The organism is Pseudomonas sp. GW821-FHT09E12 (assembly GCF_059416085.1).
Genome location: NZ_JBWKOM010000006.1, coordinates 57,672 through 171,949, shown reverse-complemented (window position 1 = coordinate 171,949; position 114,278 = coordinate 57,672). Strand labels below are relative to the sequence as shown.

103 protein-coding genes and 1 pseudogene (2 of these 104 cut by a window edge) are annotated in these 114,278 nt (G+C 63.0%); 65 read left to right on the top strand and 39 right to left on the bottom strand.

The features are described from left to right. Positions 1–871, bottom strand: the 5' portion of a protein-coding gene (locus AC07PQ_RS19025) for a helix-turn-helix domain-containing protein (protein ID WP_053262424.1). It extends 20 nt beyond the left edge of the window; 871 of the gene's 891 nt are visible here — the first part of the coding sequence; it begins with the start codon at positions 869–871; the stop codon falls past the left edge of the window. Positions 872–1,057: 186 nt separating this feature from the next. Between AC07PQ_RS19025 and pobA the strand changes: the two genes are divergently transcribed. Both pobA and AC07PQ_RS19015 read left to right on the top strand, forming a co-directional pair. Continuing rightward, the gene (gene pobA, locus AC07PQ_RS19020; protein WP_493186171.1) at positions 1,058–2,242 is read left to right on the top strand and encodes a 4-hydroxybenzoate 3-monooxygenase; all 1,185 of its coding nucleotides are present in this window, start codon (positions 1,058–1,060) and stop codon (positions 2,240–2,242) included. Positions 2,243–2,319: 77 nt separating this feature from the next. Continuing rightward, positions 2,320–3,837 (top strand): MDR family MFS transporter, encoded by a 1,518-nt coding sequence (locus AC07PQ_RS19015; protein WP_101338925.1) that lies wholly within the window; start codon positions 2,320–2,322, stop codon positions 3,835–3,837. Between the two features lie 50 nt (positions 3,838–3,887). Here the strand turns inward: AC07PQ_RS19015 and AC07PQ_RS19010 are convergent, their stop codons facing one another. The 4 genes from AC07PQ_RS19010 to AC07PQ_RS18995 form a co-directional block, all read right to left on the bottom strand. After that, positions 3,888–4,724 (bottom strand): cache domain-containing protein, encoded by an 837-nt coding sequence (locus AC07PQ_RS19010; protein ID WP_037035532.1) that lies wholly within the window; start codon positions 4,722–4,724, stop codon positions 3,888–3,890. A 133-nt stretch (positions 4,725–4,857) separates the two neighbouring features. Continuing rightward, positions 4,858–5,694, bottom strand: coding sequence for an ATPase (locus tag AC07PQ_RS19005; RefSeq protein ID WP_493186116.1), 837 nt, complete (start codon positions 5,692–5,694; stop codon positions 4,858–4,860). 106 nt (positions 5,695–5,800) lie between these two features. Beyond that, positions 5,801–6,793, bottom strand: coding sequence for an NAD-dependent epimerase/dehydratase family protein (locus tag AC07PQ_RS19000; RefSeq protein ID WP_009045338.1), 993 nt, complete (start codon positions 6,791–6,793; stop codon positions 5,801–5,803). A 96-nt stretch (positions 6,794–6,889) separates the two neighbouring features. Continuing rightward, positions 6,890–7,783, bottom strand: a complete 894-nt coding sequence (locus tag AC07PQ_RS18995; protein ID WP_493186117.1) for a LysR family transcriptional regulator ArgP — start codon at positions 7,781–7,783, stop codon at positions 6,890–6,892. Between the two features lie 96 nt (positions 7,784–7,879). Here AC07PQ_RS18995 and AC07PQ_RS18990 point away from each other — a divergent pair, with 96 nt between their 5' ends. From AC07PQ_RS18990 to AC07PQ_RS18945, 10 genes are all read left to right on the top strand, one after another. After that, positions 7,880–8,281 carry an ACT domain-containing protein gene (locus tag AC07PQ_RS18990; RefSeq protein ID WP_007929768.1) on the top strand — a complete coding sequence of 134 codons (402 nt, stop codon included), beginning with the start codon at positions 7,880–7,882 and terminating at the stop codon, positions 8,279–8,281. A 5-nt stretch (positions 8,282–8,286) separates the two neighbouring features. Beyond that, entirely contained in the window at positions 8,287–8,889 is a 603-nt protein-coding gene (locus AC07PQ_RS18985; RefSeq protein ID WP_493186118.1) for a LysE/ArgO family amino acid transporter, read from the top strand. Positions 8,890–9,329: 440 nt separating this feature from the next. Then, entirely contained in the window at positions 9,330–9,926 is a 597-nt protein-coding gene (locus tag AC07PQ_RS18980) for a superoxide dismutase (protein ID WP_007929765.1), read from the top strand. 305 nt (positions 9,927–10,231) lie between these two features. Further along, positions 10,232–12,283, top strand: coding sequence for a putative bifunctional diguanylate cyclase/phosphodiesterase (locus AC07PQ_RS18975; RefSeq protein WP_007929764.1), 2,052 nt, complete (start codon positions 10,232–10,234; stop codon positions 12,281–12,283). A 163-nt stretch (positions 12,284–12,446) separates the two neighbouring features. After that, a complete protein-coding gene (locus AC07PQ_RS18970; RefSeq protein WP_007929763.1) occupies positions 12,447–13,790 on the top strand; it encodes an imelysin family protein in 1,344 nt (447 codons plus the stop codon). Positions 13,791–14,103: 313 nt separating this feature from the next. After that, entirely contained in the window at positions 14,104–15,531 is a 1,428-nt protein-coding gene (locus AC07PQ_RS18965) for a di-heme oxidoreductase family protein (protein ID WP_493186119.1), read from the top strand. A gap of 30 nt (positions 15,532–15,561) precedes the next feature. Beyond that, complete coding sequence (locus tag AC07PQ_RS18960; protein WP_053262432.1) at positions 15,562–16,626, top strand: imelysin family protein; 1,065 nt, start codon at positions 15,562–15,564, stop codon at positions 16,624–16,626. Between the two features lie 2 nt (positions 16,627–16,628). Continuing rightward, entirely contained in the window at positions 16,629–17,726 is a 1,098-nt protein-coding gene (locus AC07PQ_RS18955) for a DUF1513 domain-containing protein (RefSeq protein WP_493186120.1), read from the top strand. 136 nt (positions 17,727–17,862) lie between these two features. Further along, on the top strand, positions 17,863–19,014 hold the full coding sequence (locus tag AC07PQ_RS18950; protein WP_493186121.1) for an efflux RND transporter periplasmic adaptor subunit: 1,152 nt from the start codon (positions 17,863–17,865) through the stop codon (positions 19,012–19,014). 13 nt (positions 19,015–19,027) lie between these two features. Continuing rightward, the gene (locus AC07PQ_RS18945) at positions 19,028–22,051 is read left to right on the top strand and encodes a multidrug efflux RND transporter permease subunit (protein WP_007932718.1); all 3,024 of its coding nucleotides are present in this window, start codon (positions 19,028–19,030) and stop codon (positions 22,049–22,051) included. A 59-nt stretch (positions 22,052–22,110) separates the two neighbouring features. Here the strand turns inward: AC07PQ_RS18945 and AC07PQ_RS18940 are convergent, their stop codons facing one another. The 5 genes from AC07PQ_RS18940 to colR form a co-directional block, all read right to left on the bottom strand. After that, on the bottom strand, positions 22,111–22,338 hold the full coding sequence (locus tag AC07PQ_RS18940) for a hypothetical protein (RefSeq protein ID WP_037004964.1): 228 nt from the start codon (positions 22,336–22,338) through the stop codon (positions 22,111–22,113). Positions 22,339–22,340: 2 nt separating this feature from the next. Next, entirely contained in the window at positions 22,341–23,054 is a 714-nt protein-coding gene (locus AC07PQ_RS18935) for a lipopolysaccharide kinase InaA family protein (protein ID WP_493186122.1), read from the bottom strand. A 4-nt stretch (positions 23,055–23,058) separates the two neighbouring features. Continuing rightward, positions 23,059–23,739 (bottom strand): class I SAM-dependent methyltransferase, encoded by a 681-nt coding sequence (locus AC07PQ_RS18930; protein WP_007932714.1) that lies wholly within the window; start codon positions 23,737–23,739, stop codon positions 23,059–23,061. A gap of 189 nt (positions 23,740–23,928) precedes the next feature. Next, complete coding sequence (locus tag AC07PQ_RS18925; protein WP_007932713.1) at positions 23,929–25,209, bottom strand: sensor histidine kinase; 1,281 nt, start codon at positions 25,207–25,209, stop codon at positions 23,929–23,931. Beyond that, positions 25,199–25,882: a two-component system response regulator ColR gene (colR, locus tag AC07PQ_RS18920; RefSeq protein WP_007932712.1), complete on the bottom strand. Its 684-nt coding sequence runs from the start codon at positions 25,880–25,882 to the stop codon at positions 25,199–25,201. Before colR ends, AC07PQ_RS18925 begins: the two co-directional genes overlap by 11 nt. Before the next feature lie 219 nt (positions 25,883–26,101). Between colR and AC07PQ_RS18915 the strand changes: the two genes are divergently transcribed. Further along, a complete protein-coding gene (locus AC07PQ_RS18915) occupies positions 26,102–26,845 on the top strand; it encodes a phosphatase PAP2 family protein (RefSeq protein WP_007932711.1) in 744 nt (247 codons plus the stop codon). 152 nt (positions 26,846–26,997) lie between these two features. On the opposite strand, the gene groL is transcribed toward AC07PQ_RS18915, so the two are convergent. From groL to AC07PQ_RS18895, 4 genes are all read right to left on the bottom strand, one after another. After that, positions 26,998–28,641: a chaperonin GroEL gene (gene groL, locus AC07PQ_RS18910; protein WP_007932705.1), complete on the bottom strand. Its 1,644-nt coding sequence runs from the start codon at positions 28,639–28,641 to the stop codon at positions 26,998–27,000. Positions 28,642–28,690: 49 nt separating this feature from the next. Next, positions 28,691–28,984, bottom strand: a complete 294-nt coding sequence (locus AC07PQ_RS18905; RefSeq protein ID WP_007932704.1) for a co-chaperone GroES — start codon at positions 28,982–28,984, stop codon at positions 28,691–28,693. A gap of 253 nt (positions 28,985–29,237) precedes the next feature. Beyond that, positions 29,238–29,714 (bottom strand): FxsA family protein, encoded by a 477-nt coding sequence (locus AC07PQ_RS18900; protein ID WP_007932702.1) that lies wholly within the window; start codon positions 29,712–29,714, stop codon positions 29,238–29,240. Positions 29,715–29,780: 66 nt separating this feature from the next. After that, positions 29,781–30,512: a HugZ family pyridoxamine 5'-phosphate oxidase gene (locus AC07PQ_RS18895; RefSeq protein WP_053262439.1), complete on the bottom strand. Its 732-nt coding sequence runs from the start codon at positions 30,510–30,512 to the stop codon at positions 29,781–29,783. A 163-nt stretch (positions 30,513–30,675) separates the two neighbouring features. Here AC07PQ_RS18895 and AC07PQ_RS18890 point away from each other — a divergent pair, with 163 nt between their 5' ends. Beyond that, entirely contained in the window at positions 30,676–31,434 is a 759-nt protein-coding gene (locus AC07PQ_RS18890) for an SDR family oxidoreductase (protein ID WP_493186123.1), read from the top strand. A gap of 69 nt (positions 31,435–31,503) precedes the next feature. Here AC07PQ_RS18890 and apbC read toward each other — a convergent pair whose 3' ends face one another. Next, positions 31,504–32,598: an iron-sulfur cluster carrier protein ApbC gene (apbC, locus tag AC07PQ_RS18885; RefSeq protein WP_493186124.1), complete on the bottom strand. Its 1,095-nt coding sequence runs from the start codon at positions 32,596–32,598 to the stop codon at positions 31,504–31,506. 195 nt (positions 32,599–32,793) lie between these two features. Between apbC and metG the strand changes: the two genes are divergently transcribed. From metG to AC07PQ_RS18845, 8 genes are all read left to right on the top strand, one after another. Beyond that, entirely contained in the window at positions 32,794–34,845 is a 2,052-nt protein-coding gene (gene metG / locus AC07PQ_RS18880) for a methionine--tRNA ligase (RefSeq protein WP_007932694.1), read from the top strand. A 132-nt stretch (positions 34,846–34,977) separates the two neighbouring features. After that, a complete protein-coding gene (locus AC07PQ_RS18875; RefSeq protein ID WP_493186125.1) occupies positions 34,978–35,565 on the top strand; it encodes an Rnf-Nqr domain containing protein in 588 nt (195 codons plus the stop codon). Beyond that, positions 35,562–36,782: an electron transport complex subunit RsxB gene (gene rsxB, locus AC07PQ_RS18870; RefSeq protein ID WP_493186126.1), complete on the top strand. Its 1,221-nt coding sequence runs from the start codon at positions 35,562–35,564 to the stop codon at positions 36,780–36,782. Before AC07PQ_RS18875 ends, rsxB begins: the two co-directional genes overlap by 4 nt. Next, positions 36,769–37,764, top strand: a complete 996-nt coding sequence (locus AC07PQ_RS18865) for an RnfABCDGE type electron transport complex subunit D (RefSeq protein WP_493186127.1) — start codon at positions 36,769–36,771, stop codon at positions 37,762–37,764. The genes rsxB and AC07PQ_RS18865 overlap by 14 nt, the downstream gene beginning before the upstream one ends. Next, a complete protein-coding gene (locus AC07PQ_RS18860; RefSeq protein WP_101338941.1) occupies positions 37,761–38,372 on the top strand; it encodes an RnfABCDGE type electron transport complex subunit G in 612 nt (203 codons plus the stop codon). The genes AC07PQ_RS18865 and AC07PQ_RS18860 overlap by 4 nt, the downstream gene beginning before the upstream one ends. Beyond that, positions 38,365–38,964, top strand: a complete 600-nt coding sequence (locus tag AC07PQ_RS18855; protein ID WP_007922446.1) for an Rnf-Nqr domain containing protein — start codon at positions 38,365–38,367, stop codon at positions 38,962–38,964. The genes AC07PQ_RS18860 and AC07PQ_RS18855 overlap by 8 nt, the downstream gene beginning before the upstream one ends. 7 nt (positions 38,965–38,971) lie before the next feature. After that, positions 38,972–39,610 (top strand): endonuclease III, encoded by a 639-nt coding sequence (gene nth / locus AC07PQ_RS18850; RefSeq protein ID WP_007922445.1) that lies wholly within the window; start codon positions 38,972–38,974, stop codon positions 39,608–39,610. Positions 39,611–39,717: 107 nt separating this feature from the next. Then, positions 39,718–39,897: a PA3496 family putative envelope integrity protein gene (locus tag AC07PQ_RS18845; RefSeq protein WP_007922443.1), complete on the top strand. Its 180-nt coding sequence runs from the start codon at positions 39,718–39,720 to the stop codon at positions 39,895–39,897. 191 nt (positions 39,898–40,088) lie between these two features. On the opposite strand, the gene AC07PQ_RS18840 is transcribed toward AC07PQ_RS18845, so the two are convergent. From AC07PQ_RS18840 to AC07PQ_RS18830, 3 genes are all read right to left on the bottom strand, one after another. After that, the gene (locus AC07PQ_RS18840) at positions 40,089–40,715 is read right to left on the bottom strand and encodes a response regulator transcription factor (protein ID WP_007922442.1); all 627 of its coding nucleotides are present in this window, start codon (positions 40,713–40,715) and stop codon (positions 40,089–40,091) included. Positions 40,716–41,064: 349 nt separating this feature from the next. Beyond that, positions 41,065–42,282, bottom strand: coding sequence for an argininosuccinate synthase (locus AC07PQ_RS18835; protein ID WP_009045364.1), 1,218 nt, complete (start codon positions 42,280–42,282; stop codon positions 41,065–41,067). Between the two features lie 126 nt (positions 42,283–42,408). Beyond that, a complete protein-coding gene (locus AC07PQ_RS18830) occupies positions 42,409–43,317 on the bottom strand; it encodes a flagellar protein MotY (RefSeq protein ID WP_493186128.1) in 909 nt (302 codons plus the stop codon). A gap of 156 nt (positions 43,318–43,473) precedes the next feature. Here AC07PQ_RS18830 and pyrC point away from each other — a divergent pair, with 156 nt between their 5' ends. Next, a complete protein-coding gene (pyrC, locus tag AC07PQ_RS18825) occupies positions 43,474–44,520 on the top strand; it encodes a dihydroorotase (protein ID WP_493186129.1) in 1,047 nt (348 codons plus the stop codon). Then, positions 44,517–45,191 carry a ribonuclease T gene (rnt, locus tag AC07PQ_RS18820; RefSeq protein WP_007922434.1) on the top strand — a complete coding sequence of 225 codons (675 nt, stop codon included), beginning with the start codon at positions 44,517–44,519 and terminating at the stop codon, positions 45,189–45,191. Before pyrC ends, rnt begins: the two co-directional genes overlap by 4 nt. A gap of 70 nt (positions 45,192–45,261) precedes the next feature. On the opposite strand, the gene AC07PQ_RS18815 is transcribed toward rnt, so the two are convergent. Next, positions 45,262–45,864, bottom strand: a complete 603-nt coding sequence (locus tag AC07PQ_RS18815) for a peroxiredoxin (RefSeq protein WP_007922432.1) — start codon at positions 45,862–45,864, stop codon at positions 45,262–45,264. 326 nt (positions 45,865–46,190) lie between these two features. On the opposite strand from AC07PQ_RS18815, the gene AC07PQ_RS18810 reads away from it, so the two are divergent. Continuing rightward, a complete protein-coding gene (locus AC07PQ_RS18810) occupies positions 46,191–46,409 on the top strand; it encodes a bacterioferritin-associated ferredoxin (protein ID WP_007922430.1) in 219 nt (72 codons plus the stop codon). A 201-nt stretch (positions 46,410–46,610) separates the two neighbouring features. Beyond that, complete coding sequence (gene bfr / locus AC07PQ_RS18805; protein ID WP_007922427.1) at positions 46,611–47,084, top strand: bacterioferritin; 474 nt, start codon at positions 46,611–46,613, stop codon at positions 47,082–47,084. A 130-nt stretch (positions 47,085–47,214) separates the two neighbouring features. Here the strand turns inward: bfr and grxD are convergent, their stop codons facing one another. The 3 genes from grxD to plzR all read right to left on the bottom strand — a co-directional run bounded on the left by grxD (position 47,215) and on the right by plzR (position 50,178). Then, positions 47,215–47,553, bottom strand: a complete 339-nt coding sequence (gene grxD, locus AC07PQ_RS18800; RefSeq protein ID WP_007922425.1) for a Grx4 family monothiol glutaredoxin — start codon at positions 47,551–47,553, stop codon at positions 47,215–47,217. Between the two features lie 96 nt (positions 47,554–47,649). Next, positions 47,650–49,758, bottom strand: a complete 2,109-nt coding sequence (locus AC07PQ_RS18795; RefSeq protein WP_007922424.1) for a molybdopterin oxidoreductase family protein — start codon at positions 49,756–49,758, stop codon at positions 47,650–47,652. Positions 49,759–49,884: 126 nt separating this feature from the next. Next, a complete protein-coding gene (gene plzR, locus AC07PQ_RS18790; RefSeq protein ID WP_277589502.1) occupies positions 49,885–50,178 on the bottom strand; it encodes a PlzR type 4 pili assembly inhibitor in 294 nt (97 codons plus the stop codon). 507 nt (positions 50,179–50,685) lie between these two features. Between plzR and argF the strand changes: the two genes are divergently transcribed. After that, positions 50,686–51,606, top strand: coding sequence for an ornithine carbamoyltransferase (gene argF, locus AC07PQ_RS18785; protein WP_009045370.1), 921 nt, complete (start codon positions 50,686–50,688; stop codon positions 51,604–51,606). After that, a complete protein-coding gene (locus tag AC07PQ_RS18780; RefSeq protein ID WP_007922418.1) occupies positions 51,603–52,712 on the top strand; it encodes an ABC transporter ATP-binding protein in 1,110 nt (369 codons plus the stop codon). Before argF ends, AC07PQ_RS18780 begins: the two co-directional genes overlap by 4 nt. Before the next feature lie 43 nt (positions 52,713–52,755). Here AC07PQ_RS18780 and AC07PQ_RS18775 read toward each other — a convergent pair whose 3' ends face one another. Next, positions 52,756–53,538: a PhzF family phenazine biosynthesis protein gene (locus tag AC07PQ_RS18775; protein WP_493186130.1), complete on the bottom strand. Its 783-nt coding sequence runs from the start codon at positions 53,536–53,538 to the stop codon at positions 52,756–52,758. 116 nt (positions 53,539–53,654) lie between these two features. Further along, positions 53,655–54,125 carry a Cys-tRNA(Pro) deacylase gene (gene ybaK / locus AC07PQ_RS18770; protein WP_007922416.1) on the bottom strand — a complete coding sequence of 157 codons (471 nt, stop codon included), beginning with the start codon at positions 54,123–54,125 and terminating at the stop codon, positions 53,655–53,657. Between the two features lie 374 nt (positions 54,126–54,499). On the opposite strand from ybaK, the gene AC07PQ_RS18765 reads away from it, so the two are divergent. The 14 genes from AC07PQ_RS18765 (at position 54,500) to AC07PQ_RS18700 (ending at position 68,991) form a co-directional block, all read left to right on the top strand. Continuing rightward, positions 54,500–55,351: an MIP/aquaporin family protein gene (locus AC07PQ_RS18765; RefSeq protein WP_007922415.1), complete on the top strand. Its 852-nt coding sequence runs from the start codon at positions 54,500–54,502 to the stop codon at positions 55,349–55,351. Positions 55,352–55,429: 78 nt separating this feature from the next. Beyond that, positions 55,430–56,935, top strand: coding sequence for a glycerol kinase GlpK (glpK, locus tag AC07PQ_RS18760; RefSeq protein WP_009045375.1), 1,506 nt, complete (start codon positions 55,430–55,432; stop codon positions 56,933–56,935). 95 nt (positions 56,936–57,030) lie between these two features. Beyond that, positions 57,031–57,786 carry a DeoR/GlpR family transcriptional regulator gene (locus AC07PQ_RS18755; protein ID WP_007922413.1) on the top strand — a complete coding sequence of 252 codons (756 nt, stop codon included), beginning with the start codon at positions 57,031–57,033 and terminating at the stop codon, positions 57,784–57,786. Positions 57,787–58,080: 294 nt separating this feature from the next. After that, a complete protein-coding gene (glpD, locus tag AC07PQ_RS18750; RefSeq protein WP_493186131.1) occupies positions 58,081–59,619 on the top strand; it encodes a glycerol-3-phosphate dehydrogenase in 1,539 nt (512 codons plus the stop codon). A gap of 435 nt (positions 59,620–60,054) precedes the next feature. Then, a complete protein-coding gene (locus AC07PQ_RS18745) occupies positions 60,055–60,969 on the top strand; it encodes a glutamate/aspartate ABC transporter substrate-binding protein (RefSeq protein ID WP_007927135.1) in 915 nt (304 codons plus the stop codon). A gap of 189 nt (positions 60,970–61,158) precedes the next feature. Then, positions 61,159–61,905, top strand: coding sequence for an amino acid ABC transporter permease (locus tag AC07PQ_RS18740; RefSeq protein WP_007927137.1), 747 nt, complete (start codon positions 61,159–61,161; stop codon positions 61,903–61,905). Next, positions 61,905–62,576, top strand: a complete 672-nt coding sequence (locus AC07PQ_RS18735) for an amino acid ABC transporter permease (protein ID WP_007927139.1) — start codon at positions 61,905–61,907, stop codon at positions 62,574–62,576. Before AC07PQ_RS18740 ends, AC07PQ_RS18735 begins: the two co-directional genes overlap by 1 nt. Continuing rightward, on the top strand, positions 62,573–63,307 hold the full coding sequence (locus AC07PQ_RS18730) for an amino acid ABC transporter ATP-binding protein (RefSeq protein WP_007927141.1): 735 nt from the start codon (positions 62,573–62,575) through the stop codon (positions 63,305–63,307). The genes AC07PQ_RS18735 and AC07PQ_RS18730 overlap by 4 nt, the downstream gene beginning before the upstream one ends. A 145-nt stretch (positions 63,308–63,452) precedes the next feature. Further along, entirely contained in the window at positions 63,453–65,354 is a 1,902-nt protein-coding gene (gene aauS / locus AC07PQ_RS18725; protein WP_007927142.1) for a two-component sensor histidine kinase AauS, read from the top strand. Then, positions 65,351–66,676 (top strand): two-component response regulator AauR, encoded by a 1,326-nt coding sequence (gene aauR, locus AC07PQ_RS18720; RefSeq protein WP_053262457.1) that lies wholly within the window; start codon positions 65,351–65,353, stop codon positions 66,674–66,676. Before aauS ends, aauR begins: the two co-directional genes overlap by 4 nt. Positions 66,677–66,704: 28 nt before the next feature. Then, positions 66,705–67,034, top strand: a complete 330-nt coding sequence (locus AC07PQ_RS18715) for a GlpM family protein (RefSeq protein WP_162136174.1) — start codon at positions 66,705–66,707, stop codon at positions 67,032–67,034. A 235-nt stretch (positions 67,035–67,269) separates the two neighbouring features. Then, entirely contained in the window at positions 67,270–68,190 is a 921-nt protein-coding gene (locus AC07PQ_RS18710; RefSeq protein ID WP_493186132.1) for an arginase family protein, read from the top strand. After that, positions 68,187–68,561 (top strand): DMT family transporter, encoded by a 375-nt coding sequence (locus tag AC07PQ_RS18705; RefSeq protein WP_007927146.1) that lies wholly within the window; start codon positions 68,187–68,189, stop codon positions 68,559–68,561. The genes AC07PQ_RS18710 and AC07PQ_RS18705 overlap by 4 nt, the downstream gene beginning before the upstream one ends. Before the next feature lie 31 nt (positions 68,562–68,592). Next, a complete protein-coding gene (locus AC07PQ_RS18700) occupies positions 68,593–68,991 on the top strand; it encodes a DMT family transporter (protein ID WP_007927148.1) in 399 nt (132 codons plus the stop codon). Between the two features lie 169 nt (positions 68,992–69,160). Here the strand turns inward: AC07PQ_RS18700 and AC07PQ_RS18695 are convergent, their stop codons facing one another. Further along, positions 69,161–70,027 carry a fatty acid desaturase family protein gene (locus AC07PQ_RS18695; protein WP_493186133.1) on the bottom strand — a complete coding sequence of 289 codons (867 nt, stop codon included), beginning with the start codon at positions 70,025–70,027 and terminating at the stop codon, positions 69,161–69,163. 120 nt (positions 70,028–70,147) lie between these two features. On the opposite strand from AC07PQ_RS18695, the gene AC07PQ_RS18690 reads away from it, so the two are divergent. Then, positions 70,148–70,348: a hypothetical protein gene (locus AC07PQ_RS18690; protein ID WP_492570779.1), complete on the top strand. Its 201-nt coding sequence runs from the start codon at positions 70,148–70,150 to the stop codon at positions 70,346–70,348. Positions 70,349–70,364: 16 nt separating this feature from the next. On the opposite strand, the gene AC07PQ_RS18685 is transcribed toward AC07PQ_RS18690, so the two are convergent. Beyond that, positions 70,365–71,147, bottom strand: coding sequence for a MipA/OmpV family protein (locus tag AC07PQ_RS18685; protein WP_007927151.1), 783 nt, complete (start codon positions 71,145–71,147; stop codon positions 70,365–70,367). Positions 71,148–71,377: 230 nt separating this feature from the next. Between AC07PQ_RS18685 and AC07PQ_RS18680 the strand changes: the two genes are divergently transcribed. From AC07PQ_RS18680 to AC07PQ_RS18655, 6 genes are read left to right on the top strand one after another with little or no spacing between them, the layout of a single operon-like run. Further along, complete coding sequence (locus tag AC07PQ_RS18680; protein WP_493186134.1) at positions 71,378–72,097, top strand: MtnX-like HAD-IB family phosphatase; 720 nt, start codon at positions 71,378–71,380, stop codon at positions 72,095–72,097. Beyond that, the gene (locus AC07PQ_RS18675) at positions 72,090–73,484 is read left to right on the top strand and encodes an aspartate aminotransferase family protein (RefSeq protein ID WP_493186135.1); all 1,395 of its coding nucleotides are present in this window, start codon (positions 72,090–72,092) and stop codon (positions 73,482–73,484) included. The genes AC07PQ_RS18680 and AC07PQ_RS18675 overlap by 8 nt, the downstream gene beginning before the upstream one ends. Next, entirely contained in the window at positions 73,481–74,362 is an 882-nt protein-coding gene (locus AC07PQ_RS18670; protein ID WP_493186136.1) for an alpha/beta hydrolase, read from the top strand. The genes AC07PQ_RS18675 and AC07PQ_RS18670 overlap by 4 nt, the downstream gene beginning before the upstream one ends. A 14-nt stretch (positions 74,363–74,376) precedes the next feature. Then, on the top strand, positions 74,377–75,504 hold the full coding sequence (locus AC07PQ_RS18665; RefSeq protein WP_493186137.1) for a GNAT family N-acetyltransferase: 1,128 nt from the start codon (positions 74,377–74,379) through the stop codon (positions 75,502–75,504). Next, complete coding sequence (locus AC07PQ_RS18660) at positions 75,501–77,285, top strand: sensor histidine kinase (RefSeq protein ID WP_493186138.1); 1,785 nt, start codon at positions 75,501–75,503, stop codon at positions 77,283–77,285. The genes AC07PQ_RS18665 and AC07PQ_RS18660 overlap by 4 nt, the downstream gene beginning before the upstream one ends. Then, complete coding sequence (locus AC07PQ_RS18655) at positions 77,282–78,679, top strand: sigma-54-dependent transcriptional regulator (RefSeq protein ID WP_007927158.1); 1,398 nt, start codon at positions 77,282–77,284, stop codon at positions 78,677–78,679. Before AC07PQ_RS18660 ends, AC07PQ_RS18655 begins: the two co-directional genes overlap by 4 nt. Positions 78,680–78,882: 203 nt before the next feature. Here the strand turns inward: AC07PQ_RS18655 and AC07PQ_RS18650 are convergent, their stop codons facing one another. Both AC07PQ_RS18650 and metE read right to left on the bottom strand, forming a co-directional pair. After that, complete coding sequence (locus AC07PQ_RS18650; RefSeq protein ID WP_493186139.1) at positions 78,883–79,917, bottom strand: alpha/beta fold hydrolase; 1,035 nt, start codon at positions 79,915–79,917, stop codon at positions 78,883–78,885. 234 nt (positions 79,918–80,151) lie between these two features. Then, positions 80,152–82,470 carry a 5-methyltetrahydropteroyltriglutamate--homocysteine S-methyltransferase gene (metE, locus tag AC07PQ_RS18645; RefSeq protein WP_493186140.1) on the bottom strand — a complete coding sequence of 773 codons (2,319 nt, stop codon included), beginning with the start codon at positions 82,468–82,470 and terminating at the stop codon, positions 80,152–80,154. Between the two features lie 108 nt (positions 82,471–82,578). Here metE and metR point away from each other — a divergent pair, with 108 nt between their 5' ends. Next, the gene (gene metR / locus AC07PQ_RS18640; protein WP_007930536.1) at positions 82,579–83,496 is read left to right on the top strand and encodes a transcriptional regulator MetR; all 918 of its coding nucleotides are present in this window, start codon (positions 82,579–82,581) and stop codon (positions 83,494–83,496) included. Positions 83,497–83,528: 32 nt separating this feature from the next. On the opposite strand, the gene AC07PQ_RS18635 is transcribed toward metR, so the two are convergent. The 4 genes from AC07PQ_RS18635 to AC07PQ_RS18620 all read right to left on the bottom strand — a co-directional run bounded on the left by AC07PQ_RS18635 (position 83,529) and on the right by AC07PQ_RS18620 (position 85,685). After that, positions 83,529–84,038: a GNAT family N-acetyltransferase gene (locus AC07PQ_RS18635; protein ID WP_007930535.1), complete on the bottom strand. Its 510-nt coding sequence runs from the start codon at positions 84,036–84,038 to the stop codon at positions 83,529–83,531. Between the two features lie 39 nt (positions 84,039–84,077). Next, entirely contained in the window at positions 84,078–84,716 is a 639-nt protein-coding gene (locus AC07PQ_RS18630; protein WP_007930534.1) for a LysE family translocator, read from the bottom strand. A 27-nt stretch (positions 84,717–84,743) separates the two neighbouring features. Further along, a complete protein-coding gene (locus AC07PQ_RS18625) occupies positions 84,744–85,178 on the bottom strand; it encodes an NUDIX hydrolase (protein ID WP_493186141.1) in 435 nt (144 codons plus the stop codon). Between the two features lie 234 nt (positions 85,179–85,412). Beyond that, positions 85,413–85,685 (bottom strand): type B 50S ribosomal protein L31, encoded by a 273-nt coding sequence (locus tag AC07PQ_RS18620; protein WP_009045397.1) that lies wholly within the window; start codon positions 85,683–85,685, stop codon positions 85,413–85,415. A 133-nt stretch (positions 85,686–85,818) separates the two neighbouring features. Here AC07PQ_RS18620 and AC07PQ_RS18615 point away from each other — a divergent pair. The 3 genes and pseudogenes from AC07PQ_RS18615 to AC07PQ_RS18605 all read left to right on the top strand — a co-directional run. Continuing rightward, positions 85,819–85,980: pseudogene (locus AC07PQ_RS18615) on the top strand (LuxR C-terminal-related transcriptional regulator); the annotation flags it as partial. A gap of 129 nt (positions 85,981–86,109) precedes the next feature. Next, positions 86,110–87,729, top strand: a complete 1,620-nt coding sequence (locus tag AC07PQ_RS18610) for an FMN-binding glutamate synthase family protein (protein WP_007930530.1) — start codon at positions 86,110–86,112, stop codon at positions 87,727–87,729. Positions 87,730–87,795: 66 nt separating this feature from the next. Then, positions 87,796–88,080, top strand: a complete 285-nt coding sequence (locus AC07PQ_RS18605) for a putative quinol monooxygenase (protein ID WP_007923147.1) — start codon at positions 87,796–87,798, stop codon at positions 88,078–88,080. A 22-nt stretch (positions 88,081–88,102) separates the two neighbouring features. Here AC07PQ_RS18605 and AC07PQ_RS18600 read toward each other — a convergent pair whose 3' ends face one another. From AC07PQ_RS18600 to AC07PQ_RS18590, 3 genes are read right to left on the bottom strand one after another with little or no spacing between them, the layout of a single operon-like run. Continuing rightward, entirely contained in the window at positions 88,103–89,611 is a 1,509-nt protein-coding gene (locus AC07PQ_RS18600; RefSeq protein ID WP_493186142.1) for a glucosyltransferase domain-containing protein, read from the bottom strand. Position 89,612: 1 nt separating this feature from the next. Next, a complete protein-coding gene (locus AC07PQ_RS18595) occupies positions 89,613–90,554 on the bottom strand; it encodes a glycosyltransferase family 2 protein (protein ID WP_007923144.1) in 942 nt (313 codons plus the stop codon). Then, on the bottom strand, positions 90,551–90,925 hold the full coding sequence (locus AC07PQ_RS18590; RefSeq protein WP_007923142.1) for a GtrA family protein: 375 nt from the start codon (positions 90,923–90,925) through the stop codon (positions 90,551–90,553). The genes AC07PQ_RS18595 and AC07PQ_RS18590 overlap by 4 nt, the downstream gene beginning before the upstream one ends. A 371-nt stretch (positions 90,926–91,296) precedes the next feature. Here AC07PQ_RS18590 and AC07PQ_RS18585 point away from each other — a divergent pair, with 371 nt between their 5' ends. Beyond that, positions 91,297–91,893, top strand: coding sequence for a papain-like cysteine protease family protein (locus tag AC07PQ_RS18585; protein WP_087090097.1), 597 nt, complete (start codon positions 91,297–91,299; stop codon positions 91,891–91,893). Between the two features lie 10 nt (positions 91,894–91,903). After that, complete coding sequence (locus AC07PQ_RS18580) at positions 91,904–92,503, top strand: hypothetical protein (protein WP_007923139.1); 600 nt, start codon at positions 91,904–91,906, stop codon at positions 92,501–92,503. Positions 92,504–92,624: 121 nt separating this feature from the next. On the opposite strand, the gene AC07PQ_RS18575 is transcribed toward AC07PQ_RS18580, so the two are convergent. Further along, a complete protein-coding gene (locus AC07PQ_RS18575; protein ID WP_493186143.1) occupies positions 92,625–94,046 on the bottom strand; it encodes an amino acid permease in 1,422 nt (473 codons plus the stop codon). Positions 94,047–94,627: 581 nt separating this feature from the next. Between AC07PQ_RS18575 and AC07PQ_RS18570 the strand changes: the two genes are divergently transcribed. From AC07PQ_RS18570 to AC07PQ_RS18560, 3 genes are all read left to right on the top strand, one after another. After that, the gene (locus tag AC07PQ_RS18570; RefSeq protein ID WP_007923134.1) at positions 94,628–97,735 is read left to right on the top strand and encodes a transglycosylase domain-containing protein; all 3,108 of its coding nucleotides are present in this window, start codon (positions 94,628–94,630) and stop codon (positions 97,733–97,735) included. Between the two features lie 281 nt (positions 97,736–98,016). Then, the gene (locus AC07PQ_RS18565; RefSeq protein WP_007923131.1) at positions 98,017–98,592 is read left to right on the top strand and encodes a PadR family transcriptional regulator; all 576 of its coding nucleotides are present in this window, start codon (positions 98,017–98,019) and stop codon (positions 98,590–98,592) included. Continuing rightward, positions 98,589–99,374, top strand: coding sequence for a siderophore-interacting protein (locus AC07PQ_RS18560; RefSeq protein ID WP_493186144.1), 786 nt, complete (start codon positions 98,589–98,591; stop codon positions 99,372–99,374). Before AC07PQ_RS18565 ends, AC07PQ_RS18560 begins: the two co-directional genes overlap by 4 nt. Before the next feature lie 65 nt (positions 99,375–99,439). Here the strand turns inward: AC07PQ_RS18560 and AC07PQ_RS18555 are convergent, their stop codons facing one another. Then, positions 99,440–100,108: a Pr6Pr family membrane protein gene (locus tag AC07PQ_RS18555; protein ID WP_493186145.1), complete on the bottom strand. Its 669-nt coding sequence runs from the start codon at positions 100,106–100,108 to the stop codon at positions 99,440–99,442. 9 nt (positions 100,109–100,117) lie between these two features. Beyond that, a complete protein-coding gene (locus AC07PQ_RS18550) occupies positions 100,118–100,348 on the bottom strand; it encodes a VF530 family protein (protein ID WP_007923118.1) in 231 nt (76 codons plus the stop codon). 349 nt (positions 100,349–100,697) lie between these two features. On the opposite strand from AC07PQ_RS18550, the gene AC07PQ_RS18545 reads away from it, so the two are divergent. From AC07PQ_RS18545 to AC07PQ_RS18520, 6 genes are all read left to right on the top strand, one after another. After that, complete coding sequence (locus AC07PQ_RS18545) at positions 100,698–102,737, top strand: TonB-dependent receptor (RefSeq protein WP_493186146.1); 2,040 nt, start codon at positions 100,698–100,700, stop codon at positions 102,735–102,737. 254 nt (positions 102,738–102,991) lie between these two features. Next, positions 102,992–104,014 carry a hypothetical protein gene (locus tag AC07PQ_RS18540; protein ID WP_493186147.1) on the top strand — a complete coding sequence of 341 codons (1,023 nt, stop codon included), beginning with the start codon at positions 102,992–102,994 and terminating at the stop codon, positions 104,012–104,014. 323 nt (positions 104,015–104,337) lie between these two features. Then, the gene (locus AC07PQ_RS18535; protein ID WP_493186148.1) at positions 104,338–105,711 is read left to right on the top strand and encodes a carbohydrate porin; all 1,374 of its coding nucleotides are present in this window, start codon (positions 104,338–104,340) and stop codon (positions 105,709–105,711) included. Between the two features lie 129 nt (positions 105,712–105,840). Continuing rightward, positions 105,841–108,261 carry a glucose/quinate/shikimate family membrane-bound PQQ-dependent dehydrogenase gene (locus AC07PQ_RS18530; protein WP_493186149.1) on the top strand — a complete coding sequence of 807 codons (2,421 nt, stop codon included), beginning with the start codon at positions 105,841–105,843 and terminating at the stop codon, positions 108,259–108,261. A 722-nt stretch (positions 108,262–108,983) separates the two neighbouring features. Next, positions 108,984–109,304, top strand: coding sequence for a hypothetical protein (locus AC07PQ_RS18525; protein ID WP_274304515.1), 321 nt, complete (start codon positions 108,984–108,986; stop codon positions 109,302–109,304). Positions 109,305–109,519: 215 nt separating this feature from the next. After that, positions 109,520–109,813, top strand: a complete 294-nt coding sequence (locus AC07PQ_RS18520; RefSeq protein ID WP_007930783.1) for a hypothetical protein — start codon at positions 109,520–109,522, stop codon at positions 109,811–109,813. Positions 109,814–109,909: 96 nt separating this feature from the next. On the opposite strand, the gene AC07PQ_RS18515 is transcribed toward AC07PQ_RS18520, so the two are convergent. Continuing rightward, positions 109,910–112,252 (bottom strand): putative bifunctional diguanylate cyclase/phosphodiesterase, encoded by a 2,343-nt coding sequence (locus AC07PQ_RS18515; protein ID WP_493186150.1) that lies wholly within the window; start codon positions 112,250–112,252, stop codon positions 109,910–109,912. Positions 112,253–112,656: 404 nt separating this feature from the next. On the opposite strand from AC07PQ_RS18515, the gene lon reads away from it, so the two are divergent. Continuing rightward, positions 112,657–114,278: the 5' portion of an endopeptidase La gene (lon, locus tag AC07PQ_RS18510; protein WP_087090077.1), read on the top strand. Its footprint extends 799 nt past the window's final position; 1,622 of the gene's 2,421 nt are visible here — the first part of the coding sequence; its start codon is at positions 112,657–112,659; its stop codon lies beyond the right edge, outside the window.

Here is a 114,278-nt window from a genome sequence, read left to right as displayed (position 1 = left end):
TCAGCCGGTCGCGGAAAGCCTTGGGCGAGATCCCGACCCGGCGGCGGAACAGCCGGGTGAAGTTGGTGGGATCGGAAAACCCCAGGGTGTCGGAAATCTCGTAGATGGTCATGCTGGTGTAGGTCAGCAGGCGCTTGGCCTCCAGCAGCTGACGCTCATGCATGATCTGCAGGGCCGGCTGGCCCGCCAGTTCACGGCAGGTGCCATTGAGGTGGGAAACGGAAATCCCCAGTTTGTGCGCCAGGTCCTCGACCTTCACATGCTCGCGATAGTGGGCCTCCACCAGTTGGATATAGCCATTGAAATACTCCCGCGCCCGCTGCGGTCGCTGGCTGGCGCTGCGGCGCCGGATCGCCTGGCGGCTGACCCACACCATGATCACGCTGACCAGCGAGTGCATGAGCATTTCCCGCGCCGGCTCACGCCCCTGGTACTCGTTCTGCAACGCGGCAAACAGGCTGTTCAGGTAGTCGCCGTCGGCGCCCGCCGGGTAGCTCTCGGCCACGGCCAGGGCATTCACCGAGTGCCCCAGCTGGGCTTGCAGATGGGCCATCAAGGGCGCCGCCAGGGTCACCACATAACCGTCGATGTCTTCGGAAAAACGAAAGCCGTGCACCGACAAGGCCGGCAGGATCTGCAGCGCCGACTCCCCCAGCAGCGTGCGCTGGCCTTCGATCTCAAGCTCGGCCTGGCCGCGATGCACGAACAGTAATTGACAGAGATCGGCATGCCGATGCGGCTTGATTTCCCAATGGTGCTCGCGGCTGCGCTTGGAAATGGTTTCGCAGTGCAGCAGGTCCGGTGTCGGCCAATCCAGGCTTTCCCCATAGAGTTTGAACACCGGAATTGAAGGCAAGGCAGGCTTATTCATAACTGCAATCCAGGCCTCTGGGTGACGGGCGATAATCGCACCGATTGGTGAAATGAACAGGTATCGGCTCAGTTTTCACCTTCAACTGACAGCATCACAAGTGAAAAATGCAGGCACTCGAAACATAAAAATCAGTCAGCGAACCTGTTCGCGTGAAGCTTGCGAGTCATAAAAACAATGAAAACCCTGAAAACTCAAGTCGCCATCATTGGCGCCGGCCCCTCTGGACTGCTGCTCGGCCAACTGCTGCACAAGGCCGGCATCGATACCCTGATCCTCGAACGACAAACCCCGGATTACGTACTCGGGCGCATCCGCGCCGGGGTGCTGGAACAAGGCATGGTCGACCTGCTGCGCCAGGCCGGGGTCAGCCAGCGCATGGACGCCGAAGGCCTGGTGCACGGTGGTTTCGAACTGGCCCTCGACGGCCGCCGGGTGGCCATCGACCTGCACGCCCTCACCAATGGCAAGAGCGTGACGATCTACGGCCAGACCGAAGTCACCCGCGACCTGATGCAAGCCCGCCAGGCCGTCGGCGCCCGGACCCTGTACCAGGCCGACAACGTGCGCCCCCACGACATGCACAGCGACCAGCCTTACCTGACCTTCGATTACCAGGGCGAGCCCCATCGCCTGGACTGCGACTACATCGCCGGCTGCGACGGGTTCCACGGGGTCGCCCGGCAGTCGATCCCGGCCGACAAGCTCAAGGTGTTCGAACGCGTCTATCCGTTCGGCTGGCTCGGCATTCTCGCCGACACCCCGCCGGTCCACGACGAACTGGTCTACGCCCGCCACGAACGCGGCTTTGCCCTGTGCAGCATGCGGTCGACCACCCGCACCCGCTACTACCTGCAAGTACCGGCAGAAGAAAATGTCGCCGACTGGTCCGATCAACGTTTCTGGGACGAGCTCAAGAGGCGCCTGCCCGAGGAGCTGGCCGAACGCCTGGTGACCGGGCCGTCGATCGAGAAAAGCATCGCGCCGCTGCGCAGCTTCGTGGTCGAGCCGATGCAATACGGGCGGCTGTTCCTGGTCGGCGACGCCGCGCACATCGTGCCCCCCACCGGAGCCAAGGGCCTGAACCTGGCCGCCAGCGATGTCAGCACGCTGTTCAACATCCTGCTCAAGGTCTACCGCGAGCAGCGCACCGACTTGCTGCAGAAGTATTCGCAAATCTGCCTGCGGCGGATCTGGAAGGCCGAGCGTTTCTCCTGGTGGATGACCGCGATGCTGCACCGTTTCCCCGACTCCGACGACTTCAGCCAGCGCATCGCCGAGTCGGAGCTGGCGTACTTCGTCGACTCCGAGGCCGGGCGCAAAACCATCGCGGAAAATTACGTCGGCCTTCCTTACGAGGCTATCGAGTAGGAGCCTATCGAGTACACTGGCGAGCATTCCCGCTCGCCTTGCACCCTGCGGGTCAATCACTGCCCGCAGGTTATTTCGTGTCCAATCCCAACCAGCCTGGCCAGCCCAAACCGGCTCTTCGCAGCGTACTGATCGCCCTGATGCTGGCGATCTTCCTCGGCGCCCTGGACCAGACCATAGTCGCGGTCTCCATGCCCGCCATCTCCGCGCAATTCAAGGACGTCAGCCTGCTGGCCTGGGTGATTTCCGGCTACATGGTGGCCATGACTGTGTCGGTGCCGATCTACGGCAAGCTCGGCGACCTCTACGGGCGGCGCAAGCTGATGCTGTTCGGCATGGGCCTGTTCACCCTGGCGTCGCTGTTCTGCGGCATGGCGCAGAACATGGAACAGCTGGTCCTGGCGCGGATCTTCCAGGGCATCGGCGCCGGCGGGATGATTTCGGTCAGCCAGGCGATCATCGGCGACATCGTGCCGCCCCGCGAGCGCGGGCGTTACCAGGGCTATTTCAGCAGCATGTACGCGGCGGCCAGCGTCGCCGGCCCGGTGCTCGGCGGCTACATGACCGAATACCTGTCCTGGCGCTGGGTGTTCCTGATCAACCTGCCCCTGGGCCTGGGCGCCTGGCTGGTGGCCAGGCGCAATCTGCGCGGGCTGCCGATTCCGCAGCGCAAACCGATCATCGACTACCTCGGCACGCTGCTGATGATCATCGGCCTGACGGCCCTGCTGCTGGCGATCACCCATTTCGGCCAGGGCCACGCCTGGCGCAGCAGCGAAGTGCTAGGCCTGCTGGCGTGTGCCGTCGTCGCCCTGGCCCTGTTCGCCTGGCATGAACGGCGCACGCAAGAGCCGCTGCTGCCCATGCACCTGTTCGCCAACCGCAACGCCATGTTGTGCTGGTGCACGGTGTTCTTCACCAGCTTCCAGGCCATCTCGCTGACGGTGCTGATGCCGTTGCGCTTTCAGAGCGTCACCGGCGCCGGTGCCGACAGCGCGGCATTGCACCTGCTGCCGCTGGCCATCGGCCTGCCGATGGGCGCCTACTTCGCCGGGCGCATGACCTCGGTGACCGGCCGCTACAAGCCGATGATCCTCGGTGGCGCCCTGCTGATGCCACTGACCGTTCTCGGCATGGCCTTCAGCCCGCCCCAGGCGGTGCTGCTGAGCAGTGTGTTCATGTTGTTCAGCGGGATTGCCTCGGGCATGCAGTTCCCGACGTCGCTGGTGGGCAGCCAGAACTCGGTGGAACAACGGGACATCGGCGTCGCCACCAGCACCACCAACCTGTTCCGCTCCCTGGGCGGTGCGGTGGGCGTGGCCTTGATGTCGGCGCTGTTGCTGGCGCTGTTGCAGGATTCCAGCTTCGCCCAGTTGAGCGGCTCGGCGCTGATCGGCGAAGGCCACTCGGGCAATGTGCTGCTCGACGGTCTGAACGCCGCGCCGGGTCCGGAACAGGGCGCCTTGCGGGCTGAGTTGCTGCTGACCTTCAAACACTTGCTGATGGTCAGCGCGGCGGTGTCGTTGCTGGGGTTGGCGGCGGCGCTGGCCATGCCCAACGCGCTGCTGCGCGGGCGTGAAGACAAGGTCAAATAACGGCATCGCCAACCAGCTCTTCCACAGGCGAGCTGGCTGGCGAGCGACCTTTACGGGCTGTAGTACCCCACCGCCACCAGGAAGTGCCCGACCTTGCGCAGGTAGGCGTGCTTGTCTTCCACCTTGGCCGTCACCGGGTTCTTCCAGCGGTACTCATACTCGCCCTGCTCCTGGGTGGCCATCAGCGCCAGGATCGGCTCGCCCACCGGTTTGCCGTCCGGGTCCTTGACCTTGCCGAAGTCGGTATTGATCAACCGCAGATTGGTGCCGTGGGCCACGTAGCGCTGGTTGTCCAGGTCGACCACGAACACATACAGGTCGTCCTGCAGGAAGCCGCCCTTGAGCGAGTTGATCGCTGTCAGCGTGCCCTTCTCGTCCTTGACCAGTTCGGTCGCCGCCTTATCCAGCAAGGCTTTGGCCTGCTCGGCGGAAGCCCGTGGCAGGTAATAGCCGACCGCCAGGATCCGCTCGCCGACCCGCTGGTAATACACATGCTTGCGCTCGACCTTGCCGTCGGCCCAGTTCTGCCAGCGGTATTCGGCTTGCTGGATGCCATTGCCCTCGGGAATCTTCAGCGCGTCCTTGAAGGCCTTTTGCAGATCCGGCCCAAGCACCTCGGAAACATCGCGGCCGATCAGCGCCGACGACGGCCCGCCACTGGCCAGCATCACCCCCTTGGTGTCGACCACAAACACGTAACGGTCCTTGTCGACGAACTCGCCCTGGCGGCTGAACGCGGCGAAGGCCTTGTCACCGTGGTCGTGGTAATAGGCCAGGGCCTTCTCCAGCAGGGCCTTGGCCGCCGTGGCATCGTCCGCCGCCTGGACCTGGCTGGCGCAGAACATCAGCAACCCTCCCAGCACCGTGGCTCTAAGCAATCCCCTCATTGCGCGTCCCTCGTTCTTGTTGGTGTTTCAAGAGCGTAGACGGCTGTGGGATATGGTCGAGTATTCAGCGAAGCAGGGAGGCGAGAAGCAAAACCGCGACCTTCCCACGCCACGCGCGGGAAGGTCGCCAGGGTCAGGGGCGGGTATTGAGCTGCTGCTGCAGGTTCTGGATCTGGCTCTGCAGGGTATTGATGTTGCGAGTGACCTGGCCGCGGAAAGCGTCGAACTCGGCGGTGTTGGTGCCGCCCTGGGCCGCGGCGGGACGATTGTCCTGCTGGCTCTTGAGCACGATGATGTCCTGTTCCAGACGCTCGATGGCGGCGCTCGGGTTGCCCTGTTTCTTCAAGGCCGCGATCTCGGCGTTCAGGCCCTTGAACTGGGCATCGACCTTGCTGGTGTCGGCAGGCGCGCTTTTCAGGGCGGCCAGTTCGCTGCTCAAGGTTTTCACCTGTGCCTGCAACTGGGTATTGGCCGCCTGCTGCTCGGTGGCCTGCGCGGTCATCTGGGCCAGGCGCTTGTCCAGGTCCGTGGCCTGCCCGGCCACGCCTTGCTGCTGCTTGCCCTGGTCCTGCAGGCGGCTTTCCAGCTGCTTGATCTGCAACTTCAAGGCTTCGCTGTCGCTGTTGACGCTGGACTGGCTGGCCACCACCTTGCCGGAAATATCCTGCAGGCGCCCCGCCGCTTCTTCGCTGATGCGGGCGAAACTTTCCTGGGTGGCGACCAGTTGCTGCTCCATCAGCGAGATCTGCTGGAAGCTCCACCAGGCCAGGCCGATAAAGGCGAAGAACAAGGCGCCGACCAGCGCCCAGAGCGGCCCGGCATTCGGGGTCTTGACCTTGGCGGCCGGCACGCTGCGCGAATGCACCGAAGTACGCGCGCGGCCCGCGGCGGTGGTCGGAAAATCATCGTCGAGGGTATCGGCACGCAGGCTTGGAACATCGTCGAAGTCGTCGTTGGCATCGTTACGCATGGGGAAACCTTTCTAAACCGCGGTGATCGCTGAATGCGGCGAGTATAAACCGCTAACCCGCCGCCCTGATCGACCCTGAACCCCGAACTCGGTTCAGTGTTTATTTTCAGCGTATGTCCTGGGCCTTCCACCAGCCGCAGAATTCATCCAGGGCCGTCCACAGGCTGACCTTAGGTTCGTAATCCAGATAATGGCGGGCGCGGCTGATATCCAGGGTGAAGTTCTTGTTCATCACCTGCATGCCCAGGCGCGACAGGGTCGGCTCCGGACGGCCCGGCCAGAGCTTGCAGAAGCCTTCATTGAGGGCCGCCACGCTGTAGGCCAGGCCAAAGGAGCGGTAGCGCGTGACCTGCGGCACGCCCATCTGGCGCATCACATAGTTCACCACGTCCCACAACGGCACGGGCGCGCCGTTACTGATGTTGTAGGCCTTGCCCAGGGCCGAGCCGCTGGCCAGCAGACTGCTGAGCAGCGCTTCGTTGAGGTTCTGCACACTGGTGAAATCGACCTTGTTCAGGCCGTTGCCGATGATCGCCAGACGGCCCTTGCGCTGCATCTTCAACAGGCGCGGGAAAATGCTCATGTCGCCGGCACCGGTGACAAAACGCGGGCGCAGCGCCAGCACCTCCAGGCCGAACTCCTGGGCGCCGAACACCTTCTGCTCCGCCAGGTATTTGGTGGCGGCATAAGGGTGCTTGAAGCGCTTGGGCACCTGCTCCTCGGTCAGGCCCAGATGGTCGCGACCGTCGAAATAGATCGACGGCGACGACAGGTGCACCAGGCGCCGGACATGGCGCTTGAGGCAGGCTTCTACCACGTTTTCGGTGACCAGCACGTTGCCCTGATGAAAATCCTGATAACGCCCCCAGAGCCCCACCGCCCCCGCGCAATGCACCACCGCATCGACGTCGCGACACAGGTCGCGCACCAGATCCGCGTCGCTCAAGTCGCCCTGGACGAACTCGGCCCCGCGCCGCACCAGATGCTCCACACCTTCGGCCCGACGCCCGTTGACCCGTACATCCAGGCCCTGCTCAAGGGCAAAACGCGCGAAGCGTCCACCAATGAAGCCGCTTGCGCCGGTGACCAGAATTTTCATGACTTGCTCCGATTGCTTTCGTGTTTCATGCCTGTCGCACACTTGTGTTGCATGGGGTGTTGCAGGGTGTCTTGCCTGATGCCTTGACGCCCGACGTCACACCAACGGCACCAGCCATTGCGCCGAAGAACGCACCAGGTGCTCGGTGAGCAGGCCCAGCAGTTGGCCACCATTGCGCCAATGATGCCAGTACAGCGGCACATCGATCGGCTTATCTGGCAAAAGCTCCACCAACACACCCCGCGCCAACTGGTCGCGCACCTGCAATTCGGGCACCAACCCCCAGCCCAGGCCGGCCTCGGTCAGGCGGATGAAACCCTCGGACGAGGGACACAGGTGATGCTCGAACCCGCCATCGACCCCCAGTGCCGCCAGATAGCGGTGCTGCAGGAAATCGTCCGGGCCGAACACCAGGGCTGGCGTGCGGGCCAGGCGCTCGGCTTGCACGCCTTGCGGAAAATGCCGCGCAAGGAACGCCGGGCTGGCCAGGGCACGGTAGCGCATGGCACCCAGCAGCACACTGCGGGCGCCCGCCACCGGCCGCTCGCTGGCGCAGACACAGGCCGCCACTTCGCCGGCGCGCATGCGCTTGAGGCCCACGGTCTGGTCTTCGACGATCAGGTCGAGGAGCAAGTGCTGCTCGGCACAGAAGTCGCCCACCGCCTCGGCCCACCAGGTGGCCAGGCTGTCGGCGTTGAGGGCGATGCGCAGACGCTCCGGCAAGCCTTCCTCGTCCAGGGCCGGCACCTGGCTCTGCAGGTCGCGTTCGAGCAGGCGTACCTGCTGCACATGGTTGAGCAGGCGCCGGCCGATTTCCGTCGGCGCCGGCGGCGTGACCCGCACCAGCACCGGCTGGCCGATCCGCGCCTCGAGCAGCTTGATCCGCTGGGAAATGGCCGATTGCGACAACCCCAGCACCTGCGCAGCACGCTCGAATCCGGCCTGTTCGATCACCGCGGCCAGGGCGGACAGCAATTTATAGTCGAACATCAGTTTTCCTAATGAGCGATCAGTAATATTGGTTTTTCTTATACAGCCTGCAACCGGAGAATAGCCAGCATGCTTTCTCGTTCAAGGACCTTTTTCATGGCTGGCGAAACCTCCCTCGATACCCTGCTGCGCAGCATGAGCCCGCAGCTCAACCACGGCGACTACGTATTCTGCTCCATCGCCGATCGCGCGCTGCTCGAAGGTAGCGACGTCCTGGGCAGCTTTCGCGAGCAGGAAGGACTCACGGTGATCCTCGAGCGCCAGCAGGCCGAACGCCTGGGGCTGGGTTTCGATTACGTCGCGGCCTGGATCACCCTGAATGTGCATTCGGCCCTGGAAGCCGTCGGCCTGACCGCCGCGTTCGCCAGCGCCCTGGGCAAGGCCGGGATCAGTTGCAACGTGATCGCCGGCTACTACCACGATCATCTGTTTGTCGCTAAGGCCGATGCCGAACGCGCCATGGGCGTGCTGCGGCAACTGGCCTCGGGCGAGGAGTAAACACCATGTGGCAGAGCTACGTTAACGGGCTGCTGGTGGCGGCCGGGCTGATCATGGCAATCGGCAGCCAGAATGCGTTTGTCCTGGCCCAGAGCCTGCGCCGTGAACACCACCTACCGGTGGCCGTGCTGTGCGTGACCTGCGATGCGTTGCTGGTGGCGGCCGGGGTATTCGGCCTGGCCACGGTGCTGGCGCAGAGCCCGACACTGCTGGCAGTTGCCCGCTGGGGCGGCGCCGCGTTCCTGATCTGGTACGGCAGCCAGGCCCTGCGTCGCGCCTGTTCCAGGCAGAGCCTGCAACAGGGCGAGAACCAGACCGTGCGCTCGCTGCGCGCGGTGCTGCTCAGTGCGCTGGCGGTGACCCTGCTCAACCCCCATGTGTACCTGGACACGGTGCTGCTGATCGGCTCGCTGGGCGCGCAACAGACCGAGCCTGGCGCCTATGTGGTCGGCGCGGCCAGTGCTTCGCTGCTGTGGTTTTTCACCCTCGCCCTCGGCGCCGCATGGCTGGCTCCGTGGCTGGCACGGCCGAGCACCTGGCGCATTCTCGACCTGCTGGTGGCGGTGATGATGTTCAGTGTCGCGGTTCAGTTGATGACCACCGGGTGATTTATTCCAAAAGGCTAAGGGGATGCCCTCGCTAAATGACGAGCGCGCCGCCGCCCCGCAAAGCGCAAGACTAGGCGTGAGGAGCGTGGTTTGGTGGTCCAAATGAGCGACGAACAACGACGGATTGCGCTTTGCGGGGCGACGGCCCTTCGGGTTGGCGCTGTGATCGTGCCATGCTGCGTTGCGGGACTTGAAGAGGCAAAAAGCATCCTCTGCGTCCCGCGCCTTGCCTGGCACGATCACAGCGCCAACGCGTTTCGTCATTTAGCGAGGGCATCCCCTTGAACCTCTATCCCACACAGTTGTTGCGTGGTTATGCCGCACCCCCGGTGCTATGATCCGAACCCTGCGCCGCAAAGAGTACAAACTCCCCGGCGCTTGTCTGGCCGCCCGTGATCGGCCTTGCGCTCACCGCAACTGACCTGATTAGGAGAATCATCATGGCTTTCGAATTGCCGCCGCTGCCTTACGCACACGATGCCCTGCAGCCGCACATTTCCAAGGAAACCCTGGAATACCACCACGACAAGCACCACAACACCTATGTCGTGAACCTGAACAACCTGGTGCCAGGCACCGAGTTCGAAGGCAAGACCCTGGAAGAGATCGTCAAGTCTTCCTCGGGCGGTATCTTCAACAACGCCGCTCAGGTCTGGAACCACACTTTCTACTGGAACTGCCTGGCACCAAATGCCGGCGGTCAACCAACCGGCGCACTGGCTGAAGCCATCAACGCCGCTTTCGGTTCGTTCGACAAGTTCAAAGAAGAATTCACCAAGACTTCCGTCGGCACCTTCGGTTCCGGTTGGGGCTGGCTGGTGAAAAAGGCTGACGGTTCCCTGGCCCTGGCCAGCACCATCGGCGCCGGCAACCCGCTGACCAGCGGCGACACCCCGCTGCTGACTTGCGACGTCTGGGAACACGCTTACTACATCGACTACCGCAACCTGCGTCCAAAGTACGTCGAAGCGTTCTGGAACCTGGTCAACTGGAAATTCGTGGCCGAGCAGTTCGAAGGCAAGACCTTCGTCGCCTAAGCCCGTTTGCAGTCAAAAAAACCCGGCATTGCCGGGTTTTTTCGTTTTACCGGCAAGGGCCAGGTTTGCCGCGCCAGCCCGGCGGACCAACCTCTCTATTCAGCTAAAAAATCTCCGCCGTCCCTCAAGTTGCAAGGCTTGGCTACCGACATATAACCGATAAGCGCGGATATGCTGGCTCCCGGCATTCCAACCAAGCCTACAGGTGAAATATCCTGGGCCTGATTGTCCCTTTGACTGCCATCACGGGATTGCCAATACTCATGGCAACTTGACGCTACCCGCACGGAACAAGGAATAACCCTTTGAAGCTGGAACTCAAAAACAGCTTGTCGGTGAAGTTGCTCCGGGTTGTGCTGCTGTCGGCACTGATAGTGGGCGTAGTGCTGAGCTGCGCACAAATCGTCTTCGATGCTTATAAGACTCGGCAGGCGGTCGCGAATGATGCCCAGCGCATTCTCGACATGTTTCGCGACCCCTCGACCCAGGCCGTCTACAGCCTGGACCGCGAAATGGGCATGCAAGTCATCGAAGGCCTGTTCCAGGACGATGCTGTGCGCATGGCCTCCATTGGCCACCCCAACGAAACCATGCTCGCGGAAAAAACCCGTGAGTTGCAGAATTCCCCCAGCCGCTGGCTGACCGATCTGATCCTCGGCAAGGAGCGCACCTTCACCACCCAACTGGTGGGTCGCGGGCCCTACAGCGAATACTACGGCGACCTGAGCATCACCCTCGACACGGCCACCTACGGCCAGGGATTTATCGTCAGCTCGGTGATCATTTTCATTTCCGGCGTACTGCGCGCCCTGGCCATGGGCCTGGTGCTGTACCTGGTTTACCACTGGCTGCTGACCAAGCCGCTGTCGCGGATCATCGAGCACCTGACCACCATCAATCCGGACCGCCCCAGCGAACATCAGATCCCGTTGCTCAAGGGCCACGAGCGAAACGAGCTGGGGATCTGGATCAATACCGCCAACCAGTTGCTGGCATCGATCGAACGCAACACGCACCTGCGCCATGAAGCGGAAAACAGCCTGCTGCGCATGGCCCAGTACGACTTCCTCACCGGCCTGCCCAACCGCCAGCAGTTGCAGCAGCAACTGGACAAGATCCTGATCGACGCCGGCCGCCTGCAACGCCGGGTCGCGGTGCTCTGTGTCGGCCTCGACGACTTCAAGGGCATCAACGAACAGTTCAGCTACCAGACCGGCGACCAGTTGCTGCTGGCCCTGGCCGATCGCCTGCGGGCCCACAGTGGTCGCCTGGGCGCCCTCGCCCGCCTTGGCGGCGACCAGTTCGCCCTGGTCCAGGCCGATATCGAACAACCCTACGAAGCCGCCGAACTGGCGCAGAGCATTCTCGACGACCTGGAAGCACCGTTCGCCCTCGACCACCAGGAAATCCGCCTGCGCGCCACCATCGGCATCACCCTGTTCCCGGAAGACGGCGACAGCACCGAGAAGCTGCTGCAGAAAGCCGAGCAGACCATGACCCTGGCCAAAAGCCGGTCGCGCAACCGTTATCAGTTCTATATCGCCAGCGTCGACAGCGAGATGCGCCGGCGCCGCGAACTGGAAAAAGACCTGCGCGAAGCCCTGAGCCGCGAGCAGTTCCACCTGGTCTACCAGCCGCAGATCAGCTACCGCGATCATCGTGTGGTCGGGGTCGAGGCGCTGCTGCGCTGGCAGCATCCGGAACACGGCTTCGTCCCGCCGGACCTGTTCATTCCCCTGGCCGAGCAGAACGGCACCATCATCGCCATCGGCGAATGGGTGCTGGACCAGGCCTGCCGCCAACTGCGCGAATGGCATGACCTGGGCTTCAGCGACCTGCGCATGGCGGTCAACCTGTCCACCGTGCAACTGCACCACGCCGAGCTGCCGCGGGTGGTCAACAACCTGCTGCAGATCTACCGCCTGCCGCCGCGCAGCCTGGAGCTGGAAGTCACCGAAACCGGCCTGATGGAAGACATCAGCACCGCCGCCCAGCACCTGTTGAGCCTGCGCCGCTCGGGGGCGCTGATCGCCATCGACGACTTCGGCACCGGCTACTCGTCCCTGAGCTACCTCAAGAGCCTGCCGCTGGACAAGATCAAGATCGACAAGAGCTTCGTCCAGGACCTGCTGGATGACGACGACGATGCGACCATCGTGCGGGCGATCATCCAGCTGGGCAAAAGCCTGGGCATGCAGGTGATCGCCGAGGGCGTGGAAACCGCCGAACAAGAGGCCTACATCATCTCCGAAGGCTGCCACGAAGGTCAGGGTTATCACTACAGCAAACCCCTGCCGGCACGGGAGCTGAGCGCCTACCTGAAACAGGCCCAGCGCAGTAACGCGGCCATCCTCTGAAGACCCGATTGCGCGCATAAGCCTGATCCAGCGCAATCGCTTCCTGAATAGGAAATATTTACAACCGCAACCCTTTACACATAATGCAAATCTTTCGCATTATGTCGCAGTTTTGCGCGTCCCCCGCGCCACTCCACCCCTCTCTCGAAGCAGGATGTTCGCCATGATTCGTATGCCTCTGGCTACCGCCAGTCTGTTGGCCATCGCTATTTCCCTCGCCGGTTGCGGCGAAGGCAAAGACCAGGCTGCCGCGCCGCAAGCCGCTACCCCAGCCGCCAGCACCGCAGCCCCGGCCACCGCTCCTGCGGCCGGCAAGGTCGATGAAGCGGCGGCCAAGGCGGTCGTCGCGCATTACGCCGACATGGTCTTCGCCGTGTACAGCGATGCCGAATCCACCGCGAAGACCCTGCAGACCGCGATCGACGCCTTCCTCGCCAAGCCCAACGCCGACACCCTGAAAGCCGCCAAGGCTGCCTGGGTCGCGGCTCGCGTGCCTTACCTGCAGAGCGAAGTGTTCCGCTTCGGCAACACCATCGTCGACGACTGGGAAGGCCAGGTGAACTCCTGGCCGCTGGACGAAGGCCTGATCGATTACGTCGACAAGTCCTACGAGCACGCGCTGGGTAACCCGGGCGCCACCGCCAACATCATCGCCAACACTGAAGTCCAGGTCGGCGAAGACAAGGTCGACGTGAAAGACATCACCCCGGAAAAACTCGCCAGCCTCAACGAGCTGGGCGGTTCCGAGGCCAACGTCGCCACCGGCTACCACGCCATCGAATTCCTGCTCTGGGGCCAGGACCTGAACGGCACCGGCCCTGGCGCCGGCAACCGTCCGGCTTCCGACTACCTGGAAGGTGCCGGCGCCACCGGCGGCCACAACGACCGTCGCCGTGCCTACCTGAAAGCCGTGACCCAACTGCTGGTCAACGACCTGGAAGAAATGGTCGGCAACTGGAAGCCGAACGTGGCCGACAACTACCGCGCCACCCTGGAAGCCGAGCCGGCTGAAAGCGGCCTGCGCAAAATGCTGTTCGGCATGGGCAGTCTGTCCCTGGGCGAACTGGCGGGCGAGCGCATGAAGGTGTCCCTGGAAGCCAACTCCCCTGAAGACGAACAGGACTGCTTCAGCGACAACACCCACAACTCGCACTTCTACGATGCCAAGGGCATCCGCAACGTGTACCTGGGCGAATACACCCGCGTCGACGGCACCAAGCTGACCGGCGCCAGCCTGTCGTCGCTGGTGGCGAAAATCGACCCGGCCGCCGACACCGCATTGAAGGCCGACCTGGCCGCCACCGAAGCCAAGATCCAGGTCATGGTCGATCACGCCAACAAGGGTGAGCACTACGACCAGTTGATCGCCGCCGGCAACGACGCGGGCAACCAGATCGTGCGTGACGCCATCGCCGCGCTGGTCAAGCAGACCGGTTCGATCGAACAGGCCGCGGGCAAGCTGGGTATCAGCGACCTGAACCCGGACAGCGCCGATCACGAGTTCTGATCAGCGTTGCGGGAATGAAAAGGCGACCTTCGGGTCGCCTTTTTTGTGCCTGTCTATGACGCGGCCCCTGTAGCCGCTGCCGCAGGCCGCGATAAGGCCGCAGGCCTTCAGCGATCTTGAAACCCTGCGCCCCCTTCGGTGGCGATCGCAGCCTGCGGCAGCGGCTACAGGACCAGACCAGAGCCGGGGGACAGGGACAGGCAGGCTTCGCTTGCGTTGTCCCACGTCAAGCGGAACGATAATTCCTCTTATTCAAACTCCCCTGCCCTGTTAGACTTTGCGCCCTTGTTTTGCTCGTCCTGCAGGATATCCGATGCCCCCGTCGCTGCTTCGCTGGTCTGCGCTGTTCATGGCCTTGAGCCTGAGTGCCTGCGATGACGCCCCGCGTTTTACCCAGGCCGAGCCGGGCGAAGCGCGTTCCGGCGGTGAAGCGACCGTGCGCAAGAGCGACCAGAACGCCTTTTCCATGCCGTCGGCCAACCTGTCGCCGACCCGGCGCCTGGACTTCAGCGTCGGCAACAGTTTCTTCCGCAGCCCCTGGGTAATCGCTCCCTCGACCACCACCGCCCGCGATGGCCTGGGCCCGCTGTTCAACACCAACGGCTGCCAGAACTGCCATATCAAGGACGGCCGCGGCCACCCGCCGACGCCCGACTCGGACAACGCCGTGTCGATGCTGGTGCGCCTGTCGATCCCCAATGAGCCGACCTACGCCAAGGTCATCGAGCAGTTGGGCATAGTGCCCGAACCGGTGTATGGCGGGCAGTTCCAGGACATGGCGGTGCCTGGCGTCGCCCCGGAAGGCAAGGTGCGGGTCGAGTACGAGCCGCTGACCGTGCGCTTCAAGGACGGCAGCGAAGTCGAACTGCGCAAGCCGAAGCTGCAGATCACCCAGCTCGGTTATGGCCCGATGCATCCCGACACCCGCTTCTCGGCCCGCGTGGCGCCGCCGATGATCGGCCTGGGCCTGCTCGAAGCCATCCCCGAGGCGGCGATCCTGGCCAATGCCCAAGCGCAAGCCAAGGCTGGCAATGGCATTGCCGGACGGCCGAACCGGGTCTGGGACGATGCCCAGCAAAAGACCGTACTCGGGCGTTTTGGCTGGAAAGCCGGACAACCCAACCTCAATCAACAAAATGTTCACGCGTTCTCTGGTGATATGGGCCTGACCACCAGCCTGAGACCCTTCGATGACTGCACCGACGCCCAGACCGCCTGCAAGCAAGCCCCCAACGGCAACGGGCCGGATGGCGAACCGGAAGTCAGCGACAACATCCTGCGCCTGGTGCTGTTCTACAGCCGCAACCTCGGGGTGCCGGCGCGGCGCGAGGTTGGCTCGCCACAGGTGCTGGCCGGCAAGAACCTGTTCTACCAGGCCGGCTGCCAGTCCTGTCATACCCCCCGGTTCACCACCGCCGCCGACGCCGCGGAACCCGAGCTGGCCAATCAAGTGATCCGCCCCTACAGCGATCTGCTGCTGCATGACATGGGCGAAGGCCTGGCCGACCACCGCAGCGAATTCCAGGCCGGCGGCCGCGACTGGCGCACGCCGCCGTTGTGGGGGATCGGCCTGACGCAAACGGTCAGCGGCCACACCCAGTTCCTGCATGACGGTCGCGCCCGCAACCTGCTCGAAGCCGTGCTCTGGCACGGCGGCGAGGCCCAGGCGGCGCAGCGACAGGTTTTATCCTTCAATGCCGAACAGCGCGCTGCGTTGCTGGCATTCCTGAATTCTCTTTAACGCCTTCTTACAAGAAACGGGAGCCCGAACATGTTCCGTCCCAAGCTGTTGTTCACCAGCCTTGCCGCGCTCGCCCTGGGCGCCTGCTCGCCGCAGGACCCACAAGCCGTGACCTCGGCGGCCATCGCCAAACAGGTGATCCTGCCGACCTACAGCCGCTGGGTCGAAGCCGACCGCCAGCTGGCGATCAGCGCCCTGGCCTTCTGTGAAGGCAAGCAAAGCCTGGACACCGCCCGTGCCGACTTCCTGCACGCGCAGAAAGCCTGGGCCGAACTGCAACCCTTGCTGATCGGGCCGCTGGCCGAGGGCAACCGCTCCTGGCAAGTGCAGTTCTGGCCGGACAAGAAGAACCTGGTCGGCCGTCAGGTCGAACAGCTGGTCAGCGCCACGCCGCAGATCGACGCCGCCGCCCTGGCCAAGTCCAGCGTCGTGGTACAAGGCCTCTCGGCCTACGAATACATCCTGTTCGACAGCAAGATCGACATGGCAAACAGCGAGCAGAAAGCCCGCTACTGCCCGCTGCTGAGCGCCATTGGCGAACGCCAGAAGCAGCTCGCCGAAGAGATCCTGTCGCGCTGGAACACCAGCGACGGCATGCTCGCGCAGATGAGCAAGTTCCCCAACCAGCGCTACGCCGACTCCCATGAGGCCATCGCCGATCTGCTGCGGGTCCAGGTCACCGCGCTGGATACCCTGAAGAAGAAGCTCGGCACGCCGATGGGCCGTCAGAGCAAGGGCATTCCACAGCCGTTCCAAGCCGACGCCTGGCGCAGCCAATCGTCCATGCAGAGCCTGGAAGCCAGCCTCGCCGCAGCCCAGACCGTCTGGGCCGGGGTCGACAACAAGGGCCTGCGCGGCCTGTTGCCGGCCGAGCAGAAGCCGCTGGCCGACAAGATCGACGCCGCCTACACCGCCTCGCTGAAGCTGTTCGCCAGCACCCAGCGTTCGCTGACCGAGCTGCTGGCCGACGACGCCGGCCGCCAGCAACTGAACGATATCTACGACAGCCTCAACGTCGTCCACCGCCTGCACGAAGGCGAGCTGGCCAAGGCGCTGGGCATCCAACTGGGCTTCAACGCCAACGACGGTGACTGATCATGCTGCGACGTCAGGCTCTGGCACTCGGCAGCCTGCTGCTGAGCGCCGTCACGCTGGGTGGCTGGACGCTGTTCAAGCACAAGGACCAAGGCCCGCTGCTGCTCTCGGCGCGCGATGACGGCGACGGCAAGCACTACGCCGTCGGCTATCGCCTGGACGGCACGCAAGTGTTCGCCACCCGGGTCGGTCAACGCTGCCATGACATCGTCAACCACCCGACGCTGCCAATCGCCCTGTTCGTCGCCCGTCGCCCGGGCACCGAAAGCTACCTGATCGACCTGCGCGACGGCACCCTCCTGCAAACCCTGGCCTCGCAGCCGAACCGGCACTTCTATGGCCACGCGGTGATCCACAAGAGCGGCGACTGGCTGTACGCCACCGAGAACGACACAAGCGATCCGGGTCGTGGCCTGCTCGGGGTGTACCGCTTCGAGGGCGAACGCCTGGTGCACAGCGGCGAGATCCCGACCCACGGCATCGGCCCGCACCAGGTGTCGTGGATGCCGGACGGCGAAACCCTGGTGGTGACCAACGGCGGGATTCGCACCGAAGCGGAAAGCCGCGTCGAGATGAACCTCGACGCCATGGAGCCGAGCCTGGTGCTGATGCAGCGCGACGGCAACCTGCTGAGCAAGGAAACCCTGGCCCAGCAGATGAACAGCGTGCGTCACATGGGCATCGCCGGCGACGGCACCATCGTCACCGGCCAGCAGTTCATGGGCGACGTCCATGAGTCGTCGCAACTGCTGGCGATCAAGCGCCCGGGGCAGCCGTTCCAGGCCTTCCCGGTGGCCGAGCACCAGTTGCAGGCGATGGCGCATTACACCGCCAGCGTCGCGGTGCACAGCGAACTGCGCCTGGTGGCCCTCACCGCCCCGCGCGGCAACCGCTTTTTCATCTGGGACCTGGACAGCGCCGAAGTGCGCCTGGACGCGCCCTTGCCGGACTGTGCCGGGGTCGGTGCGGTGGCGGATGGTTTTGTCGTGACCTCGGGCCAGGGGCGCTGCCGCTTCTACGACTGTCGCCAGAAACAACTGGTGGCAACCCCCCTGGATTTGCCGGCAGGGCTCTGGGACAACCATTTGCACCTGGTCTAGTTTTTCGCCACCGCGCAGGATTGGAAAACAGGACTCTGGATGACCGGATTGTCATCTGGAAGCCCCCGAAAAGTCGGAGTAATGTCTTCGGCAATCAGCTTGGTTTTCCCAGCTTCGTTTTCCAAGGAACCGGAATATGCTGCGTCGCCGCATGTTTATCATGTTGGGTGTCGTCCTGCTGATCGTGCTGTTGCTGGCAGGCTACAAGGCCTTCTCCATCTATCAGCAGGTCAAGCTCTTCTCGGTGCCCAAGCCGCCGATCAGCGTGGCCGTGGCCACGGCTCGCGAACAACCGTGGCAAACCCGCCTGCCCACGGTCGGCACCCTCAAGGCCCTGCAGGGGGTCAACCTCAGCCTGGAAGTGGCCGGGACCGTCAAGGAGCTGCAGTTCGAGTCCGGGCAGAAGGTCAGCGCCGGGCAGCCCTTGCTGCAACTCGACAGCGACGTGGAAAGCGCCCTGCTGGAAACCGCCCAGGCCGACCTGGGCCTGTCCCGGCTGGACTTCGGCCGCGGCAGCCAACTGGTGGGCAGCCAGGCAATTTCCCGCGGCGAATACGATCGCTTGTCGGCCCTGCTGCAAAAGAACAAGGCCACGGTCAATCAGCTCAAGGCTTCGCTGGCGAAAAAACGCCTGCTCGCGCCCTTCAGCGGCACCATCGGCATTCGCCATGTGGATGTCGGCGACTACCTCGCCAGCGGCACGGTGATCGCCACCCTGCAAGACCTCAGCAGCCTGTACGTGGACTTCTTCGTCCCGGAACAGGCCGTGCCGAAAATCGCTCTGGGCCAATCGGTCAGCGTGATGGTCTCCGCGTATCCGGCGGAACAGTTCAGCGCCACCATCAGCGCCATCAACCCCAAGGTCGAAGACACCACGCGCAACGTGCAGGTGCGCGCCACCCTGGCCAACCCCGACGGCAAGCTGCTGCCGGGCATGTTCACCAACCTGCAGGTGCTGCTGCCCGATCCTCAGCCCCGGGTGGTGGTACCGGAGAGCGCCATCACCTACACCCTGTACGGTAACTCGCTGTACGTGGTGGCCGAGAAAAAGGCCGCCGATGGCAGCCCGGAAAAAGACGACAAGGGCCAGCCGGTGCTGGTCGCCGAGCGGCGCTTCATCGAAACCGGCGAACGGCGCAACGGCCTGGTGCTGATCAACAAGGGCGTGAGCAGCGGCGAACAGGTGGTGAGCGCCGGGCAGATCAAGCTGGACCATGGCGCCCACATCGCCATCACCCCGGACAAGATGCTGCCCCCCGAACAGAGCGGCCAGCCACGCGCGAACTGATCAAGGAATCCTCATGGCTTTTACAGATCCGTTCATCCGTCGTCCGGTCCTGGCCACCGTGGTCAGCCTGCTGATCGTGCTGCTGGGCTTCCAGGCCTGGAGCAAACTGCCGCTGCGCCAGTATCCGCAAATGGAAAACGCCCTGATCACGGTGACCACCGCCTACCCCGGGGCCAACGCCGAGACCATCCAGGGCTATATCACCCAACCGATGCAGCAGAGCCTGGCCAGTGCCGAGGGCATCGACTACATGACCTCGGTCAGTCGCCAGAACTTCTCGGTAATCTCGGTCTACGCCCGCATCGGCGCCAACAGCGACCGCCTATTCACCGAACTGCTGGCCAAGGCCAACGAGGTGAAGAACAAGCTGCCCCAGGACGCCGAGGACCCGGTGCTGAGCAAGGAAGCCGCCGACGCCTCGGCGCTGATGTACATCAGCTTCTTCAGCCAGGAGTTGAACAACCCGCAGATCACCGACTACCTGTCGCGGGTGATCCAGCCGAAGCTGGCGACCCTGCCGGGCATGGCCGAGGCCGAGATTCTCGGCAACCAGGTGTTCGCCATGCGCCTGTGGCTGGACCCGGTCAAGCTCGCCGGCTACGGCCTGAGCGCCAGCGACGTGACCAGCGCGGTGCGCCGCTACAACTTCCTGTCCGCGGCCGGTGAGATCAAGGGCGAGTACGTGGTCACCAGCATCAACGCCAGCACCGAACTGAAATCCGCCGAAGCCTTCGCCGCCATTCCCCTGCGGACCGAGGGCGACAGCCGGGTGCTGCTCAGCGACGTGGCACGGGTCGAGATGGGCGCGGAGAACTACAACGCCATCAGCTCCTTTGGCGGCATTCCTTCGGTCTATATCGGCATCAAGGCAACTCCCAACGCCAACCCGCTGGACGTGATCAAGGAAGTGCGCAAGATCATGCCGGAGCTGGAGGCCCAGTTGCCGCCCAACCTCAAGTCGGAGATCGCCTACGACGCCACGCTGTTCATCCAGGCCTCGATCAACGAGGTGGTGAAGACCCTGTTCGAAGCCGTGCTGATCGTGATCGTGGTGGTATTCCTGTTCCTCGGCGCGCTGCGTTCGGTGGTGATCCCGGTGGTGACCATTCCGCTGTCGATGATCGGTGTGATGTTCTTCATGCAGTTGATGGGCTACTCGATCAACCTGCTGACCCTGCTGGCGATGGTGCTGGCCATCGGCCTGGTGGTGGACGACGCGATCGTGGTGGTGGAAAACATCCACCGCCATATCGAGGAAGGCAAGACGCCACTGGACGCGGCCCTCGAAGGCGCCCGGGAAATCGCCATGCCGGTGGTGTCGATGACCATCACCCTGGCGGCGGTCTACGCCCCCATCGGCTTCCTGCAGGGGCTCACCGGGGCGCTGTTCAAAGAGTTCGCCCTGACCCTGGCCGGCGCGGTGGTGATTTCCGGCATCGTCGCCCTGACCCTGTCGCCGATGATGTGCGCCCTGCTGCTGCGCCACGATGAAAACCCCAGCGGCCTGGCCCACCGCCTCGACCTGATTTTCGAAAGCCTCAAGCGGCGCTACCAGAGCCTGCTGCATGGCACCCTCAACACTCGGCCGGTGGTCCTGGTGTTCGCCCTGATCGTGTTGTGCCTGATCCCGGCCCTGCTCACCTTCACCAAGTCGGAACTGGCCCCGGACGAGGACCAGGGCATCATTTTCATGATGGCCACCGCACCCCAGCCGGCCAACCTGGATTACCTCAACGCCTACACCGACGAGTTCCTGGAGATCTTCAAGACGTTCCCCGAGTACTACTCCTCGTTCCAGATCAACGGCTTCAACGGCGTGCAATCGGGTATCGGCGGCTTCCTGCTCAAGCCCTGGAACGAGCGCAAGCGCACGCAGATGCAGATCCTGCCCGAAGTCCAGGCCCGGCTCGCGGGCATCGCCGGGCTGCAGGTCTTTGGTTTCAACCTGCCGTCCCTGCCGGGCACCGGCGAAGGGCTACCGTTCGCCTTCATCATCAATAGCCCCAACGATTACGAGTCGCTGCTGGAACTGTCCGACCGGGTGAAGAAGCGCGCCATGGAGTCGGGCAAGTTCGCCTTTGTCGATATCGACCTGGCCTTCGACAAGCCGGAAGTGGTGGTCGACATCGACCGCGCCAAGGCCGCGCAAATGGGGGTGTCGATGCTGGACCTGGGCGGAACCCTGGCCACCTTGCTCGGCGAGGCGGAAATCAACCGCTTCACTATCGAGGGACGCAGCTACAAGGTCATCGCCCAGGTCGAACGGCCTTATCGCGACAACCCTGAATGGCTGAACAACTACTACGTGAAAAACGCCAAGGGCGAGGCGCTGCCGCTGTCGACCCTGATCAGCGTCCACGATCGGGCCCGGCCTCGGCAGCTCAACCAGTTCCAGCAACTCAACGCCGCGACCATTTCCGGATTCCCGGTCGTGAGCATGGGTGAAGCGATCGATACCGTGCGCCAGATCGCCGAGGAAGAGACCCCACCAGGCTACGCCTTCGACTATGCCGGGGCGTCACGACAGTTCGTCCAGGAAGGCAGCGCACTGTGGGTGACCTTTGGCCTGGCGCTGGCGATCATTTTCCTGGTGCTGGCGGCGCAGTTCGAGAGTTTCCGCGATCCGGTGGTGATCCTGGTGACGGTGCCGCTGTCGATCTGCGGGGCCTTGATCCCACTGTTTCTCGGTTGGTCGAGCATGAACATCTATACCCAGGTCGGGCTGGTGACCCTGATCGGCCTGATCAGCAAGCACGGGATCCTGATCGTCGAGTTCGCCAACCAGCTGCGCAAGGACCAGGGACTGACGCCGCGCGAGGCCGTGGAAGCCGCCGCGGCCATTCGCCTGCGGCCGGTACTGATGACCACCGCGGCGATGGTCTTCGGCATGGTGCCGCTGATCCTGGCCACGGGCGCCGGCGCGGTCAGCCGGTTCGACATCGGCACGGTGATCGCCACGGGGATGTCGATCGGCACCCTGTTCACCCTGTTCGTGCTGCCCTGCATCTACACCCTGCTGGCCAGGCCGGACAAGTGAAGGACGCGCAATAAAAAAGGCCTCGCGATGCGAGGCCTTTTTATCGGGCTTGATGGTCTTCAACTCTGTGGCCTCATTCCCTGAGTCAGGCCGAACATGAACAACAACAGGTCACGATCGGGCTGGGCTCCCTGGGTCGTCTTGACGACCCGTGGCAACGGGCAATGCGCATCACCCTGCGCCGTACTGAGGACTTCCATGCGTGGCTGCTCCCATGCAGCCACCGCCAAGGATGCAACTGCCAAGGCTCCTACTAAAAACAAACCTCGTGCAATTTCGAGCTTCATCACTATAAGCCTTTGATAGCGCTGCCAAACGCCGTTCTATAAAAATAGTAGAGTTTGTCCCAGTCCGTGGTGCTCCACGACGAGTGGCGCCGCAATTGTTTGATGTCATGGGCCGCAGCCTGTTTAGCGGTCAGGCGTTGGCGGCATTTCTCGAAATCCAGCAGCGCGATATCCACTTTCGCCGCTTCGCCCTCACCCATGACCCGCACGAACACATGCTTGCTATACAGGCAGCCATGCTGCCAGCGGCCCCGGTGCATGCGCGCCAGCGTGGCCGCCAGTTCCTTGAGCACACGCTCGTGCAGGGCCTCGCCGTGGCGCTCGCGCTCGCCAGCGGCATACCAGTGGTCGATTTCCACGAAGCCGTCCAGCGCCTCAGTCACCAGCAACGCACGCCACTGGCCCTGGGAGTCACGCTGCGCACCGCAGAACACCAGGTGCGGCACCGCCACGTTGAGCTGGCTCAGGCCCTTGAGCGCATCCTGCTCGCGCAGCACCGTGGGGCGGCCGAAGGGGTGCAACCAGCTGCGATAGATATGGCCGATCTGGCGCTTGGCATACAGCACACGCCCATCAGCGCCCGGAAGACGTTGAACGCCACTTTCCCCGCCGCGACGCTGATTGGGCTCTTCGACCCACTCCCCCTGTTGACTCCAGAAGTAGTCGAAACGATCTGCAGCAGCGACTTCCATTCCCGGTGCACATTCAACGGCCATCCTGTTACCTCTTGCGTAATACGTAGACTCGCCACATGGCGTAGAGCGGAAAAAAGTCCAGATGATCCTGAACGCGAAACCCGGCCTGCTTGAATTCTTCTTCAACCGTGGCAGCCGGTAACACAAAACGGTTCTGGTAACCTTCCTGCCCGGATTCCTCCTTGCGCCGGACTTCCATGCGCTTGCGTTTCCAGGCCTTGAAATTGCCATCGACCCACAGTGAAACGATCACGCTGTCCCGGGTAACCCGCTGGAACTCCCGGAGCAGAGCCAGGCGATGGGACGACTCGCCAATGTGGTGCAGCAGCCGCATGCAGAAAATGCTGTCGACGGCGTTATCCGGCAAGTCGATGTCGAAGGCAGACGTCTGCAAGGGCTGTACCCGTTTCACCACGTCGGCCGGTTGCGCCACCGTGGCGATCTTCAACATCGCCGCGGAATTGTCCGCACCGATGATCACGCGGTTGGGTTTCTCCGCCAGCAACGGCCAGAAACGCCCGGCACCACAGGGCAGGTCAAGCACCAGCCCCGGCTCTCCGGCCATGGCCAGCGCCGCACGCGCCAACTGCTCGTCACGCTTGTGGGACAGACGGCGAGCGACGCCATCCTGATGCTTGAGCAGATACTCCTGAGCGTGCTGTTCGTCGTACTTCTCGGAAAACTCCAGCTTGATCGGGGGCGCCATCACACAGTCTCCTGAATCTGATGGCCCCACCTTAGGCAGCGGCTTGTCAGCGTCAGGTCATGTCTTTGTGAAAACTTCGTCCGGTCCAGAGTGGAAATATTTCAGAGTTTTACAGGCTCCCATAAGTGGCCTGGGGCCATCAATCGGGGAAATTCCCGTGACGACCCACGCAGCAGTCATGGAGACCCATCATGCCGTGCGGCGGTTCAACTCGACATGAAACCGGCAGCCGTTGGGCTCCATGGTGCTGAGGCTGACGCTCCAGCCCTGGTCCTCGCAGATCCGCTGCACCAGCGACAGGCCCAGGCCCAGGCCCTCGCCGCGCTTCTCGTTGCCGCGCACGAAAGGCTCGAACATCGCCTCGCGTTTCTCCTCGGGAATGCCCACACCGCTGTCCTCGACCACAAAGCCGCTCGGCTCAAGGCTCAAGCGAATGAAGCCGTGCTCGGTGTAATGCAAGGCATTGCGCAGCAGGTTGCCCATCACAGCGTGCAAAAAGGTGGCGTTATAGCGGGTATCCAGCGGCTGGCCGGCGTCGAAGATCAGCTCCAGGCCCTTTTGCCGGATCGGTCCGCCCCACAGGCCCATCAGGTCCTCGGCCACCTGGCTCAAGGTTGCCTGGGGCGACATGCCGCCGTCTTCGCGCTGGGCGCGGGCCAGCATCAGGAAGGTCTGGACCAGCTCGCGCATTTCGCCGCATGCCCGGGCGATACGCTCGACCTGCGCCCGACCGCGCTGATCGATCGCCGGGTTTTCCAGCAACAGCTCGCAGGAACTGGCCAGCACCATCAGCGGCGTACGCAGTTCGTGGCTGACATCGCTGGTGAACAGGCGCTCGCGGTTCAGGGCCTGGCGCAGGCGCCCCAGGGTGGCGTCGAAGGCCACCGCCAGCTCCCCCACTTCGTCGGCCGCGTAGTCCGGTGCCAATGGCGGCGCCAGCCCCAGCAACTGGTCGCGATGGCGCACCTGCCGCGCCAGCCTTACCACCGGCGCCATGACCCGACGCGCCAGCACCCAGCCGAGGAATACCGCCAAGGCCAGGCTCAGCACAAAGCCCACCAGCACCACCGCGAAGAGCACCCGTTCGCGCTCTTCGAAATCGCTCTGGTCCTGCAGCAGCACATAGCGTCGACCGTCGACCACTTCGACCATGGCGTGATACGACAGCTGTTCGCGGAAGACCTCATGAAAGCCCGGATTCAGATGCCGCAGATCCTTGGGCAGGTCGAAGTCGCCGCGCCCGCCGCTGAAGTAAAACAGCTGGTCCGGCTCGGGACGGTGGCTCCAGTCGGAAACGTTGTCCATCAACAGCAGACGCTGAAGGTCGCCCCCCAGGCCAGCGGAAATCAGCTTTTCTTCCACCAGGTGCACCGTCGCCACGATACCCAGGGCGAAGGCTCCAGCGACCAGCGCGCTCATCAGCGCAAAGGCGATGATGATCCGCTGGGAAAGGCTTTGCTTAAACTCCATCACGACCCTCGGCCAGGCGGTAACCGACACCGTGCACGGTATGCAGCAACGGTTTGCCGAACGGCTTGTCGATCACCTGGCGCAATTGGTGGACATGGCTGCGCAGGCTGTCGCTGTCCGGGCAGTCGTCGCCCCACAGCGCCTCTTCGAGAATTTCCCGGCGCAGCACATGGGGGCTCTTCTGCATCAGCACCGCCAGCAACTTGAGCCCCACGGGGTTGAGCTTGAGCAGGCGCCCTGCACGGGTGACCTCCAGGGTGTCGAGGTCATAACTCAGGTCGCCGACCTGCAGGGCCCGGCGCCCGCCGCCCTGGGTACGGCGCATGACCGCCTCGACGCGCGCGGCCAGCTCGGACAAGGCAAAGGGCTTGACCAGGTAATCGTCGGCCCCGGACTTGAAGCCTTGCAGGCGATCGTCCAGTTGATCGCGGGCGGTGAGCATGATCACCGGCGTATCGCGGCGGGCATCTTCGCGCAGGCGCTTGCACAGGGTGTAACCGTCAATACCCGGCAGCATGATGTCGAGCACGATCAGGTCGTAATGTTCGGTGGCGGCCAGGTGCAGGCCCGACAGACCGTCCTGGGCGCAGTCCACGGTGTAGCCTTTAAGCCCCAGGTAGTCGGCCAGGTTGGCCAGAATATCGCGGTTGTCTTCAACCAGTAGAATTCGCATGGGCACTCTCTCCGCACACAGTTACGGCCGTCTTGGCTCGCGCAGCTTAAGGCCAAGCGTGGCTGACGGCTAGGGTTGTTCAAGCCCCCGCGGCGAATGCCGCCGCAGGGTTCCAGGGCCTTGACGAGTTTTTCACCCAGGGTTCACACGCTGACGACAAGGGCCGCTCCAGACTCCGCGGGAACCCGCGACCGCAACGCTTCCCTCGAAGGACTTTCCATGGCTTTGACCCTCGCCCGCCCCGCCTCCAGAGCGCTGAACTGGTGGATCTGCCTGGGCATACCCGCCCTGGCTGCCGTCATCCTGCTGCTGCTTGAACTGACCACCCTGGACATGGACCTGGCCCGGTACTTTTATGACCCCGCTGCTGGCGGTTTCATCGGCGGCCACAGTTATTTCCTGGAAAATATCCTGCATGACCGGGCCAAGCAGCTGGTCATCGTCTTTTCAGTGCTGGCCATTGTCGGCTTCATCGGCGCCTTCTTCGTCCAGCGTCTCAAGCCGTTCAAGCGCGAGCTGGGTTGCCTGGTGCTGTCCCTGGGCCTGGCCACCGCCTTTGTCACCCCGGTCAAGGCGGTCACCGCCGTGCAGTGCCCGTGGAGCCTGAAAGAGTTCGGCGGCAAGGAAACCTACAGCGAACTGCTCAGCCCCCGGCCAGCGACCGACAAGCCTGGTCGCTGCTGGCCAGGCGGCCATGCCGCCACCGGTTTCACCCTGTTCGCGCTGTTTTTTGTCCTGCGTGATCGCCGCCCGCGCCTGGCGCGCAAGGCGCTGGTGTTCGCCTTTGCCCTCGGCACGGTGTTCTCGGTCGGGCGCATGCTGCAGGGCGCGCACTTCTTCTCCCACAACGTCTGGACCGCGATCTTCTGCTGGCTGATCTGCCTGGGGGCGTACTACTTCATTCTCTATCGACCGGCAGCCAAGGCCGATCCGGCGATGGAGGTGGAGCCGGTGAAGGCCTGAGGTCTTTTCACGAGCGAGCCCTCCCTACAAAACCACGCACACCTGTAGGAGCACGCTTGCTCGCGGCGATGGCCCAGGCAAAAACGCCCACCCATAAAAAAGCCCCGCCGGCTTTCGCCGGCGGGGCTTTTTCGTACAGGGGTAAGGCTGGCTTACATCATGCCGCCCATGCCACCCATGCCGCCCATGTCTGGCATGCCGCCAGCTGCAGGCTTGTCTTCAACGATTTCAGCAACAGCCGCTTCGGTGGTCAGGATCAGACCGCCGATGGAGGATGCCGCTTGCAGCGCCGAACGGGTCACCTTGGTTGGGTCCAGGATGCCCATTTCGATCATGTCGCCGTATTCGCTGGTAGCAGCGTTGTAACCGTAGTTACCTTCACCCTGCTTGACCTTGTCGACCACTACGCTTGGCTCGTCGCCGGAGTTGGCAACGATCTGGCGCAGAGGTGCTTCGACAGCGCGACGCAGAACAGCGATACCCACGTCCTGGTCGGCGTTGTCGCCTTTCAGGCCGCTGATCGATTGCAGAGCACGGATCAGGGCTACGCCACCGCCAGGTACCACGCCTTCTTCAACGGCTGCACGGGTAGCGTGCAGGGCGTCTTCAACGCGGGCTTTCTTCTCTTTCATTTCAACTTCGGAACCGGCGCCAACCTTGATCACCGCAACGCCGCCGGACAGCTTGGCCAGACGCTCTTGCAGTTTTTCACGGTCGTAGTCGGACGAAGTGTCGGCCACTTGTTGACGGATCTGGGTCACACGAGCCTGGATGTCCGCTTCAACGCCAGCACCGTCGATGATGGTGGTGTTTTCTTTGGACAGGATCACGCGCTTGGCGTTACCCAGGTGCTCCAGGGTGGTGCTTTCCAGGCTCAGGCCGATCTCTTCGGAGATGACGGTACCGCCGGTCAGGACGGCGATGTCCTGCAGCATGGCCTTGCGACGGTCGCCGAAGCCTGGTGCCTTGACGGCAGCGACTTTGACGATGCCACGCATGTTGTTCACAACCAGAGTCGCCAGGGCTTCGCCTTCAACGTCTTCAGCCACGATCAGCAGTGGGCGGCCGGCTTTGGCAACGGCTTCCAGCACTGGCAGCATTTCGCGGATGTTGGAGATCTTCTTGTCCACCAGCAGGATCAGCGGGCCGTCCAGCTCGGCGACCATGGTGTCCGGCTTGTTGATGAAGTAAGGGGACAGGTAGCCACGGTCGAACTGCATGCCTTCAACGACAGACAGTTCGTTTTCCAGGCCCGAACCTTCTTCAACGGTGATCACGCCTTCTTTACCGACTTTTTCCATGGCTTCGGCAATGATGTCGCCGATGGAGTTGTCGGAGTTGGCGGAGATGGTGCCGACCTGAGCGATGGCCTTGGAATCGGCGCATGGCTTGGACAGACCTTTCAGCTCTTTGACGATGGCGATGGTCGCCTTGTCGATGCCGCGTTTCAGGTCCATCGGGTTCATGCCGGCAGCGACGGCTTTCAGGCCTTCGTTGACGATCGACTGAGCCAGTACGGTGGCGGTGGTGGTACCGTCGCCGGCGTCATCGTTGGCACGGGAAGCAACGTCTTTTACCAGCTGCGCGCCCATGTTTTCGAAGCGATCTTTCAGCTCGATTTCTTTGGCGACGGAAACGCCGTCCTTGGTGATGGTCGGAGCGCCGAAGCTCTTCTCGATGATCACGTTACGGCCTTTCGGGCCCAGGGTCGCTTTTACCGCGTCAGCCAGTACGTTAACGCCGGTGAGCATTTTCTTGCGGGCGGAGTCGCCGAATTTAACTTCTTTAGCAGCCATGATCGATATTCCTTAAATACTTTGTAGTAACGGGAAAATGAGCGGGTAATCAGCCTTCGATAACGGCGAGAATTTCGTTCTCAGCCATTACCAGCAGGTCTTCGCCGTCTACCTTCACAGTGTTGCTGCCGGAGTAAGGGCCAAACACAACCTTGTCACCCACTTTCACGGCCAGCGCACGTACTTCACCGTTTTCCAGAGCGCGGCCTGGACCTACAGCAAGAACTTCACCGGTGTTGGCTTTTTCAGCAGCCGAACCTGGCAGAACGATACCGCCAGCGGTTTTCTTCTCTTCTTCGCTGCGACGGATAACGACGCGGTCATGCAGAGGACGAAGCTTCATTGTCGATCTCTCCTAATTATGGTTTTCAGCGGCCGGTGTCGTTACCGGCGGGTTAACAAATCCGGCGTGGCCGGTTGCGGCTCGACGAGCGAGACGCGGAAGTCTGTCTGGTGTCGCCACCAGAAACCTTGCGGTGACCGATACATGTGGGCGCATATGCTTATTACAAGGGCTGCCCAGTGAATTTTTTTAGATTTTCAGTCGGGCAAAACGAACACGGCACCCGAAGGTGCCGTGTCGATCATTGAGAGACTCAGGAATCGCGGTGCTCGAACTCGCCTTCGATCACATTCGGCTCACGCCCCAGAGGGCGCTGCGGCGCAGGTCCGCCACGGGCGGCCTGCATGTCGTCGGCAAAGGCACGCTGACGAATGGCCTGTTCTTCGGCACGCTGGCGCATCTTGTTGGCCAGCAGGCGACGGGTGATCGGCAACAGCATGAACAGGCCGAATACGTCACTGATGAAGCCAGGCAGGATCAACAGGCCGCCCGCCAGGGCCAGCATCAGGCCTTCAAGCATGGTCTGGGCCGGCAGCTCGCCGCGGTTCAGGCTTTCACGGGCACGCAATGCCGTGGCCAGCCCCGCGACACGCAGGACCAGCACACCCAGCATCGAGCCCAGGATGATCAGCAGCAGTGCCGGGAAAAACCCGATCGCACCGCTGACTTTGACGAAGACGAACAGCTCTAGCACCGGGAACAGCAGAAAGAGCAACAGAAAAGGGCGCATCAAATGGTTTCCTCTACGGAAGAATGCCTTCCAGTAGACCCTAGATGACGTCGGCAATTCGTGAATTCAAGCCTCGGCCCCGGCATTTTTCGGCCATTGCTCGGCGTGAGCCAGAAAAACCAAGGCCTCGCGTACTTGTGTCGGCGTATTACAAGGGCTTGGGAACGGCAGCCAGTACACCCCCTGGCCGATCCGCAGGTGCATGCCCTCGGTATCGATGCCGGCCAGTTGCGCCGCAGCAGTTTTCGGCAGGCCGGCCAGGTCCACGTAATGGGCGATCGCCTTGGCGTGATCGCTGTTCATGTGCTCGACCATGCTCAGCTCGGCCTTGCCGGCGAACGGGTTGGCCAGCGTCACCTGGTCGATCCAGTGGATCGCGCCAAAGCCGCCGATGTAGCGATGACGTACCGGCTTGAGCCGCCAGAAATCGAAATCGTGGGCCTTGTGGTAGTTCTGCGACTCCGGGAAATAGCGGTAGTAACGTTCGGCGGCCGCCTCGATCGCCGCGGCGTCTTCGAGCTTTTCGGCTTCGGCCAGATAGGTCAGGCGCCCCACTGCCTGGACGTCCTCAGCTTCGCGCTCGCCCACCAGCAGCGAACACTTGGGATCCTTCTGCAGGTTATGGGTGTGCTGGGCAATGCGGCTGATCAGGATCAGCGGCTGCCCCTGCTCGTCCAGGCAATAAGGAACCACCGAACCAAAGGGAAAACCCGGCATGGCCTTGGAGTGCGTCGACAGCACGCCACGGTATTCCTTGAGCAGTAATTCTCGTGCATGCTTCGCAGCTTCAACGCTCAATTTATGACTCCTTATATAGAATCCGTCTAAAACGGACGGGCGTCTGGAGCAAAGTTCCAGCGACGCCATCGGGGCAATTCTCAATCTGCAGCCAGGCCATGCCCGACGCACAAGAGAGGCGCCTTGAAAGACACCACTCCAGTTCTGCTTTCGGAGCATGCGAATGCAACTCAATGACAAAGTAATCATTATCACCGGCGGTTGCCAGGGGCTGGGCCGCTCCATGGCGGAGTATTTCGCCAGCAAAGGCGCCAGGCTGGCACTGGTCGACCTGAACCAGGAAAAGCTCGACCAGGCCGTTGCCGCCTGCCAGGCGGCGGGAGTCGAAGCCCGCGCCTACCTGTGCAACGTTGCCAATGAAGAGCAGGTGGAACACATGGTCGCCCAGGTCGCCGAAGACTTCGGCGCCATTCACGGCCTGATCAACAACGCCGGCATCCTGCGCGACGGCCTGCTGCTCAAGGTCAAGGACGGTGAGATGGCCAAGATGAGCCTGGCCCAGTGGCAGTCGGTGATCGACGTCAACCTGACCGGCGTGTTTCTCTGCACCCGCGAAGTCGCGGCAAAGATGGTCGAGCTGAAAACCAGTGGCGCGATCATCAACATCTCGTCGATTTCCCGCGCCGGCAATATCGGCCAGACCAACTACTCCGCCGCCAAGGCCGGGGTCGCCGCGGCGACCGTGACCTGGGCCAAGGAACTGGCGCGCTACGGCATTCGCGTGGCCGGCATCGCACCAGGCTTCATCGAAACCGAAATGACCCTGGGCATGAAACCCGAAGCCCTGGAGAAAATGACCTCTGGCATTCCGCTCAAGCGCATGGGCAAGCCGGAAGAGATCGCTCATTCGGCGGCCTACATCTTCGAGAACGACTATTACACCGGCCGGATTCTCGAGCTGGACGGCGGCCTGCGGATCTGAGCCCGCTCATAAAACATCCATAAAAAAGCCCGGTGCACTGCATCGGGCTTTTTTGTTGGCCCAACCGGCTCAGTCGTCGCTGACAGTAATGTTCGGCATCGCCGGCGCCGCGGCTTCCTGCAGCACGATGCGCGCGCCGACATGGCGGGCCAGTTCCTGGTAGACCATGGCGATCTGGCTTTCCGGCTCGGCGATCACGGTCGGCTTGCCACCGTCGGCCTGCTCGCGAATCAGCATCGACAGCGGCAGCGAGGCCAGCAGTTCGACACCGTACTGGGTCGCCAGCTTCTCGCCACCGCCCTCGCCAAACAGATGCTCGGCATGGCCGCAGTTGGAGCAGATATGCACGGCCATGTTTTCCACCACACCCAGCACCGGGATGTTGACCTTGCGGAACATCTCCACGCCCTTGCGCGCGTCCAGCAACGCCAGGTCCTGCGGGGTGGTGACGATGACCGCGCCGGCCACCGGGACCTTCTGCGCCAGGGTCAGCTGGATATCGCCGGTGCCCGGCGGCATGTCGATCACCAGGTAGTCCAGGTCGCCCCAGGCGGTCTGGGTCACCAGTTGCAGCAGGGCGCCGGAGACCATCGGCCCGCGCCAGACCATCGGCGTGTTGTCGTCGGTCAGGAAGGCCATGGACATGACCTCGACGCCGTGGGACTTGATCGGCACGAACCACTTCTGGTCCTTGACCTGCGGCCGGGTACCCTCGGCGATGCCGAACATGATGCCCTGGCTCGGGCCATAGATGTCGGCATCGAGAATCCCCACCTTGGCGCCTTCGCGGGCCAACGCCAGGGCCAGGTTGGCCGCGGTGGTGGACTTGCCCACACCGCCCTTGCCGGATGCCACCGCCACCACGTTCTTGACGTTGGCCAGGCCCGGAATCTGCGCCTGAGCCTTGTGCGCGGTAATCGCGCTGGTGACATTGACGCGAGCGATGACCACGCCGTCCATGTTTTCGATGGCCAGCTTCAGCAACTGGGCCCAGCCGGTCTTGAACAGACCGGCGGCATAACCGATCTCCAGTTCGACACGCACCTCGTCGCCCTGGATGTCGATGGAACGGACACAACCGGCGCTGACCGGGTCCTGGTTCAGGTAGGGGTCGGTGTATTGGCGAAGAACGGCTTCCACCGCTGCGCGATTGACGGCGCTCATGGGCAACTCCGATAACAAGACGGGAAAATCAGGCGGCTATCCTACCTGTTCCGTGGCGTGGGCGGGATGCCAAAGCATCATATAGCACGCCCGCCGATGGCTACGACGGCCGTGGAAAACCGGGCTCACGGGGTGAAATATATTTCTCGGCGCTTTATAGTGGCCGACCTCCGTTTCATCAAGTAGCCGAGCCCCATGTCCGAGCCACGCAAGATCCTCGTCACCAGCGCCCTGCCCTATGCCAATGGTTCCATCCATCTTGGCCATATGCTTGAGTACATCCAGACCGATATGTGGGTGCGCTTCCAGAAGCATCGCGGCAACCAATGCATCTATGTCTGCGCGGACGACGCTCACGGCTCGGCCATCATGCTGCGCGCGGAAAAGGAAGGCATCACCCCGGAACAACTGATCGCCAACGTCCAGGCCGAACACAGCGCCGACTTTGCCGACTTCCTGGTGGACTTCGACAATTTCCACTCGACCCACGCCGAAGAAAACCGTGAGCTGTCGAGCCAGATCTACCTGAAGCTGCGCGACGCCGGGCACATCGCCACGCGCTCGATCACCCAGTATTTCGACCCGGAAAAACAAATGTTCCTGGCCGACCGCTTCATCAAGGGCACCTGCCCGAAATGCGGCACCGAGGACCAGTACGGCGACAACTGCGAAAAATGCGGCGCCACCTACGCGCCGACCGACCTGAAGGATCCGAAGTCGGCTATTTCCGGCGCCACCCCGGTGCTCAAGGATTCCCAGCATTTCTTCTTCAAGCTGCCGGACTTCCAGCAGATGCTGCAGCAATGGACCCGCAGCGGCACCCTGCAAGACGCCGTGGCGAACAAGATCGCCGAATGGCTGGATGTCGGCCTGCAGCAGTGGGATATCTCCCGCGACGCGCCGTATTTCGGCTTCGAGATCCCCGACGAGCCGGGCAAGTACTTCTACGTCTGGCTGGACGCGCCGATCGGCTACATGGCCAGCTTCAAGAACCTGTGCAACCGCACGCCGGAGCTGGACTTCGATGCGTTCTGGGGCAAGGACTCGACCGCCGAGCTGTACCACTTCATCGGCAAGGACATCGTCAACTTCCACGCGCTGTTCTGGCCCGCCATGCTCGAAGGCGCCGGCTACCGCAAGCCGACCGGCATCAACGTGCACGGCTACCTGACCGTCAACGGCCAGAAGATGTCCAAGTCCCGCGGCACCTTCATCAAGGCCCGGACCTACCTCGACCACCTGTCGCCGGAATACCTGCGTTACTACTACGCGGCCAAGCTGGGCCGCGGCGTCGACGACCTGGACCTGAACCTCGAAGACTTCGTGCAGAAGGTCAACTCCGACCTGGTGGGCAAGGTGGTGAACATTGCCAGCCGTTGCGCCGGCTTCATCCACAAAGGCAACGCCGGCGTGCTGGTGGACCAGAACGCCGCGCCGGAGCTGACCGAGGCCTTCCTGGCGGCCGCGCCGAGCATCGCCGACGCTTATGAGGCCCGTGACTTCGCCCGCGCCATGCGTGAAATCATGGCCCTGGCCGACCGCGCCAACGCCTGGATCGCCGACAAAGCGCCGTGGTCGTTGAACAAGCAGGAAGGCAAGCAGGATGAGGTCCAGGCCATCTGCGCCACCGGCGTCAACCTGTTCCGCCAGCTGGTGATTTTCCTCAAGCCGGTGCTGCCGCTGCTGGCCGCCGACGCCGAGGCGTTCCTCAATGTCGCCCCGCTGACCTGGAACGACCACCAGCACCTGCTGAGCAACCACCAGCTGAACGCATTCAAGCCGCTGATGACGCGGATCGACCCCGTGAAAGTACAAGCCATGACCGACGCCTCGAAAGAAGACCTGACCGCCAGCCAGACCGACACCGGTGAAGCCAAGCCTGCGGGCAACGGCGAGCTGGCCAAGGATCCGCTGTCGCCGGAAATCGACTTCGACACTTTTGCCGCCGTCGACCTGCGCGTGGCGTTGATCGTCAAGGCCGAGCATGTGGAGGGCGCCGACAAGCTGCTGCGCCTGACCCTGGATATCGGCGACGAGCAACGCAACGTGTTCTCCGGGATCAAGAGCGCTTACCCGGATCCGTCCAAGCTCGACGGTCGCCTGACCATGATGATCGCCAACCTCAAGCCACGAAAAATGAAATTCGGCATCTCCGAAGGCATGGTGATGGCGGCCGGCCCTGGTGGCGAAGAGATCTACCTGCTGAGCCCGGACAGCGGCGCCAAGCCGGGCCAGCGGATCAAGTAACTCCGCTTGCGGGATCGATCCCCCCGTCGCGCCGCTGCGTGGCGGGGGGATTTTCATATCTGGATGGGCCTGCGCCCTTGCCGGATAATTGCCTAGTCTTCAGGTATCCGCCCGCCCTCACCGGCCACGAACATGACCGAGATTGTCCTCACGCTCATCAGCGCTGCCCTGATCAACAACTTCGTGTTGCAGTGGCCGCTGGGCGTCGATCCGCTGTTGCAGGCCAGTGCCGAGCCGCAGGTTGCGCGGCGGCGGATCCATGCCCTGGGGATCGCCACCAGTTGCCTGATGCTGCTCTGCAGCCTGCTGGGCTACGGGCTTTATCAGGCGCTGCTGGTGCCGCTGGGCCTGGCCTCGCTGCAACTGTTCGTGTTCCTGCCGCTGGGCGTGCTGCTGATCGCACCGCTGCTCAAGCTGCTGACCCGGATGTTGCCCGGGCTGCCATTCGACGGCCTCTGGCCGCTGCTGCTGGGCAATGCCGGTGTACTCGGCGCGTTGCTACTGGCGGTCCAGTCCAATCGCGGGCTCGGTCATGGCCTCGCCCTGGGCCTGGGTGCGGGCCTCGGTTTCTGGCTGGTGTTGAGCCTGTTCAGCGACCTGCGCCAGCGCATTCTCAACAACGATGTGCCCCTGCCCTTTCGCGGCCTGCCGATCGACCTGATCAGCGCCGGCCTGATGGCGGTGGCATTTCTCGGTTTCAACGGACTGCTCAACCCATGAGTCTGATTCAACGCATCGACGCCCTGCTGCCGCAGACCCAATGCGGCAAGTGCGGCCACCCCGGATGCAAGCCCTACGCCGAAGGCATCGCCAACGGCGAGGCGATCAACAAGTGCCCGCCCGGCGGCGACGAAACCATTGCCGGCCTGGCCAGACTGCTGAATATCCCGGTCATGGAACTGGACATCAGTCGCGGCCCGGCGCCGGCCCAGGTGGCCTTTATCCGCGAAGCCGAATGCATCGGCTGCACCAAGTGCATCCAGGCCTGCCCGGTGGATGCCATAGTCGGCGCGGCCAAGCAGATGCACACGGTGCTGATCGACGAATGCACCGGCTGCGATCTCTGCGTGGCGCCGTGCCCGGTGGACTGTATCGAGATGCATCCGCTGCCGCTGAATGACGTATTGCCGATCGTCGGCGGCCTGGCCACCGGTCTCGAAGAACTGCGCGCCCGGACCGCCAAACGCGATCACGCGCGCCAGCGCTTCGAGCGCCGCAATGCCCGGCTGCAACGCGAAGAACAGCACAAGCAGGCTGAACGTGCCGCCCGCGCGCAACGTGCGGCGCAGCCCAGTGAAACCAGCCTGGACCCGGTGCAGACGGCCATCGAGCGGGTGCGCGCGCAAAAGGCGGCCGCCGCCGATGCGGCGGTGAAAAAAGCCAAGATCGATCTGGCGATGAGCCGGGCCCAGTTGAACAAATCGCTGAAAGCCTTCGGCCATCCGCCGACCTTCGAGCAACAGTCGCAATTGATCGTCCTGCAGCGCCAGTTTGAGGCCGCCGAACAGGCTCTTGCCCAGCTCGAAAGCGCGGCCGAAACCACCGTCAAAACCGTGACCTCAGCGCCCCCGGCCAAAGACGCCGAGCTCAAGCGCGCGAAAATCCAGCTGGCAATGCGCCGCGCGGAATTGAAAAAGGCCCAGGCCAACCAGGCGCCTGCCGAGCAACTGGCCAGACTGCAGCAGGCACTGAAAGACGCAGAACAGGCCTTGCACGCGACCGAAGAAGCCAGCGGGCAACCGGCGCCCAATCTGGTGCGAGTCGAAAAGCGCCCTATCGACGCCCGCCTGCGGCAACTGAAAACCGAACTGGCTTACGCGCGAGCAGAAGTCAGCAAGCTGGAGCGTCACAGCGATACCCCGCCGCCACTGTTGGCCAAGGCCCGCGAGCGACTGGCCGAAGCCGAGCGCCAGGTACAAGCCCATGACGCCCCTTGAGCAACCGGACGAACGCCTGCGACAAGCCATGCAGCGTGTGCTTCTGGCGACCCTGCCGGGGCTGCTGGCGCTCTTCTGGCTATTTGGCTGGGGGATTCTGATCAACCTGCTGCTGGCCTGTGCCAGCGCTCTTGCCGTCGAAGCCGCGGTGCTGCGATTGCGCCAGTGGCCATTGTGTCCTTTCCTTGGCGATGGCAGTGCCCTGGTCAGCGCCACCTTGCTGGCCCTGGCCTTGCCGCCGTATTGCCCGTGGTGGCTGACAGTCAGCGCGGCCGCTTGTGCCTTGCTGTTCGGCAAGCACCTGTATGGTGGCGTCGGCAAGAATCCGTTCAACCCGGCGATGCTCGGTTATGCCCTGGTGCTGGTCTCTTTCCCCCAGCAGATGACTCATTGGCCGGCCTCCCATGGCCTTGACCTGCTGGGCGGCCTGCAGCAGATCTTCGGCATAGCCCTCGACAGCACGGCGCCCGATGCCTGGGCCCAGGCCACGGCACTCGACAGCCTGCGTATCAACAAGAGCCTGACCATCGATGAACTGTTCGCCGGCAATGCCGCCTTCGGCCATTTCGGCGGCAAGGGCGTGGAATGGGTCAACCTGGCCTTTCTCGCCGGCGGCGCCTTTTTGCTGCAGCAACGGGTGTTCAGCTGGCACGCCCCGGCCGGCATGCTCGGCAGCCTGTTCGTCATCAGCCTGCTGTGCTGGAACGGTTCCGGGTCGGACTCCCACGGCTCGCCGTTTTTCCACCTGCTGAGCGGCGCGACCATGCTTGGCGCCTTTTTTATCGTCACCGAGCCGGTCTCCGGCCCGAGGAACGCAAAGGCACGCCTGCTGTTCGGGGTCGGGGTCGGCCTGCTGACTTACCTGATCCGCACCTGGGGCGGTTACCCGGACGGTGTCGCCTTCGCCGTACTGCTGATGAACCTCGCCGTCCCCGCCCTGGAGCGCCTGGCTACTCCGCCTCCCGAGCCTTCCCTGCCATGAACCGCGCAACGAGTCTGGGAGTGTTGGCACTGCTGGCGGCTGTCGGCGCCACTGGCACTTTCTTCGTCCAGCAGACGACGGCTCCCCGCATCGAGCGCGAACAGCGCGCCATCCAGGCACGCAATCTGCTGGATCTCCTGCCCGTCGACAGCTACGACAATCAGCCGCTGGATCAGCCGCTGGCCATCGATAACATCCAGCTCAGCCACAGCACCCTGCTCGCCGGTTATCGCGCCACGCGCAACGGCCAACCCAGCGCTGTGCTGCTGCGCAGCCAGGTCAGCGGTTATGGCGGCCCGATCGAGCTGCTGATCGGCGTCGCCGCCAACGGCAAACTGCTGGGCAGCAAAGCTCTGCGGCATTCGGAAACGCCCGGGCTGGGCGCGCGCATCGCCGAGCGCCCGAATACCTGGCTGCAGGGTTTCATCGGCAAGTCACTGGGTGATCCGGGCGACGCCGGCTGGGCGCTGAAAAAAGACCATGGCCAATTCGACCAGATGGCCGGGGCCACCATCACCTCACGGGCGGTGGTCGAGGGGATTCACGACAGCCTGCGTTACTTCGACGAGCACCGCGAACAACTGCTGGGAAGTCCCGCCCATGAATAAATCCTCGACCCTGCAGAACGCCCTGATGCTCGCGCCGCTGATCGGCGCCAGCGACTCACTGGTCAAGGCCCTGGGGCTGGCCCTGGTATTTCTCTGTGTGAGCGCGGTATTCGGCCTGTGCATGAATGCCCTGCGCCCACGCCTGGCTGGCCAGGGCCGCCTGGGCGCCAGTATCCTGCTCAGCGCCACGCTCACCAGTTGTGCCATGCTGGCCGCGCAGGCCTGGGCGTTCGAGCTGCAACAACAGTTGGCCCTCTACCTGGGCTTGATTGCCGTGCAATGCGTAGTGCTGGAATACCAGGATTTTTTCCTGCGCCCCGTGCGCTTGCGTTTCGCCGGCCAGTTCTGCCTGCTGCTGATTATCCTGGGTGCATTGCGCGAAGCCTTCGGCAGTGGCTCGATCGGCAATCATCTGCAATGGCTGCTGGGAATGAACGACGTCGACTGGCCAGGCTGGGTTCTGACCGCCCGGGGCGGCTTGCACCTGCTTACACTCGCACCTGGCGGTTTTATCCTGCTGGGGCTGTTGCTGGCCGCCAGGCAAGCCTGGGCCGCTTCTTCGACTTCACATCGACCGCCTTCAAGGAAATGACTCACCCATGAATGCCGCAAAACGCCTGGAAATTTTCCGCAGGCTGCACGAAGACAATCCGGAACCGAAAACCGAGCTGGCCTATTCGTCGCCCTTCGAGCTGCTGATTGCCGTGATTCTCTCGGCCCAGTCCACCGATGTCGGGGTCAACAAGGCGACGGCCAAGCTCTTCCCCGTGGCCAATACGCCGGCCGCCATCTATGCCCTGGGCGTCGAAGGCCTGTCCGAGTACATCAAGACCATCGGCCTGTACAACAGCAAGGCTAAAAACGTGATCGAGACCTGCCGTCTGCTGGTGGAACGGCACAACAGCGAAGTCCCGCAGACCCGGGAAGAGCTCGAAGCCCTGCCAGGCGTCGGCAGGAAGACCGCCAACGTGGTACTCAATACGGCTTTCCGCCAACTGACCATGGCCGTCGATACGCACATCTTCCGGGTCAGCAACCGCACAGGGCTGGCCCCTGGGAAGAATGTCGTGGAGGTCGAAAAGAAACTGATGAAATTCGTGCCCAAGGAGTATCTCCTCGACTCCCATCACTGGCTGATCCTCCATGGCCGCTATGTGTGCCTGGCCCGCAAGCCGCGCTGTGGAAGCTGCCGGATCGAGGACCTGTGCGAATACAAGCACAAGACCTCTGACGATTGAGCAACTATTGATTTTGATGATAGGTCGATTGAAAAAATCTTTTTTACCAGTCCCGAGAATATCGATATAAGGAGCGCCAATGGCAGTCTTAGCCTGGAGTTAACCTTATGAGTACTGGCAAAGAACAACTGGACGTAGAAGACGACTTCACCCCTGTTGAAACAGAAGATGCGGAGCCTGTGGTAGAGGTGGCCAAGACCAACTTGAGCAAACGTCGGACCATCGACAACCTTCTGGAAGAGCGGCGCTTGCAAAAGCAACTGGCCGATTACGACTTTGATCTTTAGTAACAAAAAGCCTCCTTTGACGGAGGCTTTTTTGTTACACCAGCCAACATTCCAAGTCGCTTCTTTTCAAACCAGGCCATGCGCGGCTGAGGGATCCAACATCGCCGACAGACCGGCAAGCCCGCAACGCAATGAACGCTCGCAAAAGCCGCTGTTTTTCCCTCCCGTGCCTTGTTGTAGCGCCTCAACCTTCATACCAGCTGATGGCGCTTGGCAAACTCGATCAGGTCCACCAGCGAGCGGGCGTTGAGTTTCCCCAACAGCCGCCTTTTGTAGGTGCTCACCGTTTTACTGCTCAAGCACAGGCCCTCGGCAATCTCCTTGTTGGTCTGCCCACCGGCGAGTTGCTTCAGGACCATCAACTCTCGACCTGACAGGCTGGACAACATCCCCTCCTCGCTGGCGATGCCCAGGCTCGAGCGCAGGGTATGCAAGGCTTCGTTGGGAAAATAACTGTAGCCGGCCAGGACTGCCCTGACGGCACTGATCAATTCAGTGATGTCCTGCTGCTTGCACACATAACCCGCCGCACCAGCCTGCATGCAGCGCATGGAGAAAGGCCCAGGTACTTGCAGGCTCAATACCAGCACTTTGGTCGACATGGCTTTTGACGAAAGTCTGGCGATAACTTCCAGGCCATCGAGTTTGGGAATACCAATATCAAGAATAAGGATGTCTGGAACATGTTCATAAGACAGTTTCAGGGCATCCATGCCATTGTCCGCCTCGGCAACTACTTCAAAGCCGTGCCGCTCCATCAGCATGCGCACAGCCAGACGAGTGACGGGATGATCATCTACGATCAAAACTTTCTTCATGGGTAAGTCCAGAGTCCGCTATTGTTTTTTCAAGCAAACACCATAACCCAGTCATTTGGCCCGTGGCATGGCCATGCCCTGGGCCAGCATCGCCCCGAGAAGTTCCTTACAAACAATACGGATTTGCCCTACAAGGAAAAATTGAACGTCGCCCCCTATATATAACCACTCCTGACTTTCCTACACTTCGTATTGAAAAGAACAGACTGAAAGATAGTCGAGATCCCGTTGAAACAATGGCCAGTGGAAACTTTTAGTTATGGTCTCCAGACACCCGCTTGATCGATTAAAACATCAGGCATAAAAAAGCCCCGCTCATGGCGGGGCTCTTTTAAAACGACTCAAGGCATCAGAACAGAGTCCGACCCTTGTTGGCCGCAATACGCATGCGCAGGGCATTGAGCTTGATGAAGCCAGCCGCATCCGCCTGGTTGTAGGCGCCGCCGTCTTCTTCGAAGGTCGCAATGTTGGCATCGAACAGCGACTCATCGGACTTGCGACCGGTGACGATCACATTGCCCTTGTACAACTTCAGGCGAACCACGCCGTTCACGTGGGCCTGGGAGGCGTCGATCATCTGTTGCAGCATCAGACGCTCAGGGCTCCACCAGTAACCGGTGTAGATCAGGCTGGCGTACTTGGGCATCAGCTCGTCTTTCAGGTGAGCGACTTCACGATCCAGGGTGATCGATTCGATCGCCCGGTGAGCGCGCAGCATGATGGTGCCGCCAGGGGTTTCGTAGCAGCCGCGGGACTTCATGCCGACATAGCGGTTTTCCACGATGTCCAGACGACCGATGCCGTTTTCACCGCCGATGCGGTTCAGGGTCGCCAGCACGGTGGCCGGGGTCATCTCGACGCCGTCGATCGCCACGATGTCGCCGTTGCGATAGGTCAGCTCGATGTAGGTCGGGGTGTTGGGAGCCTTCTCCGGGGAGACGGTCCAGCGCCACATGTCTTCTTCGTGCTCGGTCCAGGTGTCTTCCAGCACGCCGCCTTCATAGGAGATGTGCAGCAGGTTGGCATCCATCGAGTACGGGGATTTCTTCTTGCCGTGACGCTCGATCGGGATCGCATGCTTCTCGGCATAGTCCATCAGCTTCTCGCGGGACAGCAGGTCCCACTCACGCCAAGGAGCAATCACTTTCACCCCTGGTTTCAAGGCGTAGGCGCCCAGTTCGAAACGAACCTGGTCGTTGCCCTTGCCGGTAGCGCCGTGGGAAATGGCGTCGGCACCGGTTTCGTTGGCGATCTCGATCAGGCGCTTGGCGATCAACGGACGAGCGATGGAGGTACCCAGCAGGTACTCACCTTCGTAAACGGTGTTGGCGCGGAACATCGGGAAAACGAAATCGCGGACGAACTCTTCGCGCAGATCGTCGATGTAGATCTCTTTCACGCCCATGGCTTGCGCCTTGGCACGTGCAGGTTCGACCTCTTCGCCCTGACCCAGGTCAGCGGTGAACGTCACCACTTCACAGTTATAAGTATCCTGCAGCCACTTGAGGATCACCGAAGTGTCCAGGCCGCCGGAATACGCCAGAACGACCTTGTTTACGTCCGCCATGCCATCACTCCACGGGGTTCTACGGAAAGCCGTCAAGTCTACCGATCAACGCGGATAATTTACAGAGGCGCGACAGCTTATGACGACGAAGCGACAGATTATGTCGAGCGGGCGACGACAGCCGTTTCAGGAAGTCGCCGCGGCGTTGGCGGGAGCAGCGGCCTGGGGTGCCGGTTTCTCTGCGACCGGGACACGCTGCAGCTGTACGTTGACCCGACGATTCTTCGCCCGGTTCGCCGCGTTGGTGTTGGGCGCCAACGGATAGCGCTCGCCGTGGAAACGCATCTCGATCTGCGATTCGGGAATGCCGCTGGCCTTGAAGAACTCCATCACCGCCAGCGCCCGGCGGCGCGACAGGTCACGGTTGGTCAAGCGGTTTCCGCTGTTGTCCGAGTGGCCGTCGAGCTGGATGTGATTGACCGTCGGATCGGCCTTGAGAAACTCGAGCATCACCTGCAGCCTGGCCTTGGCTTTGGCGTCCAGGTCGATGCCGCCCCCGGGGAAGCCGACCTCGGATTGCCTGACCTGATCGAAATTCTTCGGCAACAACTTGGCGACACAGCGTTGATAGTCGCCATACGCCTTGCTGAACTTGACCGGCAACAAGCGCACCTCGGACACCCCGCCCTCGCGGGAGTAGTGGCGAACCACCGGGCTGCGCCCATCCATCAATCCACCGATCAGTCGCCCAGCCTGCAGTTGCGAACTGTTGAACAGCACATCGCCATTGCCGAGCCGCACCGACCCCAGGTTGATGTCGCCCCGTCCCGGCTGCCACGGCGCCGCCGCCGCCAGCAGCGTGGCCGAACCGCCAGCGAGCATCGGGTTGTAGGCCTTGAGGCGGAAGGTCGCCTGCTCGCCGGCGCGACGCACGAACTCCCCGGAACCGAAATCGGTGATCGGCTGGCTCAGACGGCACTCGAATTTATCGCCTTCGACCGTCCACTCAATGCTCTCCAGGCGAGTCTGGAAAGTCAGCGCCATCGCGGGAAGACTGGCGAACACACTGAGCAAGGCTAGATAACGCTGGCGCACGGGAGGCTCCACTGACTTGTACATCACGAAAATCGAAATGCCTGTTTACGGCATACCTTCGGGATATCGGAAGCTTCACGCAAAACTTGATAGCGAGTGCCTGGAAGAGTCTTTTCCGGTAGCATTCACTGGAGTTTGACCCGCCTGGAATCCCCAATGTCCGACCGCCTGACCCTGCTGCGTCCCGACGACTGGCATATTCATCTTCGCGATGGTGCCGTGTTGACCAATACTGTCGCGGATGTCGCGCGCACCTTTGGCCGCGCCATCATCATGCCTAACCTGGTACCTCCGGTGCGCAACGCCGCTGAAGCCGACGCCTATCGCCAGCGCATTCTCGCTGCGCGGCCGGCCGGCAGCCGCTTCGAGCCGCTGATGGTGCTCTACCTTACCGATCGCACCCAGCCCGAAGAAGTTCGCGCGGCCAAGGCCAGTGGTTTCGTCCATGCCGCCAAGCTCTACCCGGCCGGTGCGACCACCAATTCGGACTCGGGCGTCACCAGCATCGACAAGATCTTCCCGGCGCTGGAGGCCATGGCCGAAGCCGGCCTGCCGCTGCTGATCCACGGTGAAGTCACCCGCGGTGAAGTCGACGTGTTCGACCGCGAGAAGCTGTTCATCGACGAGCACATGCGCCGTGTCGTCGAACGCTTCCCGACGCTCAAAGTGGTGTTCGAACACATCACCACCCGTGACGCCGTGCAGTTCGTCAACGAGGCCTCGGCCAACGTTGGCGCGACCATCACCGCCCATCACCTGCTGTACAACCGCAACCACATGCTGGTTGGCGGCATTCGCCCGCACTTCTATTGCCTGCCGATTCTCAAGCGCAACGTGCACCAGGAAGCGCTGCTCGACGCCGCCGCCAGCGGCAGCCAGAAGTTCTTCCTCGGCACTGACTCCGCGCCCCACGCCCAGCATGCCAAAGAAGCGGCCTGCGGCTGTGCCGGCTGCTACACCGCCTATGCCGCGATCGAGTTGTACGCCGAAGCCTTCGAACAGCGCAACGCGCTGGACAAGCTGGAAACCTTTGCCAGCCTCAACGGCCCACGCTTCTATGGCCTGCCGGCCAACACCGATCGCATCACCCTGGTTCGTGAAGAATGGGCCGCCCCTGCCAGCCTGCCTTTCGGCGAGCTGACCGTCATCCCGCTGCGCGCCGGTGAAAAACTGCGCTGGCGCCTGCTGGAGGAACACGCGTGAGTGAAGACCATTTCGACGACGAGCAGGACGGTCATAACGGTGGTGGCTCGCGTCATCCAATGGCGGCACGCTTTCGTGGTTACCTGCCGGTAGTCGTCGACGTTGAAACCGGTGGTTTCAACTCGGCCACCGACGCCTTGCTGGAAATTGCCGCGACCATCATCGGCATGGACGAAAAGGGCTTCGTGTTCCCCGAACACACCCTGTTTTTCCGCGTAGAGCCTTTCGAAGGCGCCAACATCGAAGCCGCGGCGCTGGAGTTCACCGGGATCAAGCTCGACCATCCTCTGCGCATGGCCGTCAGTGAAGAAACCGCGCTGAACGATATTTTCCGCAGCGTGCGCAAGGCGCTGAAGGCCAATGGCTGCAAGCGCGCGATCCTGGTCGGGCACAACAGCAGCTTCGACCTGGGCTTCCTCAACGCGGCTGTCGCGCGCCTGGACATGAAACGCAACCCGTTTCATCCGTTCTCCAGCTTCGACACCGCGACGCTTGCCGGCCTGGCTTATGGCCAAACCGTGCTGGCCAAGGCGTGCCAGGCTGCCGATATCGACTTCGATGGCCGTGAGGCGCATTCCGCCCGCTACGACACCGAGAAGACTGCCGACCTGTTCTGCGGCATCGTCAATCGCTGGAAGGAAATGGGCGGCTGGCAAGATTTCAACGACTGATACTGCCGCTGAACGACCGCGCATAAAAAAACCGGCCCTGGGGCCGGTTTTTTTATGCGTGAAGCGCGGCTTACAGCTTGCCGGCGTTCTCGCTCAGGTAAGCAGCAACGCCTTCTGGCGAAGCAGTCATACCCTTGTCGCCTTTCTTCCAGTTGGCCGGGCAGACTTCGCCGTGCTCCTCGTGGAACTGCAGAGCGTCGACCAGACGGATCAGCTCTTCCATGTTACGGCCCAGCGGCAGGTCGTTGACGATCTGCGAACGAACGACACCTTTGTCGTCGATCAGGAACGCGCCACGGAAAGCCACGCCGCCTTCGGACTCAACGTCGTAGGCCTTGGCGATGTCGTGCTTCATGTCGGCAGCCATGATGTACTGGACCTGACCGATGCCACCGGCATTGATCGGGGTATTGCGCCAGGCGTTGTGGGTGAAGTGCGAGTCGATCGAAACCGCGATCACTTCAACGTTGCGTGCCTTGAAGTCAGCCATGCGGTGGTCCAGGGCGATCAGCTCGGACGGGCAGACGAAGGTGAAGTCCAGCGGGTAGAAGAACACCAGGCCGTATTTGCCTTTGATGGCCGAGGACAGGGTGAAGCTGTCGACGATTTCGCCATTGCCGAGAACGGCGGGAACGGTGAAGTCAGGGGCTTGTTTGCCTACGAGTACGCTCATTGGATATCTCCTGGTGTGATCGAATGAAGAATGAGACCCAGCCCAGTTTGCCGCCGCCAAGCGACAGCCCTGTGACTCGATCCCGCTTCGTAAGGACCGCACATCATACACCGCGTTTTTGAGCTGTCCTTAGTGGTTTTTCCATCTCCCGGATTCAGGCCGCAAAAAAGTCGCCCTGCTGGACAGCTCGTCACCCGTGCTAGAAAAAACCGTTCGTCTGCCAGATACGCATCTGGCAAAAAGCCCCAGGAAACCACTTTGACAATCATTCTCGTTAACATTAAGATCCATCGCATTGAGCCATAACCAGCGACGGTTCTCACCCTATGTATGTCTGCCTCTGCACTGGCGTCACCGACGGACAAATCCGCGATGCAATCTACGACGGTTGCTGCAGCTATCGTGAAGTACGCCAAGCGACCGGCGTGGCTAGTCAATGTGGCAAATGTGCCTGCCTCGCCAAGCAGGTGGTACGTGAAACCCTGACCGAACTGCAAAGCAGCCAGCCAGCGATTCCTTACCCAGTAGAATTTAATGTTGCGTAATTAACGCCATTTAAAAGAGCCGGACTTCGTGTCCGGCTTTTTTATGTCTGTAATTCAATCGCTTAGCATCAAAACGCGGAACACAAACATTCTTATTCCGATTAATTTTCATATATTATTCAATAACTTAGGTTTGACACTAATCATCGTGCGGCTCAGACTCTGCCTTATATACCGCTAATTACAGGGCAGGACCCCATCATGAAAGGCGACGTCACAGTCATCCAGCATCTCAACAAGATCCTTGCCAATGAACTGGTCGCGATCAATCAGTACTTCCTGCACGCACGCATGTATGAAGACTGGGGCCTGAACAAGCTGGGCAAGCACGAATACCACGAGTCCATCGACGAGATGAAGCATGCGGACAAGCTGATCAAGCGCATCCTCTTCCTCGAAGGCCTGCCGAACGTCCAGGACCTGGGCAAGCTGCACATCGGCGAACACACCAAGGAAATGCTCGAGTGCGACCTGCGCATCGAGCGTACCGGCCATGCCGACCTGAAAGCCGCCATCGCCCATTGCGAATCGGTCGGCGACTTCGGTAGCCGCGAGCTGCTGGAAGACATCCTGGAATCGGAAGAAGAACATATCGACTGGCTGGAAACCCAACTGGGCCTGATCGATAAAGTCGGCCTGGAGAACTACCTGCAATCGCAGATGGGCGACGAGTAATTCCTCCCAAGCAAAAGCTTCACCCCATAAAAAAGCCCCGCCTCTCTTCACGAGGGCGGGGCTTTTTAATTGCGTGGATAAATCCACACAACCCTACAGGAGCGAACTTGTCGCTCCTGTAGGGGGCAAATCAGGCTTCGGTCTTGGCAGCGGCTTTTTCAGCGGCGGCCTTGATCAGGGTCTGCAACTCACCATTGGCGAACATCTCAGCCATGATGTCGCTGCCGCCGACCAGTTCGCCGGCTACCCACAGTTGCGGGAAAGTAGGCCAGTTGGCGTATTTAGGCAGGTTGGCGCGGATTTCCGGGTTCTGCAGGATGTCCACGTAAGCGAACTTCTCACCACACCCCATCACGGCCTGAGCGGCTTTCGCGGAAAAGCCACACTGCGGGGCATTCGGCGAGCCTTTCATGTAAAGCAGAATGGTGTTGTTGGCAATCTGCTCTTTAATAGTTTCGATGATATCCATGGAGCACCTCGGCTGAACTTTCCGACTCTGTTGTCGACACGGTGGCGCATTGTAACGGAAAGCCGAGCGCCATGCTCGGCCTCTCCGACAGACTCCTCAGGCCGCCTCCACCGTCACCGGCACACCATTGAGCGCCGCATTGCCCGATAACTCGTCCAGCTGACGCTCGTCGGTCAGGTCATTGGCACTCGACCCGGGTTGGGCCATGGCGATGCTCATCTGCACCCCCGGCCGACCATGCCCCCAGCCATGGGGCAGGCTGACCACCCCGGGCATCATCTCGCTGCTGGCAAGGACTTCCACCTCGATCGCCCCGACCCGCGAACTGACCCGCACGCGCTGTCCGTCAGTCAGCCCTCGCCGGGCCAGATCATCGGGATTCATCAGCAACTGGTGCCGTGGCTTGCCCTTCACCAACCGATGGTAGTTGTGCATCCACGAATTATTACTGCGTACATGGCGCCGACCGATCATCACCAGCTCATCGGCTGCCGGGGCCTGCAACGCGGCAAAGCGCTCGAGGTCCGCCATGATCGCCGCGGGAGCGGCCTGTACCCGACGGTTCTCGGTTTTCAGGCGCGCTGCCAGGTTGGGCTTGAGTGGCCCCAGGTCGATCCCGTGGGGGTGGTCGGCCAGCGTCGCCACCGACAGATTGAACCCGGACGCCTCGCCATACCGCCCCGCTCGTAGCCCCCTGTCGATCATCTGTGCCGGCGGCACGGTCGGCTTGAGCTCCTTGCCGGTCCGCGCGGCGAAGGCCCTGGCCAGGCCGACGAAGATTTCCCAGTCATGCAGCGCGCCTTCCGGCTTGGGCAGGATCGCCCGGTTGAAGCGGCTGACATTGCGCACCGCGAACATATTGAACGTGGTGTCGTAGTGATCGTTCTCCAGGGCCGAGGTCGATGGCAGGATCAGGTCCGCATAACGGGTGGTTTCGTTGATGTACAGGTCGATACTGAGCATGAACTCCAGGCCCTCCAGCGCCTGCTCCAACTGCCGTCCATTGGGAGTGGAGAGCACCGGATTACCGGCCACCGTGATCAGCGCCCGTACCTGCCCTTCGCCTGCGGTCAACATTTCTTCGGCCAGGGCCGAGACCGGCAGTTCGCCGCCATATTCAGGGCGTCCGGAAACCCGGCTTTGCCAGGCATTGAAGTGCCCGCCCGAAGTCGCTGCCACCAGATCCACCGCCGGCTCGGTGCACAGAGCGCCGCCGACCCGGTCGAGGTTACCGGTCACCAGGTTGAGCAGTTGCACCAGCCAATGGCAGAGGGTACCGAACGACTGGGTGGACACACCCATCCGGCCATAACACACCGCCCTGTCCGCTGCGGCGAAGTCGCGCGCCAACTGGCGAATCTGCTGCGCCGGCACCGAACACAAAGGACTCATGGCTTCGGCACTGAAACGGGAAATGGCCTCACGCACCTCGGTCAGGCCGTCCACCAGCAGATGGCTGTCACGCGTCAGCCCCTGCGCGAAAATCGTATGCAGCATGCCGAACAGCAGCGCCACATCCCCCCCGGGACGGACAAACACATGCTGGTCGGCCATGACCGCCGTCTCGCTGCGCCGTGGGTCGACCACTACTACTTTGCCGCCTCGCGCCTGGATCGCCTTCAGGCGCTTCTCCACGTCCGGCACGGTCATGATGCTGCCGTTGGACGCCAGCGGGTTGCCGCCCAGGATCAGCATGAAATCGGTGTTATCGATATCCGGGATCGGCAGCAGCAACCCATGGCCATACATCAGGTAGCTGCTCAAGTGCTGCGGTAATTGGTCCACCGAGGTGGCGGAAAAGCGGTTCTGGGTTTTCAGCAGGCCGAGGAAATAGTTGCTGTGGGTCATCAACCCATAATTGTGCACGCTGGGATTGCCCTGATAGACCGCCACCGCATGGTTGCCGTGCCGCTCCTGGATCGCCGCCAGGCGCTCGGCCACCAGCGTGAAGGCCTCGTCCCACTCGATCGCCTGCCAATCGCCACCGACCCTGCGCATGGGCTGGCGCAGCCGATCCGGGTCGTTCTGGATGTCCTGCAGCGCCACCGCCTTGGGGCAGATATGGCCGCGGCTGAAACTGTCCTGGGCATCGCCCTTGATCGAGGTGATCTGCGGGCCGGCGCCGTCGACTTCGGTGGTTTCGATGGTCAAGCCGCAGATGGCTTCACACAGGTGGCAGGCACGGTGATGGAGAGTCTTGGTCATGGCCAGTCTCTATTTTATTCGGGGCGGCCAGCGTCAGGCCGCGGGAACAAAACTATGGTGCCAGACCGGCATCAGCACCAGAGACGTTCATCCTGTGAATCGGCAAGCATCAAGCCAGCCGATGACTCAGTTGGAGGGCAGCCTCGGTGGATCGTCCTGCCGGGCGATCGGCGTCATGCCGTCCATCGGCGCCTCACCGTCCTGCACCCCGCTGAATTCGGCAAGCAGCCGCCAATGCTCATCGAGATTGCTGCTGATGGTCAGCATGCGCTCGATCATCTGTCGCGCGGCGTTACGCGTGGTGCTGTCCTCGCTGCGTAGCAACTCGAAGGACATCGAGGTGATCGATGCCGTTAGGTCGGTCAGGGTTCGCGTCGTCAACCCCAACAGTGTCTTCAGTTGCTGTTCTTTCGAGTCCATTCCAAGCACTTCCCTGTTGCCGGTGCGCATTTATAACCCCAGCCCTTTGCCTGAGGAAATATTTCTGCCGAGATCCCCTGCCGCGAGCCTTTCCATTTCCCGCCCTGCTCGAAGTGCCCAAGAGCCAGGCAGAGAAAAACCCAGCCCGCGCCAGCCATATGCCTGATAGCGGCATGCGCCACGAGGCGCGTTGCAAAGCGGCCGAGGCGCAGTGTACAAATGCTGCTGCGGACCTATGCAAAGTGGATTGACTCCACATCCGACTGGGCCCATCTGAACATGCTGTAAAACGTCACGAATGGCCCACTTTTTTGGCCCAGGCCACTCGCTGCAAGTGGTGAAAGCCTTAGAAACCAAGCCTGCTATTGGTAAGACGCGACATTTAATTATAAGATCGCGCCTTCCCCTATTTCGTCGCCCCGTGCGGCTTTCGCCGCAGGTCTCGCCCGTTTCTCGATAAAACAAGGCTTTGAGTATCTGCGGTCTGTTGCAAAAAGGTAGTTAATGATGAGCGCAAGGCACTTTCTCTCCCTGATGGATTGCACGCCCGAAGAGCTGGTCAGCGTGATTCGTCGAGGCATCGAGCTGAAGGACCTGCGTAACCGCGGCGTACTCTTCGAGCCCCTGAAAAACCGCGTTCTCGGGATGATTTTCGAGAAGTCGTCTACCCGCACCCGCCTGTCCTTCGAAGCCGGCATGATCCAGCTCGGCGGCCAGGCAATCTTCCTGTCCCCGCGCGACACCCAACTGGGTCGCGGCGAGCCGATCAGCGACTGCGCCATCGTCATGTCGCGCATGCTCGACGCGGTGATGATCCGTACCTTTGCCCATAGCACCCTGACCGAGTTCGCGGCCAACTCCCGCGTACCGGTGATCAACGGCCTGTCCGACGACCTGCACCCGTGCCAGTTGCTGGCCGACATGCAAACCTTCCTCGAACACCGCGGCTCGATCCAGGGCAAAACCGTGGCCTGGATCGGCGACGGCAACAACATGTGCAACAGCTATATAGAAGCGGCGATCCAGTTCGACTTCCAACTGCGCATCGCCTGCCCTGAAGGCTACGACCCCAACCCTGAATTCGTCGCCCGCGCCGGCGACCGGGTGAGCATCGTGCGCGATCCGCAAGACGCGGTGATCGGCGCCCACCTGGTGAGCACCGATGTCTGGACCTCCATGGGCCAGGAAGAAGAAACCGCCCTGCGCCTCAAGCTGTTCGCGCCGTTCCAGGTCAATCGCGCGCTGCTCGACCTGGCCGCCGAAGACGTGCTGTTCATGCACTGCCTGCCCGCCCACCGCGGCGAAGAAATCAGCCTCGACCTGCTGGACGATCCACGCTCCGTGGCGTGGGACCAGGCAGAAAACCGTCTCCACGCACAAAAGGCCCTGCTCGAGTTTCTGGTCGAGCCGGCGTACCACCACGCATGAGCCAGCCATTACTGCTTAACCTGCGCAATCTCGCCTGCGGCTACCAGGACCAACGGGTCGTGCAGAACCTCAACCTGCACCTCAACGCCGGCGATATCGGTTGCCTGCTTGGTTCCTCCGGCTGCGGCAAGACCACCACCCTGCGCGCGATTGCCGGTTTCGAGCCGGTGCACGAAGGTGAAATCCAGCTGGCCGGCGAAACCATCTCCCGCGCCGGCTTCACCCTGGCGCCGGAGCGCCGGCGGATCGGCATGGTGTTCCAGGACTACGCCCTGTTCCCGCACCTGAGCGTGGCGGACAACATTGCCTTCGGCATCCGCAAGCACCCGCAGAAGAACCGGGTGGTCGAGGAACTGCTGGAACTGGTCAACCTGAAGAACCTCGGCAAGCGCTTCCCTCATGAGCTGTCCGGCGGCCAGCAACAGCGCGTCGCACTGGCCCGGGCCCTGGCGCCGGAGCCGCAGTTGCTGCTGCTCGACGAACCCTTTTCCAACCTCGATGGCGAACTGCGGCGCAAGCTCAGTCACGAAGTGCGCGACATCCTCAAGGCGCGGGGCACCAGTGCGATTCTGGTGACCCACGACCAGGAAGAAGCCTTCGCCGTCAGCGATCACGTCGGGGTGTTCAAGGAAGGCCGCCTGGAGCAATGGGACACGCCGTACAACCTCTATCACGAACCGTTGACGCCGTTCGTGGCGAGCTTTATCGGCCAGGGCTATTTCATTCGCGGCCAGCTGGACAGCCCGGAATCGGTGCAAACCGAACTCGGCGTACTGCGCGGCAACCGTGCCTACACCTGGCCGCCCGGCGGCGCGGTGGATGTACTGCTACGCCCGGACGACATCGTTTATGCACCGGACAGCGACCTCAAGGCGCGGATCGTCGGCAAGAGTTTCCAGGGCGCGTCGACCCTGTACCGCCTACAACTGCCGACCGGCAGCCAGCTCGAGTCGATCTTCCCAAGCCATGCCGATCATCTGATAGGCGCTGACGTCGGAATCCGCGTCGCCGCCGAACACCTGGTGCTGTTCCAGGCCTCCGGTAGCACCGCGGCGCAGCTGCCACAGGCTGAATCGGGCGTTCGCCGCTACAGCAGCGCCCACTGATCCAGCGGATACCGCAGGCGCCGCTCAACCGGCGCCTGCGCTTTCAATCCAGGAACAGCTTGCCACTGACCACCAGCGTCGCCTGCCCGCCAATCTTCACCCGCTCCCCTTCCAGCCGACAGAACAACGCCCCTCCGCGCTTCGAGCATTGATAAGCCGTCAGGCTCGTCTTGCCCAGGCGTTCGGCCCAGTACGGAATCAGGGCGCAGTGGGTCGAGCCGGTAACCGGGTCTTCGTTGATGCCAATGGCCGGCGCGAAATAGCGCGAGACAAAATCATGCTGGCTGCCCTGCGCGGTCACGATCGCGCCAGGCCAGGGCAGCTTGGCCAGCGCCGCCATGTCCGGCTGACAGTCGAGCACCGCTTGCTCGGACTCCAGCACCGCGAACAACTCGTTGGCCCCCAGTAACGCCACGACCCTCGTGCCCAAAGCGCACTCCAGTTGCTCGCGGCCATCGATCGCGCGCGGCGTGCGAACCGGGAAATCCAGCCAAAGCTGCGCATCTTCGCGACTGACGCTCAAGGAGCCAGACTGGCAGATGAAGTCGATACGCGGCCCCGGCTCGCCATAAATCTCGAACAGCACGTGGGCGCTGGCGAGGGTGGCATGGCCGCACAAGGCGATTTCGGTGGTCGGGGTAAACCAGCGGATACGCCAGCCTTGAGGCTCGCGCACGACAAAAGCAGTCTCCGCCAGGTTGTGCTCGGCGGCGATGTTCTGCATCAACTCATCGGCCGGCCAGGCCGGCAGTCGATAGACCATCGCCGGGTTGCCGCTGAACGGACGATCGCTGAACGCGTCGACCTGATGAAACTCAAGCTGCATAAACATCTCTCCTTGAACATGCCGCGCAAGCATGAGGCTGCCCGTCCAGGCGCCGACAGCCACAGAGAAAGTTATTTTTTGCCATACAGCGCCGATACTTATCGGCGCACTGGCGGTCAGTCGCGCCCGATATCGGCGAATGCCGCCTGGGTGTGCTCGGCCAGCACGGCGGCCGAGAGTTCGACCTCAAGCCCGCGCCGACCGGCGCTGACGAAGATGCTGGGAAAAGGTTGCGCACTGTTATCGATAAAGGTGCGCAGGCGCTTTTTCTGGCCCAGGGGGCTGATCCCGCCCAGCAGGTAACCGGTCGCTCGCTGCGCCGCAGCCGGGTCGGCCATCTCGGCTTTTTTCACCCCCGCCGCGTGCGCCAGGGCCTTGAGGTCGAGACTTCCGACGACCGGCACCACGGCCACCAGCAATTCGCCCTTTTCACTGCTGGCCAGCAGCGTCTTGAACACCTGCGCCGGGTCGAGGCCGAGCTTCTCCGCCGCCTCCAGACCATAGGAGGCCGCCTTCGGGTCGTGTTCATAACTGTGCACCCGATGTTCGGCGCGAACTTTTTTCAGCAGATCCAGTGCAGGGGTCATGGCAACTCCATAGGCAGGGAAAAGAACACCGGCGATTCTAGGATATCCGCCAGCAAAAGGCTCTATTCCAAGGCCCATACCTCAGTCCCGGCAGCCGCCGGCACCAGGCTGGCCGCGCCTTTTGCGCAAAACCCATGCGCTTCCCGCAGGATCATTCACATGACTGATAGTTATAAAATGACTAATGGTTCACTTTCGACCTTTGACAGTAATGTTTCTTGTCTATATTTTTTCGTTTGCGAATATCATGTGGTAGATCCAACAGCCGTACCCAGCAGTAAGCCGCGTCCAGGATGGGGATCCTGCCGACGGTGAAAATCGCGCTCGGCGCCCTTCACGCCAGTGCCAGACAACAACAAAAACCGAGGTTTTCCATGACAACTGCGTTACAACAACCGTCGCTCTCCGGCCAGTGCATGGCCGAGTTCCTGGGTACAGCCTTGTTGATCTTCTTCGGTACTGGCTGCGTCGCCGCGCTCAAGGTCGCGGGCGCCAGCTTCGGCCTGTGGGAAATCAGCGTCATCTGGGGGATCGGCGTGAGCATGGCGATCTACCTCACCGCCGGCGTTTCCGGCGCGCACCTCAACCCCGCGGTCAGCATCGCGCTGTGCATCTTTGCCGACTTCGAGAAACGCAAACTGCCGTTCTACATCGTCTCCCAGATCGCCGGCGCCTTCTGCGCGGCGCTACTGGTCTACACGCTGTACAGCAACCTGTTCTTCGATTACGAACAAGCCCACCAGATGGTCCGCGGCTCCCAGGCCAGCCTTGAACTGGCGTCGGTATTCTCCACCTATCCCAACCCGGCGCTGTCCACCGCCCAGGCGTTCCTGGTCGAAGTGGTGATTACCGCGATCCTGATGGGCGTGATCATGTCCCTGACCGACGACAACAACGGCTTGCCGCGCGGCCCGATGGCGCCGCTGCTGATCGGCCTGCTGATCGCCGTGATCGGCAGCGCGATGGGGCCGCTGACTGGTTTCGCGATGAACCCGGCACGGGATTTTGGCCCTAAACTGATGACATTCTTCATGGGTTGGGGCGAGGTTTCCTTTACCGGCGGCCGCGACATTCCGTACTTCCTGGTTCCGATCTTCGCGCCGATTATCGGTGCCTGCCTCGGCGCCGTGGCTTACCGCGGGCTGATTGCCCGCCACCTGCCAACCGTCGCCCCTGCTCCAACGGATGCCGAAAAAGCCATTGACGGCAAAGTAAGAACTTCTTGAAACCGGCGGCGCAAGGTCCTGCCCAACCCCGACCTGCGCCTCTTGCCCACTTCCTTATTTTTGTCCAAGGCAATCGACATGACCGACATTCAGAATAAGAACTACATCATTGCCCTCGATCAGGGTACGACCAGCTCGCGCGCGATCATTTTCGATCGCGACGCCAACGTTGTGTGCACCGCCCAGCGCGAATTCGTCCAGCATTACCCGCAAGCCGGCTGGGTCGAACACGACCCGATGGAAATCTTCGCCACCCAGAGCGCGGTGATGGTCGAGGCCCTGGCGCAAGCCGGCCTGCACCATGACCAGGTCGCCGCCATCGGCATCACCAACCAGCGTGAAACCACCGTAGTCTGGGACAAGACCACTGGCCGGCCGATCTACAACGCCATCGTCTGGCAGTGCCGCCGCAGCACCGAAATCTGCCAGCAGCTCAAGCGTGACGGCCTGGAAGAGTACATCCGCGACACCACCGGCCTGGTCACCGACCCGTATTTCTCCGGCACCAAACTGAAGTGGATCCTCGACAACGTCGAAGGCAGCCGCGAACGCGCGCGCAACGGCGAACTGCTGTTCGGCACCGTCGACAGCTGGCTGATCTGGAAATTCACCGGCGGCAAGACCCACGTCACCGACTACACCAACGCCTCGCGCACCATGCTCTTCAACATCCACACCCTGGAGTGGGATGCGAAAATGCTGGAAGTGCTGGATATCCCGCGGGAAATGCTGCCGCAAGTGAAGTCGTCCTCGGAAATCTACGGCCGCACTAAAAGCGGCATCGCCATCGGCGGTATCGCCGGCGACCAGCAGGCCGCGCTGTTCGGCCAGATGTGCGTCGAGCCGGGCCAGGCGAAGAACACCTACGGCACTGGCTGCTTCCTGCTGATGAACACCGGCGACAAGGCGGTCAAGTCCAAGCACGGCATGCTCACCACCATCGCCTGCGGCCCTCGCGGCGAAGTGGCTTACGCCCTCGAAGGCGCGGTGTTCAACGGCGGCTCCACCGTGCAGTGGCTACGGGACGAACTGAAGATCATCAACGACGCCCACGACACCGAATATTTCGCCAGCAAGGTCAAGGACAGCAACGGCGTGTACCTGGTCCCGGCCTTCACCGGCCTGGGCGCTCCGTACTGGGACCCCTACGCCCGTGGCGCGCTGTTCGGCCTGACCCGTGGCGTGCGCGTGGACCACATCATCCGCGCCGCGCTGGAGTCGATCGCCTACCAGACCCGCGACGTCCTCGACGCCATGCAGCAGGACTCCGGCGAGCGCCTCAAGGCCCTGCGCGTGGACGGCGGCGCGGTGGCCAACAACTTCCTCATGCAGTTCCAGGCCGACATCCTCGGCACCCAGGTCGAGCGCCCGCAAATGCGCGAAACCACGGCCCTGGGCGCGGCCTACCTGGCTGGCCTGGCCTGCGGTTTCTGGGGCAGCCTGGAAGAGCTGCGCGGCAAGGCGGTGATCGAGCGCGAGTTCGAACCACAGCTGGCCGAAACCGAGAAGGAAAAGCTCTACGCCGGCTGGAAAAAAGCCGTCAGCCGCACCCGCGACTGGGAACCGCACGAAGGCGCTGAATAAGCCAAGTCGCGGATTCGTATCGGGTTGTAACTGGTCGGGAGTAGATTCCTGCGGCATCATGGGCAAATTTTGCATGGCAGCCCAAAGGAAGCCCCATGAATCTGCCTCCCCGTCAGCAGCAAATCCTCGAGCTGGTCCGCGAACGCGGCTATGTCAGCATCGAGGAAATGGCCCAGCTGTTCGTCGTTACACCGCAAACCATCCGCCGCGATATCAACCAACTGGCGGAAGTGAACCTGTTGCGTCGCTACCATGGCGGCGCAGCCTACGACTCCAGTGTCGAAAACACCGCCTACGCCATGCGCGCCGACCAGATGCGCGATGAGAAACAACGCATCGGCGAAGCCATCGCCGCGCAGATCCCCGATCACGCCTCGCTGTTCATCAATATCGGTACCACCACCGAATCCATTGCCCGGGCGCTGCTCAATCACAGCCACCTGAAGATCATCACCAACAACCTGCACGTGGCTTCCATGCTCAGCGCCAAGGACGACTTCGACGTGCTGCTGACCGGCGGCAACGTGCGTCGCGATGGCGGTGTGGTCGGCCAGGCCAGCGTCGACTTTATCAACCAGTTCAAGGTCGACTTCGCCCTGGTCGGCATCAGCGGTATCGACGAAGACGGCAGCCTGCTGGACTTCGACTACCAGGAAGTGCGGGTGTCCCAAGCGATCATCGCCAATGCCCGGCAGGTGATCCTGGCCGCCGACTCCAGCAAGTTCGGGCGCAATGCCATGATCCGGCTCGGCCCCATCAGCCTGATCGATTGCCTGGTCACCGACCAGCAGCCGGTTCCGGCGCTGACCCAGTTGCTGCAACAGCACAAGATTCGCCTGGAAGTCGTCTGATCCCTCCCCTGTAGCCGCTGCCGCAGGCTGCGATAAGGCCGAAGGCCTTCAGCGAACTGGAGATCCTGCGCCCCCTTCGGGCGCGATCGCAGCCTGCGGCAGCGGCTACAGATCCCCCTTCCGCAAGCCGCGGACACCTCGCGTCCGACAATGTTCGTAAATTTTCCTTTCCCTGCCTTTCGATGAGTTTTTTCAATCGAATCTCGCTGGCTGTCGGCGTGTTTCTGCGCTAGTATTTTCGCAAATGAACATTAATGTTCGATTTCAAATACCAGAAGAACACGAGGCCAGTCGATGCCCACTTCCACCTTGCCCGCGCCCCCTCTCGCCGAGATTTATGACATTGCCGTGATCGGTGGTGGGATCAATGGTGTCGGCATCGCCGCCGATGCCGCCGGGCGTGGCCTGTCCGTGTTCCTTTGCGAAAAAGACGACCTGGCCAGCCATACCTCCTCGGCCAGCAGCAAGCTGATCCACGGCGGCCTGCGCTACCTCGAACATTACGAATTCCGTCTGGTGCGCGAAGCCCTGGCCGAACGCGAAGTGCTGCTGGCCAAGGCCCCGCATATCGTCAAGCCCATGCGTTTCGTCCTGCCGCACCGCCCGCACCTGCGTCCGGCGTGGATGATCCGCGCCGGCCTGTTCCTTTATGACCACTTGGGCAAGCGGGAAAAACTCGCCGGCTCCAAGAGCCTCAAGTTCGGCGCCGACAGCCCGTTGAAAGCCGAGATCACCAAAGGCTTCGAATACTCCGACTGCTGGGTCGACGACGCCCGCCTGGTGGTGTTGAACGCCATGGCCGCCCGCGAAAAAGGCGCCCACGTGCACACCCAGACCCGCTGCATCAGCGCCCGCCGCAGCAAGGGCATGTGGCACCTGCACCTGGAGCGCGCCGACGGCAGCCTGTTCTCGATTCAAGCCAAGGCCCTGGTGAACGCCGCCGGCCCATGGGTCGCCAAGTTCATCAAGGACGACCTGAAGCTGGATTCGCCTTACGGCATCCGCCTGATCCAGGGCAGCCACCTGATCGTGCCGAAGCTGTACGAAGGCGAACATGCGCACATCCTGCAGAACGAAGACCAGCGCATCGTCTTCACCATTCCGTACCTGAACCACTTCACCCTGATCGGCACCACCGACCGCGAGTACACCGGTGACCCGGCGAAGGTAGCGATTACCGAAGGCGAAACCGACTACATCCTGAAAGTGGTCAACGCCCACTTCAAGAAGCAGCTGAGCCGCCAGGACATCGTGCACACCTACTCCGGCGTGCGCCCGCTGTGCAACGACGAATCCGACAACCCGTCGGCCGTGACCCGCGACTACACCCTGGCGCTGTCCGGCAATGCCGACGAAGCGCCGCTGCTGTCGGTGTTCGGCGGCAAGCTGACCACCTACCGCAAGCTGGCCGAATCGGCCATGGCCCAGCTGACACCGTTCTTCAAGGGCATCAAGCCGAGCTGGACCGCCCACTCGACCCTGCCCGGCGGCGAAGACATGACCACCCCGCAGGCACTGGCCGAAGCGATTCGCCAGAAGTTCGACTGGGTACCCAGCGAAATCGCCCGCCGCTGGGCCACCAGCTACGGCAGCCGCACCTGGCGCCTGCTGGAAGGCGTACGCAGCCTGAGCGACCTGGGCGAGCACCTGGGTGGCGGCCTGTACACCCGCGAAGTCGATTACCTGTGCAGCGAAGAATGGGCGGTCAATGCCCAGGACATCCTCTGGCGCCGCAGCAAGCTGGGGCTGTTCACGACCCCGGCAGAGCAGGAAAAACTGCAGCACTACCTGCAGAAGGTCGAGCAGAACCGGGCGAAGATCGAGGCCGCCTGATCGCCCGTCCTATAAAGAAGCCCCCGCGCCACATGGCCCGGGGGCTTTTTCATGGCCGCAGCTTTTGTAGGAGCGAGGCTTGCCCGCGATCCGCGCAACGCGGTGCAACAGGATCAGCGCGGTGATGCCATCGCGGGCAAGCCTCGCTCCTACGGGAATGAGCCCGGCCCTGCTGGGCATTCGGTTTTCCGAACGCGACTTTCGGGTCAATTCGGATAACCGGATAAAGACCGCCGACAATATCCGCCATAAATATTTAATAGCCTTTCAAATCAAGGTCTTGATACGGATCAGCTGGCCTGGCACGACTCATGCTCTACACTCTTCGACGAATGCCTGATGGGCCAACACACATCAGGAGCCGTCAAGGCATTCGCTGTATAAGAGAGCCGTCGAACTGGCTTCATAAAAAAAACAAATGTCGAGGAAATATTGATGCGCATCGTTCCCCATCTGTTGGGCGCAGCCATTGCTGCTGCTCTGATTAGCACTCCAGTGGTCGCCGCCGAACTCACCGGCACGCTGAAGAAAATCAAAGACTCCGGCACCATCACCCTCGGACATCGCGACGCTTCCATTCCGTTCTCCTACATCGCGGATGCATCCGGCGTTCCAGTCGGCTACTCCCACGACATCCAGCTGAAAATCGTCGAAGCCATCAAGAAAGACCTCGACATGCCGGATCTCAAGGTCAAATACAACCTGGTTACCTCGCAGACCCGTATCCCGCTGGTGCAAAACGGCACCGTGGACGTCGAGTGCGGTTCCACCACCAACAACGTCGAGCGTCAGCAGCAGGTCGACTTCTCCGTCGGCATCTTCGAGATCGGCACCCGTCTGCTGTCCAAGAAGGATTCGCCTTACAAGGACTTCGCCGACCTGAAGGGCAAGAACGTCGTGACCACCGCCGGCACCACGTCCGAGCGCATCCTCAAGGCGATGAACGCCGACAAGCAGATGGGCATGAACGTGATCTCGGCCAAGGACCATGGCGAGTCCTTCAACATGCTCGAAGGCGGCCGCGCCGTCGCCTTCATGATGGACGACGCGCTGCTGGCCGGTGAAATGGCCAAGGCCCGCAAACCGACCGACTGGGCCGTGACCGGTACCGCGCAATCCTACGAAATCTACGGCTGCATGGTCCGCAAGGGCGACGCACCGTTCAAGAAGGCCGTGGACGACGCCATCGTCGCCACCTACAAGTCGGGCGAGATCAACAAGATCTACGACAAATGGTTCCAGTCGCCGATTCCACCAAAAGGCCTGAACCTGATGTTCCCGATGAGCGACGAGCTCAAGGCCCTGATCGCCAACCCGACCGACAAAGCGGCTGACGATAAAAAGTCCTGATTCCTGACTAACCTTGTCTCCTGAAAGGGCGCGGCCCTTTCAGGAGCCTGTCACTACCTGCTGGCTTTTTTTGGAAACACTCGAACCGGTGGTTGTCGAGCCGATCGCGTGTGCCTGGGCGTCATCCAGGCGGGAACGGATTTCCCCAAGCGGGTGCTTGTACATCGATCGATCAGAGGGGAGACCCTAATGAATTACAACTGGGACTGGGGCGTGTTCTTCAAGTCCACCGGCGTGGGCAGCGAGACCTATCTCGACTGGTACATCGCGGGCCTGGGCTGGACCATAGCCATCGCCGTGGTGGCCTGGATCGTCGCACTGCTGCTGGGCTCGATCCTGGGCGTCATGCGTACCGTGCCGAACCGCCTGGTGTCGGGCATCGCCACCGTCTACGTGGAGATTTTCCGTAACGTACCGCTGCTGGTTCAGCTGTTCATCTGGTACTTCCTGGTGCCGGACCTGCTGCCGCAAAACCTGCAGGACTGGTACAAGCAGGACCTCAACCCGACCACTTCGGCCTACCTGAGCGTCGTCGTGTGCCTGGGCCTGTTCACCGCCGCCCGTGTCTGCGAACAGGTGCGCACCGGTATCCAGGCGCTGCCACGCGGCCAGGAATCCGCGGCCCGCGCCATGGGCTTCAAGCTGCCGCAGATCTACTGGAACGTGCTGCTGCCCCAGGCCTACCGGATCATCATTCCGCCGCTTACCTCGGAATTCCTCAACGTCTTCAAGAACTCCTCCGTGGCCTCGCTGATCGGCCTGATGGAGTTGCTGGCGCAGACCAAGCAGACCGCCGAATTCTCGGCCAACCTGTTTGAAGCCTTCACCCTGGCCACGCTGATCTACTTCACCCTGAACATGAGCCTGATGCTGCTGATGCGCATGGTCGAGAAGAAAGTCGCAGTGCCCGGCCTGATCTCCGTGGGGGGCAAATAATGGAATTCGATTTCACTGGCGTCGTCCCGGCCATTCCCGGCCTGTGGAACGGCATGCTGATGACCCTCAAGCTGATGGCCCTGGGCGTCGTCGGCGGGATCGTCCTCGGCACCATCCTGGCGCTGATGCGCTTGTCCCACAGCAAGCTGCTGTCGAACATCGCCGGCGTCTACGTCAACTACTTCCGCTCCATCCCGCTGCTGCTGGTGATCACCTGGTTCTACCTGGCGGTCCCCTTCGTGCTGCGCTGGATCACCGGCGAAGACACCCCGATCGGCGCGTTCGGCTCGTGCATCGTGGCCTTCATGATGTTCGAAGCGGCGTACTTCTGCGAAATCGTCCGCGCCGGCGTGCAGTCGATCCCCAAGGGCCAGATGGGCGCCGCCCAGGCACTGGGCATGAGCTATGGCCAGATGATGCGCCTGATCATCCTGCCCCAGGCGTTCCGCAAGATGACCCCGCTGCTGCTGCAGCAGAGCATCATCCTGTTCCAGGACACCTCGCTGGTGTACACCGTGGGCCTGGTGGACTTCCTCAATGCTTCGCGCTCCAGCGGCGACATCATCGGCCGCTCCAATGAGTTCCTGATCGTTGCCGGTCTGGTGTATTTCACAATCAGCTTTGCCGCCTCGCTGCTGGTCAAGCGTCTGCAAAAAAGGTTTGCCGTATGATCTCTATCAAGAACATCAACAAGTGGTATGGGGACTTCCAGGTGCTGACCGATTGCAGCACCGAGGTCAAGAAAGGCGAAGTGATCGTGGTGTGCGGACCGTCCGGCTCCGGCAAATCCACCCTGATCAAATGCGTCAACGCCCTCGAGCCGTTCCAAAAAGGTGACATCGTGGTCGACGGCACCTCCATCGCCGACCCGAAGACCAACCTGCCGAAACTGCGCTCGCGCGTGGGCATGGTGTTCCAGCACTTCGAGCTGTTCCCGCACCTGACCATCACCGAAAACCTGACCATCGCGCAGATCAAGGTGCTGGGCCGCAGCAAGGAAGAAGCCACCAAGAAAGGCCTGCAGTTGCTGGAACGCGTCGGCTTGTCCGCCCACGCCCATAAGCACCCGGGCCAGTTGTCCGGCGGCCAGCAGCAGCGTGTGGCGATCGCCCGCGCGCTGGCGATGGACCCGATCGTCATGCTGTTCGACGAACCGACTTCCGCGCTCGACCCGGAAATGGTCAACGAAGTGCTGGACGTGATGGTGCAACTGGCTCACGAAGGCATGACCATGATGTGCGTGACCCACGAAATGGGCTTCGCCCGCAAGGTTGCGGACCGGGTGATCTTCATGGACGCCGGCAAAATCATCGAAGACTGCCCGAAAGAGGAATTCTTCGGCGACATCAACGCCCGCTCCGAGCGTGCGCAGCATTTCCTCGAGAAAATCCTGCAGCACTAAAGCACAGCCTGTAGCCGCTGCCGCAGGCTGCGATCGGCTCCGAAGGAGACGTGCTCTTCGGATCCGAAGAAGGTCCTGCGGACCTTATCGCAGCCTGCGGCAGCGGCTACAGGAATCGTGCAGTGGTTGACCCAAGGCATCTGTGATGAAATGCGACCCCACTCTCTATCGCGCCGCGCCGCCATCACTCGCCGTGAAACCCCGTCTGATCCGCCACCTGTTCCTGCCGCCACTGGTCATCGCGCTGATGATCGGCCTGGGCTACGTCGGCTTCTGGATCAGCGAGCATTACGGCATTCGCAGCCTCAGCGAGAACGGCGAACGCCAGCTGGAACTGCACGCCCGCGCGGTCGAAAGCGAGATCAGCAAATACACCTACCTGCCCAGCCTGCTGGAACTCGAATCCAGTGTGTCGCTGCTGCTCAACGACCCGACGCCGGAGCACCGGCAGACCGTCAACAATTACCTCGAAGGCCTGAACCGGCGCAGCCGCAGTCGGGCCATTTACGTGATGGACACCACCGGTCGCGTGCTGGCCACCAGCAACTGGCGCGACGTCGACAGCTACCTGGGTGAAGACCTGTCGTTCCGGGCCTATTTCCAGAATGCCGTGCGCGGCCAGCCTGGGCGCTTCTACGGCATCGGCAGTACCAACGGCGAACCCGGCTACTACCTCGCCCACGGCCTGGAAGAACAGGGCAAGATCATCGGCGTGGCGGTGGTCAAGGTACGCCTGGAGGCCCTGGAAGAACGCTGGCAACGCGCCCGCCTGGAAGGCTTCGTCAGCGACGAGAATGGCATCATCATCCTCTCCAGCGACCCGGCCCGGCGGCTGCGGTCGGTACGCCCGCTGAGCGACGACACCAAGGAGCGCCTGGCGCGCAGCCTGCAGTATTACTGGTTCACCCTCAACGAACTGGAGCCGCTGGCCCGCGAACGCCTGGCCGAAGGCGTGGAGAAGCTGACCTTCCCGGCCAACACCGAACTGGTGTCCGACGACAAGGAAATCAGCTACCTGTCCCAGACCCGGCCCCTGAGCGATACACCCTGGAACTTCACCCTGCTGACCCCGCTCAAGGACCTGCGCCGCGAAGCCATCAACCAGGGCATCCTGGTGGCCGTGGCCTTCGCCCTGGTGGCTTTCCTGCTGATTGCCTGGAACGAGCGGCGCAAGGTCATCGCCACCCGCCTCGCCGCCCGCGAAGCCCTGCAGGAAGCCAACAACCAGCTGGAACGGCGGATCGCCGAACGCACCAGCGACCTGCGCGCCAGCAACGAACGGCTCAAGGGCCAGATCCGCGAGCGCCGCCAGGCCGAGGAAACCCTGCGCCGCGCCCAGGACGAACTGGTCCAGGCCGGCAAGCTCGCCGCCATCGGCCAGATGTCCACCAGCATCGCCCATGAACTGAACCAGCCGCTGGCCGCCCTGCGCACCCTGTCCGGCAACACCGTGCGTTTCCTCGAGCGCGGCGCCCTGGATACCGCCAGCACCAACCTCAAGACCATCAACGAACTGATCGACCGCATGGGCCGCATCACCGCCAGCCTGCGTTCCTTCGCCCGTCGTGGCGAGGACCAGGGCGAAGCCAGCCTCGGCAAGGCCGTGGACGCCGCCCTGCAGTTGCTCAACGCACGCCTGGAAAACCTGCCGCTGCAATTGCACCGCGACTTCAACGAAGTTCAGGTGCGGATCGACCAGACCCGCCTGGAGCAGATCCTGGTCAACCTGATCGGCAACGCCCTGGACGCCATGCAGGCCCAGCCGCGACCGGAGCTGTGGCTGGAAGGCGAAAGCGTCGAAGGCAAATACCGCCTGCGGGTACGCGACAACGGTCATGGCATCGACGCCGAGGCGCGCAAGCATCTGTTCGAACCCTTCTTCACCACCAAACCCGGCGAGCAGGGCCTGGGCCTCGGCCTGACCCTGTCCGCCAGCCTGGCCGCCGCCACGGGTGGCAACCTGGGCGTCGAGCACCCGGCCGACGGCGGTACCGCCTTCGTCCTCAGCCTGCCCCTGGTCAGCCCTACACAAGCCGAGCCGCTATGAACAACGACCTTACCGTCCTGATCGTCGAAGACGACCCCCATGTCCTGCTCGGCTGCCAGCAGGCCCTGGCCCTGGAAGACATTCCCTGCGTCGGCGTGGGCAGCGCCGAAGAAGCCCTGGAGCGGGTCGGCGACAACTTCGCCGGGATCGTCATCAGCGATATCCGCCTGCCGGGCATCGACGGCCTGGAGCTGCTGACCCGCCTCAAGGCCCGTGACCGCAGCCTGCCGGTGGTGCTGATCACCGGCCACGGCGATATCTCCATGGCCGTCGGCGCGATGCAGAAAGGCGCCTATGACTTCATGGAAAAGCCCTTCTCCCCCGAGCGCCTGGTGGACGTTGCTCGCCGCGCCCTGGAGCAGCGTGGGCTGGCCCGGGAAGTGTCGTCGCTGCGCCGCCAGCTGGCCGAGCGCGACTCCCTCGAAGGACGGATCATCGGCCGCTCGCCGGCCATGCAGCATCTGCGGGAGCTGATCGCCAACGTCGCCGACACCTCGGCCAACGTGCTGATCGAAGGCGAGACCGGTACCGGCAAGGAACTGGTCGCCCGCTGCCTGCATGACTTCAGCCGCCGGCACACCCACCAGTTTGTCGCCCTCAATTGCGGCGGCCTGCCGGAAAACCTGTTCGAAAGCGAGATCTTTGGCCACGAGGCCAACGCCTTCACCGGCGCCGGCAAGCGGCGCATCGGCAAGATCGAGCACGCCCACGAAGGCACGCTGTTCCTCGACGAAGTGGAAAGCATGCCGATGAACCTGCAGATCAAACTGCTGCGGGTGTTGCAGGAGCGCACCCTGGAGCGCCTGGGCTCGAACCAGAGCGTGGCGGTGGATTGCCGGGTGATCGCGGCGACCAAGTCCGACCTCGACGAACTGGGGCGCGCCAACCAGTTCCGCAGCGACCTGTATTACCGCCTGAACGTGGTGACCCTGGAGCTGCCACCGTTGCGCGAGCGTCGCGAGGACATCCTGCAGCTGTTCGAACACTTCCTGCAGCAATCGTCCCTGCGCTTCGACCGCGCCGCACCGGAGCTGGACAACCAGACCCTGTCGAACCTGATGAGCCACGACTGGCCGGGCAACGTGCGCGAGTTGCGCAACGTCGCCGAACGTTTTGCCCTGGGCCTGCCGGCGTTCAAGAAGTCCAGCGGCAACGCCGCGCAGGGCCTGGGCTTTGCCGAGGCGGTCGAGGCCTTCGAGCGCAACCTGCTGGGCGACGCCCTGCAACGCAGCGGCGGCAACCTGACCCAGGCCAGCCAGGAACTGGGCATGGCCAAGACCACGCTGTTCGACAAGGTCAAGAAATACGGCCTGAGCCACTAACCAGACTGCGAGAAGTACCGTGGATTTATTGCTCAAAGCCTGCCTGGGCGCCGCCGTGGTGGTGATCCTCGCCGCCCTGGCCAAGACCCGGAATTACTACATCGCCGGCCTGGTGCCACTGTTCCCGACCTTCGCCCTGATCGCCCACTACATCGTCGGCAAGGGCCGTTCCATCGACGACCTGAAGACCACAATCCTGTTCGGCATGTGGTCGATCATTCCCTACTTCGTGTACCTGGCGACCCTCTACGTGATGGTCGACCGCCTGCGCCTGGAAGCCTCCCTGGCAGTGGCCGCGGTGGCCTGGCTGATGGCCGCCACCGTGCTGGTCAGCGTCTGGGTCCGCGTCCACGCCTGACTCCCCCCTGTAGCCGCTGCCGCAGGCGGCGATAAGGCCGAAGGTCTTCAGCGATCTCAAGACCTCTGCGCCCCCTGCGAGGGCGATCGCAGCCTCGCGGGCTCGGCAGCGGCTACAGGTGCCGTTCAGCGCCCTGGCCCGTCCCTTGCATTTACCCTGTAAAGCCCGCTCTGCCTGCGTCCGCGACCTGTGACGCAGGCTTTTCCGAGGGGCGCTGCCATGGGTAAATCCTGCTTTGAACATTCTCGATCTCGACCACAGCCTGACCGCCCAGGAGCCTGTCCAGCGCCGGCTGCGCAGCGGCCAGGCGCGACGCCTGGACCTGCTGGACCTGGGCCCGAAACTGCGGCTCTGGTCCACCGAACGCACCTACCGCCACTTCACCGAACGCCTGCGGCAAAGGCCCGCCCACAGCGGCCCGCAGCCGGAAATCTTCTTTGTCGGCTCCGGTGACTACCACCACCTGACCCCGGCCTTCCTCGCCGACCTGCAACAGCCGGTCAGCCTGATCCACTTCGACAACCACCCCGACTGGGTGCGCTTCGCGCCGCGCCGCCACTGCGGTTCCTGGGTCAACCGGGCGCTGCAGCTGCCGCACATCCAGCGCATCGTCACCCTCGGGCCGTGCAGCGACGACCTGCACAACCCGCAGCTGCGCGGCGGCAACCTCGGCGCGCTGCGCCACGGCAAGCTGCAGCTGTTTCCCTGGGAGCACGCGCCCTCCAAGGTCTGGGGCCGGGTCGGCGACGGCGCCGGGCACCAGCAGCAGGAAAACCACCTGCACTGGCGCAACCTGGCCGGGCTCGACTGGCCAGCCTTCCTCGACCAGTTGATCGCCAGCCTGCCCACCCAGGCGATCTGGATCACCATCGACAAGGACGTGCTGGCCAGTGCCGACGCCGCGACCAACTGGGACCAGGGCGGCATGCGCCTGAGCCACCTGCTGCTGGCCCTGCGCAGCCTGGCGGCGGGCAAGCGCATCCTCGGTATCGACATCTGCGGCGAGTTCGCCGCGCCGGCCTTCAGCAACGCCTTCAAGCGCTGGGAAGCACGCTCCGACCAACCGCCGGCCGAACGCTGGAGCGCGGCCGACCTGCTACGCAATTCGACCACCAACGAAGCCCTGATGGCGCTGTTCGAGGAGCTGTTCCCGTGACCCTGACCGTTATCTTGCTGGTGGCGTTTTCCATTGTCCTGGACGTGATCGGCCAGCTCTGTTTCAAGCTCGGCCTGGACCGCCTGCCGGAGCTGGAAGGCGGTTTTCGCCTGAATGCCTTCTGGGGCCAGGTGTTCAACGCGCCGCTGCTGTGGTGCGGCATCGGCGCCTATGTGATCGAGTTTTTCGTCTGGCTCGAAGCCCTGTCCCGCGCGCCGCTGAGCCTGCTGTTTCCGGCGGCGGCCCTGGCCTATTGCGGCGTGGTCCTGGCCGGCAAGCTGATTCTCGGCGAGCACGTCAGCCGCCGACGCTGGCTGGGCACCCTGGTCATCACCCTCGGCGTGATGCTGGTGTGCGTCGCCAGCACCTGAGCCCCCTCAACGCTTCACAAGGAAAGATTTCATGACTGCACAGACTCACGGCTGGCTCCACGGGCGCCTTGGCACCCTGGTGCTCTGGGCCCTGCTGATCGGCTTCGAAAGCGCCGGCCAGATCGCCACCAAGGTCGGCGGCGACCAGCTGGGCCAGATGGATTTCAACCTGCAATGGCTGGCCGCGGTGGCGGTCAACCCGGGGGTGCTGCTGGCGATTGCCTGCTACATCGGCGCGTTCTTCGTGTGGATGCTGATCCTGCGGCGCAGCAGCCTGTCCCTGGCCTTCCCCCTGAGCTCGCTGGTGTTCGTGGTGGTGTTGCTCGGCTCCTGGCTGGGCCTGGGCGAGCAGATCAGCCTGCTGCACTGGGTCGGCGTGCTGGTGATCGTCGGCGGGATCGCCCTGCTGGCCGAGGGCGAAGAAGCCTAGGACATGGGGGCGCATAACGCCCCTGTAGCCGCTGCCGAGCCCGCGAGGCTGCGATAAGGCCCACAGGGCCTTGGTTCCCAATCTCCCGCCGAACCTTTCGCGGTCTTCAGAACGCCACGACCGTACCGGTCGATCGCAGCCTGCGGCAGCGGCTACAGGTGCGCGGGTGTCAGCGCTTGGGGTGTTTCAGCAGAAAGCCCAGGCCATGGGCCAGCGGAATCACCTTCACCCCCGCCGCCCGCTGCTGTTCGCGGATCTCGCGGTGGAAGGCCTTGACCCGGGTCCAGTGCATCTTCGGCCGATAGTGGTGTTCGGCGTGGTAGCCGTTGTTCATCCAGATCAGGTTGTAAAGCCAGCTGTAGGAGCTCACGCCCCAGGCAATCGGCAGGTCCGGGTTGCCGCCCAGGTGTTCGTAGTAGCCGTTGAGCGAGGACAGCGACTGTCCCAGGTACCAGAACGGCAGCAGCACCAGCAGCGCATGCCAGTCGTATAGCGCCAGCGCCACGTAGGCCAATACCGTCACGCCGATTTCCACCTTGACCCAACGGGCGTCCGCCGGGCGCTTGCGCTGCATTTCCTGGTAGATGGCCTTGGGGTCGTCGCGGAAAAAACTCAGGAAGGTGTAGGCCCAGACATTGTCCGGCTGACCGTTGCGGCCATGCAGGTAGATCGACAGGGGGTCGATCGTGGTGCCGTCCGGCCCGGGCCGATCCGAGTTGCCACGGTGATGGCGGTTGTGGATATCGCGGTACAGGGTCTGGGAAAAACCGATGGTCACCGACAGCAGCAGATCGAAGCCGCGGTTCAGCCACGGCAGGCTGAAATAGGCGTTGTGGATCTGGTTGTGGGAAATGCTGTTGATGCTCCACGACAGGCTGAGCGCATACAACGACGCCGCCGGCAGGATCACCCACCAGGACAGGCTGTGAAAGGCCAGCACCAGCCACAGGACGAAGGAAAAATGCGCCAGGGCCATCAGGATCGGGACGATGTCCCACAGCGAATGGGCGAGCAGGCGATAAGCGGGACGAGCCATGAAGAACTTCCTGAAAAGTGGGTTCATGGCTGCCAGTGCAAAGGGTGGACCAATTTCTCAGACGTAATAACGAAACGGTTCGCGACAGCAATGACACAGGCTCTCCCTGTAGGAGCGAGCTTGCTCGCGAAAAACCCCGAGATCATCCAGATAACCGGAGAGAAATACAGCACAAAAGGCAGGCTACGCCTGCATCGCGGGCAAGCCTCGCTCCTACAGAAACAGCGCATGCCGGCAGAGGTATTCAGCCGCGCTTTTGTAGGAGCGAGGCTGGCCCGCGATGACGGCCTGGAAAACGCCGTCGCCCCGCAAGCCCGGTGATAAGGCCTTGCCGGCCTCAGAACTGGTAGCTGAGGGCGGTCTGGACCTGGCCCTGGTTCACTTCGCCGCGCTCGCGCACCAGGGTGCTGTCGGCCGCCGAGCCTGTCAGGTGAATCCAGCTGGCGCTGGTCATCCACGACCAGTTGCCGCCCAGGGGCACCTGCAGGTTCTGGGTCAGGGTCAGGTTCTGCAGACCGCCGCCGGCGCTGTAGCGGCCGATGCCCGTCGCCTGGGCTTCGGCGTCGCTGATGCCAAAGAAGGTCTGGGTCTGCCGGGCGTCGGCGAAATGCGCGGTGAGGTTGCTGCTGCCGATGATCCCCAGGCCCAGGGGATAACCGATTTCGCCGCCGACCTTGCCCAGCAGGCCGCCCTGGCCGGAGCCCGCGCCCACCGCGCTGCCGAGGGAAGCGAACAGGCGCCAGAAGTCGTCCGGCGCGTACTGGATGTAGCCGCCGACATCGGCCATGTTCGGCACATCCCGCAGGCCGCGCAGCGAGCCGTTGGCGTTGCGCCCCGGCAAGTAGTTGATATAGGGCCCGGCGCTGAAACCCTTGGCCTTGAAGGCGTCCCAGGTCAGGCCGTCGTCGGTGTCGAGGCTGACATCGCCCCACTCCAGATCGACATAGGGCAAGGGCACGGTGTCATGCCGGCTGCCGCTGGGGTCATGGGGCTGGTAACCGATGCCCAGGCCCAGCGCGCCGCTCAATCCATCCTGGCCCCCGTCCTCGGCGAAAGCCCCGCAGACAGCCCCCAGAGACAGCAGGGCGGCGAGCAGGGCGGAGCGTGTGAAGCTGAACATGGCGCGGGTTTCCTTAAGTGAAGATGCGCGCATCAATCACCACCGTGCCCCCTCCCTGCAAGCACTGATGTTGTTTGTAGCGAGCTACAAAATTTGTAGCTCCAACCCGCCCATCCAACGCCTTGTTCCCGCGCAAAGCCCAACCCGCCTGGGTTTGAGCCACTTGGCACAGTCCCTGCTCCAGTACCTGGCATGCGCAAAGTGCGCTCCTCTACAACAGGTAACTGCAGATGATGCACTGGCATATCGTGTGTGACTTCGACGGGACCATCACCCGCACCGACGTGATCGACAACGTCCTCCAACGCTTCGCCGACCCGAGCTGGGAAGACATCGAGCAGCAATGGCTGGATGGCCATATCGGCTCCCGGGAATGCCTCAGCCGCCAACTGGCGCTGGTCAAGGCCTCGCCCGCCGAATTGCTGGCCTGCTTCGACAGCGTCGAGATCGATCCCGACTTCCCCGACTTCGTCGATCACGTGATCGGCCTGGGCGCGTCCCTGGAAGTGGTCAGCGACGGCATCGAGCAAGGCATCGCGCGAATCCTCGCGCGCCACTACGTGAGCCTGCTGCCGATCCTCGCCAACCGCCTGCGCCAGGTCGACCAGCACAGCTGGCGCATCGACTTCCCGCATTCCAGCGACGCCTGCCGCGCCGCGTCCGGCAACTGCAAATGCAAATCCACGCCCAAGGGCAAGCGGGTGCTGGTGATCGGCGACGGCCAGTCCGACATGTGCGTGGCCGCCAGCGCCGACTTCGTGTTCGCCAAGGGCCGCCTGTCCGAGTACTGCCAACGCCACGCCATTCCCCACGCGACCTTCGACTCCTTCGCCGAACTGCCGGCACTGCTGGCGCTGTTGCCCAACGACGCGGCCAACGCCGGCACCTTCACCCTCGACAACACCACCGAACACTCCGTACACACTCAGGAACTCTTCCACCATGTCTGACATTCGTATCGCTACCGCAGAAGACCAGGTGCTTCTGGAAAAAGAAGCCAAGTACTGCTCCTACGGCGACACCGTCCACTACATCGAACCGCCACGGATCTTCAGCCGCTGCGAGGGCTCCTACGTCTGGGACACCAGCGACCAGGCCTACCTCGACCTGCAGATGTGGTACTCGGCGGTGAACTTCGGCTATGCCAACCCGCGCCTGAACAACGCCCTCAAGCAACAGATCGACAGCCTGCCGCAGATCGCCAGCCAGTATCTGCACAAGGGCAAGATCGAGCTCTCGGAAATGATCGCGGTCGATGCCAAGAAGAAATTCGGCCTCGACGGCCGCGTGCACTTCAACGTCGGCGGCTCGCAGTCCATCGAGGACTCGCTGAAAGTCGTGCGCAACGCCACCAACGGCAAGAGCCTGATGTTCGCTTTCGAGGGCGGCTACCACGGCCGCACCCTCGGTGCCTCGTCGATCACCTCCAGCTACCGCTACCGTCGCCGCTACGGCCACTTCGGCGAGCGCGCCAACTTCATTCCCTTCCCCTACCACTTCCGCGGCCCCAAGGGCATGACCAAGGAAGAGTACGGCAGCCACTGCGTGCAGCAGTTCGCCCGACTGTTCGAGACCGAATACAACGGCGTGTGGGACCCGAAAGTCGGCCAGAGCGAATACGCCGCCTTCTACGTCGAGCCGATCCAGGGCACCGGCGGCTACGTGATCCCGCCGATGAACTTCTACAGCGAGCTCAAGCACGTGCTCGACCAGCACGGCATCCTGATGGTGGTCGACGAGATCCAGATGGGCTTCTACCGCACCGGCAAGCTGTGGTCGATCGAGCACTTCGACGTCAAGCCGGACGTGATCGTCTTCGGCAAGGCCCTGACCAACGGCCTCAACCCCCTGGGCGGCATCTGGGCCCGCGAAGAACTGATCAACCCCAAGGTGTTCCCGCCGGGTTCGACCCACTCGACCTTCGCCTCCAACCCGCTGGGCACCGCGGTGGGCCTGGAAATGTTCAAGATGACCAGCGAGACCGACTACGGCGCCATGGTCATGGAGAAGGGCAAGTACTTCCTGGCCGGATTGCAAGACCTGCAGAAGCGCTACCCGATCATCGGCGACGTCGACGGCCTGGGCCTGGCGCTGCGCTGCGAGATCTGCACCAGCGACGGTTTCACCCCGGACAAGGCGACCCTGGACTACATAGTCGAGGAAGGCATGAAGGGCGACATCGAAATCAACGGCCAGCGCCTGGGGCTGATTCTCGATGTGGGCGGCTACTACAAGAACGTCATCACCCTGGCCCCCTCGCTGGAAATCAGCTACGCGGAGATCGACCTCGGCATCGCCCTGCTCGACCGTCTGCTGGACCGGGCCATGAAGCGATGAGCGCAACGATCGATCTGGACGAAAGCATCGACCTGGGCCAGGGCGATGCCGGGTTCGTGCTCGGCAGTGGCGAGGTCGCGGTGTTGTTGATCCACGGCCTCACCGGCACCCCGACGGAACTGCGTCGGGTGGCCGTCGGCCTGGCCAACGCGGGGTGCACGGTGTACGTGCCGACCCTGGCCGGGCACTGCGGCAACAACGCCGACCTGCAGGCCACTGGCTGGCAGGACTGGTACGAGGGCGTGCGCCGGACCTTCGTCGGCATCCGTCGCCGCCACCGGCAGGTGTTCGTCGGCGGCCTGTCGATGGGCGCCGTCATGTCCATGTACCTGGCCTCGGAACACCCCGGCCAGGTCAGCGGCCTGCTGATGTATTCGACCACCCTCAAGTACGACGGCTGGAGCATCAACAAGCTGGCGTTCCTCACCCCGCTGCTGATGAAGATTCCGTTCGGCGTGCACATCTGCAGCTTCGAGGAGAAGCCGCCGTACGGCATCAAGAACGAGCGCCTGCGGGCGGTGGTCGAGCGGCAGATGAAGGCCGGCGAAAGCAGCAGTGCCGGCCTGCTGACCATGGAAGGGGTGACCGTGCGCGAGCTGCACCGGATGAACGCGGTGGTGAAAAAACGCATGCCGTCGATCACCACCCCGGCCCTGGTGCTGCACTCCATCGAGGACGACATCACCAGCCGCTGGAACGCCGACTATGTCGAGCGCAAGCTCGGCGGCCCGGTGGTCAAGGTGCTGCTGGACAACTGCTACCACATGATCACCGTCGACCTGCAGTACCGCCGGGTGGTGGAGTTGAGCGCGGACTTCATCGAAAAGCAGGCTGGCCCGCGGCCCGTGGCGTACGACGACCTGCGCCAGTTCGCCTGACTCAAGGACCGCACGTGATCACCAGCCAAGTCTTTTCGAGCATCCAGGCCATCGACCGCAGCGCCTGGAACGACTGTTTTCCCGGCGCCCTGGAAGATTGGGATTATTACCTGGCGGTACAGAACGCCGGCATCGAGGGCTTCAGCTGGCGCTACCTGGCAGTGTTCGAAGATTCGAAGCTGGTGGCCGTCGCTCCGGCCTTCACCACCTGCTATCGCCTGGACACCACCGTCTCGGGCCCGGCCAAGCGCCTGAGCGAACGCCTGCAACGCTGGTGGCCGGGGCTGCTGCAACTGCGCCTGTACGCCATCGGTTCGCCGGTGGCCGAACAGTGCCACGCCGGCACCGCCAGCCATATTCCCGCGGTGCGCCGCCAGGCCCTGCTGGAGCAACTGCTGCACCTGGCCCGGCGCGATGCCGACGCCCAGGGCATTGGCCTGCTGGCGGTCAAGGATGCCGCCAGCCAGGATCGGCAATGGGCCGCCAGCTGCCAGGCGTTCGGCCTGCAAGCCATGCCCAGCCTGCCCAGCGCCCTGCTGCCGGTGCCCTTCGGCTCGCTGGATACCTACCTCGGCACCCTGGGCAAGTCCACGCGCAAGGACCTGCGCCGCAAGTTGCGCGCGCCCGGGCTGCGAATCGAATGGCGACACAACATCGACGATGTGCTGCCCGAGGTCATGCGCCTGTACGAAGCCACCCTGCGGCGCAGCGAACTGCAATTCGAACGCTTACCCGCGCCCTATTTCACCGGTATCCTCCAGCAGTTGGGGGAACGGGCCGCCTGCGTGCTGTACTGGGTCGACGACCAACTGGTGGCCTTCAACCTGGTGCTGCTGGACGAGCACCGACTGATCGACAAATTCTTCGCCCACGACCTGGATATCACTCGTGAGCACAACCTGTATTTGCGCAGCTGGATGGCCAATGTCGACTACTGTATCCAGCACCGGATCGCGCTCTACGAATGTGGCCAGGCCGGTTATGCCAGCAAGCTGCGCCTGGGCTGTACCTTCACCGGCAACAGCCTGTTTTTCCAGCATCGCAACCCGCTGCTCGACACCCTGCTCAAAGGGCTGAAATATGTTCTCCGGCCGGATCGCACCGACCCCGCCATGGCTGCTGCACTAAGCGAAAGTTCATGACCAGAAAAGACCGCCGCGCCCCTCGCCCTTTCGCCATCTCCCGCTGGAGCCTGCAGCGCAAGCTGGTGCTGGCGTTCTGGATGGTCAGCGTGATCCCCACCATGATCGCCGCCGAGCTGGCGGCCACTACCCTGTCGCAGATCTTCGACAGCAACGTGCGCATCTGGCTGCAGGAGTCGACCAAGATCGTCGAGGACGAAATCACCGAGACCCTGCGCGACAACGCGCGCATCGCCCAGCTGTTCCTGCGTTACACCAAGCCGCCCACCGACCGCAACGCGGCCAGGCACGACAAGCTCACCGCCGACATCGCCGACTCCATGGGCATCGATGTGGTGGCGCTGATCCGCAAGCGCGACCAGCAGGTGGTGTTCAGCACCGCCGCCGACGACATCGTCGGGCAGATCAGCCTGGCCCACAACGCCGTGCTGCAGACCCTGCAGGTCGGCGGCGTGGCCACGGGAGCCGTGGTCTCGACCTTCCAGACCACCCTCGACGGCATCGACTACCAGCTGCTGATCGCCACCTACCTGGACGCCAGCTTCCTCACCAGCGTGGCCGAGGTGCATTCCCTCGACCTGCGCCTGTACCTGGCCAAGGCCAACGACTTCGCCGAGATCTTCGCCACCCAGCGTTTCGAAGACCACCCGACCCAGGTGCCGGAAAAGATCGAGAACATCCTGCGCGACACTCGCCAACCCACCGAGCAGTTCACCAGCCGCTACAGCGGGCTGTACCGGCCGATCTTCAACGACAGCGGCGAGCTGGTGGGGGTGATTTTCAGCGGCCTGCTGCGCCACAGCAGCCTGGTGGGGCTGGTCAACCAGAGCAACCTGTTCATCCTGATTTTCCTGCTCAGCTCGGCGGCGTCGCTGGCCGTCGGCTGGCTGGTGTCGAAACGCCTGACCATGCCCCTGCGCGGCTTGTCCAAGGGGGTCCAGGCGGTGATTGCCGGCGACTACCGACAACGCGTGCCGGTGATTGGCGGCGACGAGCTGGCGGAGCTGAGCAGTACCTTCAACCATATGAGCGAACGCCTGGGCGAACTGCATCACCTGGAAGCCCAGTTGCGCCGTCGCGACCGCCTGCACGCCCTGGGCGAAGTGGCCATGGGCCTGGCCCACGAAATCCGCAACCCTTTGGGCATCATCAAGACCGCCACCCAATTGCTGCACCGCCGGGCGGACCTGCCCGAAGGCGACAAGCGCCACCTGGAATACGTGATCAGCGAAGTCAGCCGGATCAACGACCTGATCACCGATTTCCTCGACTTCGCCAAACCCAGCGCGCCGATCCGCTCGACCCTGCTGGCGCGGCCGCTGGTGGAGGAACTGATCGGCTTCTGCGAGCCGGAACTGGCCAGCCACAAGATCGACGCCCGGATCGACGACCAGGCGCCAGGCGCGACCCTGTACGCCGACGCCCGCCAGCTCAAGCAGGCCTGCCTGAACCTGATCCTTAACGCCATCGACGCCATGCCCGCCGGCGGACGCCTGACCCTGGGCATCGCCCAAGACGCCGAGCACACCATCCTGCGGGTCGCCGACACCGGCCAAGGCATCGAGCCGGACATGCTCGAACGCATCTTCACCCCCTTCGTCACCACCAAGGCCTCGGGCACCGGGCTGGGCCTGGCCAAGGTGTTCTCGATCATGGAAAACCATGACGGGCACATCGAATGCAGCAGCGAAATAGATGCCGGCGCCACCTTCAGCCTGTACATTCCGGCCAAAGGTGAGGACGACGAAGATGATCAAGACGAGCAAAAGGCCCAGCCATGACGCATAACCTGCTGGTGGTCGACGACGAGCCCAAGCTTTGCGACCTGCTGTCCTCGGCGCTGAGCCAGGACGGTATCCAGGTGTTCACCGCCGGCAATGGCCTGCATGCGCTCAAGGTACTGGAGCAGGAAGAGATCGACCTGGTGATCAGCGACTGGCGCATGCCCGGCATGGACGGCCCGCAGTTGCTGGCCGAGGTCAAGCAACGCTACCCGCAGATCCCGGTGATCGTCATGACCGCCTACAGCACGGTGAAAAATGCCGTGCAGTCGATGCGCAACGGCGCCTACGACTACATCGCCAAGCCCTTCGACATCGACGAGCTGGACATCACCGTCAGCAAGGCCCTGCAGTTTCGCGACATTCTCAAAGACAACCAGCGGATGCGCGCCGAGCTCGACGAGCACCGGCAGATCGACAGCCTGGTGGGCGACAGCCCGACCTTCCGCCAGGTCCTGCAAGCGGTGGACTCGGTGCGCGAAAGCAACGCCACCATCCTGCTGACCGGCGAAAGCGGCACCGGCAAGGAGATGGTCGCCCGGGCCATCCACCAGCACGGCAACCGCGCCAACAAACCCTTTGTCGCGGTCAACTGCGCGGCGATCCCCGAAGGCCTGCTGGAAAGCGAAATGTTCGGCCATCGCAAGGGCGCCTTCACCGGCGCCGTGGCCGACCGGGTCGGGCGCTTTCAGCAGGCGGACAAGGGCACGCTGTTCCTCGATGAGGTCGGCGACATGCCCCTGGCCCTGCAGGCGAAGATCCTGCGTGCCTTGCAGGAGCGGGTGATCGAGCCGGTGGGCGACCCGCGCGAGCGCAAGGTCGATGTGCGAGTGATCGCCGCCACCAACAAGAACCTGCTGGAAGCGGTGGCCAACAAGGAGTTTCGCGAAGACCTGTATTACCGCCTCAATGTCTTCCCGATCCCCCTGCCCGCCCTGCGCGAGCGGGTCGAGGATATCGCGCCCCTGGCCCGGCACTTCGCCCACACCCTGGGCGCCACCGCCGGTAAACGCATCACCGGTTTCAGCCCGCAGGCCCTGCAGGCGATGGCCAATTATTCCTGGCCGGGCAATATCCGCGAACTGCAGAACTGCGTCGAACGCGCGACCATAGTCGCTGCGGGCGCGGTGATCGAGGAAAGCGACCTGCCGGGCTATCTGTTCAGCTCACCTCCCGTGAACGCCGGGGCCTGCGCCCTGCCCGGCGATAGCCTCAGCGTGCCCAGCGACCTGGACGCGGCCCTGGCCGAAGTGGAGAAGGCCTACATCCTCGCCGCCCTGCAACAGAGCAACGGCGTACAGGCCGCCGCCGCGCAACTGATCGGCATTTCCGAACGCAGCTTCTGGTACCGCCTGAAGAAACTCGGGATCCAGGTCGACAAGATCGTTCGCTGATCCGCCAAAGCCTGTTGCCCGCGATGGCGATATTTCAGACTCACCGCGTTGCCTCCATCGCTGGCAAGCCTGGCTCCTACAGAAGCCAAGCTCGCCACCGGCCTGTAGGAGCGAAGCTTGCTCGCGATTCAGACGCCGCGGTCCACCAGTAGACCGCGTTATCGTTCATCGCGAGCAAGCTTCGCTCCTACATGAGCATCAGCTCAAAGAAGATTCGGCGCGGGCAGCGGATCGATCTGTGCCCAGTGCGAAGTGTCTTCGCGATGGCGTTGCAGGTACGGCAGCACCGCCGCCAGCAACGGCGCCTTGAAGGCTTCCTGGAAACGATGGGCCAGGCCCGGAATCAGCTTCAATTGGCTGCCCTGGATATGCGCCGCCAGGTGCACGCCATGCATCACCGGCAGCAACGGATCGGCGGTGCCATGCACCACCAGGGTCGGCACGCGCAGCTGGTTGAGCAGGGCCACCCGGCTCGGTTCGGCGAGGATCGCCATGATCTGGCGCTTCACCCCTTCCGGGTTGAAGGCCCGGTCATAGGCCTCCGCCGCCTGATGCAGCAGCGCCTGCCGATCGTCGGTGACCTGCGGGCTGCCGAGGGCGGCCAGCAGGTCGGCCTGTTGCTCCAGCGCCACCTCACGGTTCGGCGCGCCGCGCCGCGACAACAGTTGCACCAGCGCCGCATTGGGCGCCGGCAGGCCTTCGGCGCCGGAGCTGGTCATGATCAGGGTCAGGCTCTCGACCCGCTGCGGCGCCATGGCCGCCAGGTGCTGGGCGATCATCCCGCCCATGCTCGCGCCCAGGACATGGAACTGCTCGACCTGCAGGGCATTCATCAGGCCCAGGGCGTCGTCGGCCATGTCGGTCAGGCTGTAGGGCGCGGCCACCGGCAGGCCGAGCTTGTAGCGCAGCACCTCGAACGTCAGGTTGGCGCTGACCGGCGCCTGGCGCCAGGTGGACAGGCCGACGTCGCGGTTGTCGTAACGGATCACCCGAAAACCCTGCTGGCACAGGGCAATCACCACTTCGTCCGGCCAGTGGATCAGCTGCCCGCCCAGGCCCATCACCAGCAGCAGGGCCGGATCGGAGGCACGGCCGATACTCTGGTAGGCCAGGCTCACCTGCTCCAGTTCGACCCTTTGGGTCGGTACGTTGACATCGCAGCGAGACGCCGCCTGAGACGGCAGGCCGAGCAACAGCGCGGCCAGGAAAACAGTCGTTGAAAAAAATCTTGCCCACATGAAGAAACACCGAAACGCAGAAGCCCAGTAGAGCGCGAGTCTGATGAACTTTGGTCGAGCGCGCTGCCACAGTTACGTGACAGTTTGATGAAGATTGCCGAGTGGTCATAAAACCCTGTAGCCGCTGCCGCAGGCTGCGATCGGCCCGAAGGGACGCAGCGATCTTGAATCCGCTGAAGGCCCTTCGGTCCTTTTCGCAGCCTGCGGCAGCGGCTACAGGGGCTATGGGTGCATTCAGGCCTGCTGGTTACGCAACTGACGAGCGGCGGCGACCATGTTGACCAGCGCGGCTTCGGTCTCCGGCCAGGCGCGGGTCTTCAGGCCGCAGTCCGGGTTGACCCACAAGCGCTCGGCGGGAATGCGCCGGACCGCCTTGCTCATCAGCTTGACCATCTCGGCAGTGTCCGGCACCCGCGGCGAGTGGATGTCATACACCCCCGGGCCGATGTCGTTCGGGTAGTCGAAGGCTTCGAACGCCTCCAGCAGCTCCATGTCCGAACGCGACGTCTCGATGGTGATCACGTCGGCATCCATGGCCGCGATGGCCTGGATCACGTCGTTGAACTCGCTGTAGCACATGTGGGTGTGGATCTGGGTGTCGTCGCGCACCCCAGAGGCGGTCAGGCGGAAGGCTTCCACCGCCCAGTCCAGGTACGGCTGCCAGTCCGCCCGGCGCAGCGGCAGGCCCTCGCGGAACGCCGCCTCGTCGATCTGCACGATCTTGATCCCGGCCTTTTCCAGGTCCACCACCTCATCGCGCAAGGCCAGCGCCAGTTGCCGCGCCTGTACTTCACGCGGCACGTCCTCGCGGGGGAAGGACCACATCAGCATGGTCACCGGCCCGGTGAGCATGCCCTTCATCACCTTGTCGGTCAGGCTCTGGGCATAGGTGATCCAGTCCAGGGTCATGGCGTGCGGGCGGCTCAGGTCGCCGTAGATCACCGCCGGTTTCACGCAACGCGAACCGTAGCTCTGCACCCAGCCGAAGCGGGTGAACAGGTAGCCGTCCAGTTGCTCGGCGAAGTACTCGACCATGTCGTTGCGCTCGGCCTCGCCGTGCACCAGCACATCCAGCCCCAGGCGCTCCTGGACCTGCACCGCATGGCGGATTTCGCAGCGCATGGCATCGGTGTAATCGTTGTTCGACAGCTTGCCTTGCTTGAACGCCTGGCGCGCCAGGCGGATCGACGCGGTCTGCGGAAACGAACCGATGGTGGTGGTCGGGAACACCGGCAGCTTCAAGCGGGCATGCTGCTGGGTAATGCGCTGGGCAAAGGGCGAATGACGCTGGCTGTCGGCGGCGCTGACCGCCTTGAGCCGCGCCTGGACCTCGGCCTTGTGGATGCGCGGCGACCGCGCGCGGCTGGCCTGCACCTGGCGGCTTGCGGCCAGGGCCGCTTGCACCGCCGGGGCCTGGGGATCGTTCAGGGCGTCACGCAGCACCGAGATCTCGCCGCATTTCTGCACGGCAAAGGCCAGCCAGCTTTTCAGCTCGGCATCCAGTTGGTCTTCCCGGGACAGGTCCACCGGGCTGTGCAACAGGGAGCAGGAACTGCTGACCCACAGGTTGTCGCCAAAACGCTCCTGCGCCGCTTGCAGTTGCTGCAGCGCCTGCTCCAGTTCGCAACGCCAGACGTTGCGACCGTTGACCAGGCCCACGGACAGAATCTTGTAGGTCGGCAGGCGGTCGAGCACCTGGGTCAGTTGCTCCGGCGCCCGCACGGCGTCGATGTGCAGGCCGTCCACCGGCAGGCCGACGGCCAGCCCGAGGTTGTCCTGCAGGCCGCTGAAGTAGGTGGCCACCAGCTTTTTCAGCGGCGAGTACTGGAGGATGTGGTAGGCACGCTCGAAGGCGCTCTTCCAGTCCTGCGGCAGGTCGAGGGTCAGGATCGGTTCGTCGATCTGCACCCACTCCACGCCCTGGGCCTTGAGGCGGTTGAGGATTTCGCCGTAGACCGGCAGCAGGCGTTCCAGCAGCTCGAGCTTGTTGAAATCGTTGCCCTTGGCCTTGGCCTTGCCCAGCCACAGGTAGGTCAGCGGGCCGATGATCACCGGCTTGACCCGGTGCCCCAGGGCGTGAGCTTCATCGACCTCGTCGAACAGCTGTTCCCAGCTCAGCTTGAACGACTGATCGGCGCTGAATTCCGGGACCAGGTAGTGGTAGTTGGTGTCGAACCACTTGGTCAGTTCCTGGGCGTACTGGGTCTTGGCGTGATCGCCGCCACAGCAGCCCGCCGAGGCGCCGCGGGCCATGGCGAACAGGGTGTCGAGGGTCGGCTGGCCCTGGGCGTCCTGGCTGCTGGCGAAGCGCTCGGGAACCACGCCGAAGGTCAGCGAGTGAGTCAGCACCTGGTCGTACCAGGCGAAGTCGCCCACCGGCAGCAGGTCGATGCCGGCGTCCTTTTGCAGTTGCCAGTGCCGGGCCCGCAGCTCGCGCCCGACGTCTTGCAGCGCCTGCCGGTCAAAGTCGCCCTTCCAGTAGGATTCGAGGGCTTTTTTCAGTTCGCGGTCGGCGCCGATGCGCGGAAAACCAAGGGTGTGGGCCAAGGCCATGAGTGGGTTCCTCCCTGTAAAAGATGGCGCTATTGTCGACAGCCAACCCAACATGAGACAAACTCAACCTTTTCGTGTTGATCACAAAATTTACTCATGGAGACCCTGGTGCTCGAAATCCGTCACCTGAAGACCCTGCACGCCCTGCGCGAAGCCGACAGCCTGGTCGAAGCCGCCGAACGCCTGCACCTGACCCAGTCCGCCCTGTCCCACCAGTTCAAGGAACTGGAAGAGCGCATGGGCATGCCGCTGTTCGTGCGCAAGACCAAGCCGGTGCGCTTCACCAGCGCCGGCCTGCGCCTGCTGCAACTGGCGGACGCCACCCTGCCGTTGCTGCGCGCCGCCGAACGGGACATTTCCCGCCTGGCCGGCGGTACCGCCGGGCGCCTGCACATGGCCATCGAATGCCACAGCTGCTTCCAGTGGCTGATGCCGACCATCGACCAGTTCCGCGACGCCTGGCCGGAAGTCGAGCTGGACCTGGCCTCGGGTTTCTCCTTCGCCCCGCTGCCGGCCCTGGCCCGTGGCGACCTGGACCTGGTGGTGACCTCCGACCCGCTGGAGCTGGCGGGCATCACCTACGTGCCGCTGTTCACCTACGAAGCCATGCTGGCGGTGGCCAACCAGCACCGCCTGGCCAGCAAGCCCTACATCGTTCCGGAAGACCTGCTCAGCGAAACCCTGATCACCTACCCGGTGGAGCGCGATCGCCTGGATATCTTCACCCGCTTCCTGGAGCCCGCCGACATCGAGCCGGCCCAGGTCCGCACCTCGGAGCTGACGGTGATGATGATGCAACTGGTGGCCAGTGGCCGTGGCGTGTGCGGCATGCCCCACTGGGCGCTGCATGAATACAGCTCGCGGGGCTATGTGAAGGCCAAGCGCCTGGGGGAAAAAGGCCTGTTCGCCACGCTGTACGCGGCGATCCGCGCCGACATGCTGGATGCGCCCTATATGCGCGACTTCCTGCTGACCGCCAAGGACACCTCGTTCTCGACCCTGGACGGGGTCAGCGCGGTGCGTTGAAAAGCGCCATCGGCCTGCAGGAACGGGGACTGTCAGAGGGGGGAGACAACTTCACGCCACAGGTGGAGCTTGTCGAAGTACTCGACGCCCACCCGCACCGCCAGCGGCTCCAGGCCGAACTGGACGAAACCGCAACGCTGGTACAGCGCCAGGGCGGCGTCGTTGCCGGCGGTGACCGTCAGTTGCACCAGCCGCACCCCGGGGCGTTTGCGCGCCTCCTGCAGCAGCGCCTGGACCAGCCGGTAACCCAGGCCGCCGTGGCGATAAGGCGGCGCCACATACAGGCCGAACAGCGTGGCCTTGTGCCGGGCTTTTTCCCGGACCTCGAACGCCAGGCCGACGATGCCCATCAGTTCGCCATCCTCGAAAGCCCCCAGCAACAGGTCCAGCGGGCTGCTCAGCCGCGACTCCCACCAACTCAAGGGCATCGCCGCACGTTCGGCGACACTGGAAGTAAAGGCCTGCGGATGATGCTCGTAGGCTTCGAGCATCAGCGCGCGGTAGGCAGCGGCGTGACCGGCATCGAGGCGCTGGATGGACATGGTCGGTCGAGGCCCCCGGGCCGCAGGTGAATAAAACGGTCAGACCGTCTGGCGTTGTTCCAGCAGCAGACGCACCGCCAGCCCGGCCAGCACGAAGCCCATGAAATAACGTTGGGTCGCCAGCCACAGCGGATTGTGCACGAACCAGGCGGCGATGCCCGAAGCGAACAGCGCGATCAGCAGGTTGACGCTGAAGCTCACGCTGATCTGGGTCAGGCCGAGGATGATGCTCTGGGTGAACACCGAACCGTGTTCCGGGCTGATGAACTGGGGAAAGACCGACAGGTAGAACACCGCGATCTTCGGGTTCAGGGCGCTGGTGAGAAAACCCATCAGGATCAGCTTGCGCGACGAATCCGGCGGCAGCTGCTGCGCCTCGAACGGCGAACGCGCGCCCGGCTTCAGGGCCTGCCAGGCCAGCCACATCAGGTACAGGGCGCCAACCCACTTGAGCACTTCATAGGCCACCGGCACGGCCATGAAGACCGCGGTCAGACCGATCGCCGCGGCGAACAGGTGGACGAAGAAACCGGCCACCACGCCGACCAGCGAGGTCACGCCTGCCCGGCGGCCCTGGCAGATCGAACGGGAGATCAGGTAGATCATGTTGGGGCCGGGGGTCAGCACCATCAGCAAGGCTGCGGCGATGAAGATCAACATGTCGTGAAGGGGAATCATGATGGGCAATCCTTTGTCCTTGAAAAATCAGGCCGAGGCCAGTTGCGAGGCGCGATAGAACGGCAAGATCAGGTCGCGTGTCAATGGGGCCAATGTGAGCTCGTCGCCAGCCTGCGGATCGATCCAGCAGACCTCCTCGATTTCCGCCGCGGGCCGGACCTCGTCGGTGTCCAGATCGAGGCGAAACAATTCGGCCTCGACCACAAAACCCGGCTCGTTGGCTGCCGGTGCGGAAAAACGTCCCAGGTAACGGGCGTCGGCCGGGGCGATCCGCAGCCCGAGTTCCTCTTCCAGCTCACGGGCCAGGGCCTGGGCCGGCAACTCGTCCGGCTCGATCTTGCCGCCCGGCTGCATGAAGGCCAGGGTGCCGCGCTTGCGCACCAGCAGGGTACGGCCGTCCGGGCCGATCAACAGGGCCGCGGCGATACGGATAAGGGGGGATGTAGCGCTTGAAAAAGTCATGAAAAACCTGGATCGGTTACGCGAGGCGGCAAGGATCCCATGACTGGCGAGGCGTCGTCACGACACAGTCGGCCGCTGTTTTTTCCATACACCCGGCGCCTCGGGCGGGACCAAGCGCTTGCCACCCAGGCCTTCCATGGGCGGGTTGGAATAGAGAGGGGAATGGACCAGAGGATGCTGCCCGCTCCTGCACAGATGCAGGAACGAGCGGCTGTGCGGCAAGGGCCGGGGCCCTCAAGCGTTGCCGGTCTTGCCGGACGAACCGAACGAAGCGAAACGCTTGTTGAAGCCGGCGATCCGCCCTTCGGACTGGGTCTTGCGCTGCTGGCCGGTGTAGACCGGATGCGAGGCGCTGGAGACGTCGAGGGTGACATAGGGATAGGTGTTGCCATCGCTGTGGCGCTGGGTGCGGTCGGTGTCCACGGTGGAACCGATCAGGAAATACACATCCGCGGCGGTGTCGTGGAACAGTACGGTGCGGTAGGCGGGATGGATATTGGCTTTCATGGCAGTCTCCGAGGGCTGGGTGATGATTTAATTTGTTATACAGTAACATTACCCAGCCATGGAAACGAGAACCAGTTGCAATAAGGAAAGCAGCAAATCGTCTATCGCCCTCATCAACACCTGGCACCAGGGCGGACACCTGATGCTCAGCGGTTGCTCCAGCAAGGAGATCGCTCGTAAGCTGCAAACCTTTGCCGAAACCGTGAACGGCCATAAGAAACACATCTACGGCACGCGGGGCATCAAGTCCCGGTCCGAACTGTTTTCGATTGTTCTCCAGGCGCGCACTGCCTGACGCCTGAAGCTGCCCTGTGCGCACACTGGCTGCGCCACAGCCGTTCTCTACAACAACAAGATCGTTGGCCACACAAGAAGAATGAGTACCCAAAAACGAAATCTATAGAGTCCGAACCAAGGAAACCGTATGAGCCTGTCCCTCCTGAGCCGCTACGCCTTCTTTGCTGCCTGCGTGATTTTCACCCTCGCCAGCTTGCCCTTTCTCGAACATGACTGGCTCTGGCCAATCACCCTGGTCACCTTCCTGCTCAGCCTGCTGGGCATTTTCGACCTGCTGCAAAGCCCCCACGCGGTGCGCCGCAACTACCCGATCCTGGGCAATATCCGCTACCTGGTAGAAGGCATCCGCCCGGAAATCCGCCAGTACCTGCTGGAGTCCGACAGTGACGCCCTGCCCTTCTCCCGGGCCCAGCGCTCGCTGGTCTATTCGCGGGCCAAGAACGAAAGCGCCGACAAGCCGTTCGGCACCCTGATCGACGTCTACCAGTCGGGTTTCGAATTCATCGGCCACTCCATGCGCCCAGCGCCCCTGAGCGACCCGAGCACCTTCCGCGTCACGGTCGGCGGCCCGCAGTGCAAGCAACCCTACTCGGCCTCGGTGTTCAACATCTCGGCCATGAGCTTCGGCTCCCTCAGCGCCAACGCCATCCGTGCCCTCAACCAGGGCGCCAAGCTCGGCAACTTCGCCCATGACACCGGCGAAGGCAGCATCAGCCCCTACCACCGGGAAAACGGTGGCGACCTGACCTGGGAACTGGGCAGCGGCTACTTCGGCTGCCGCACCAGCGACGGCCATTTCGACCCGGAGCGCTTCGCCGTGCAGGCGCAGAACCCGCAGGTGCGGATGATCGAAATCAAGATGAGCCAGGGCGCCAAGCCCGGCCACGGCGGCATCCTGCCCAAGCACAAGGTGACCCAGGAAATCGCCGATACCCGCGGCATCCGCATGGGCGAGGACTGCATCTCGCCATCGAGCCACAGCGCCTTTTCCACGCCGATCGAAATGATGCATTTCATCCAGCAGCTGCGTGAGCTGTCCGGCGGCAAGCCCGTAGGCTTCAAGTTCTGCCTCGGCCACCCGTGGGAGTTCATGGGCATCGCCAAGGCCATGCTGGAGACCGGCATCCTCCCTGACTTCATCGTGGTCGACGGCAAGGAAGGCGGCACCGGCGCGGCACCGGTGGAGTTCACCGACCACATCGGCGCGCCGATGCGCGAAGGCCTGCTGTTCGTGCACAACACCCTGGTGGGCCTGAACCTGCGCGACAAGATCAAGCTCGGTGCCAGCGGCAAGATCGTCAGCGCCTTCGATATCGCCAGTGTGCTGGCCATCGGCGCCGACTGGGCCAACTCGGCGCGCGGCTTCATGTTCGCCATCGGCTGCATCCAGTCGCAAAGCTGTCACACCAACAAATGCCCGACCGGCGTCGCCACCCAGGACAACCTGCGCCAGCGCGCGCTGGTGGTGCCGGACAAGGCGCAACGGGTGTTCAGTTTCCACCGCAACACCCTCAAGGCCCTGGCCGAAATGCTCGCCGCCGCCGGCCTGAATCACCCGTCGCAACTGGAAGCCAAGCACCTGGTACGGCGTATGTCGGCCACCGAGATCAAGCTGTTCTCGCAGCTGCATGTGTTCCTCAAGCCCGGCGAATTGCTCACCGGCGCGGTCAGCGGCGAGTTCTATTCGCGCATGTGGCAGCTGGCGCGCGCCGACAGCTTCGAGCCCAACAGCGAAGCCGCGGCCTGACCGGCCACCCTCGGCGCCCCGCCGCAACGGCGGGGCGCTATCCATCATGCAAAGGATGCAACCCCAGTGCTCAAAGTCATCGCCGAAGACTTCATCAAGCCCGAACACCTCGACACCGTGCGCCCCTGGTACGCCGAACTGGTGGAGAAAACCCGCCAGGAGCCAGACTGCATCGCCTACGACCTGTTCGTCGACCAGCAAGACCCGGGGCACTTCATCTTTATCGAACAATGGCCAGACCGCGCGGCGCTCGAGGCCCATTGCCAGACCGAGCACTTCACCCGCCTGGTGCCACAGATCAACGCCTTCCAGGCCAGGGAATGCCGTGTGCTGCTGATGGATCAGTTCTGATCCAGCGGATAAGCCCGGCGCCTCACCAATGCAACGTCTTGATCGGCGCCGGTTCCTTCATGACGATAAAACCGTAATCGCCCAGCAGATAGATCCGGTAGTAGCGGCTGTCCACCAGCGGTGGATAGCCCTGGTAACCGACCAGGGTCGCATTGCGCCGCTCCCTTTCCGCGACCACGTTGGTAATACCCACCTTGGGCAGGTTCTCGGCCAGCATGAAGAAGTCGATGTTCAGCAGGTAGTGCAGCACCGGCATCTGCTTGAACGAGCCCGCGGCCGCCAGCAGCCAGTGATCGGAATAGGTCACCGACATATAGATGCGCTTGGCCTCGCGCAACGGCCGGTGGCCGGTGATGTCGCGCTCAAGGCTCGACAGCGCGCTGGCCACCAGGGTTTTCTGCACCGTCAGCACCCGGCCATAGGCGAACGACAGCGACAGCATCGCCAGCAGCGGCACCATCAGCAGCAGCGGCAAGCGCTCATGCAGCGCCGCCAACGCCAGGTGGCTCAGATAGAACAGCAGCACCCACAACACCGCGAAGCCCATCAAGGTCCGGGCGCCTTCATTGAAGTCGCGGAAAAACAGCGCGATCCCCGACACCAGCACAAGCACCAGCGGCAATGCCAGCAGGCAGACCAGGGCCATCATGACTTTTTTCAGGCCGCTGTCCGGCCGCAGGAACAAGTTCGCCCCCAGCCGCACGCAACCGGCCAGGGCGCACAGCGCCAGCGCGGCGAACACCCAGGCGAACCCGCCGTGAAACAGCAGCACGACTTTTTCCAGCACCCTGGCGATGTTGACTTGCAGTTGCAGCAAGGGCTGCGCCGACCCATTCAGCAGCAAGGTGCGGGTCTGTTCCATGAAGGGGTAGGCGGTGACGCAATAGATCATCCAGCCCAGGGCCGCCTGGGCGATCTTCCAGCCGATCATTTCCCACCAGCGCGGCCAGGCACTCTTGTCATTGGCGCCGCGGATCACCTCCAGGCAACACAGGCCCAGGAACACATTGATGCTGATCTGATACAGCCCGATGGCCAGCGCCACCAGCAAGGCCGGCACCAGCCATTGCAGTACGCGGTACGGGTTGCGATAGGTGATGGCGTAGATCACCGCCACCAGGCTCAAGGCCATGGCCGGGCCGTCGTATTGATACGACAGGTTCTGCAGAAAGAACGGGTTGTACCAGAGCGGCAACAGCACCAGGCAGCAGGCCGCCGTCGGCTGCGGGTAGTAATGGAACGTCAGGCTGGTCAAGGCCGCGGCCATGGCGACCGTGGCGATCAGCAGCGGCAAGGGAAAGATGTTTGGCGCAGCATGGCTGAAGGTCAGGGCGTTGTAGAACAGCTCGGTAAACAGCCGCCCCTGCTCCGTCCAGGCAGTGCCGGCCGACAGCGAGCGCCAGTTGTCATCGATATAGGGAAAGTCCGCAAGGATCAGCGGCAGCACATACAACAAGGTGGCGCACAGAAAAAACAGCCAGGCCTGGCGACGCCCGAGTTCCCCGCTGAGCAAGCTGCCCATTCTGTCCATGCTAGAGCCCCAGGCGGTCTTTGCCGCCGATGACGTCCTTGATCACGTAGCGCGGCCGATGCTTGGCCTCGATGTAGATACGGCCGACGTACTCGCCGAGGATGCCGATGCCGATCAACTGCACGCCGCCGAGAAACAGAATGGCGGTCATCAACGAAGGGTAGCCGGGCACGCTGTTGCCGAAGAAGATCTTGTCCAGGACCATGTACACCGCGTAGAGCACAGCGAAAATCGAGATGCCGCCACCGATGTAGGTCCACAAGCGCAACGGCACGGTGCTGAACGAGGTGATGCCTTCCAGCGCCAGGTTCCACAGTTTCCAGCCATTGAACTTGCTCTTGCCCGCCACCCGTCCGGCGCGCTCGTATTCCACCACCACCGTGGTGAACCCGGCCCACGACAGGACGCCCTTCATGAACAGCTGATGCTCGGGCAGGGTCCGGATCACATCGACCACCTTGCGATCCATCAGCCGGAAGTCGCCGACGTTCTCCTCGATCCGGGTGTAGGCGATACGGTTCAGCAGGTGGTAGAACAGCGCCGCGCTGCTGCGCCTGAGAAAACTGTCGGCCGTGCGCCTGCGGCGTTTGGCGAGGACCACATCGGCGCCCTTCTGCCATTCCTCGATCAGCCGCGGGATGACACTGATCGGGTCCTGCAGGTCGACGTCCATGGGAATCACCGCATCGCCGCTGGCGTGCTCCAGCCCGGCGAACAACGCCGGCTCCTTGCCGAAGTTGCGCGAAAAGTTGATCAACAGCACCTGATCGTCCATCTGCGCCAGGGCCTTGACCTCTTCGGCCGTGCGGTCGGAACTGCCGTCGTTGATAAACACGATCTCGACTTCGCCCTGCTCGAACCGCAACTCGCGACGCACCGCCTGGTAAAACAGGCCGATGGCCTGCTCTTCATTGAAGACCGGAACGATCAGCGAGATCTTCATCGTTCACACTCGCGGAACACCAGGTACTTGGCGAACAGAAAACCCGCCACCAGGCTCAGGGCGGAAAACACCAGCACCGTCAGCAAGCCGGGCAGCCGCCACACATCCCCGGCATGCCCGACACCCAGGCTCAGCGCCCCCATGCCCCCCAGAAACAGCAGATAACCGCCGACCGACGCCCTGGCGGCGAAGGTGAAGCGCGCATTCATATAGAAAGAAAACGACGCCGCGACGCAAAAGGCCGCCAGGTTACTGAGCGCCTGGCTGAGGCCCGCCACCAGGCTCAGCAAAAAGAACACCAGCCAGTGGATAAAGGTGTTGGCGATGCCGATCACCGTGTATCTGGAGATTCCCTTCCATAAGAGTCTCATTGGTGACTCTCCCGCGTTGAATGTTGCTCAACTTGTATGGCAGGTTTTTCTGCCCATCGATTGGCGAAATCGCTGATCCGGCGGTCTTTCAGACGTGTGGCATCCAAGCCGGTCTGCATGGGGCCGTCGTCGTGCAAGCCCCCTCCCAGGCCTTCTCTGTCCTGATTGCCTACCCACAACAAATTGCACCAATGCATATTTAAACTTGCACCAATGCATATTGCAGCTAAGGTTACCCCTGAGCCCGACCGGAGCAGGCCATCGAGGATGGCGAACCCTACAGGCCGGTCACGGGCTTGCGAAAAACGCTGCATCGCCACACGCAACAACGACACAAGCTGGACGCTTGTTTTCACTCATGGAGGATGAAAATGTTAACCCTTGAAGACACACCCTTTACCCGTACAGGTCCTGCCGAGGCACTGCCACAGTGCCTGGTCGGCACCCTGCTCAACGCCGGACTGAGCGAAGTCGACGACAGCGCGGAACACGCCGCCCTGGCCGCCAGCCTCAACTTCAGCATTCAGCAGCAAACCCAGACCAACTGGTGCTGGGCCGCGCTGTCGGCCTCGGTCGGCAACTTTTACCGCACCGGTTCCTGGACTCAATGCGGGGTCGCCAACACTGAACTGGGGCGCAATTCCTGCTGCAACCAGCCGGGGCCGTGCAACGTATACGGCTACCTGGACTCGGCCCTGCGCACCACCCGCAGTTTTGGCGGCATGAGCCAGGGCTCGATCCAACTGTCGGCCATCGACAACCAGATCAACATGGGACGCCCCGTTGGCCTGCGCTGTGCCTGGTTTGGCGGCGGCGCGCACTTTCTGGCGATCTATGGCACCAACGGCAGCTACCTGCTGATTGCGGATTCCATCTACGGCTATTCGACCCGTGCCCTGAACACCTTCCCCCGTTCGTACAACGGCGGCGGCAACTGGACCACCACCTACTTCACCCGGAAAAACTAAGGAGGGCAGCATGCAACTGACTTATCCCAAGGCACCCGCCAACGGCGCTCAGGTACTGCGCCCGGCTCTCCAGGCGGCCCTGCAGAGCAAAGGCTTCGGCGTCAACCGCCAGTTCGCCCAGGCCACCGCCAGTAAAGTGAGCCTGTCCGAGCCCTACCGCGGCTACTCGCTGAGCCTGGAAGACCTGGCCCAGGGCAAAGGCCTGCAGCAGGCCACGCTGGGGGACTGGCATTACCTGGTATTCAGCGACGGAGTCTCGATTGCCGACGCGCAACTGGCGGAAGTCGCCGGCCAGGTCGAGTTCTCGTCGCTGAACCACGGCGCCCTGGCGTCGGCCACGGTCAATGCGCTGAACCTGGCGGAAAAGGCGCCGCACCTCAAAGGCCGGACCTTCGAGCTGCGAGTGTTGTTTGTCTCGGCGCTGCATGTCGCGGCGATCTGGCTGCACGCCAGCGATGAAGACGTGCTGATCCCCATCGAACCAACGCCCAAGCACCTGGCGAGCACCAAGCTGTACAGCGAGGCCGCGTTGCTGGCCCTGCTGGCGCCCGCCGCGCAACAAGCGAAAGCGGCGTTCGATGCGGACACCACAGGGCTGTTGGGGAGCTGACCGTTCACCGGGCTGCGGTGAACGGGCGATTGCAACACTAAAACCCGGAACCGCAGAAACAGCGCCCGCATAAAAAAGCCCCGGTCACTGACCGGGGCTTTTGGTTTTATCGCCTATGGCGTTACGACGCCGAACGCACCGCGCCCTGTTGGGCATTGTTCGGTTGCAGCTTGAACAGGTAGAACAACGCCGTCAGCAGCACCAGGAACGCCGGCCCCACATACAGCGCCACGCGGGTGTCCGGGAAGTAGGCCATCAGCCCCACCACCAGCACCAGGAACGCCAGGGCCAGGTAGGAACTGACCGGGTACAGCCACATGCGGTACTTCAGGCTGGCACGTTCCGAGGCGCTCAGACCTTTGCGGAACTTGAGCTGGGCCAGGAGGATCATCACCCAGGTCCAGATCGCGCCGAAGGTGGCGATGGAGGTCACCCAGACGAACACTTTCTCCGGCACCAGGTAGTTGAGCAGCACGCCCAGCAGCAAGGCGAAGATCGACAGCAGCAGCGCGCGACGCGGCACGCCGTTGTTCGAGGTCTTGGCAAAACCGGCCGGGGCCTGGCCGTTCTGCGCCAGGCTGTAGAGCATGCGCCCGGTGCTGAAAATGCCACCGTTGCAGGATGACAGCGCGGCGGTGATCACCACGAAGTTGATGATGCCGGCGGCGGTCTTGATGCCCAGGCGCTCGAAGGTCATCACGAACGGGCTGCCCTGGGTGCCGATTTCGTTCCACGGGTAGATCGACAGGATCACGAACAGCGCGCCCACATAGAACAGCAGGATGCGCCAGAACACCGAGCCGATGGCGTTGGGAATGGTCTTCTGCGGGTTGCGCGCTTCACCGGCGGTGAGGCCGATCATCTCCACGCCCAGGTAGGCGAACATCACCATCTGCAGGGACATCAGCACGCCGGTCACGCCGTTGGGCATGAAACCGCCGTGGGTCCACAGATTGGAGATGCCCAGCGCCACGCCGTCATTGCCGAAACCGAAGGCAATGATGCCGACGCCACCGATGACCATGGCGATGATGGTGACGATCTTGATCAGGGCGAACCAGAACTCGAACTCACCGAAGGCCTTGACCGCGATCAGGTTGATCGAGCCCATGCTCACCAGGGCCGCCAGGGCCCAGATCCAGCGCGGCACATCGGGGAACCAGATGCCCATGTACACCGCCACCGCGGTAATTTCCGCGACACAGGTCACCAGCCACAGGAACCAGTAGTTCCAGCCGGTGAGAAAGCCCGCCAGCGGGCCGAGGTAGTCTTGCGCGTAACGGCTGAAGGAACCCGCGACCGGGTTATGCACGGCCATCTCGCCGAGGGCGCGCATGATCACCAGAATCGCCAGGCCGCCGAGGATGTAGGACAGCATGATGGCCGGGCCGGCCATTTCGATGGCCTTGGCCGAACCGAGGAACAGGCCGACGCCGATACAGGCGCCAAGCGCCATCAAGCGAATATGCCGTTCGCCGAGTTCGCGTTTCAGCGGGCCGCCTTGAGCGGTCTCGCCTTGGGGCAGGTGGTTGCCAACTGGCATAGGGATACAACCTCATCTTGTTATTGGATATGAGCCACCGAGTCTGTGAGGCACGGATGGATAACCCGTGCCAACCAGATCGGATCGACCTTGTGGGCCGACACGTCTTGTAGGACAAACCCTGCAAAATCAGTGGGGTGTGCAGTATAAAAAGCTGACGACAGACTTTTTCACTCTATAAACAGCTAAATTCAGAGAGAAATCTCGGTATTTTCGGGTTTTACCGAGTGGCATTACCTGGAATTTTCGCCGTTTGTCATTTTTGAACGGCGCCGAGTATTGCACAGCCATGGTGCAGCGTCATGCCCCTACCTAGGACCTATTTACTGGTCGCGATGGCTCTATCTCAAGCTTCTTTTGCCTCGCCCCATGCCCTGTAGGAGCGAGCTTGCTCGCGATAAACCCGAGGGCGCCGCGATGCTTTGGATACACCGAGCCATCGTTGACGACCATCGCGAGCAAGCTCGCTCCTACAGGGGGAGATGAATGCTTTCAGGTCGCGCACAAATTTTTCACCATTGCCTACCACCGTCTAAGCTTCAGACAAGTCCGATCAATCTGCGTGAATGGATCAGTCGACTATGGGTGCTTTGCGACAGACCGATTCGAGTAAAAAAGTAGTGCCAACTGATCGCGTGGAAGAAGCGCCTATCCCTGAGAAATCCCATTCAAGCCGGCTTTGGTGGCGGCTGTTCTGGCTATTGCTGCTGATGGCGCTGATCGCCCTGGGCTTTGCCGCGTCCAAGGAAATGCGCACCTCGAAACTGCAGGCGCGCGAGCTCAGCAAGTTCGCCGCGGACCTGAACTATTCCATGGTGCCCGGCCCCAGCGATGCCATCGTCTACCCCGGCGCCGGGCCCTTCGACAAGCGCCTGGGCTACAGCGCCCTCGATGATTTTCTGGCGCGCCTGCTCAAGCGCGGTTACGTGGTGGAGGCCCAGACCCGCTTCTCCCCCGCCTTGATGAACTACAGCGAAAACGGCTTCTTCGTACCCTATACCGAGAAGATTCAGGCCGGGCTGTCGATCACCGATTGCCGCGCGGCGCCGCTCTATCAATTCAAGTACCCGCAACAGCTCTATTCGAACTTTGCCGCCATCCCGCCGGTGATGGTGCGCAGCCTGCTGTTCATCGAGAACCGCGAGTTGCTCGACCCCGACCAACCCCTGGCCAACCCGGCGGTGGACTGGCCGCGCTTCGCCAAGGCCGCCTGGTCGCAAGTGGCCAAGCTCCTGCACTTGCCAGGGCAGACAGCGGGCGGCAGTACCCTGGCGACCCAGCTGGAAAAGTACCGGCACTCGCCGGACGGCCTGACCGTGTCCGGCGCGGAAAAGATCCGGCAGATGATTTCCGCCAGCGTGCGTGCCTACCAGGGCGGCCAGCAGACCCTCGAGGCCCGGCGGCGCATCATTCGCGACTACCTCAACAGCGTGCCGCTGTCGGCCGTGCCCGGCCACGGTGAAGTGCATGGCATGGCCGAAGGGCTGCGGGTCTGGTACGGCGCCGACTTCGCCCAGGTCAACGAGCAACTGGCGAGCACCGCCAGCGATCCGCAGAGCCTGGCGCAACGCGGCCTGGCCCTGCGCCAGGTGCTGTCGTTGATGATCGCCCAGCGCCGGCCTTCGCATTACCTGTCCAAGGGCCGCCGGGAACTGGCCGAACTCACCGACAGCCATATCCGCGTGCTGACCCAGAATGGCGTGATCGATGCGCCGCTGTCGGCCGCCGCCCTGGCCAGCAAGGCCACCTTCCGCGACTGGGTGCAGCAACCGACGATCCAGCCGATCGAAACCAACAAGGGCATCAGCGTCGCCCGCAGTCGCCTGGCCGGCTTGCTCAACCGGCCGCTGTACGACCTCGATCGCCTCGACCTGTCCGCCACCAGCACCCTGCAAAGCGACCTGCAACGCCAGGCCACCGAGTACCTCAAGCACCTGGCCGACCCGGTGTTCGCCGCCGAGATTGGCCTGCTCGGCGAACGCCTGCTGACGCCGACCAGCACCACCCAGGTGCGCTACAGCTTCACCCTGCTCGAGCTGACGCCGGACGGTTCGCGGGTGCGGGTCCAGACCGACAGCACCGACCAGCCCTTCGACATCAACGAAGGCAGCAAGCTGGAGTTGGGCTCCACCGCCAAGCTGCGGGTCCTGACCACCTACCTGCAGATCATTGCCGAACTGTACGAGCAGTACGGCGCCGAAACCCCGGCGGTGCTGAAGAAAGTCGAGATCGCCGAACAGGACCGCCTGAGCCGCTGGGCCGTGGACTACCTGATCCAGAACAGCGACCGCAGCCTGCCGAAAATGCTCGAGGCGGCCCTGGACCGCAAATACTCGGCCAGCCCCGGCGAGAGTTTTTTCACCGGCGGCGGGCTGCACACCTTTCATAACTTCCGCAAGGAAGACAACGGCCGCATGCCGACCCTGCGCGACGCCCTGCGCGAGTCGATCAACCTGCCCTTCATCCGCCTGATGCGCGACCTGGTGCGCTACAGCACCTATGCCGGTCCGAGCAACAGCGCCAACCTGCTCAAGGACGACGGCGACCCGCGACGCCAGGAATACCTGGCCAAGTTCGCCGACCGCGAGGGCACTTCTTTCCTCCTGCGGTTCTGGAAGAAATACCGCAACAAGGACACCCAGGCGCGCCTGGACACCTTCCTCGACAGCATGCACCCGACGCCGATCCGCCTGGCGGCCGTGCACCGCTACCTGCTGCCGGAAGCCAGCCAGGAGAGTTTCAACAGTTTCGTGCGCTCGCACCTCAAGGGCGCCAAGCTCACCGAGAAACTCACCGACGAACGCCTGGACAAGCTCTATTACAGCTACGGCCCCGGCTCCTACGACCTGCCCGACCAGGGCTACATCGCCAAGGTGCACCCGCTGGACCTGTGGCTGCTCGGCTACCTGCTGAACCACCCCGACGCCAAGTTCAGCGAGATCGTCAAAGCCAGCGAATTCGAGCGCCAGGAGGTCTACAGCTGGTTATTCAAGAGCCGGCACAAGAGCGCGCGGGACAGCCGCATCCGCACCATGCTGGAGATCGAGGCGTTCCTCGACATTCATCAGCGCTGGCAGAAAGTCGGTTATCCGTTCGACCACCTGGTGCCCTCACTGGCGACCGCCATCGGCAGTTCCGGCGATCGCCCTGCGGCGCTGGCCGAACTGGTCGGCACCATTCTCAACGACGGTGTGCGCATGCCGACCCTGCGTATCGACAGCCTGCATTTCGCCGCCGATACGCCGTATGAAACCAAGCTGGTCAACGACCCGGCCGAGGGCAAGCGGGTGATGCCTTCGGAAGTGGCCACGGCGCTGCGCGGCGCCCTGTCGCAAGTGGTGGATGCCGGTACCGCCAAGCGCCTCTCCGGCAGCTTCAAGCTGGCCGACGGAACGCCGCTGGCCATGGGCGGCAAGACCGGCACCGGCGACAACCGTATCGAGGCCATTGGCTCCGGCGGGCGGATTCTCAGTTCGAAATCCATCAACCGCACCGCCACCTTCGTGTTCTATATCGGCGAACACCACTTCGGCACCCTGACCGCCTATGTGCCGGGCGTCTCGGCGCAAGCCTTCAAGTTCACCTCGGCCTTGCCGGTCCAGGTGCTCAAGGGCATGGCGCCGATCCTCACGCCGTACCTGCAACCGGGCAGCAATACCCAATGCCTGGGCAGCCTGGCCCAACGCTGAAACCTCCCCCCGCAACGTAGCCGCCTGTAGCCGCTGCCGAGGCTGCGATCGGCTGCCTAGCGGCCGCAAACCGGGCAACCCCGTTGCTCCAGGTACCACTGCGGAGGCCGTTTTGCGAGGACTGCGTCCTCGATCGCAGCCTCGCAGGCTCGGCAGCGGCTACGGACTGTCTCGATTCTCTCCCTCTGCGACAAATGGCTGGTGTGGCCAGCACGGAAGTACTTGCGCGGCGATTAAGATATATCTTAAGTTATGTCTTAACCGCACAGGAGAAAGAGAAAATGAGAGAACACCACCACCCCCACCGCGAGTACGGCGACGGCCACGACGGTTTCGAAAAACGCCCCGGGCGCGAACGCGGCGGCCGTGGCCCGCGGGTCTTCGCCCCCGGCGACCTGAAGTTGCTGTTGCTGGCGCTGATCGCCGAGCAGCCGTGCCACGGCTACGACCTGATCCGCCAGATCGAAGGCATGTTCGATGGCGCCTACAGCCCCAGCCCGGGCGTGATCTACCCGACCCTGACCTTCCTCGAAGAGAGCGAACTGATCAGCGGCGACGCCGAAGGCGGGAAAAAACGCTACAGCGTGACCGAGGCCGGCCGTCTGTCCTTACAGGACCAGGCGATTGCCCTGGATGGCGTGCGCATGCGCATCGACGTCAGCAAGCGCTCGCTGCGCGGCCACGATCGCCCGGCGGAAATCCACGAGGCGGTGCACAACCTGCGCCACGCCCTGCAGATGCACCACGGCCGCTGGAACCCGCAAGAAATACTGCGAGTCCGCGACCTGCTGAACAACACCGCCCGCGCCATCGTCGACGGCCCGGCCAACCCTTCTGCTCAGGAGTCAGCTGAATGACCGTAGACAATTCGCCATCGATTCATCGAGTCAGCCACGAGATCAAACGCCGCCGCCTGGAAGTGCTGCGGGTGGTCGACCTGACCCCGCGCATGCGCCGCATCACCCTGGGTGGGCCGGAACTGGCCGGTTTCATCAGCCTGGGCAGCGACGACCATATAAAGCTGCTGTTCCCGCAGAACGCCGAACAGCAGGCGGCCCTGGAAACCCTGGTGCTGGGCCCGGGCAAGGACAACGGCGCGATGCCGGCCATGCGCGACTACACGCCACGACGCTACGACCTGGACATCGGTGAACTGGATATCGATTTCGTGCTGCACGGCGACGGCCCTGCCTCGACCTGGGCCGAGCAGGCCAAGCCCGGTCAGTTCCTGCATATCGGCGGGCCGCGCGGCTCGATGATCGTGCCGGACATCTTCGACAGCTACCTGCTGATCGGCGATGAAACCGCGCTGCCGGCGATTGCCCGGCGCCTGGAAGAATTGCCGGCCGGGCGCCGGGTGCTGGCGGTGATCGAGATCCAGGACGCCGCCGAGCGCCAGGTGCTGCAGAGCGCGGCGCAGGTCGAGGTGATCTGGGTCGAGCGCGACGGCGACCAGCAGGACCTGATCGGCACCGTGCGCGGGCTGCAGGTGCCGAGTGGCAAGCTGTACGCCTGGGTAGCCACGGAAAGCAAAGTCTCGCGGCAGATTCGCCGGGTGCTGCTGGACGAACACCGGCTCGACGACGAGTTCGTCAAGGCCGCCGGTTATTGGCGCCTGGACAGTAGCGAAGAAGAGTGACGGACTGCCAAGCCTCGTCCCTACAGACCCGCCTCTGTAGGAGCGAGGCTTGCCCGCGAAAGCATTCAGCCAGATGACACCGAGCCAGCTCCCCGCCACCGATCAATGCCCACCAACAGCAGCGCCACCAGCACGAACCCCGCCAGAATCCCCAGCGCATTCACGAACGCCTGCGCATAGCCCAGCTTGCCCACGTCGAGAAAAGGATAGGGATACAGCCCCAGCACGTGCCCGCGCAGCAGCACATAAGCGAAGTACAGCAGCGGGTAGAGCATCCACCCGGCGACATGTTGCAGCCCCAGGCGGCCCTTGGGCACGCAGCACCACCAGTAGACGAGAAACAGCAGCGGCATCACGTCGTGCAGCAACTCGTCCGCCACCAACTGCCAGCCCTGGGGATGCCACAGGTGACGCAGCAACAGGCTGTACGCCAGCCCCACCACCACAATGCTGACCGCGATGCCGCTGCTGACCCAGGGTTGCAGAAAGAACCGCTGCCCGCGCGAGCTGCGCAGGTTCAAGGCGCAGGTCAGCACCACCGCCACCAGGGTGTTGGTGAGCACGGTGAAGAAACTGAAAAAGTTGATCAGCCCGCCCAGCAGGCTGGCGTCCACCGTCCAGCGCAGATGGAGGATCAGGTACAGCTGGATCGTCAGCGCCAACCAGCCGAGCAACGCGGCCAACGCGGTGAACAGCCGTTTGCCGCCTGAAGGAAAAACCGGCTCGACAGCCATCGAAGGTCCTTAGAGCGGGCGTTTGGTGCGCTGCAGTTTCACGTACAGCTGCTCGACTTTCTCCCGCGCCCAGGGCGTCTTACGCAGAAAGGTCAGGCTCGACTTGATGCTCGGGTCGCTCTTGAAGCAACGGATATCGATGCGCTCGGCCAACCCCTGCCATTCGTAGTGTTCCACCAGCGCCTTGAGGATCTGTTCCAGGGTGACGCCGTGCAGCGGGTCGTTGTTCGTTGCAGTCATGCCGGGCCTTCGAGCAAGAGAAAAAGGAAGTCGCGCACCTTAGCCGAGGCTTCGAGCCCGTGGAAGGGCGAACACTCATCAACTGTAGCCGCTGCCGCAGGCTGCGATAGCGCCGAAGGCGCTCATGCACCTGAGATCGCCGCGAGCGTTCCGCTCGATCGCAGCCTGCGGCAGCGGCTACATCGGAACGAATGCCCCCTTCTCCTGAAAAGTTCCTTTCTTTTTGCGCAGAAAGATATGTTATATTGTATCAATACAAAACAACCCCCTGATCCAGACACCTCGCCGTGTCACGCCTGTTCTCTTTTGACTCAAAGCGCACAGCCTCGCGCTTGCCAAGGAATGACCGATGTCCCTCTCTGCCCACCGCCCTTCTCGCTCCTTACTCTGGCGCCTGACGCCGTTGTCCGCCGCCTTGCTGTTCGCCTCCCAGGCCCACGCCCTGGAGTTGCAACCGCAGGTCATCACCGCCAACCCCCTGGGCAGCCAGCAAACGGCAGCGCCGAGCACGGTACTGGAAGGCGACGAGCTGACCCTGCAACAACAAGGCAGCCTCGGCGAAACCCTGAATAAACAGCCGGGCGTGTCTTCGTCCTACTTCGGCCCGGGCGCCAGCCGGCCGATCATTCGCGGCCTGGACGGCGATCGCATTCGCCTGCTGCGCAACGGTGTCGGCGCCCTGGATGCGTCGTCGCTGTCCTACGACCACGCCGTGCCGCTGGACCCGGTCAACGTCGAGCGCATCGAGATCGTCCGCGGCCCGGCCGCCCTGCTGTATGGCGGCAGCGCCATCGGCGGCGTGGTCAACACCTTCGACAACCGCATCCCCACCGCAGCCATCGAAGGCATCCACGGTGCCGGTGAATTGCGTTACGGCGGTGCCGACACCACCCGCAGCAGCGCGGGCAAGCTGGAAGCCGGCAACGGCACCTTCGCCTTGCACCTGGACGCCAACTCGCGGCAGTTCAACGACCTGAAAATCCCCGGCTACGCCCGCAGCCGCCACGCCCCAGCGAGTGAAGACGGCAACGGCAAAAAAGGCCGCCTGGGCAACAGCGACGGCCGTCAGGACGGCGGCGCCATCGGCGGTTCCTACACCTGGGACGACGGTTACGCCGGGCTGTCCTACAGCAACTACGACTCCAACTACGGCTCGCCCGCCGAAGACGACGTGCGCATCCGCATGAAGCAGGATCACTACGCCTTCGCCTCGGAACTGCGCAACCTCGACGGCCCCTTCAGCTCGCTGAAGTTCGACGCCGGCTACACCGATTACGAGCACCGCGAAATCGAAGGCGGCGAGACCGGCACCATTTTCAAGAACAAGGGTTACGAAGCCCGGGTCGAAGCGCGCCACCAGCCCCTCGGCCCGCTCAATGGGGTGATCGGCACCCAGGTCAGCCGCAGCGAATTTTCCGCGCTCGGCGAAGAAGCCTTCGTACCCCAGACCGATACCGACAGCGCCGCGCTGTTCATCCTCGAAGAATTGCAGGCCACCGAGCGCCTGAAACTCAGCCTCGGCGGGCGCCTGGAACACACCCGCGTCGACCCGGACAGCAAAGGCAACGAGCGCTTTAGCCAGGCCGACAGCTCCAACAGTTTCACCGCCGGCAGCCTGTCGTCCGGCGCGGTCTACACCCTGACGCCGATCTGGTCCGTGGCCGCCACCCTGGGCTACACCGAACGCGCGCCGACCTTCTACGAGCTGTATGCCAACGGCGCCCACGTGGCCACCGGCACCTATGAAGTCGGCGACGCCAACCTGTCGAAAGAAAAAGCCGTGTCCAGCGACCTGGCCCTGCGTTTCGACAACGGCACCCACAAAGGCAGCGTCGGGGTGTTCTACAGCCACTTCTCCAACTACATCGGGCTGCTCGGCAGCGGTCGTACCCTCAACGATGAAGGCGAGGAAGACGCAGGCGGCATGCCGGAATACACCTACTCCGGGGTCCGCGCGCGGTTTGCCGGGATCGAGGCCCAGGACCACTGGAAGCTCGGCGAAAGCGCCTACGGCAAGTTCGCCCTGGAACTGTCCGGCGACTACACCCGCGCCAAGAATCTGGACAACGGTGAAGCCCTGCCACGCATCGCGCCGCTGCGCCTGAACAGCGGCCTGCTGTGGGAACTGGATCGCTGGCAGGCGCGCATCGATGTCGAACACGCCGCCAGCCAGCGTCGCGTGCCGGACAACGAAAGCGGCACCGACGGCTACACCACCCTGGGCGCCAGCGCCGGTTACCACTTCGACATCGGCAGCAGCCAGTGGCTGGCCTTCGTCAAGGGCGAGAACCTGACCAACCAGACCGTGCGCTACGCCAGCTCGATCCTGCGCGACATCGCCCCGGCCCAGGGGCGCAGCATCGAGGTCGGCTTGCGCACCACCTTCTGAGCCCTCCCCAAATCGCAGCCTTCTGGCTGCGATTTTCCTCTCCCCCCTCCCATTGATTCCCCCTCAGCGCCGGGCTTGCAGGACGCTCTGCAATCCCGGCCTGTACCGCCATGCCGTGACAGGTGCAAAATGCGCGCGATTACGCCGATGCCTGGCATTACCAGGGTCGAGTACAGCCCCTGTACGACCTGGAACATTGCCCTCCACACCGGCCTCCCGAAAAAACGGATCTCCACCCAGTAAAGGACTGCCCCTTGTTTACCCTCACACGCCCGTTCGCCTTGCTTTTAGCACTCACCCTCTCGCTTGACGCCACTGCACTGTCACTTCACTCGGAAAGACGCGCGGATGGCACAACCGTGCTGCTGCTCACCGATGCCCCTGCCCCCGCCCGACCGCCACAACTCAATGAAGATCCGGCAGTTCGCGCGGCCCTAATTGACTTCATCGGCTACGCCACCGGCAGTTTCACCAGCGACGGCTCCATGATCGTGACGCAAGTGCTGGATTCCCTGGATTCAGAGTTCTCGACATTCAAAGAGGGCGTACCTACCGGGCGCAAAATGCTCACGGCCATGGATCACGATCACGGCGATGAACGCGCCGCGCTGCTGTTGAACGACAAGGGGCAGTTGATCGCCGTAGGCCTGGTGAATGGACACTGCACCGTCAAATCGAAGACAGAGTCGTTGTCCTGCAATCCGGGGCCCGAAACCGTGCTGACTATCTTCCAGGCCAAAGATGCCCAGAAGAGTGACGCCGAGCCAATCATTGCCTGGAGCAAACAGTTGCCGCCAATGGTCGCGTTCTGGGCCGAAAGTGAAGATCCCGAGGCACGTGCCAACGCACAAAAGATTGCCACGGTCGAATACATCACCACTGACCCGAAAAAAGCATCTTGGAATGCCTCGCAACTGCCTGCGGATTTCCCGAAGGCGATGCTTGCGTTGTTACCCAAAGACTCCCACCTGGTGGGCGCGGGCGTCGATGGTTTTTTCACCACCCCGGGCCTGAAAGGCGCGCCGATTTACGGAGACTACGACGAACTGGCCGGCCGGCCACGGCATGATTTCGAGGTCTTGTTGCAAACCTATGCGCCGTTCTCCGAGGTCGTGAAGTTTTACCAGGAGCAGGCAAAAGGCGCCGAGTTACGCGCCAACGATGAAAAGGCCCTGATTGACGGCGTGGTGGGCGGCGGTACTTACAAGATTGAGATCAAGGACAAAGAGGAAGAAGGAACGTCCATCACGTTCTCCGGCTGGAGAAAAGAAGTCTGAAACGGTTGGGCCAGACCGACACAGGAGCAAGTTATTCAAAGTAGAACGACTTGCCCTATTGAAGTGGGATAAACCCACGAAGATTGACGGTAGTTCCGTGCCGAATACAAACGGATAGAAAAAACACACTGTTACCAAATCCGAAATGATTCATGTCACTAAAAGCGCTTTCTCTCCAGGAGGAGGCGCTTTATCCTTACGCCCCCAACGCTGAATCGTTTTTTTTCCTTAAAACAGTGGCTACCGCTTTCGATCCCCAAGGTTCGCAATGCGCGATATCCCCTGTTTCTGACCACTTATAAAAAGCCCTTACCTGACAACTTATGCCTAATTTCAAGCCTCTCAAAGACAGCGCTGTCTTTCACCCTTCCGCCAGCCAGAAAACCATGGCCCTGCTCAGCGCCCTCGGCCTGGCTACCTGCGCCCAGGCCGCGCCGGCCTTCAACAGCGAGTCCCCGTGGATGCTCGGCGACTGGAATGGCAACCGCACCGAGCTGGCGAAAAAAGGCTACGACTTCAAGATCGACTTCGTCGGCGAAATGGGCGCCAACCTGCATGGCGGTTACGACCATGACCGCACCGCGCGCTTCAGCGACCAGTTCGCCTTCGGCAGCCACCTGGACCTGGGCAAGATCCTCGGCTGGAACGATGCCGAGTTCCAACTGACCATCACCAAGCGCGACGGCGACAACATCAGCAACGACCGCATCAACGACCCGCGGGTCGGTGGCTTCACCTCGGCCCAGGAAGTCTGGGGCCGCGGCCAGACCTGGCGCCTGACGCAGATGTGGTACCAGCAGAAATTCTTCGACCAGAAACTCGATATCAAGGTCGGCCGGTTCGGCCAGGGCGAAGACTTCAACAGCTTCCCCTGCGACTTCCAGAACCTGGCGTTCTGTGGCTCCCAGGTCGGCAACTGGGCCGGCAGCGTCTGGTACAACTGGCCGGTCAGCCAGTGGGCGCTGCGGGTCAAATATCACCTGACCCCTGAGCTCTACGCGCAGATCGGCGCCTATGAGCAGAACCCGTCCAACCTCGAGCGCGGCAATGGCTTCAAGCTCAGCGGCAGCGGCACCCAGGGCACCCTGCTGCCAGTGGAACTGGTGTGGACGCCGAAGCCGGGCGGCCTGCCGGGTGAATACCGCGCCGGTTACTACTACAGCAGCGCCAAGGCCAGCGACGTGTACAAGGACAGCAACGGCCAGCCGGCGGCCTTGAGCGGCGAGGCCTATCGCAGCAGTTCGAGCAAGCACGGCCTGTGGCTGGGCGCGCAACAGCAGATCACTAGCCTGGCCAGCGACCACTCGCGCGGCTTGAGCCTGTTCGCCAACGCGACGATGCACGACAAGAAGACCAACGCCATCGACAACTACGTCCAGGCCGGCCTGGTCTACAAAGGCCTGTTCGATGCACGCGCCAAGGACGACATCGGCTTCGCCATGGCCCGGGTCCACGTCAACCCGGCCTACCGCAAGAACGCCGAAGCGAGCAACCAGGCCAACCTCATCCAGGACTACGACAACCCGGCCTACCTGCCGCCCCAGGACACCGAATACAGCGCCGAGCTGTACTACGGCGTGCATGTCACTAATTGGCTGACCGTGCGCCCGAACCTGCAATACATCCGCCACCCGGGTGGCGTGGACAAGGTCGACGACGCGCTGATCGGCGGGATCAAGATCCAGAGCTCGTTCTGAGGCGCACCGGCAACGCGCCAATCTGAATAAAACTGTTTTTCCCAAACACTGCTGAACCATGCCCGCGCCTGATCGTCATCTACAGTGAACAAGCGCGGGACTACCTTAAACGTCACGGAGAACCACACTATGAGCACTGAGGGTGCTTCAAGTCCGAGCCGCCTGCTGCCGAGCCTGCTCGGCATCTTGCTGCTGCTAATGGGCCTGGCCATGCTGGCCGGGGGGATCAAGCTGAGCATGCTCGGCGGCTCGCTGTACTACCTGTTGGCCGGTATTGGCCTGATCGTCAGCGGCATCCTGCTGCTGGCCGGTCGTAGTGCCGCGCTGCTCGTCTACGGGGTGGTGCTGTTCGCCAGCTCCGTCTGGGCGCTGTGGGAAGTCGGCCTGGACTGGTGGCAACTGGTGCCACGCCTGTCGCTGTTCTTTGCCCTGGGCGTGGTTCTGCTGCTGCCATGGTTCCGTCGTCCGCTGCTGCGCAACGGCCCGGCGCCTGTAAGCACCGCGGTACTGGGCGTGGCCGTGGTCCTGGCCGGCGGTGCCGCGATCAACAGCCAGTTCACCCACCCGGGCGAGATCTCGGGCGAACTGGGCCGTGCAAGCGCCGACACCACCAGCGCCGCGCCGACCATGCCCGAAGGCGACTGGCAGGCGTATGGCCGCACCGAGTTCGGTGACCGCTACTCGCCGCTGACCCAGATCACTCCGGCCAACATCGGCAAGCTGCAGGAAGCCTGGCGCATCCGCACCGGCGACATGCCGACCGCCAAGGACCCGGTGGAAATCACCAACCAGAACACCCCGCTGAAGGTCAACGGCATGCTCTATGCCTGCACCGCCCACAGCCAGGTGCTGGCGCTGGACCCGGACACAGGCAAGGAAATCTGGCGTTTCGACCCGAAAATCCAGGGCCCGAACGGCGATGATTTCCGTGGCTGGGCACACATGACCTGCCGCGGCGTGTCGTACTACGACGAAGCCAGTTTCAACAAAAGCGACGCCATCAGCACCCCGGCCAGCCTCTCGGCCGCCGGCCAGGCGATCGCCGCCAGCTGCCCGCGTCGCCTGTTCCTGCCGACCGCCGACGCGCGCCTGATCGCGATCAACGCCGACACCGGCAAGGTCTGCGAAGACTTCGGCAACAAAGGCGCCGTGGACCTGAAGGCCGGTATCGGCCCGTTCACCCCGGGCGGCTACTACTCGACGTCGCCGGCCGCCATCACCCGTAACCTGGTGATCATCGGCGGCCACGTGACCGACAACGAGTCGACCAACGAACCGTCCGGCGTGATCCGCGCCTTCGACGTGCACGACGGTCACCTGGTGTGGAACTGGGACGCCGGCAACCCCGACGTCACCACGCCGCTGCCGGAAGGCCAGACCTACACCCGCAACTCGCCGAACATGTGGTCCCTGGCCAGCGTCGACGAGAAGCTGGGCCTGGTCTACCTGCCGCTGGGCAACCAGATGCCTGACCAATGGGGCGGTAACCGCACCGCGGGCGCCGAGAAGTTCAGCGCCGGCACCGTGGCCCTGGACATCGACACCGGCAAGCTGCGCTGGAACTACCAGTTCACCCACCATGACCTGTGGGACATGGACGTGGGCAGCCAGCCGACCCTGGTGGACATGAAGACCGCGGACGGCATCAAGCCGGCGCTGATTCAGCCGACCAAGCAAGGCAGCCTGTATGTGCTGGACCGTCGCGACGGCACCCCGATCGTGCCGATCCAGGAAGTGCCGGCGCCGGGTGGTGCGGTCGAAGGTGACCACACCGCGCCGACCCAGGCCCGTTCGGACCTGAACCTGCTGCCGCCGCCGCTGGAAGAAAAAGGCATGTGGGGCGCCACGCCGTTCGACCAGATGCTGTGCCGCATCCAGTTCAAGGAACTGCGCTACGAAGGCCAGTACACCCCGCCGTCGATCCAGGGCAGCCTGGTCTATCCGGGTAACGTCGGTGTGTTCAACTGGGGCAGCGTGTCGATCGACCCGGTCCGTCACCTGCTGTTCACCAGCCCGAACTACATGGCCTTCGTTTCCAAGCTGGTGCCGCGCGCCGAAGTCGCCGCCGGCAGCAAGCGCGAAAGCGAAACCTCCGGTGTGCAACCCAACACCGGCGCGCCGTACGCGGTGATCATGCATCCGTTCATGTCGCCGTTCGGCGTACCTTGCCAGGCCCCGGCCTGGGGCTACGTGGCCGGTATCGACCTGACCACCAACAAAGTGGTGTGGAAGCACAAGAACGGCACCAGCCGCGACAGCTCGCCGGTACCGATCGGCCTGCCCATCGGCGTGCCGAGCATGGGCGGCTCGATGGTCACCGCCGGTGGCGTGGGCTTTCTCAGCGGCACCCTGGACCAGTACATCCGCGGTTATGACGTGAACAACGGCAAGGAACTGTGGAAATCCCGCCTGCCAGCGGGCGGCCAGGCCACGCCAATGAGCTACACCGGCAAGGATGGCAAGCAGTACGTGCTGGTGGTCGTGGGTGGCCACGGCTCGCTGGGCACCAAGATGGGCGACTACATCATCGCCTACAAACTGTCGGAATAAGCCTTACCGGCGGTGAATGAAAAGGCGGCTACCTGCGGGTAGCCGCCTTTTTTTGTGGATGGCGTTTGGAGGGAGCTTCTTCGGCCTTTCATTTTTGTATTGCCCGGCCTGACGTCATCGCGAGCAAGCTCGCTCCTACAAGGACGGTGCAATACCTGTAGGAGCGAGCTTGCTCGCGATAGGGCCCGCCCAACCACCACCAGCCTCCCGGGCGATAACGATTCATGTAGCCGCTGCCGAGCCCGCGAGGCTGCGATCGGCCGCAAAGCGGACGCTAAACCAGACAACGCGGTGTATCAGGCTGATGGGGGACACCGCCCTTGCGTCTGCTACGCAGACGATCGCAGCCTCGCGGGCTCGGCAGCGGCTACAGGGCCAATGTTGAGCCGAGATCGGTGTGGCAGTGGTTATGGCGAAAATTCCTACAACACGCGTCGACTCCCATCACCTTGTCCCGCCGGGCCTCGGACTCTATGGTTTGGTCTGTCACTGCCAATTCAGTGACAGGGCGTAGGAACCCTTTTGATGACCCTTGGCGCGTACGCGTCCCGACTGATTGCGGCCCCTTTGAGGTGTCCGTAAGATCAGCCGCGGCGGCTGTGCGCGGGCACGTTTCGACGTGGCCGAGTCCCTGGGTATTCGGTTCCTACCCCGCGCACGGCTGCCACCCAAGCCCGTAGGAAGGCTGTTGGCGGCTCAGATCCCTACCCGGAGCCAGTTCAATGAAAAAAGTCGTTCCCGATCCACCCGCGCTCATCGACGACACCTCACCCCGCCGCTACATGGCCCTGACCAGCAACGACTGCACCATCCCCGCCTTGCTGATCGACACCGAGGCGCCATTGGATGTGCTGCACGAAGCCGCCGCCCACCGCATCCGCGCCGCGGCCCAGTTGCTGGAAAACCTCGCCAGCGACGCCAACCTGCACGGCAACCCGGCGCTGCTCCAGGATTTCGCCCAGCTCTGCGTCATCCCCCTGCGCGACGGTTGCGACCTGCTGGACGTACTCGGCCGGCGCCTGCAGGAACAACTGCTGAGCTGAATCCCGAGCCGGGGCCGGCGACCTTCTGCCGGCCCTGCCCCCATACCCCGCCCCCCGCAATTGCAAAGGGACATTAGCCCATCTGTGCTAATCGACCCTCCCCCACCCCGGCGATATAGTGCCAACCACTCACTCGCTCTTCTCAACACCGCCGCTCTGCGGTGTCGGGGTCGGCTGCGCCGTAGAAAACACAACAATGCCAAGGAAGAATCACCATGAACCTCCACCCCACTGCTCGTCCCCTCGCCCTGCTCGGCATCCTGGCTCTCGCCCTGGGCGGTTGCGCCATTGCCAAACCCAGCAACGACGACCTCAAGAACCGCGCCCAGACCACCCTCGGCAAGCCCGTGACCACGGTCTCCAATGTGCGCAGCGACGCTTCCCAGACCTACTTCACCGCCAGCACCAGCAACGGCGAATACAATTGCATCCTGCCCAGTGGCGGCATGGTCGCCTTCGCCTCCATGGGCGGCGTCGTAGCACTCCCCGCCGAGTGCACCAAGCAGTAAGCCGCGGCCCATCGCCGAGGGTTGATGGCGCCAGGCTTCACACCGTGAAGCAGGGCGGCTGCAGCGCCCAGTGCGGCCGCGGCCACACAGGGCTGCTCAGCTGGAAATCCGCGACTTCAACAGCCAGGCCTCGAAGGCTGTGGCAGTCAGCGGCCGGCTGATCAGGTAGCCCTGGGCCGTGTCGCAATGCCAGCGCTCCAGCAGGCGCAGGCTGCGCTCCTGCTCCACCCCTTCGGCCACCACCTTGAGCCCCAGGTTGTGGCTCATCTCGATGGTGGAACGCACGATCACCGCGTCGCCGCTGGTTTCGTCGAGGTTGCGGATAAACGACTGGTCGATCTTCAGCTCCTGCACCGGCAGCCGCTGCAATTGCGCCAGCGACGAGTAGCCAGTGCCGAAGTCGTCCACCGACAGGCTGATGCCGCAGTCGCGCAGGCTCTGCAACACCTCCAGCGCCTGCTCCGGGTGACGCATGATGGCGCTTTCGGTGATCTCGAAAATCAGCTGCTCGGCGGACAATCGATAACGCTGCAGCAACACGCTCACCCGCGCCGCCAGGTCGTGGCCATGCAGGTCGTCCGCCGAGATGTTCAGCGACAACTGCAGATGCAGCCCGCGCATGTTCCATTCGGCCAGTTGCCGCATGCCCTCCTCGATCACCCACAGGGTCAGGCTGTTCATGCTGCCGGTGCGCTCGGCCAGGGGAATGAACTCCGTCGGCGAGACCATGCCGAACTCCGGGTGCTGCCAGCGCAGCAGGGCTTCGGCCTGGTGCACATGGCCGTGACGCAGGTCCAGCTTGGGCTGGTACAGCAAGAACAGCTCGCCTTCCGCCGCGGCCCGGCGCAGGTCGCGGATCAGTCCGATCTGGCGCTGATGGGCCAGGTCGCGGTCCTGCTGGTAGATCTGCAGGTAACCGGGCTGGGCGGCCGCGTCGTGGCGGGCGATGGCGGCGCGGCTGATCAGCTCTTCCGCCGATTGCCCGTCGGTGGGGTAGACCGCCACGCCGATGCACACCTGGCGCTGCACTTCATCGCCACGCAGGGGCTGCGGCCGGCTCAATAACGCATGGAGCCGGTCGGCCATGGCCACCGCGCCATCGATCTCGGTATTTTCCAGCAGCAACAGAAACTCGTTGGCGGTGATGCGCGCGGCGGTGTCGCCGGTGGACACCGTCTCCGACAGCCGCCGGCTGACTTCGCGCATCATCTGCTCCACCCCTTCCGGGCCCAGGCCTTCGTTGATCGCCCGATAGTCCTCGATGCCCAGGTACAGCAGCACCACCTTGCGCCCGGCGCTGATGGCGTTGCTCAGGCGCTCCATGGCCAGCGCCCGGTTGGGCAGGCCGGTCAGGGGGTCGTGCAGGGCGTTGTGGGCCAGTTGCAGCTCGCGGCTGGCAATCCCGCTCTGCATGGCGTTGATCGCCTCGGCCAGCAAGCCGAACTCGTCGGTGCGCTTGAGCACCACCGGCACCTGGTAGTTGCCGGCGCCGATGCGTTGGGCGGCATCGGCCAGCACATTCAACGGCCGCGACACCCGCCGCGCCATGAACAGGGCGCCGGCCAGCGACACCACCAGCGCCACCAGGGCAATTACCAGGAACTCGCGGTCCAGCGGCGCGAAGGCCTGCAAGGCGTGATCCAGCGGGCTTTGCAGCAACGCCAGAACCTTGGGGTCGTCGGGATCGTCGGTATTGGCCAGTTGCAGGGCCTGATTGAGGAAGCGCTTGCCGTGGGCATCGCTCAACTGTGGTCGCGCGCGCCAGGACGCATTGCGCAGGGTGGTGATGATGGTCGCCCAGAAAATGTCCGGCTGAGTGCTGAACAACTCCCCCGCGCGCCCGTCCTGCAGGGTGAGGAATGACACCTCCAGGTTGCTCATGGAGCGCAACTCGCTGGCGAACAGGTCGTCCATGCGAAACGCCATGACCACCCGATTCATGTGCATCGGCGTCAGTACCTGCCCCTGGACCAGCAGATAAGGCTGGCCCTTGAGCGCGACGATCAACATGCTTTTGCTCTGCCGCAGGGCCGTGCGCAATGCTCGGTCATAGGGGAAATGCTCACGCTCGGCGATCGCCCCCAGGGTGCTGGCGATCACCGTGCCTTCGGCGCCGAGCACGAACAGCTCGCTGCCGCGGGTGCCAGTGCCATGCTGACGCAGCGCCTCCAGAATCGCCCGCGAGTCGCCGCTGATCACCGCTTCACGGAACTGCGAGTCCACCACCAGCCAGTCCACGCCATAACGCAAGCGCCGACCGCGCAGTTCGAGCAGGCGTTCGAAGACCCGGGCGCCGGTTTGCAGCTGCACTTGCGCCTGGTTTTCCACCGCATGATTGGTCGCGGCCTTGACGGCGAAATACACCACCCCGATCACGATCAACAGCAACAACGCCAATACCCCAGTGATCCTTACCTGGAACGTATGGCGCCACTTCATGAGACGGCTCTCGTCGCCGCGACCTCACTGTTGTCGACCCTGCACCCCCACGGCGACACCCGCCGCTCCCCGCTGAAAAGTCCTTTGATCATTACGCGTCCCTCTGGGCAGCTAAAGATGCGTCAAATAAATGCCATTTTCCTGACAACATTTAATCGGTCCAGATTAGACTGCCAAGAGAAGAAGATCACGCAATAAAATCAGGGGGTTCATAAAGTCATTTTTTTGTCACCGCCAATTTACCAACGTTCTTGCGCAGAAATGACAGCCTCACAATCAGCGCTTTGGAGGCTGCACTGCGTTGCGGCGACAAGGACTGAAATAATTGATCCGGCCCGGGCACCATTGAAACCGCTCGTCACCTGCCCCATCTAACCTGGCATACCCCATTGCGCAGGTGCCCCATGAGCGACCAGCAAGAACTTCCTGAAACCATGAGTGAATACGCCGACCCGGAAAACGCCGAACTCCATACGTCCTCCGGCAAGGGCCTGGCCCTGCCCGGGCAGAATCTGCCGGACAAGGTCTACATCATCCCGATCCACAATCGGCCGTTCTTCCCCGCGCAAGTCTTGCCGGTGATCGTCAACGAAGAACCCTGGGCCGAAACCCTGGAGCTGGTGAGCAAGTCCGAACACCATTCCCTGGCGCTGTTCTTCATGGACACCCCGCCGGAAGACCCACGCCATTTCGACACCTCGGCCCTGCCGCTGTACGGCACCCTGGTCAAGGTGCACCACGCCAGCCGCGAGAACGGCAAGTTGCAGTTCGTGGCCCAGGGCCTGACCCGCGTGCGCATCCGCACCTGGCTCAAGCACCATCGCCCGCCCTATCTGGTGGAGGTCGAATACCCGCACCAGCCGAGCGAGCCGACCGACGAGGTCAAGGCCTACGGCATGGCACTGATCAACGCGATCAAGGAACTGCTGCCGCTCAACCCGCTGTACAGCGAAGAGCTGAAGAACTACCTCAACCGCTTCAGCCCCAACGACCCGTCGCCTTTGACCGACTTCGCCGCCGCGCTGACCTCGGCCACCGGCAACGAACTGCAGGAAGTGCTCGACTGCGTGCCGATGCTCAAGCGCATGGAAAAAGTCCTGCCGATGCTGCGCAAGGAAGTCGAGGTCGCGCGCCTGCAGAAAGAGATTTCCGCCGAGGTCAATCGCAAGATCGGCGAACACCAGCGCGAGTTCTTCCTCAAGGAACAGCTCAAGGTCATCCAGCAGGAGCTGGGCCTGACCAAGGACGATCGCAGCGCCGACATCGAGCAGTTCGAGCAGCGCCTGGCTGGCAAGGTCCTGCCTCCTCAAGCGCAAAAGCGCATCGTGGAGGAAATGAACAAACTGTCGATCCTCGAGACCGGCTCGCCGGAGTACGCGGTCACCCGCAACTACCTGGAATGGGCCACCGCGGTGCCTTGGGGCGTGTACGGCGAGGACAAGCTCGACCTCAAGCATGCGCGCAAGGTGCTGGACCAGCACCACGCCGGGCTCGACGACATCAAGAGCCGGATCCTCGAATTCCTCGCGGTCGGCGCCTACAAGGGCGAGATCAGCGGCTCCATCGTGCTGCTGGTGGGCCCGCCCGGCGTGGGCAAGACCAGTGTCGGCAAGTCCATCGCCGAATCCCTGGGCCGGCCGTTCTACCGCTTCAGCGTCGGTGGCATGCGTGACGAGGCCGAGATCAAGGGCCACCGCCGCACCTACATCGGTGCCTTGCCGGGCAAGCTGGTGCAAGCGTTGAAAGACGTCGAGGTGATGAACCCAGTGATCATGCTCGACGAGATCGACAAGATGGGCCAGAGCTACCAGGGCGACCCGGCCTCGGCGCTGCTGGAAACCCTCGACCCGGAACAGAACGTGGAATTCCTCGACCACTATCTGGACCTGCGCCTGGACCTGTCGAAAGTGCTGTTCGTGTGCACCGCCAACACCCTGGATTCGATTCCCGGCCCGTTGCTGGACCGGATGGAAGTGATTCGCCTGTCGGGCTACATCACCGAGGAAAAGCTGGCCATCGCCAAGCG

Excerpts from the sequence above, each read along its gene's own strand:
- AC07PQ_RS19010 (WP_037035532.1), bottom strand. The coding sequence starts at position 4,724 with ATGAGGGGATTGCTTAGAGCCACGGTGCTGGGAGGGTTGCTGATGTTC.
- AC07PQ_RS19005 (WP_493186116.1), bottom strand. The coding sequence starts at position 5,694 with ATGCGTAACGATGCCAACGACGACTTCGACGATGTTCCAAGCCTGCGT.
- AC07PQ_RS19000 (WP_009045338.1), bottom strand. The coding sequence starts at position 6,793 with ATGAAAATTCTGGTCACCGGCGCAAGCGGCTTCATTGGTGGACGCTTC.
- AC07PQ_RS18995 (WP_493186117.1), bottom strand. The coding sequence starts at position 7,783 with ATGTTCGACTATAAATTGCTGTCCGCCCTGGCCGCGGTGATCGAACAG.
- AC07PQ_RS18990 (WP_007929768.1), top strand. The coding sequence starts at position 7,880 with ATGGCTGGCGAAACCTCCCTCGATACCCTGCTGCGCAGCATGAGCCCG.
- AC07PQ_RS18985 (WP_493186118.1), top strand. The coding sequence starts at position 8,287 with ATGTGGCAGAGCTACGTTAACGGGCTGCTGGTGGCGGCCGGGCTGATC.
- AC07PQ_RS18980 (WP_007929765.1), top strand. The coding sequence starts at position 9,330 with ATGGCTTTCGAATTGCCGCCGCTGCCTTACGCACACGATGCCCTGCAG.
- AC07PQ_RS18970 (WP_007929763.1), top strand. The coding sequence starts at position 12,447 with ATGATTCGTATGCCTCTGGCTACCGCCAGTCTGTTGGCCATCGCTATT.
- AC07PQ_RS18965 (WP_493186119.1), top strand. The coding sequence starts at position 14,104 with ATGCCCCCGTCGCTGCTTCGCTGGTCTGCGCTGTTCATGGCCTTGAGC.
- AC07PQ_RS18960 (WP_053262432.1), top strand. The coding sequence starts at position 15,562 with ATGTTCCGTCCCAAGCTGTTGTTCACCAGCCTTGCCGCGCTCGCCCTG.
- AC07PQ_RS18955 (WP_493186120.1), top strand. The coding sequence starts at position 16,629 with ATGCTGCGACGTCAGGCTCTGGCACTCGGCAGCCTGCTGCTGAGCGCC.
- AC07PQ_RS18950 (WP_493186121.1), top strand. The coding sequence starts at position 17,863 with ATGCTGCGTCGCCGCATGTTTATCATGTTGGGTGTCGTCCTGCTGATC.
- AC07PQ_RS18945 (WP_007932718.1), top strand. The coding sequence starts at position 19,028 with ATGGCTTTTACAGATCCGTTCATCCGTCGTCCGGTCCTGGCCACCGTG.
- AC07PQ_RS18940 (WP_037004964.1), bottom strand. The coding sequence starts at position 22,338 with ATGAAGCTCGAAATTGCACGAGGTTTGTTTTTAGTAGGAGCCTTGGCA.
- AC07PQ_RS18935 (WP_493186122.1), bottom strand. The coding sequence starts at position 23,054 with ATGGCCGTTGAATGTGCACCGGGAATGGAAGTCGCTGCTGCAGATCGT.
- AC07PQ_RS18930 (WP_007932714.1), bottom strand. The coding sequence starts at position 23,739 with ATGGCGCCCCCGATCAAGCTGGAGTTTTCCGAGAAGTACGACGAACAG.
- AC07PQ_RS18925 (WP_007932713.1), bottom strand. The coding sequence starts at position 25,209 with ATGGAGTTTAAGCAAAGCCTTTCCCAGCGGATCATCATCGCCTTTGCG.
- colR (WP_007932712.1), bottom strand. The coding sequence starts at position 25,882 with ATGCGAATTCTACTGGTTGAAGACAACCGCGATATTCTGGCCAACCTG.
- AC07PQ_RS18915 (WP_007932711.1), top strand. The coding sequence starts at position 26,102 with ATGGCTTTGACCCTCGCCCGCCCCGCCTCCAGAGCGCTGAACTGGTGG.
- groL (WP_007932705.1), bottom strand. The coding sequence starts at position 28,641 with ATGGCTGCTAAAGAAGTTAAATTCGGCGACTCCGCCCGCAAGAAAATG.
- AC07PQ_RS18905 (WP_007932704.1), bottom strand. The coding sequence starts at position 28,984 with ATGAAGCTTCGTCCTCTGCATGACCGCGTCGTTATCCGTCGCAGCGAA.
- AC07PQ_RS18900 (WP_007932702.1), bottom strand. The coding sequence starts at position 29,714 with ATGCGCCCTTTTCTGTTGCTCTTTCTGCTGTTCCCGGTGCTAGAGCTG.
- AC07PQ_RS18890 (WP_493186123.1), top strand. The coding sequence starts at position 30,676 with ATGCAACTCAATGACAAAGTAATCATTATCACCGGCGGTTGCCAGGGG.
- apbC (WP_493186124.1), bottom strand. The coding sequence starts at position 32,598 with ATGAGCGCCGTCAATCGCGCAGCGGTGGAAGCCGTTCTTCGCCAATAC.
- metG (WP_007932694.1), top strand. The coding sequence starts at position 32,794 with ATGTCCGAGCCACGCAAGATCCTCGTCACCAGCGCCCTGCCCTATGCC.
- AC07PQ_RS18875 (WP_493186125.1), top strand. The coding sequence starts at position 34,978 with ATGACCGAGATTGTCCTCACGCTCATCAGCGCTGCCCTGATCAACAAC.
- rsxB (WP_493186126.1), top strand. The coding sequence starts at position 35,562 with ATGAGTCTGATTCAACGCATCGACGCCCTGCTGCCGCAGACCCAATGC.
- AC07PQ_RS18865 (WP_493186127.1), top strand. The coding sequence starts at position 36,769 with ATGACGCCCCTTGAGCAACCGGACGAACGCCTGCGACAAGCCATGCAG.
- AC07PQ_RS18860 (WP_101338941.1), top strand. The coding sequence starts at position 37,761 with ATGAACCGCGCAACGAGTCTGGGAGTGTTGGCACTGCTGGCGGCTGTC.
- AC07PQ_RS18855 (WP_007922446.1), top strand. The coding sequence starts at position 38,365 with ATGAATAAATCCTCGACCCTGCAGAACGCCCTGATGCTCGCGCCGCTG.
- nth (WP_007922445.1), top strand. The coding sequence starts at position 38,972 with ATGAATGCCGCAAAACGCCTGGAAATTTTCCGCAGGCTGCACGAAGAC.
- AC07PQ_RS18845 (WP_007922443.1), top strand. The coding sequence starts at position 39,718 with ATGAGTACTGGCAAAGAACAACTGGACGTAGAAGACGACTTCACCCCT.
- AC07PQ_RS18840 (WP_007922442.1), bottom strand. The coding sequence starts at position 40,715 with ATGAAGAAAGTTTTGATCGTAGATGATCATCCCGTCACTCGTCTGGCT.
- AC07PQ_RS18835 (WP_009045364.1), bottom strand. The coding sequence starts at position 42,282 with ATGGCGGACGTAAACAAGGTCGTTCTGGCGTATTCCGGCGGCCTGGAC.
- pyrC (WP_493186129.1), top strand. The coding sequence starts at position 43,474 with ATGTCCGACCGCCTGACCCTGCTGCGTCCCGACGACTGGCATATTCAT.
- AC07PQ_RS18815 (WP_007922432.1), bottom strand. The coding sequence starts at position 45,864 with ATGAGCGTACTCGTAGGCAAACAAGCCCCTGACTTCACCGTTCCCGCC.
- AC07PQ_RS18810 (WP_007922430.1), top strand. The coding sequence starts at position 46,191 with ATGTATGTCTGCCTCTGCACTGGCGTCACCGACGGACAAATCCGCGAT.
- bfr (WP_007922427.1), top strand. The coding sequence starts at position 46,611 with ATGAAAGGCGACGTCACAGTCATCCAGCATCTCAACAAGATCCTTGCC.
- grxD (WP_007922425.1), bottom strand. The coding sequence starts at position 47,553 with ATGGATATCATCGAAACTATTAAAGAGCAGATTGCCAACAACACCATT.
- AC07PQ_RS18795 (WP_007922424.1), bottom strand. The coding sequence starts at position 49,758 with ATGACCAAGACTCTCCATCACCGTGCCTGCCACCTGTGTGAAGCCATC.
- plzR (WP_277589502.1), bottom strand. The coding sequence starts at position 50,178 with ATGGACTCGAAAGAACAGCAACTGAAGACACTGTTGGGGTTGACGACG.
- argF (WP_009045370.1), top strand. The coding sequence starts at position 50,686 with ATGAGCGCAAGGCACTTTCTCTCCCTGATGGATTGCACGCCCGAAGAG.
- AC07PQ_RS18780 (WP_007922418.1), top strand. The coding sequence starts at position 51,603 with ATGAGCCAGCCATTACTGCTTAACCTGCGCAATCTCGCCTGCGGCTAC.
- AC07PQ_RS18775 (WP_493186130.1), bottom strand. The coding sequence starts at position 53,538 with ATGCAGCTTGAGTTTCATCAGGTCGACGCGTTCAGCGATCGTCCGTTC.
- ybaK (WP_007922416.1), bottom strand. The coding sequence starts at position 54,125 with ATGACCCCTGCACTGGATCTGCTGAAAAAAGTTCGCGCCGAACATCGG.
- AC07PQ_RS18765 (WP_007922415.1), top strand. The coding sequence starts at position 54,500 with ATGACAACTGCGTTACAACAACCGTCGCTCTCCGGCCAGTGCATGGCC.
- glpK (WP_009045375.1), top strand. The coding sequence starts at position 55,430 with ATGACCGACATTCAGAATAAGAACTACATCATTGCCCTCGATCAGGGT.
- AC07PQ_RS18755 (WP_007922413.1), top strand. The coding sequence starts at position 57,031 with ATGAATCTGCCTCCCCGTCAGCAGCAAATCCTCGAGCTGGTCCGCGAA.
- glpD (WP_493186131.1), top strand. The coding sequence starts at position 58,081 with ATGCCCACTTCCACCTTGCCCGCGCCCCCTCTCGCCGAGATTTATGAC.
- AC07PQ_RS18745 (WP_007927135.1), top strand. The coding sequence starts at position 60,055 with ATGCGCATCGTTCCCCATCTGTTGGGCGCAGCCATTGCTGCTGCTCTG.
- AC07PQ_RS18740 (WP_007927137.1), top strand. The coding sequence starts at position 61,159 with ATGAATTACAACTGGGACTGGGGCGTGTTCTTCAAGTCCACCGGCGTG.
- AC07PQ_RS18735 (WP_007927139.1), top strand. The coding sequence starts at position 61,905 with ATGGAATTCGATTTCACTGGCGTCGTCCCGGCCATTCCCGGCCTGTGG.
- AC07PQ_RS18730 (WP_007927141.1), top strand. The coding sequence starts at position 62,573 with ATGATCTCTATCAAGAACATCAACAAGTGGTATGGGGACTTCCAGGTG.
- aauS (WP_007927142.1), top strand. The coding sequence starts at position 63,453 with ATGAAATGCGACCCCACTCTCTATCGCGCCGCGCCGCCATCACTCGCC.
- aauR (WP_053262457.1), top strand. The coding sequence starts at position 65,351 with ATGAACAACGACCTTACCGTCCTGATCGTCGAAGACGACCCCCATGTC.
- AC07PQ_RS18700 (WP_007927148.1), top strand. The coding sequence starts at position 68,593 with ATGACTGCACAGACTCACGGCTGGCTCCACGGGCGCCTTGGCACCCTG.
- AC07PQ_RS18695 (WP_493186133.1), bottom strand. The coding sequence starts at position 70,027 with ATGGCTCGTCCCGCTTATCGCCTGCTCGCCCATTCGCTGTGGGACATC.
- AC07PQ_RS18685 (WP_007927151.1), bottom strand. The coding sequence starts at position 71,147 with ATGTTCAGCTTCACACGCTCCGCCCTGCTCGCCGCCCTGCTGTCTCTG.
- AC07PQ_RS18680 (WP_493186134.1), top strand. The coding sequence starts at position 71,378 with ATGATGCACTGGCATATCGTGTGTGACTTCGACGGGACCATCACCCGC.
- AC07PQ_RS18675 (WP_493186135.1), top strand. The coding sequence starts at position 72,090 with ATGTCTGACATTCGTATCGCTACCGCAGAAGACCAGGTGCTTCTGGAA.
- AC07PQ_RS18670 (WP_493186136.1), top strand. The coding sequence starts at position 73,481 with ATGAGCGCAACGATCGATCTGGACGAAAGCATCGACCTGGGCCAGGGC.
- AC07PQ_RS18660 (WP_493186138.1), top strand. The coding sequence starts at position 75,501 with ATGACCAGAAAAGACCGCCGCGCCCCTCGCCCTTTCGCCATCTCCCGC.
- AC07PQ_RS18655 (WP_007927158.1), top strand. The coding sequence starts at position 77,282 with ATGACGCATAACCTGCTGGTGGTCGACGACGAGCCCAAGCTTTGCGAC.
- AC07PQ_RS18650 (WP_493186139.1), bottom strand. The coding sequence starts at position 79,917 with ATGTGGGCAAGATTTTTTTCAACGACTGTTTTCCTGGCCGCGCTGTTG.
- metE (WP_493186140.1), bottom strand. The coding sequence starts at position 82,470 with ATGGCCTTGGCCCACACCCTTGGTTTTCCGCGCATCGGCGCCGACCGC.
- AC07PQ_RS18635 (WP_007930535.1), bottom strand. The coding sequence starts at position 84,038 with ATGTCCATCCAGCGCCTCGATGCCGGTCACGCCGCTGCCTACCGCGCG.
- AC07PQ_RS18630 (WP_007930534.1), bottom strand. The coding sequence starts at position 84,716 with ATGATTCCCCTTCACGACATGTTGATCTTCATCGCCGCAGCCTTGCTG.
- AC07PQ_RS18625 (WP_493186141.1), bottom strand. The coding sequence starts at position 85,178 with ATGACTTTTTCAAGCGCTACATCCCCCCTTATCCGTATCGCCGCGGCC.
- AC07PQ_RS18620 (WP_009045397.1), bottom strand. The coding sequence starts at position 85,685 with ATGAAAGCCAATATCCATCCCGCCTACCGCACCGTACTGTTCCACGAC.
- AC07PQ_RS18610 (WP_007930530.1), top strand. The coding sequence starts at position 86,110 with ATGAGCCTGTCCCTCCTGAGCCGCTACGCCTTCTTTGCTGCCTGCGTG.
- AC07PQ_RS18600 (WP_493186142.1), bottom strand. The coding sequence starts at position 89,611 with ATGGACAGAATGGGCAGCTTGCTCAGCGGGGAACTCGGGCGTCGCCAG.
- AC07PQ_RS18595 (WP_007923144.1), bottom strand. The coding sequence starts at position 90,554 with ATGAAGATCTCGCTGATCGTTCCGGTCTTCAATGAAGAGCAGGCCATC.
- AC07PQ_RS18590 (WP_007923142.1), bottom strand. The coding sequence starts at position 90,925 with ATGAGACTCTTATGGAAGGGAATCTCCAGATACACGGTGATCGGCATC.
- AC07PQ_RS18585 (WP_087090097.1), top strand. The coding sequence starts at position 91,297 with ATGTTAACCCTTGAAGACACACCCTTTACCCGTACAGGTCCTGCCGAG.
- AC07PQ_RS18580 (WP_007923139.1), top strand. The coding sequence starts at position 91,904 with ATGCAACTGACTTATCCCAAGGCACCCGCCAACGGCGCTCAGGTACTG.
- AC07PQ_RS18575 (WP_493186143.1), bottom strand. The coding sequence starts at position 94,046 with ATGCCAGTTGGCAACCACCTGCCCCAAGGCGAGACCGCTCAAGGCGGC.
- AC07PQ_RS18570 (WP_007923134.1), top strand. The coding sequence starts at position 94,628 with ATGGGTGCTTTGCGACAGACCGATTCGAGTAAAAAAGTAGTGCCAACT.
- AC07PQ_RS18565 (WP_007923131.1), top strand. The coding sequence starts at position 98,017 with ATGAGAGAACACCACCACCCCCACCGCGAGTACGGCGACGGCCACGAC.
- AC07PQ_RS18560 (WP_493186144.1), top strand. The coding sequence starts at position 98,589 with ATGACCGTAGACAATTCGCCATCGATTCATCGAGTCAGCCACGAGATC.
- AC07PQ_RS18555 (WP_493186145.1), bottom strand. The coding sequence starts at position 100,108 with ATGGCTGTCGAGCCGGTTTTTCCTTCAGGCGGCAAACGGCTGTTCACC.
- AC07PQ_RS18550 (WP_007923118.1), bottom strand. The coding sequence starts at position 100,348 with ATGACTGCAACGAACAACGACCCGCTGCACGGCGTCACCCTGGAACAG.
- AC07PQ_RS18545 (WP_493186146.1), top strand. The coding sequence starts at position 100,698 with ATGTCCCTCTCTGCCCACCGCCCTTCTCGCTCCTTACTCTGGCGCCTG.
- AC07PQ_RS18535 (WP_493186148.1), top strand. The coding sequence starts at position 104,338 with ATGCCTAATTTCAAGCCTCTCAAAGACAGCGCTGTCTTTCACCCTTCC.
- AC07PQ_RS18530 (WP_493186149.1), top strand. The coding sequence starts at position 105,841 with ATGAGCACTGAGGGTGCTTCAAGTCCGAGCCGCCTGCTGCCGAGCCTG.
- AC07PQ_RS18525 (WP_274304515.1), top strand. The coding sequence starts at position 108,984 with ATGAAAAAAGTCGTTCCCGATCCACCCGCGCTCATCGACGACACCTCA.
- AC07PQ_RS18520 (WP_007930783.1), top strand. The coding sequence starts at position 109,520 with ATGAACCTCCACCCCACTGCTCGTCCCCTCGCCCTGCTCGGCATCCTG.
- AC07PQ_RS18515 (WP_493186150.1), bottom strand. The coding sequence starts at position 112,252 with ATGAAGTGGCGCCATACGTTCCAGGTAAGGATCACTGGGGTATTGGCG.